Annotated in this window: 113 protein-coding genes and 1 pseudogene (2 of these 114 cut by a window edge); 62 read left to right on the top strand and 52 right to left on the bottom strand. The window is 67.8% G+C overall.

Features of this window, described 5'->3' with window-relative positions; translation table 11 throughout:
• Together AC4FS2_RS13150 and AC4FS2_RS13145 are read left to right on the top strand one after the other, a co-directional pair.
• Positions 1–2,916 carry the 3' portion of an alpha-mannosidase gene (locus AC4FS2_RS13150; RefSeq protein ID WP_491156275.1) on the top strand. Its footprint begins 159 nt before the window's first position, so 2,916 of the gene's 3,075 nt are visible here — the last part of the coding sequence; the start codon falls outside the window, past its left edge; the stop codon is at positions 2,914–2,916.
• Between the two features lie 85 nt (positions 2,917–3,001).
• Positions 3,002–3,646, top strand: a complete 645-nt coding sequence (locus AC4FS2_RS13145) for a TetR/AcrR family transcriptional regulator (protein ID WP_491156277.1) — start codon at positions 3,002–3,004, stop codon at positions 3,644–3,646.
• 50 nt (positions 3,647–3,696) lie between these two features.
• On the opposite strand, the gene AC4FS2_RS13140 is transcribed toward AC4FS2_RS13145, so the two are convergent.
• Entirely contained in the window at positions 3,697–5,349 is a 1,653-nt protein-coding gene (locus tag AC4FS2_RS13140; protein WP_491156279.1) for a glycoside hydrolase family 13 protein, read from the bottom strand.
• An 11-nt stretch (positions 5,350–5,360) separates the two neighbouring features.
• Entirely contained in the window at positions 5,361–6,653 is a 1,293-nt protein-coding gene (locus AC4FS2_RS13135; RefSeq protein ID WP_491156281.1) for an MFS transporter, read from the bottom strand.
• A 410-nt stretch (positions 6,654–7,063) separates the two neighbouring features.
• Between AC4FS2_RS13135 and AC4FS2_RS13130 the strand changes: the two genes are divergently transcribed.
• The 4 genes from AC4FS2_RS13130 to AC4FS2_RS13115 are packed head-to-tail and all read left to right on the top strand — an operon-like array spanning position 7,064 to position 11,208.
• Positions 7,064–8,335: an ABC transporter substrate-binding protein gene (locus AC4FS2_RS13130; RefSeq protein WP_491156283.1), complete on the top strand. Its 1,272-nt coding sequence runs from the start codon at positions 7,064–7,066 to the stop codon at positions 8,333–8,335.
• Positions 8,332–9,279 carry a carbohydrate ABC transporter permease gene (locus AC4FS2_RS13125; RefSeq protein ID WP_491156285.1) on the top strand — a complete coding sequence of 316 codons (948 nt, stop codon included), beginning with the start codon at positions 8,332–8,334 and terminating at the stop codon, positions 9,277–9,279. Before AC4FS2_RS13130 ends, AC4FS2_RS13125 begins: the two co-directional genes overlap by 4 nt.
• On the top strand, positions 9,272–10,129 hold the full coding sequence (locus AC4FS2_RS13120; RefSeq protein WP_491156287.1) for a carbohydrate ABC transporter permease: 858 nt from the start codon (positions 9,272–9,274) through the stop codon (positions 10,127–10,129). The genes AC4FS2_RS13125 and AC4FS2_RS13120 overlap by 8 nt, the downstream gene beginning before the upstream one ends.
• Positions 10,126–11,208: a Gfo/Idh/MocA family protein gene (locus AC4FS2_RS13115; protein ID WP_491156289.1), complete on the top strand. Its 1,083-nt coding sequence runs from the start codon at positions 10,126–10,128 to the stop codon at positions 11,206–11,208. The genes AC4FS2_RS13120 and AC4FS2_RS13115 overlap by 4 nt, the downstream gene beginning before the upstream one ends.
• Positions 11,209–11,318: 110 nt before the next feature.
• Here AC4FS2_RS13115 and AC4FS2_RS13110 read toward each other — a convergent pair whose 3' ends face one another.
• Positions 11,319–12,302 (bottom strand): ROK family protein, encoded by a 984-nt coding sequence (locus tag AC4FS2_RS13110; RefSeq protein WP_491177575.1) that lies wholly within the window; start codon positions 12,300–12,302, stop codon positions 11,319–11,321.
• 133 nt (positions 12,303–12,435) lie between these two features.
• On the opposite strand from AC4FS2_RS13110, the gene AC4FS2_RS13105 reads away from it, so the two are divergent.
• Positions 12,436–13,200, top strand: a complete 765-nt coding sequence (locus tag AC4FS2_RS13105) for a ZIP family metal transporter (protein WP_491156292.1) — start codon at positions 12,436–12,438, stop codon at positions 13,198–13,200.
• A 192-nt stretch (positions 13,201–13,392) separates the two neighbouring features.
• Here AC4FS2_RS13105 and AC4FS2_RS13100 read toward each other — a convergent pair whose 3' ends face one another.
• Positions 13,393–13,968 (bottom strand): TetR/AcrR family transcriptional regulator, encoded by a 576-nt coding sequence (locus tag AC4FS2_RS13100; RefSeq protein WP_491156294.1) that lies wholly within the window; start codon positions 13,966–13,968, stop codon positions 13,393–13,395.
• 54 nt (positions 13,969–14,022) lie between these two features.
• Here AC4FS2_RS13100 and AC4FS2_RS13095 point away from each other — a divergent pair, with 54 nt between their 5' ends.
• Positions 14,023–15,150 carry a glycosyltransferase gene (locus AC4FS2_RS13095; RefSeq protein WP_491156296.1) on the top strand — a complete coding sequence of 376 codons (1,128 nt, stop codon included), beginning with the start codon at positions 14,023–14,025 and terminating at the stop codon, positions 15,148–15,150.
• Between the two features lie 379 nt (positions 15,151–15,529).
• On the opposite strand, the gene AC4FS2_RS13090 is transcribed toward AC4FS2_RS13095, so the two are convergent.
• Together AC4FS2_RS13090 and AC4FS2_RS13085 are read right to left on the bottom strand one after the other, a co-directional pair.
• The gene (locus AC4FS2_RS13090) at positions 15,530–17,647 is read right to left on the bottom strand and encodes a RecQ family ATP-dependent DNA helicase (RefSeq protein ID WP_491156298.1); all 2,118 of its coding nucleotides are present in this window, start codon (positions 17,645–17,647) and stop codon (positions 15,530–15,532) included.
• A 62-nt stretch (positions 17,648–17,709) separates the two neighbouring features.
• Positions 17,710–18,357, bottom strand: coding sequence for a dihydrofolate reductase family protein (locus AC4FS2_RS13085; RefSeq protein WP_491156300.1), 648 nt, complete (start codon positions 18,355–18,357; stop codon positions 17,710–17,712).
• 738 nt (positions 18,358–19,095) lie between these two features.
• Between AC4FS2_RS13085 and AC4FS2_RS13080 the strand changes: the two genes are divergently transcribed.
• A complete protein-coding gene (locus AC4FS2_RS13080) occupies positions 19,096–19,686 on the top strand; it encodes a histidine phosphatase family protein (protein ID WP_491156301.1) in 591 nt (196 codons plus the stop codon).
• A gap of 149 nt (positions 19,687–19,835) precedes the next feature.
• On the opposite strand, the gene AC4FS2_RS13075 is transcribed toward AC4FS2_RS13080, so the two are convergent.
• Positions 19,836–22,052 carry an LLM class flavin-dependent oxidoreductase gene (locus AC4FS2_RS13075; protein WP_491156303.1) on the bottom strand — a complete coding sequence of 739 codons (2,217 nt, stop codon included), beginning with the start codon at positions 22,050–22,052 and terminating at the stop codon, positions 19,836–19,838.
• 65 nt (positions 22,053–22,117) lie between these two features.
• Here AC4FS2_RS13075 and AC4FS2_RS13070 point away from each other — a divergent pair, with 65 nt between their 5' ends.
• The gene (locus AC4FS2_RS13070; RefSeq protein WP_491156305.1) at positions 22,118–22,486 is read left to right on the top strand and encodes a winged helix-turn-helix transcriptional regulator; all 369 of its coding nucleotides are present in this window, start codon (positions 22,118–22,120) and stop codon (positions 22,484–22,486) included.
• 133 nt (positions 22,487–22,619) lie between these two features.
• On the opposite strand, the gene AC4FS2_RS13065 is transcribed toward AC4FS2_RS13070, so the two are convergent.
• Positions 22,620–23,204 carry a TetR/AcrR family transcriptional regulator gene (locus AC4FS2_RS13065; RefSeq protein ID WP_491156307.1) on the bottom strand — a complete coding sequence of 195 codons (585 nt, stop codon included), beginning with the start codon at positions 23,202–23,204 and terminating at the stop codon, positions 22,620–22,622.
• A 90-nt stretch (positions 23,205–23,294) separates the two neighbouring features.
• On the opposite strand from AC4FS2_RS13065, the gene AC4FS2_RS13060 reads away from it, so the two are divergent.
• The 6 genes from AC4FS2_RS13060 to AC4FS2_RS13035 all read left to right on the top strand — a co-directional run bounded on the left by AC4FS2_RS13060 (position 23,295) and on the right by AC4FS2_RS13035 (position 28,533).
• Positions 23,295–24,173, top strand: coding sequence for a beta-keto acid cleavage family enzyme (locus tag AC4FS2_RS13060; protein WP_491156308.1), 879 nt, complete (start codon positions 23,295–23,297; stop codon positions 24,171–24,173).
• On the top strand, positions 24,173–25,018 hold the full coding sequence (locus tag AC4FS2_RS13055; RefSeq protein WP_491156310.1) for an HpcH/HpaI aldolase family protein: 846 nt from the start codon (positions 24,173–24,175) through the stop codon (positions 25,016–25,018). The genes AC4FS2_RS13060 and AC4FS2_RS13055 overlap by 1 nt, the downstream gene beginning before the upstream one ends.
• Before the next feature lie 38 nt (positions 25,019–25,056).
• Positions 25,057–26,439, top strand: coding sequence for an MFS transporter (locus AC4FS2_RS13050; protein WP_491156312.1), 1,383 nt, complete (start codon positions 25,057–25,059; stop codon positions 26,437–26,439).
• A gap of 145 nt (positions 26,440–26,584) precedes the next feature.
• Complete coding sequence (locus AC4FS2_RS13045; protein ID WP_491156314.1) at positions 26,585–26,929, top strand: ArsR/SmtB family transcription factor; 345 nt, start codon at positions 26,585–26,587, stop codon at positions 26,927–26,929.
• 303 nt (positions 26,930–27,232) lie between these two features.
• Entirely contained in the window at positions 27,233–28,045 is an 813-nt protein-coding gene (locus AC4FS2_RS13040; RefSeq protein ID WP_491156315.1) for an SGNH/GDSL hydrolase family protein, read from the top strand.
• Complete coding sequence (locus AC4FS2_RS13035; RefSeq protein WP_491156317.1) at positions 28,042–28,533, top strand: SRPBCC family protein; 492 nt, start codon at positions 28,042–28,044, stop codon at positions 28,531–28,533. Before AC4FS2_RS13040 ends, AC4FS2_RS13035 begins: the two co-directional genes overlap by 4 nt.
• 67 nt (positions 28,534–28,600) lie before the next feature.
• Here AC4FS2_RS13035 and AC4FS2_RS13030 read toward each other — a convergent pair whose 3' ends face one another.
• Positions 28,601–28,885 (bottom strand): DUF4342 domain-containing protein, encoded by a 285-nt coding sequence (locus AC4FS2_RS13030; RefSeq protein ID WP_491156319.1) that lies wholly within the window; start codon positions 28,883–28,885, stop codon positions 28,601–28,603.
• 216 nt (positions 28,886–29,101) lie between these two features.
• Here AC4FS2_RS13030 and AC4FS2_RS13025 point away from each other — a divergent pair, with 216 nt between their 5' ends.
• The 4 genes from AC4FS2_RS13025 (at position 29,102) to AC4FS2_RS13010 (ending at position 33,172) form a co-directional block, all read left to right on the top strand.
• Positions 29,102–29,650, top strand: coding sequence for a hypothetical protein (locus AC4FS2_RS13025; RefSeq protein ID WP_491156321.1), 549 nt, complete (start codon positions 29,102–29,104; stop codon positions 29,648–29,650).
• A 160-nt stretch (positions 29,651–29,810) separates the two neighbouring features.
• Complete coding sequence (locus AC4FS2_RS13020; RefSeq protein WP_491156322.1) at positions 29,811–31,058, top strand: sensor histidine kinase; 1,248 nt, start codon at positions 29,811–29,813, stop codon at positions 31,056–31,058.
• Positions 31,055–31,729: a response regulator gene (locus AC4FS2_RS13015; protein WP_491156323.1), complete on the top strand. Its 675-nt coding sequence runs from the start codon at positions 31,055–31,057 to the stop codon at positions 31,727–31,729. The genes AC4FS2_RS13020 and AC4FS2_RS13015 overlap by 4 nt, the downstream gene beginning before the upstream one ends.
• Before the next feature lie 129 nt (positions 31,730–31,858).
• Positions 31,859–33,172, top strand: coding sequence for a fumarylacetoacetate hydrolase family protein (locus AC4FS2_RS13010; RefSeq protein ID WP_491156325.1), 1,314 nt, complete (start codon positions 31,859–31,861; stop codon positions 33,170–33,172).
• Between the two features lie 101 nt (positions 33,173–33,273).
• Here the strand turns inward: AC4FS2_RS13010 and AC4FS2_RS13005 are convergent, their stop codons facing one another.
• The 4 genes from AC4FS2_RS13005 to AC4FS2_RS12990 all read right to left on the bottom strand — a co-directional run bounded on the left by AC4FS2_RS13005 (position 33,274) and on the right by AC4FS2_RS12990 (position 38,172).
• Complete coding sequence (locus tag AC4FS2_RS13005) at positions 33,274–33,936, bottom strand: response regulator transcription factor (protein ID WP_491156326.1); 663 nt, start codon at positions 33,934–33,936, stop codon at positions 33,274–33,276.
• Positions 33,933–35,090 carry a sensor histidine kinase gene (locus AC4FS2_RS13000; RefSeq protein WP_491177572.1) on the bottom strand — a complete coding sequence of 386 codons (1,158 nt, stop codon included), beginning with the start codon at positions 35,088–35,090 and terminating at the stop codon, positions 33,933–33,935. The genes AC4FS2_RS13005 and AC4FS2_RS13000 overlap by 4 nt, the downstream gene beginning before the upstream one ends.
• A gap of 10 nt (positions 35,091–35,100) precedes the next feature.
• Positions 35,101–37,326 (bottom strand): MMPL family transporter, encoded by a 2,226-nt coding sequence (locus AC4FS2_RS12995; RefSeq protein ID WP_491177569.1) that lies wholly within the window; start codon positions 37,324–37,326, stop codon positions 35,101–35,103.
• A gap of 303 nt (positions 37,327–37,629) precedes the next feature.
• Positions 37,630–38,172, bottom strand: coding sequence for a TetR/AcrR family transcriptional regulator (locus AC4FS2_RS12990; RefSeq protein WP_491156331.1), 543 nt, complete (start codon positions 38,170–38,172; stop codon positions 37,630–37,632).
• Positions 38,173–38,407: 235 nt separating this feature from the next.
• On the opposite strand from AC4FS2_RS12990, the gene AC4FS2_RS12985 reads away from it, so the two are divergent.
• Both AC4FS2_RS12985 and AC4FS2_RS12980 read left to right on the top strand, forming a co-directional pair.
• On the top strand, positions 38,408–39,175 hold the full coding sequence (locus AC4FS2_RS12985; RefSeq protein ID WP_491177567.1) for an SDR family NAD(P)-dependent oxidoreductase: 768 nt from the start codon (positions 38,408–38,410) through the stop codon (positions 39,173–39,175).
• Between the two features lie 286 nt (positions 39,176–39,461).
• Positions 39,462–39,767 (top strand): EthD family reductase, encoded by a 306-nt coding sequence (locus tag AC4FS2_RS12980; protein WP_491156334.1) that lies wholly within the window; start codon positions 39,462–39,464, stop codon positions 39,765–39,767.
• Between the two features lie 138 nt (positions 39,768–39,905).
• On the opposite strand, the gene AC4FS2_RS12975 is transcribed toward AC4FS2_RS12980, so the two are convergent.
• Both AC4FS2_RS12975 and AC4FS2_RS12970 read right to left on the bottom strand, forming a co-directional pair.
• Positions 39,906–41,315, bottom strand: a complete 1,410-nt coding sequence (locus tag AC4FS2_RS12975; RefSeq protein ID WP_491177565.1) for a dihydrolipoyl dehydrogenase family protein — start codon at positions 41,313–41,315, stop codon at positions 39,906–39,908.
• Positions 41,312–41,872, bottom strand: coding sequence for a DUF308 domain-containing protein (locus AC4FS2_RS12970; protein WP_491156337.1), 561 nt, complete (start codon positions 41,870–41,872; stop codon positions 41,312–41,314). Before AC4FS2_RS12970 ends, AC4FS2_RS12975 begins: the two co-directional genes overlap by 4 nt.
• A 122-nt stretch (positions 41,873–41,994) precedes the next feature.
• On the opposite strand from AC4FS2_RS12970, the gene AC4FS2_RS12965 reads away from it, so the two are divergent.
• From AC4FS2_RS12965 to AC4FS2_RS12950, 4 genes are all read left to right on the top strand, one after another.
• The gene (locus AC4FS2_RS12965) at positions 41,995–42,627 is read left to right on the top strand and encodes a TetR/AcrR family transcriptional regulator (RefSeq protein ID WP_491177563.1); all 633 of its coding nucleotides are present in this window, start codon (positions 41,995–41,997) and stop codon (positions 42,625–42,627) included.
• A 121-nt stretch (positions 42,628–42,748) separates the two neighbouring features.
• A complete protein-coding gene (locus tag AC4FS2_RS12960; RefSeq protein WP_491177561.1) occupies positions 42,749–43,180 on the top strand; it encodes an Rrf2 family transcriptional regulator in 432 nt (143 codons plus the stop codon).
• Positions 43,181–43,285: 105 nt separating this feature from the next.
• Positions 43,286–43,897, top strand: a complete 612-nt coding sequence (locus tag AC4FS2_RS12955; protein ID WP_491177559.1) for an NADPH-dependent F420 reductase — start codon at positions 43,286–43,288, stop codon at positions 43,895–43,897.
• 54 nt (positions 43,898–43,951) lie between these two features.
• Positions 43,952–44,368 carry a nuclear transport factor 2 family protein gene (locus AC4FS2_RS12950; RefSeq protein WP_491177557.1) on the top strand — a complete coding sequence of 139 codons (417 nt, stop codon included), beginning with the start codon at positions 43,952–43,954 and terminating at the stop codon, positions 44,366–44,368.
• 79 nt (positions 44,369–44,447) lie between these two features.
• Here AC4FS2_RS12950 and AC4FS2_RS12945 read toward each other — a convergent pair whose 3' ends face one another.
• Both AC4FS2_RS12945 and AC4FS2_RS12940 read right to left on the bottom strand, forming a co-directional pair.
• Positions 44,448–45,155, bottom strand: a complete 708-nt coding sequence (locus AC4FS2_RS12945; RefSeq protein WP_491177554.1) for a GAF and ANTAR domain-containing protein — start codon at positions 45,153–45,155, stop codon at positions 44,448–44,450.
• 22 nt (positions 45,156–45,177) lie between these two features.
• The gene (locus tag AC4FS2_RS12940; protein WP_491177551.1) at positions 45,178–45,882 is read right to left on the bottom strand and encodes a GAF and ANTAR domain-containing protein; all 705 of its coding nucleotides are present in this window, start codon (positions 45,880–45,882) and stop codon (positions 45,178–45,180) included.
• Positions 45,883–46,137: 255 nt separating this feature from the next.
• Between AC4FS2_RS12940 and AC4FS2_RS12935 the strand changes: the two genes are divergently transcribed.
• Positions 46,138–46,488, top strand: coding sequence for a DUF7882 family protein (locus AC4FS2_RS12935; protein WP_491177549.1), 351 nt, complete (start codon positions 46,138–46,140; stop codon positions 46,486–46,488).
• 35 nt (positions 46,489–46,523) lie between these two features.
• Here the strand turns inward: AC4FS2_RS12935 and AC4FS2_RS12930 are convergent, their stop codons facing one another.
• Entirely contained in the window at positions 46,524–46,790 is a 267-nt protein-coding gene (locus AC4FS2_RS12930; RefSeq protein WP_491156345.1) for a hypothetical protein, read from the bottom strand.
• Positions 46,791–46,955: 165 nt separating this feature from the next.
• Positions 46,956–47,989 (bottom strand): annotated as a pseudogene (locus tag AC4FS2_RS12925) (alcohol dehydrogenase catalytic domain-containing protein).
• Positions 47,990–48,262: 273 nt separating this feature from the next.
• Here AC4FS2_RS12925 and AC4FS2_RS12920 point away from each other — a divergent pair.
• Both AC4FS2_RS12920 and AC4FS2_RS12915 read left to right on the top strand, forming a co-directional pair.
• Positions 48,263–48,409, top strand: coding sequence for a hypothetical protein (locus AC4FS2_RS12920; RefSeq protein WP_491177547.1), 147 nt, complete (start codon positions 48,263–48,265; stop codon positions 48,407–48,409).
• A complete protein-coding gene (locus AC4FS2_RS12915; RefSeq protein WP_491177545.1) occupies positions 48,406–48,975 on the top strand; it encodes a sugar O-acetyltransferase in 570 nt (189 codons plus the stop codon). The genes AC4FS2_RS12920 and AC4FS2_RS12915 overlap by 4 nt, the downstream gene beginning before the upstream one ends.
• A gap of 67 nt (positions 48,976–49,042) precedes the next feature.
• On the opposite strand, the gene AC4FS2_RS12910 is transcribed toward AC4FS2_RS12915, so the two are convergent.
• Positions 49,043–49,822, bottom strand: a complete 780-nt coding sequence (locus AC4FS2_RS12910; RefSeq protein ID WP_491177543.1) for a MerR family transcriptional regulator — start codon at positions 49,820–49,822, stop codon at positions 49,043–49,045.
• A 346-nt stretch (positions 49,823–50,168) separates the two neighbouring features.
• On the opposite strand from AC4FS2_RS12910, the gene AC4FS2_RS12905 reads away from it, so the two are divergent.
• The 3 genes from AC4FS2_RS12905 to AC4FS2_RS12895 all read left to right on the top strand — a co-directional run bounded on the left by AC4FS2_RS12905 (position 50,169) and on the right by AC4FS2_RS12895 (position 54,032).
• Positions 50,169–50,810: a hypothetical protein gene (locus tag AC4FS2_RS12905; RefSeq protein WP_491177541.1), complete on the top strand. Its 642-nt coding sequence runs from the start codon at positions 50,169–50,171 to the stop codon at positions 50,808–50,810.
• 55 nt (positions 50,811–50,865) lie between these two features.
• Positions 50,866–51,000, top strand: coding sequence for a hypothetical protein (locus AC4FS2_RS12900; protein WP_491177538.1), 135 nt, complete (start codon positions 50,866–50,868; stop codon positions 50,998–51,000).
• Between the two features lie 290 nt (positions 51,001–51,290).
• Positions 51,291–54,032 carry an ATP-binding protein gene (locus AC4FS2_RS12895; protein WP_491177536.1) on the top strand — a complete coding sequence of 914 codons (2,742 nt, stop codon included), beginning with the start codon at positions 51,291–51,293 and terminating at the stop codon, positions 54,030–54,032.
• On the opposite strand, the gene AC4FS2_RS12890 is transcribed toward AC4FS2_RS12895, so the two are convergent.
• From AC4FS2_RS12890 to AC4FS2_RS12860, 7 genes are all read right to left on the bottom strand, one after another.
• Positions 54,013–54,783: a MerR family transcriptional regulator gene (locus AC4FS2_RS12890; protein ID WP_491177534.1), complete on the bottom strand. Its 771-nt coding sequence runs from the start codon at positions 54,781–54,783 to the stop codon at positions 54,013–54,015. The genes AC4FS2_RS12895 and AC4FS2_RS12890 overlap by 20 nt on opposite strands.
• Entirely contained in the window at positions 54,783–54,974 is a 192-nt protein-coding gene (locus tag AC4FS2_RS12885; RefSeq protein ID WP_491177532.1) for a hypothetical protein, read from the bottom strand. The genes AC4FS2_RS12890 and AC4FS2_RS12885 overlap by 1 nt, the downstream gene beginning before the upstream one ends.
• A gap of 332 nt (positions 54,975–55,306) precedes the next feature.
• Complete coding sequence (locus AC4FS2_RS12880) at positions 55,307–56,302, bottom strand: magnesium and cobalt transport protein CorA (RefSeq protein WP_491177530.1); 996 nt, start codon at positions 56,300–56,302, stop codon at positions 55,307–55,309.
• Between the two features lie 67 nt (positions 56,303–56,369).
• Complete coding sequence (locus tag AC4FS2_RS12875) at positions 56,370–56,894, bottom strand: DUF6611 family protein (protein ID WP_491177528.1); 525 nt, start codon at positions 56,892–56,894, stop codon at positions 56,370–56,372.
• Between the two features lie 391 nt (positions 56,895–57,285).
• Positions 57,286–59,256, bottom strand: coding sequence for an APC family permease (locus tag AC4FS2_RS12870; RefSeq protein WP_491177526.1), 1,971 nt, complete (start codon positions 59,254–59,256; stop codon positions 57,286–57,288).
• Between the two features lie 86 nt (positions 59,257–59,342).
• Entirely contained in the window at positions 59,343–59,675 is a 333-nt protein-coding gene (locus AC4FS2_RS12865; protein WP_491177524.1) for a DUF7882 family protein, read from the bottom strand.
• Positions 59,676–59,755: 80 nt separating this feature from the next.
• Positions 59,756–60,034 carry a hypothetical protein gene (locus AC4FS2_RS12860; protein ID WP_491156368.1) on the bottom strand — a complete coding sequence of 93 codons (279 nt, stop codon included), beginning with the start codon at positions 60,032–60,034 and terminating at the stop codon, positions 59,756–59,758.
• 158 nt (positions 60,035–60,192) lie between these two features.
• Between AC4FS2_RS12860 and AC4FS2_RS12855 the strand changes: the two genes are divergently transcribed.
• The 3 genes from AC4FS2_RS12855 to ctaD all read left to right on the top strand — a co-directional run bounded on the left by AC4FS2_RS12855 (position 60,193) and on the right by ctaD (position 63,142).
• Positions 60,193–60,531 (top strand): hypothetical protein, encoded by a 339-nt coding sequence (locus tag AC4FS2_RS12855; protein WP_491177522.1) that lies wholly within the window; start codon positions 60,193–60,195, stop codon positions 60,529–60,531.
• Positions 60,532–60,679: 148 nt separating this feature from the next.
• Complete coding sequence (locus AC4FS2_RS12850) at positions 60,680–61,021, top strand: DUF7882 family protein (protein WP_491177520.1); 342 nt, start codon at positions 60,680–60,682, stop codon at positions 61,019–61,021.
• A 381-nt stretch (positions 61,022–61,402) separates the two neighbouring features.
• Positions 61,403–63,142, top strand: coding sequence for an aa3-type cytochrome oxidase subunit I (gene ctaD / locus AC4FS2_RS12845; RefSeq protein ID WP_491177830.1), 1,740 nt, complete (start codon positions 61,403–61,405; stop codon positions 63,140–63,142).
• A 74-nt stretch (positions 63,143–63,216) separates the two neighbouring features.
• On the opposite strand, the gene AC4FS2_RS12840 is transcribed toward ctaD, so the two are convergent.
• Positions 63,217–63,495, bottom strand: a complete 279-nt coding sequence (locus tag AC4FS2_RS12840; RefSeq protein WP_491177517.1) for a hypothetical protein — start codon at positions 63,493–63,495, stop codon at positions 63,217–63,219.
• 63 nt (positions 63,496–63,558) lie between these two features.
• Positions 63,559–63,792, bottom strand: coding sequence for a hypothetical protein (locus AC4FS2_RS12835; RefSeq protein ID WP_491177515.1), 234 nt, complete (start codon positions 63,790–63,792; stop codon positions 63,559–63,561).
• A 36-nt stretch (positions 63,793–63,828) separates the two neighbouring features.
• Between AC4FS2_RS12835 and AC4FS2_RS12830 the strand changes: the two genes are divergently transcribed.
• Both AC4FS2_RS12830 and AC4FS2_RS12825 read left to right on the top strand, forming a co-directional pair.
• Positions 63,829–64,563, top strand: coding sequence for an alpha/beta fold hydrolase (locus AC4FS2_RS12830; RefSeq protein WP_491177513.1), 735 nt, complete (start codon positions 63,829–63,831; stop codon positions 64,561–64,563).
• 23 nt (positions 64,564–64,586) lie between these two features.
• Positions 64,587–64,970 (top strand): cupin domain-containing protein, encoded by a 384-nt coding sequence (locus AC4FS2_RS12825; RefSeq protein WP_491177510.1) that lies wholly within the window; start codon positions 64,587–64,589, stop codon positions 64,968–64,970.
• A gap of 45 nt (positions 64,971–65,015) precedes the next feature.
• Here the strand turns inward: AC4FS2_RS12825 and AC4FS2_RS12820 are convergent, their stop codons facing one another.
• The 4 genes from AC4FS2_RS12820 to AC4FS2_RS12805 are packed head-to-tail and all read right to left on the bottom strand — an operon-like array spanning position 65,016 to position 69,558.
• The gene (locus tag AC4FS2_RS12820) at positions 65,016–66,062 is read right to left on the bottom strand and encodes an SLAC1 family transporter (protein ID WP_491177508.1); all 1,047 of its coding nucleotides are present in this window, start codon (positions 66,060–66,062) and stop codon (positions 65,016–65,018) included.
• The gene (locus AC4FS2_RS12815) at positions 66,059–67,744 is read right to left on the bottom strand and encodes a cation:proton antiporter (RefSeq protein WP_491177506.1); all 1,686 of its coding nucleotides are present in this window, start codon (positions 67,742–67,744) and stop codon (positions 66,059–66,061) included. The genes AC4FS2_RS12820 and AC4FS2_RS12815 overlap by 4 nt, the downstream gene beginning before the upstream one ends.
• Positions 67,741–68,691: an alpha/beta fold hydrolase gene (locus AC4FS2_RS12810; protein ID WP_491177503.1), complete on the bottom strand. Its 951-nt coding sequence runs from the start codon at positions 68,689–68,691 to the stop codon at positions 67,741–67,743. The genes AC4FS2_RS12815 and AC4FS2_RS12810 overlap by 4 nt, the downstream gene beginning before the upstream one ends.
• Positions 68,692–68,718: 27 nt before the next feature.
• Complete coding sequence (locus tag AC4FS2_RS12805) at positions 68,719–69,558, bottom strand: alpha/beta fold hydrolase (protein WP_491177501.1); 840 nt, start codon at positions 69,556–69,558, stop codon at positions 68,719–68,721.
• 136 nt (positions 69,559–69,694) lie between these two features.
• Between AC4FS2_RS12805 and AC4FS2_RS12800 the strand changes: the two genes are divergently transcribed.
• The 3 genes from AC4FS2_RS12800 to AC4FS2_RS12790 are packed head-to-tail and all read left to right on the top strand — an operon-like array spanning position 69,695 to position 72,750.
• Positions 69,695–70,054 (top strand): response regulator, encoded by a 360-nt coding sequence (locus AC4FS2_RS12800; protein ID WP_491177499.1) that lies wholly within the window; start codon positions 69,695–69,697, stop codon positions 70,052–70,054.
• A gap of 4 nt (positions 70,055–70,058) precedes the next feature.
• Positions 70,059–70,736: a response regulator transcription factor gene (locus tag AC4FS2_RS12795; protein ID WP_491177497.1), complete on the top strand. Its 678-nt coding sequence runs from the start codon at positions 70,059–70,061 to the stop codon at positions 70,734–70,736.
• Between the two features lie 13 nt (positions 70,737–70,749).
• Entirely contained in the window at positions 70,750–72,750 is a 2,001-nt protein-coding gene (locus AC4FS2_RS12790; protein ID WP_491177495.1) for a GAF domain-containing protein, read from the top strand.
• A 16-nt stretch (positions 72,751–72,766) separates the two neighbouring features.
• On the opposite strand, the gene AC4FS2_RS12785 is transcribed toward AC4FS2_RS12790, so the two are convergent.
• Both AC4FS2_RS12785 and AC4FS2_RS12780 read right to left on the bottom strand, forming a co-directional pair.
• Entirely contained in the window at positions 72,767–72,952 is a 186-nt protein-coding gene (locus AC4FS2_RS12785) for a hypothetical protein (RefSeq protein ID WP_491156376.1), read from the bottom strand.
• 124 nt (positions 72,953–73,076) lie between these two features.
• Positions 73,077–73,556, bottom strand: coding sequence for a MarR family winged helix-turn-helix transcriptional regulator (locus AC4FS2_RS12780; protein WP_491177492.1), 480 nt, complete (start codon positions 73,554–73,556; stop codon positions 73,077–73,079).
• Positions 73,557–73,646: 90 nt separating this feature from the next.
• Between AC4FS2_RS12780 and AC4FS2_RS12775 the strand changes: the two genes are divergently transcribed.
• The 8 genes from AC4FS2_RS12775 to AC4FS2_RS12740 all read left to right on the top strand — a co-directional run bounded on the left by AC4FS2_RS12775 (position 73,647) and on the right by AC4FS2_RS12740 (position 79,509).
• The gene (locus AC4FS2_RS12775) at positions 73,647–74,759 is read left to right on the top strand and encodes an LLM class flavin-dependent oxidoreductase (protein ID WP_491177490.1); all 1,113 of its coding nucleotides are present in this window, start codon (positions 73,647–73,649) and stop codon (positions 74,757–74,759) included.
• Positions 74,760–74,781: 22 nt separating this feature from the next.
• A complete protein-coding gene (locus AC4FS2_RS12770) occupies positions 74,782–75,867 on the top strand; it encodes an LLM class flavin-dependent oxidoreductase (RefSeq protein WP_491177488.1) in 1,086 nt (361 codons plus the stop codon).
• A gap of 14 nt (positions 75,868–75,881) precedes the next feature.
• Positions 75,882–76,565, top strand: a complete 684-nt coding sequence (locus AC4FS2_RS12765) for an NADPH-dependent F420 reductase (protein ID WP_491177486.1) — start codon at positions 75,882–75,884, stop codon at positions 76,563–76,565.
• 8 nt (positions 76,566–76,573) lie between these two features.
• Entirely contained in the window at positions 76,574–76,717 is a 144-nt protein-coding gene (locus AC4FS2_RS12760; RefSeq protein WP_491177484.1) for a hypothetical protein, read from the top strand.
• A 116-nt stretch (positions 76,718–76,833) separates the two neighbouring features.
• Positions 76,834–77,952, top strand: a complete 1,119-nt coding sequence (locus tag AC4FS2_RS12755) for an alkene reductase (protein WP_491177483.1) — start codon at positions 76,834–76,836, stop codon at positions 77,950–77,952.
• Positions 77,953–77,980: 28 nt separating this feature from the next.
• Positions 77,981–78,757, top strand: coding sequence for an SDR family NAD(P)-dependent oxidoreductase (locus AC4FS2_RS12750; RefSeq protein ID WP_491156387.1), 777 nt, complete (start codon positions 77,981–77,983; stop codon positions 78,755–78,757).
• A gap of 18 nt (positions 78,758–78,775) precedes the next feature.
• A complete protein-coding gene (locus AC4FS2_RS12745; RefSeq protein ID WP_491177481.1) occupies positions 78,776–79,198 on the top strand; it encodes a nitroreductase/quinone reductase family protein in 423 nt (140 codons plus the stop codon).
• Positions 79,199–79,338: 140 nt separating this feature from the next.
• Positions 79,339–79,509, top strand: a complete 171-nt coding sequence (locus AC4FS2_RS12740; protein WP_491156391.1) for a hypothetical protein — start codon at positions 79,339–79,341, stop codon at positions 79,507–79,509.
• A gap of 38 nt (positions 79,510–79,547) precedes the next feature.
• Here the strand turns inward: AC4FS2_RS12740 and AC4FS2_RS12735 are convergent, their stop codons facing one another.
• The gene (locus AC4FS2_RS12735; RefSeq protein WP_491156392.1) at positions 79,548–80,162 is read right to left on the bottom strand and encodes a TetR family transcriptional regulator; all 615 of its coding nucleotides are present in this window, start codon (positions 80,160–80,162) and stop codon (positions 79,548–79,550) included.
• An 86-nt stretch (positions 80,163–80,248) separates the two neighbouring features.
• Here AC4FS2_RS12735 and AC4FS2_RS12730 point away from each other — a divergent pair, with 86 nt between their 5' ends.
• Complete coding sequence (locus AC4FS2_RS12730; RefSeq protein WP_491177479.1) at positions 80,249–81,649, top strand: serine hydrolase domain-containing protein; 1,401 nt, start codon at positions 80,249–80,251, stop codon at positions 81,647–81,649.
• A 28-nt stretch (positions 81,650–81,677) separates the two neighbouring features.
• Here the strand turns inward: AC4FS2_RS12730 and AC4FS2_RS12725 are convergent, their stop codons facing one another.
• From AC4FS2_RS12725 to AC4FS2_RS12685, 9 genes are all read right to left on the bottom strand, one after another.
• Positions 81,678–83,213: a LuxR C-terminal-related transcriptional regulator gene (locus tag AC4FS2_RS12725; protein WP_491177477.1), complete on the bottom strand. Its 1,536-nt coding sequence runs from the start codon at positions 83,211–83,213 to the stop codon at positions 81,678–81,680.
• Between the two features lie 67 nt (positions 83,214–83,280).
• Positions 83,281–83,883, bottom strand: coding sequence for a hypothetical protein (locus AC4FS2_RS12720; protein ID WP_491177475.1), 603 nt, complete (start codon positions 83,881–83,883; stop codon positions 83,281–83,283).
• Positions 83,880–84,311: a hypothetical protein gene (locus AC4FS2_RS12715; protein WP_491177473.1), complete on the bottom strand. Its 432-nt coding sequence runs from the start codon at positions 84,309–84,311 to the stop codon at positions 83,880–83,882. Before AC4FS2_RS12715 ends, AC4FS2_RS12720 begins: the two co-directional genes overlap by 4 nt.
• Positions 84,308–85,147: a hypothetical protein gene (locus AC4FS2_RS12710; RefSeq protein WP_491177471.1), complete on the bottom strand. Its 840-nt coding sequence runs from the start codon at positions 85,145–85,147 to the stop codon at positions 84,308–84,310. The genes AC4FS2_RS12715 and AC4FS2_RS12710 overlap by 4 nt, the downstream gene beginning before the upstream one ends.
• 1 nt (position 85,148) lies before the next feature.
• Complete coding sequence (locus AC4FS2_RS12705; protein WP_491177469.1) at positions 85,149–86,963, bottom strand: ADP-ribosyltransferase; 1,815 nt, start codon at positions 86,961–86,963, stop codon at positions 85,149–85,151.
• Positions 86,956–87,249 (bottom strand): hypothetical protein, encoded by a 294-nt coding sequence (locus AC4FS2_RS12700; protein ID WP_491156431.1) that lies wholly within the window; start codon positions 87,247–87,249, stop codon positions 86,956–86,958. The genes AC4FS2_RS12705 and AC4FS2_RS12700 overlap by 8 nt, the downstream gene beginning before the upstream one ends.
• A 29-nt stretch (positions 87,250–87,278) precedes the next feature.
• The gene (locus tag AC4FS2_RS12695) at positions 87,279–91,658 is read right to left on the bottom strand and encodes an FtsK/SpoIIIE domain-containing protein (RefSeq protein WP_491177467.1); all 4,380 of its coding nucleotides are present in this window, start codon (positions 91,656–91,658) and stop codon (positions 87,279–87,281) included.
• Between the two features lie 69 nt (positions 91,659–91,727).
• Positions 91,728–92,024 (bottom strand): WXG100 family type VII secretion target, encoded by a 297-nt coding sequence (locus AC4FS2_RS12690; RefSeq protein WP_491156436.1) that lies wholly within the window; start codon positions 92,022–92,024, stop codon positions 91,728–91,730.
• Between the two features lie 56 nt (positions 92,025–92,080).
• Positions 92,081–93,403, bottom strand: a complete 1,323-nt coding sequence (locus AC4FS2_RS12685; protein ID WP_491177465.1) for a LysM peptidoglycan-binding domain-containing protein — start codon at positions 93,401–93,403, stop codon at positions 92,081–92,083.
• A gap of 274 nt (positions 93,404–93,677) precedes the next feature.
• Here AC4FS2_RS12685 and AC4FS2_RS12680 point away from each other — a divergent pair, with 274 nt between their 5' ends.
• Both AC4FS2_RS12680 and AC4FS2_RS12675 read left to right on the top strand, forming a co-directional pair.
• Positions 93,678–94,370, top strand: a complete 693-nt coding sequence (locus tag AC4FS2_RS12680) for an NADPH-dependent F420 reductase (RefSeq protein WP_491177463.1) — start codon at positions 93,678–93,680, stop codon at positions 94,368–94,370.
• An 11-nt stretch (positions 94,371–94,381) separates the two neighbouring features.
• On the top strand, positions 94,382–95,089 hold the full coding sequence (locus tag AC4FS2_RS12675; RefSeq protein ID WP_491177461.1) for a DsbA family oxidoreductase: 708 nt from the start codon (positions 94,382–94,384) through the stop codon (positions 95,087–95,089).
• 84 nt (positions 95,090–95,173) lie between these two features.
• On the opposite strand, the gene AC4FS2_RS12670 is transcribed toward AC4FS2_RS12675, so the two are convergent.
• The gene (locus AC4FS2_RS12670) at positions 95,174–95,863 is read right to left on the bottom strand and encodes an SDR family NAD(P)-dependent oxidoreductase (RefSeq protein ID WP_491177460.1); all 690 of its coding nucleotides are present in this window, start codon (positions 95,861–95,863) and stop codon (positions 95,174–95,176) included.
• Positions 95,864–95,887: 24 nt separating this feature from the next.
• Positions 95,888–96,283 (bottom strand): ester cyclase, encoded by a 396-nt coding sequence (locus tag AC4FS2_RS12665; protein WP_484508081.1) that lies wholly within the window; start codon positions 96,281–96,283, stop codon positions 95,888–95,890.
• Positions 96,284–96,482: 199 nt separating this feature from the next.
• Between AC4FS2_RS12665 and AC4FS2_RS12660 the strand changes: the two genes are divergently transcribed.
• Positions 96,483–97,667: an MFS transporter gene (locus tag AC4FS2_RS12660; protein ID WP_491177457.1), complete on the top strand. Its 1,185-nt coding sequence runs from the start codon at positions 96,483–96,485 to the stop codon at positions 97,665–97,667.
• 115 nt (positions 97,668–97,782) lie between these two features.
• Positions 97,783–98,745, top strand: coding sequence for a helix-turn-helix domain-containing protein (locus AC4FS2_RS12655; RefSeq protein WP_491177455.1), 963 nt, complete (start codon positions 97,783–97,785; stop codon positions 98,743–98,745).
• 17 nt (positions 98,746–98,762) lie between these two features.
• On the opposite strand, the gene AC4FS2_RS12650 is transcribed toward AC4FS2_RS12655, so the two are convergent.
• Together AC4FS2_RS12650 and AC4FS2_RS12645 are read right to left on the bottom strand one after the other, a co-directional pair.
• Positions 98,763–99,167 (bottom strand): muconolactone Delta-isomerase family protein, encoded by a 405-nt coding sequence (locus AC4FS2_RS12650; RefSeq protein WP_491177453.1) that lies wholly within the window; start codon positions 99,165–99,167, stop codon positions 98,763–98,765.
• A 19-nt stretch (positions 99,168–99,186) separates the two neighbouring features.
• Positions 99,187–99,642 (bottom strand): VOC family protein, encoded by a 456-nt coding sequence (locus AC4FS2_RS12645; protein WP_491177451.1) that lies wholly within the window; start codon positions 99,640–99,642, stop codon positions 99,187–99,189.
• A gap of 289 nt (positions 99,643–99,931) precedes the next feature.
• On the opposite strand from AC4FS2_RS12645, the gene AC4FS2_RS12640 reads away from it, so the two are divergent.
• The 7 genes from AC4FS2_RS12640 to AC4FS2_RS12610 all read left to right on the top strand — a co-directional run bounded on the left by AC4FS2_RS12640 (position 99,932) and on the right by AC4FS2_RS12610 (position 106,847).
• Positions 99,932–100,978, top strand: a complete 1,047-nt coding sequence (locus AC4FS2_RS12640; RefSeq protein WP_491177449.1) for an ABC transporter permease — start codon at positions 99,932–99,934, stop codon at positions 100,976–100,978.
• 56 nt (positions 100,979–101,034) lie between these two features.
• The gene (locus AC4FS2_RS12635) at positions 101,035–102,144 is read left to right on the top strand and encodes a sugar ABC transporter substrate-binding protein (protein ID WP_491156453.1); all 1,110 of its coding nucleotides are present in this window, start codon (positions 101,035–101,037) and stop codon (positions 102,142–102,144) included.
• 73 nt (positions 102,145–102,217) lie between these two features.
• Complete coding sequence (locus AC4FS2_RS12630) at positions 102,218–103,750, top strand: sugar ABC transporter ATP-binding protein (RefSeq protein WP_491177447.1); 1,533 nt, start codon at positions 102,218–102,220, stop codon at positions 103,748–103,750.
• Positions 103,751–103,797: 47 nt separating this feature from the next.
• Positions 103,798–104,388 (top strand): VOC family protein, encoded by a 591-nt coding sequence (locus AC4FS2_RS12625; protein ID WP_491177445.1) that lies wholly within the window; start codon positions 103,798–103,800, stop codon positions 104,386–104,388.
• On the top strand, positions 104,385–105,548 hold the full coding sequence (locus AC4FS2_RS12620; RefSeq protein WP_491177441.1) for an agarase: 1,164 nt from the start codon (positions 104,385–104,387) through the stop codon (positions 105,546–105,548). Before AC4FS2_RS12625 ends, AC4FS2_RS12620 begins: the two co-directional genes overlap by 4 nt.
• 35 nt (positions 105,549–105,583) lie before the next feature.
• A complete protein-coding gene (locus AC4FS2_RS12615) occupies positions 105,584–105,997 on the top strand; it encodes an ester cyclase (protein ID WP_491177439.1) in 414 nt (137 codons plus the stop codon).
• A 94-nt stretch (positions 105,998–106,091) separates the two neighbouring features.
• Entirely contained in the window at positions 106,092–106,847 is a 756-nt protein-coding gene (locus AC4FS2_RS12610) for an SDR family NAD(P)-dependent oxidoreductase (protein WP_491177437.1), read from the top strand.
• Between the two features lie 6 nt (positions 106,848–106,853).
• Here AC4FS2_RS12610 and iolM (AC4FS2_RS12605) read toward each other — a convergent pair whose 3' ends face one another.
• The 3 genes from iolM (AC4FS2_RS12605) to AC4FS2_RS12595 all read right to left on the bottom strand — a co-directional run bounded on the left by iolM (AC4FS2_RS12605) (position 106,854) and on the right by AC4FS2_RS12595 (position 109,701).
• On the bottom strand, positions 106,854–108,020 hold the full coding sequence (gene iolM / locus AC4FS2_RS12605) for a scyllo-inosose 3-dehydrogenase (protein WP_491177435.1): 1,167 nt from the start codon (positions 108,018–108,020) through the stop codon (positions 106,854–106,856).
• Between the two features lie 51 nt (positions 108,021–108,071).
• On the bottom strand, positions 108,072–108,812 hold the full coding sequence (locus AC4FS2_RS12600; protein ID WP_491156463.1) for an SDR family NAD(P)-dependent oxidoreductase: 741 nt from the start codon (positions 108,810–108,812) through the stop codon (positions 108,072–108,074).
• Positions 108,813–108,930: 118 nt separating this feature from the next.
• A complete protein-coding gene (locus AC4FS2_RS12595) occupies positions 108,931–109,701 on the bottom strand; it encodes an SDR family NAD(P)-dependent oxidoreductase (protein WP_491177433.1) in 771 nt (256 codons plus the stop codon).
• Between the two features lie 53 nt (positions 109,702–109,754).
• On the opposite strand from AC4FS2_RS12595, the gene AC4FS2_RS12590 reads away from it, so the two are divergent.
• Both AC4FS2_RS12590 and iolM (AC4FS2_RS12585) read left to right on the top strand, forming a co-directional pair.
• Entirely contained in the window at positions 109,755–110,501 is a 747-nt protein-coding gene (locus AC4FS2_RS12590; protein ID WP_491177431.1) for a GntR family transcriptional regulator, read from the top strand.
• Positions 110,502–110,678: 177 nt separating this feature from the next.
• Positions 110,679–111,042, top strand: the 5' portion of a protein-coding gene (iolM, locus tag AC4FS2_RS12585; RefSeq protein WP_491177429.1) for a scyllo-inosose 3-dehydrogenase. 821 nt of this gene lie beyond the right edge of the window; the window shows 364 of its 1,185 coding nt (coding positions 1–364); the start codon lies at positions 110,679–110,681; the stop codon falls past the right edge of the window.

The following is a 111,042-nucleotide window of genomic DNA, read 5'->3' as shown; positions in this document are numbered from 1 at the left end:
TCGCCGTTCGCGAGCGGCCAGGCGTGGAGCAAACCCTGGGGTACCACCTGGTTCCGCGTCGACGCCGACGTGCCGACGGGATGGGGCGACGCGGGCACGACGGTTCAGCTGATGGTCGACCTGGGGTTCAGCGGCCTGCTTCCGGCCTTCCAGGCCGAGGCGCTGGTGTACCGCCCCGACGGGTCGATCGTGAAGGGCATCGAGCCGTTCAATCAGGGGATCGACATCGATGCCGCGCCCGGCGACTCCGTCCGGCTGTACATCGAGGCGGCCTCCAACCCGAACATGCTCGAGCACCTCTTCGTCTCGACGCTGGCCCCGGTGGCGGGCGGCGGGGCCCTGCCGTCGAACTTCGCGAGACCCGTCCGCAAGGATGTCACCCACCTCGGCGACAAAGCGACCGCGGGCATCGACCCCATCTACACACTCCGCCACATCACGCTGGTCGAGCGGGATCTCGCGGTGGATCGTCTGCTGACGGATATGGGCGTGCTCGTGGGCCTGATGCACCAGCTCGACGCCGCCCTGCCCCGCCGGGCGGAGATCCTCCGCGCGCTCGAGCGGGCGTGCAACGTGCTCGACCCGCGAGATGTCTCGGGCACCGCCGACGTGGCCCGAGCGGCGCTCGCCGACGTCCTCTCGTCGCCGGCGTATGCGAGCGCGCACGAGATCGTCGCCGTCGGACATGCGCACCTCGACTCGGCCTGGCTGTGGCCGACGCGCGAGACGGTGCGCAAGGCCGCGCGCACCTTCTCGAACGTGCTCGATCTCATGGACGCTCACCCGGACTTCGTGTTCGCGGCCTCCAGCGCGCAGCAATTCGCGTGGGTCAAGCAGTTCTACCCTGAGCTGTTCGAGCGCATCCGTCCGCGCGTGGCCGAGGGGCGCTTCATCCTCGTAGGCGGGATGTGGGTCGAAAGCGATGTGAACATGCCCGGCGGCGAAGCACTCGTGCGGCAGTTCCTGTACGGCCAGAGCTTCTTCGAGCGCGAGTTCGGGGTGCTCTCCCGCGAGGGCTGGCTGCCCGACTCGTTCGGCTTCACCCCCGCCTTCCCGCAGATCGCGGTCGGCGCGGGACTGGATAGCTTCCTCACGCAGAAGATGTCGTGGAACGACGCTAATCGCCTGCCCCACCACACCTTCTTGTGGGAAGGTCTGGACGGAAGCCGGATCTTCACCCACTTCCCGCCGAACGACACCTATGGCTCGGATCTGAACGCCGGCGACCTCGCCAAGTCCCAGCGGCAGTTCGCCGAGAAGGGCCTCACCAACAGCTCGATCACGCTGTACGGCTTCTCCGACGGCGGCGGTGGTCCCACCCCCGACATGCTCGCGGCGGCGGAGCGCCTCCGCGACCTCGAGGGCTCACCGAAGGTGCGGCTGGGATCGCCCGCGGAGTTCTTCGCCGAGGCGAAGGGCGCGCTCGCGCACCCCGAGGTGTGGTCGGGGGAGATGTACCTCGAAGCGCACCGCGGCACGCTGACGACGCAGGCCAAGACCAAGCTCGGCAACCGGCGCAGCGAGCACCTGCTCCGCGAGGCTGAGCTGTGGGCGAGCACCGGGGCGACTCGCGGGGTGTTCGAGTACCCGTACGAGCAGCTTGACGCGATTTGGCACACGGTTCTGCTGCAGCAGTTCCACGACATCCTTCCCGGATCGGCCATCGCCTGGGTGCACCAGGAGGCCGAGGAGAAGTACGCCGCGGTGGCAGTCGAACTCGAGGACATCATCGCCCGTGCGCAGCGCGCGCTCGCCGGTAGCGGCGAGCACACGCTCACGTTCAACGCCACGCCCCTCTCCGTGGGCGGCGTGCGCGCCCTCGGGGCGGGCCGGGCCGACGCCCGTGGAGACGTCCCGCCGGTGCGCACGGACGGCGGGATCGTCCTCGAGAACGACGTGGTCTCGGTGCGCTTCGACGACGCGGGCGCGCTCGTGTCGTTCATCGACCTCCCGAGCGGCCGCGACCTCATCCCGGCCGGTGAGGCGGGTGCGCGGCTGCAGATCTTCCGCGACATCCCGAACCTCTTCGAGGCGTGGGACATCGACAGGTCGTATCAGCGCTCGCTCGTCGAGCTGCAGACGCCGCTGTCGGTCGAGATCGAGAGCGAGACCGTCGTCGTGACGCACGAGTACGGCCAGTCGACGATCGTGCAGCGCTTCCGTCTGCCCCGCGACTCAAGCGACCTGAGCATCGAGACGTTCGTCGACTGGCACGAGCAGGAGAAGCTGCTCAAGCTCGCCTTCCCACTCGACCTGCGCACCGACTATGCGGCCTCGGAGGTGCAGTTCGGGCACGTGGTGCGTCCGACGTTCGTGAACACGTCGTGGGATGCGGCGCGGTTCGAGACCGTGGCGCACCGCTGGGTCCACGTCGGAGAGCCCGGCTTCGGTGCCGTCGTCGCCAACGCGGCCACTTACGGTCACGACATCACCCGCTCGGTGCGCGCCGACGGCGGAACCACGACGCTCGTGCGTGAGTCGCTGCTGCGCGCGCCGGTGTACCCCGACCCGCAGGCCGACCGCGGCGAGCACACGTTCTCGACCACGCTGGGCCCCGCGCCCACGGTGCGCGAGGCGGCGGATGCGGGATACCGCCTCAACCTGCCCGCGCGCCGTGTCTCCGACGCGGCGGTGAGTACGGTCGAGCCGCTCGTGACCGTGTCACCGTCGTCGGTGATCGTCGAGTCGATCAAGCTCGCCCAAGACCGGTCGGGTGACGTCATCGTCCGCGTGTACGAGTCGCAGGGCGCGCGCGCGAGCGCGCGCCTGGAGCTGGGCGTTCCCGTGTCCTCCGTGTGGCGCACCGACTTGCTCGAACAGGACCTCAGCACAGCGGCGTGGGGATCCGAGGATGCTGTCGAGCTGGACCTCCGGCCGTTCGAGGTGGCGACGCTGCGCGTGCGGGTCAACGGCTGATCATCCCCCGCATCGCCGCCTTCGGCGTCTGGGCGCACCAACACGGTCCTGATTAGATGGGACCTCCAGTGAAAGGGGTGAGGCAGTGTCGCACGAAGTCGCCAACGATGCCGTTATCGATCCGTCCAACACGTCCGCCCCGCGGCGCGGACGCTACCCGAAAGGCATCCAGCGGCGACAGCAGATCCTCGATCGCACCATCGAGGTATTCGCCGAACTGGGATTCGAGGGCACGAGTCTGCGGGCGATCGGTGAGGCCATCGGGGTGAGCCACGCGGCGCTACGTCGGTACTTCGAGACCCGCGAGGAACTCTTCCTCGAGGTGCTGCGCGAGAAGGACCGGCAGGCGCTGGCCGAGGCCAAAGCCAGCGGGGATTCCCGCATCCAGTTCGCGGAGCGCCTGGACGCGTTCGCGACCCGCGCGCCCGGTCTGATGGCGCTTCGCCACAGCATGGTGGCGCGCGCGATGGAACGCGAGAACGAGCACTCGCGCGCTTTCTTCGCCGAGCGCTACGACCGCCTGCGCTCCGAGGCCCTGGAGATCCTCTCCCTCGCCCGCGAAGCGGGTGTGCTCCGCGCCGACATCTCACTGAAGACCGCCGCGTCCCTGGCGATCGCGGCCATGGACGGTCTGTCGACGCAATGGCTCGTCGATCCGGACGTCAGCATGCATGAGGGCATGCTTCTCTTCGAGACCCTCCTGCAGCCCCCGCGGGGGGCCTCCGACTGACCTCCGCTGGGCCCCGGCGATCGTGAGTCGGCGAGTCGCGGCCGCATGGGTCAGGCGCGCAGCCACGCGGTCGCGTCGGGCGGGAGCGGTGAGCGGCCCGCATCGCCGTCGGTGCGCAGGAGCACCTCGCCGTCGGGCAGCTCGATCGCCGTCGCGCCGAAGTTCGTCAAGCTGACCCATCCGTTTGACCGGCGGAAGGCGACCGTGGCGGGGTCGAGGTCGAGCCACTCGGCGCGTTCGTCGGTCACGAGCTCGCGGCGCAGCGCAAGGGCACCCCGGTACAGCTCGAGCGTGGAAGCGGAGTCGCCATCCTGGGTCTGCACCGCGTACTGCGCGAACCAGGCCGGCTGCGGCAGGTGGGCGGCGTGCTTGCTGAACCCGAAGGACGCGTCGTCCGTCGACCACGGCAGAGGCACGCGCGACCCGTCGCGGCCCGATACGACGCGTCCGTCCTCGATCACGGCCGAGGGATCCTGGACGCGATCGACGGGGATGTCGGTCACCTCCGGCAACCCGAGTTCCTCGCCCTGATAGATGTACGTGCTGCCCGGGAGGGCGAGGGCCAGCGTGATCGCCGCGCGTGCACGAGCCAGTCCGCGCGCCGACTCCGCCTCGTCCACGTCGATGAGCCGCCGGCTGGGGAAGGCGCCGTCCGCCGTGAGGGCGTAGCGCGTGCGATGACGTACGACGTCGTGATTGGACAGCACCCATGTGCTCGTGGTGTCGTGCGCCTCGGCGAACGCGAGGTTCGAGCCGATGATCGCGCGGAACGTGTCCGCATCCCACCCCGCGGTGAGCAGGTCGAAATTGAAAGCCTGGCCGAGTCCCTCCGAGCTGGCGTACCGGCCTCGCCGCTCGGGCGCCACCCACGCTTCCGCTACGGCGAACAGCGGCGGCGTGTACTCGTCGAAGGCCGCGCGCCACTCGGTGTAGATGTCGTCGAGCTCCTCGCGATCGAACAGCGGGTGGCGTCCTGGCCCGAACACGTCGTCGCTGCCGCCGAGCAGCGACGCCCCGCTGCGCACCCGCTCCCACGTCGGGTAGGGCTCGCTCATGTCCTTCGCCAGGCCCATCGCGATGTCGACACGGAAGCCGTCGACCCCCCGGTCGCCCCAGAAGCGGATGGTGCGCAGGAAGTCATCGCGCACGTCGCGGTTCTGCCAGCTCCAGTCGGGCTGATGCGTGGTGAACAGGTGCAGGTACCACTGGCCCGGCGAGCCGTCGGGCTCGACGATGCGGGTCCACGCGGGGCCGCCGAACAGCGCCTGCCAATCGTTGGGGGCGGTGGCGCCGTCGGGACCGCGACCGTCCCGGAAGATGTACCGCTCGCGCTCCGCAGAGCCCGGAGCCGCCTGCAGGGCGGCATGGAACCACGCGTGCCGGTCGGAGCTGTGGTTGGGGACGAGGTCGACGATCACCTTGATGTCGTGGCGGTGCAACGCGCGCACGACGTCGTCGAACTGTGCGAGCGTGCCGATCGTCGGATCCACGTCGCGATAGTCGTCGACGTCGTAGCCACCGTCCGCGAGCGCGGACGGGTAGAAAGGGCTGAACCAGACAGCATCCACGCCCAGCTGTGCGATGTAGTCGATGCGCGAGAGCACCCCGGTGAAGTCGCCGACACCGTCACCGCTGCCATCGGCGAACGAACGCGGATAGATCTGGTAGATCGCCGCTTGACGCCACCATTCGGGATCGCTCACGTTCGTCACGGCTAGCGCACCTTCTTGACGCGCGTCACGCTGATCCCCCCGAGGATGCCGAAGATCGCGCCCCCGATGAACAACCCGGGATAGCCGAAGAGAGCGATCACCGGGGGAGCGCCGATCGGGATCAGCGACTGCGGCAGGGACTGCGCCAGGTTCGCCACACCGAGGTCCTTGCCCGCGTCCTCCTTGTTGGGCAGCACGTCAGTCAGCAGGGCAAGTTCAACGGCGAAGAACGCGCCGATGCCCGCACCGAGGATGAACTCGCCGAGCAGCACGATCGGGATGGAGGGGGCCAGGGCGATCACAATGAGGCCGGCCGTCGCGATGAGCGCGGAGGCCATGACGAAGGCCTTGCGGCGCTTCAGGCGGTCGGAGAGCCAGCCGAGTACGGGCGTGACCAGCAGGAGTCCCACGGCGTTGGCGAGTATCGCCTGGAACACGAGGGCGGGGGCGTCGGCGTCGGAGACGCCGAAAACGGCGATGAGGTAGTACGTGAGGTAGCTCGTCGCGGTGAACTGCGTGGTGCTGAGCAGGAAGCGTGTGAGCCACGCCCAGCCGAGGTCGGGGTACTTGCGGGGGTTGAAGTAGAAGCTTCCGATGAGCGTCTTGAACCCGAAGGGCTCGGTCGGTGGCTCGGTGCGTACGCGGTCCTTCACCGGCGCGATGATCGCGACCATGAGGATCACGCCCACGGCGCTGGGCACGAGGTTCTGCACGACCCCGATCGGGAACAGCTGCACCAGGAATGCGGCACCGACGCCGCCGACGTTCAGCGCCAGGCTGATGAACGACGACGCCCTGCCGCGCGAGGCGGGCGCGAGCTGGTCGGGGACCATGGCGATGAGGGCGGCGAGGGCGAAGTTCAGACCCGTCTGCGCGACGCTCCACCCGACGATCACGAGGAACACGTTCGGCGCGAACCCGATGAGCAGGATGCCGAGATACCCGATGACGGCGCCGCCGTACACCCACGGCTTGCGCATACCGAACCGCCCGGTCGTGCGGTCGGACAGACGCCCGGCGATGGGGTTGGCGAGGAACGAGAAGAGCGCGCCGACCCCGAGGACGATGCCGAGGTTCGCAGCCGAGTTCTCGAGGTCGAGCTCACGCATCCGCAGCGCGATCGTGATGAACAGCGGCGGGGTGAGCGCGATCGAGAAGCCCAGCAGCGCGAGAGGGATGGCGACCACGGCATAGCGAGACGACGGTCGATCGTCGAGCCCGGTGGCAGCAGCGCCCGAGCGACTGCGAGGGGTGGGGTTCACGGCGGTGGCAGATGTGGGATGCGACTCGTCCACGGGGACTCTCTTTCGACGTCTTCTCGGCTCCTTCACGCCGCGACTGTGCGAACCTAACATGAAAAGTTCCGTATGGATCTTTTTTCCCGCGTCCCACGCGCCGGGTAGCGACTGCCGCGACAAATCGTGACGAAAAACAAAGTACCGAGCGGAACATTTGTGTTACCGTCACCACATGCATGACGGTGTCGTCACTCAAACGCGCGCAGCAGAACCGCTCCGCACGTCTGTTCGCTGCCGGCGGGGCACGACTCCGCCACCGGCGATGTGCACACCGGGCGGCCTGGCTGCCGCAGGTAACCCCACCATCTGAACCACAAATCCTGCGCGCCTCCTTGGTGAGGACGCGCGACTCGACCGACGCGACGTGGCATCACCCGAGCACGCGCGTCTCCATGAAGGGAAGCAGCATGAAGAAGACCGTCGCTCTCGCGGTGGCCACGCTGTCGGTGGCCGCACTTGCGCTGTCGGGGTGCTCAGGGCAGTCGGAGACGCCGTCGTCCGAAGACATCTCCGGTGAAATCACCTACGGATTCTGGGACCCGTTGCAGCAGCCCGCGATGGAGTCCATCATCGAGGCCTTCGAGAAGGAGTACCCCGATGTCACCGTGACACCGCTGGTCACGCCCTTCACCGACTACTGGACCGCGCTGCAGACGCAGGCGTCATCCAACACGCTCCCCGACGTGTTCTGGATGGACATGGCGCACTTCCAGCTCTACGCATCGAACGATCAGCTGGCGCCGATCGACGACCTCGTTGCCGCCGGAGAGATCGAGCCTGCCAAGTATCCCGAGAACCTCACCGAGGCCTACTCCTGGGATGGCGAGCAGTACGGTGTGCCGAAGGACGCTGACACCAACGCCATGTGGGTCAACAAGGCGCTCTTCGAGCGGGCCGGCGTGCCGCTTCCCGAGGCCGACTGGACCTACGACGACTTCCGCGAAATTTCGGCGCAGATCCACGACGCCCTGGGCTCCGAGGGCGTTTATGGCTCGGCGTTCTACCTCTACGGTCAAACGACCTACTACAGCTCGGTCTTCGCCTACAACGGTGCCGTCGTGAACGAGGACGGCGTGAGCTCGGGCTGGGGGGAGCCGGGGTCGGCGAAGGGCCTGGAGGTCTGGGCCGACGTGATCGCCGACGGTTCGGCTCCCTCCGTCCAACAGCTGTCGGAGACGCGCGGCAACGACTGGTTCACCAGCGGCAAGGCGGCGATGTTCCCCAGCATCGCGGGGGCGAGCGTCGCCCTGATCGCGAACGCTCCCGAAGCGGCCGACTACGTCGCGGTGCCGCTGCCGCAGGGCGACCGCAAGGCGACGGTCGGGCACGCGATCTCGAACGTCGTGAATGCGCGGTCGGCCAACACGGCTGCGGCCCAGGCGTTCCAGGCGTTCGCGGCGACCGAGAAGGCGCAGCTGCTGCAGGCCGAGAGCGGCGTCAGCCCGTCGGCGTACGCGGGCACCTCGAAGGCGTTCGTCGACAGTCACCCGGAGCTCGGTCTGCAGGTGTTCGTCGACGCGATCGACTACGCCTACCCGATGCCGGTGTCGATCAACACCGACGCGTGGGCATCCAACGAGCCGGTCATCGTGGGCGGGTACTTCGCCGGGGCGATGACCGTGGAGGAAGCCACGCAGCAACTCGCTGCGGAGATGAACGAGGCGCTGGCCGACGAATGACATCGCACACTCTTGACCGGGTGGGCGCGGCTGCGGCCGCGCCCACCCGGGCGCCGGAGCGCCGGCGTGGCTCGGACCGATCCGGCTGGTGGACCCTGCTTTTCGTCGGACCCTTCTTCGTCGGGATCGCCGTCTTCTACCTGTTCCCGATCCTGCAGACCGCCTATTTCAGCCTGACGGAGTGGGGCGCGTTCGGCGGGGTCGAGTTCGTCGGCCTCGAGAACTGGGCGGCCCTGCTCGGCGACGCCGAGATCCCCCTGGCTTTCCTGAACACCGCGGTCTACATCGTCATTGTGCTGCTGGGCATCCCGCTGGCGGTATGGCTCTCGAGCCTGCTCAACCGACCCGGGCTGAGGTTCGCGTCCTTCTACCGGACGATGTTCTTCCTGCCCTACCTCGCCATGCCGATCGCGATCGCGCTGGTATGGCGCGTGCTGTTCAACGGCGACTTCGGAATCTTCAACGCGACGCTCGATCTGATCGGGATCGAAGGGCCGCGGTGGCTGTCGACGCCCGGGCTCGCGATCGTCTCGGTGTCCATCGTGGGTCTGTGGATGTCGATCGGGTTCAACATCATCATCCTCTCGGCGGGGCTGCGCGGCATCCCACCCGAGCTGTACGAGGCGGCATCCCTCGACGGCGCCTCGCGGCGCTCGCAGTTCTTCCAGATCACCATCCCGCTGCTGACGCCCTCGATCTTCTTCGTCTCGGTCATCAACGTGATCGCCGGGTTCCAGCTGTTCGATCTGATCTACGGACTCATCGGGACGCAGAGCCCCGTGATCGCGCAGTCGAAGTCGCTCGTATTCCTTTACTACGACGAGTCGTTCATCGCGAACAACCGCGGGTACGGCGCGGTCATCGCCATCCTCATCCTGGTCGTGGTGGCCATCGTGACCGCGATCCAGTTCCGGCTCCAGCGCAGATGGGTCAACTATGTCTGAGCGCACCACGGCCACCTTCGAGCGCACCACGGCCAAGCGGGCCGGGGGGAACGCGGTCGCACACGTCGTGCTGATCATCGGCAGCCTCGTGATGCTGTTCCCGTTCGCGTGGCAGATCCTGGCGTCGTTCTCCACGAACGCCGAGATCACCGCCGTGCCCCCGCAGCTGTTCCCCTCGGCGCTGCATCCCGAGAACTACGTCGCCGTCTTCGAGCGCCTGCCGTTCCTCTCGCAGTTCACCGTGTCGATCATCATCACCGTGGTTCGCGTGGGGGCTCAGCTCATCCTGTGCTCGATGGCCGGATACGCCTTCGCGCGCATGCGGTTCCCTGGGCGCAACGTGATCTTCGCGCTGGTGCTGGCCATACTGCTCGTGCCGCCGCAGGTGTTCCTGCTCTCGCAATACCAGATCGTGCAGGGCCTGGGGCTGCTGAACACGATCGCCGGTATCGTGCTCCCGGGACTGTTCAGCGCCTTCGGCACGTTCCTCATGCGGCAGTTCTTCCTAGGGCTGCCCGCCGAGCTCGAAGAGGCGGCGCGTATCGACGGGGCGAACCCCTGGCAGGTCTTCTGGCGAGTCATGCTGCCGCTGGCGACCCCCGGCCTGTCGGCCCTCGCCGTGGTCGGTGTGCTGCTTTCGTGGAACGATCTGCTGTGGCCGCTCGTGGTGTCGACCCGGCCGGGTGCGCAGCCGCTGTCGGTGGGGCTCGCGGGTCTGCAGGGCCAGTACTCGACGGATTACCCGGTGATCCTCGCGGCAGCGCTGCTGGCGTGCCTGCCCATCCTCGTCCTGTTCCTCTTCATGCAACGCCGCGTCATCGACGGTCTGGCGTTCTCGGGAATGAAATGACGGCCATCGAGCGGGTCGGGCTCGTGGGCGCGGGGCGCATCGCGCACCTGCACGCCAGCGCCATCCGTGCGGCGGGTGCGGAGATCGCCGGAGTCGTCTCGTCAACGCCCGAACGCGGGGTCGAGGCGGCCGAGCGGCTCGGCGTGCCCGCGGCCTACATGAGCGCGACCGAGATGCTCGCCGACGAGTCGATCCAGGCCGTCCACATCACCTCGCCCAACACCCGGCACGCGGAACAGGTCGGAGAGGTGATCGCGGCCGGTCGCCACTTCGTGTGCGAGAAGCCGTTCGTGACCTCGTTGCACGACGCGGAAAAGCTGCGGGATGCGGCGGCTCGCGCCGGCGTCATCGGCACCATCGCCTTCACCTACCGCTATCACCCGCTCGCGCAGGAGGCGCGGGCGAGGGTGGCGGCCGGCGAGCTCGGGCCGCTCATCACGGTGCGCGGCGGATACGTGCAGGACTGGCTGCTCTCGGCGCCCGAGTCGGAGTGGCGCCTCGACCTCGATCGCACCGGCCCGTCGCGAGCGTTCGGCGATGTCGGGTCGCACCTGGTCGATCTCCTCGAATTCGTTGCGGGCGAGCGCGTCGCCCGCGTGGTCGCGGTCGAACGCAGCGTCCTGGCCGGCCGCAGTCAGGCCGAGGAGGCCGACGACGCGATCGCGGTGGCATTGGAGCTCGAGGGAGGCGCAATCGGTACGCTTCTGGTGTCGCAGGTGACCGCCGGCCGCGGCCAGTCGCTCACACTCGAGCTGTCGGGGCATCTCGCCGGGATCGCGCTCGACCAGGAGGAGCCGACCGTGCTATGGAAGGGCACCGCCGGCGAGGGCACCGGCTCGACGATCGCCCTCACCGAGGGCGGTCTCTCCGCGCAGGCGACCCGGCTCGGGTTCGCCCCCACCGGAACCGTGCAGGACTACTTCCACTCCTTCGCGGCCTTCGTACGCGACAGCTACGCCGCGATGTCGGGCGAGGTCGTGGACGGACTTCCCACGATCGACGCCGGCGTGCGTGCCGTGCGCGTGGGCGACGCAGTGCGTCGCTCGGCCGTCAACGCAGGCTGGCAGTCGCTGCGCTGATCAGGCGCGCAGCCCGTTGATCACCAGCGCCACCATGCGGCGATGGGAGTCTGCGCCGTCCGGGCCGGGAACAGTGAGGCGCGCCATGGACGGTTCCCCCACCCTGCGCGTCATCGTCGCCAGATCATCGCTGACGCCCCAACGAGCGGACTGTCGGGGCCCAGGCGAGCTCGGGTGATGTCGGCGCGCGCGAGGAACGGGAACGCGGCCGTTGTGTCCCGACTTCTGCGGACGAGGTCTATGTAGTCGTCGGATACATACGAGAATCCTCCACCGATGACGACGAGGTCGAAGTCGAGTAAGGCCGCCGCTGATGTAAGCGCAGCGCCCACTGCGGCGGCGCTGCGATGAACCGCGGCGACGGCGATCTCGTCGGCATTCGCGTAGTCCCGGGACAAGTCCTCGCCGCTGACGCCTCGCCAGCCTCTTTCCCGGGCCCACCGCACGATGTTAGGACCGCTCGCGATGCGCTCGACTGTGGCTTCCAAACCAGTGACGCCTTGCGGGGCGAAACTCGCGACCTCGATCTGCCCGATATGACCGGCGTTCCCGCTTGCGCCGCGGAGGGGGGCGCCCTCGAGAACGATCCCGCCACCGATGCCTGTCGAAACCACCATGCCCAGCATCGACTGAGCGCCACGGCCAGCACCAAGCCAATGTTCGGCCACTGCTATGCACTGACCATCGTGCGCGAGCGCGACAGGCTTCGAGCGGTACTCGACGGGCAGGTGCGACCTCACCCGGTCGACTACCGGAAAGCGATCGACCTTGGGCATGTTTAGGGGTGAGATCGTGCCCGCGACCACGTCGATGGGCCCTGCGCTTCCGATTCCGACACCCGCGAGGTCTGCGCGCGCAGGAAGCATCGACACCGCGCGGCGGATGACTTCGTATATGGCGGCGTCCAGCGAAGCGTTTGTGGTGGCTGGGCCGGTCTCAGCGCGACTTCGGGTACCCACCACCACCTGGCCATCCTCCGTAGTGAGACAGGCGTCGGCCTTGGTGCCTCCGATGTCGAGGGCGAGTGCGAAGGTCACCGGGAAATTGTAACCGGTCGGAACTTTTTTTGGCCTGCTATTAGCGCCCAGCACCACAGAGTGTCTACCCCTCCGACGTGGGCTCGAGCGACGCGGGGTCGCGCGGCCGCTACCGGAACCGCCGCCGCACATGCGGGCGACCGCGGGCCGTCCGGGACCGCTCGGCACCCGCGAGGTCTAGGTTGAGGCCATGACAGGCCTCTGGCTCGCCGCGTTGAGCGGACTGATCGCCGGGGGCACGCTGCTGCTCGGCGCTGCCATTGCGTGGTACGTCGACATCCGACAGTGGGTGGTGGCGGGAATCATGGCGCTTGGCGCCGGGGTGCTCATCGCGACCGTGGCCTTCGAACTCGTCGACCAGGCGGTCGCCGACGGCGGAGTGGCCCCGACGGCGTGCGGCCTTCTGGCCGGCGCGCTGCTGTACATCGTGGCGGACTGGTTCGTCTCGCGCCCCACCGACCCCACCGCCAGCCCGCCGGCGAACATCGCCGCGCGGCGTCGCGACGCACGGCTGGCGAGCGGCACCGGGGCGGCGATCGCCATCGGCGCGCTCATCGACGGCATCCCGGAATCGATCCTGATGGGGCTGTCGGTGCTGCGCGGCGGTGAGATCAGCATCCCGATCGTTGCGGCCATCGCGATCAGCAACTTCCCCGAGGGCCTGGGCTCCACCGCCGCCCTTAAGCGCAGCGGATCCAGCGGTCGCTCGGTGTCGCTGCTGTGGGGGAGCATCGGGCTGATCACCGTGATCGCCTCGGTGCTCGGGTACGCCGCGTTCCAGGCCGCGCCGGCCGCGCTCATTGCATTCGTCATCGCGATCGCCGCGGGCGGGCTGCTGGCCATGATCTGCAACACCATGATCCCCGAGGCGTTCGAGACGCAGCGCACTCTCACCGGCCTGTGGGCGACGTTGGGTTTCCTCGCCGCGTTCCTCCTGCACGAGGTGGCGGGCTGAGGGTCCCCGGCGAGCCCCACTCCCACGCATGCAAGGACCGGCGCTGTCAGCCTGGGGGCGCAGCCCACGGTCCAGTGTGTCGGGACCCCTTCGCCATCAGGATTGGGCTGCGGTCGCCTCCACGGCGAACCTGTCCAGCGCGGCGGCCACGGTCTCGGGTTGCTCCTCGGCGACGTAGTGCCTGGCGTCGGTTTATACCGTCTCGGTGGCCCCCTCGAGAATGCGGCGCAGCATGTCGGCGAACCTCGGGAAGTCGACGGTGTAGCCGGCACTCGTCATCGCGCTGAATCCGACCAGGGCGGCGAGGACGGAGTCGATGGCCGCGCTCGTCTCCGGCGTCGCGTTCGAACTGTCGCCGCCCAGCGCCCTGGCGAACAACGCGTGAAGGGCTGAGTGCCGCTCGACTGCGAGGTGGCGCACCGCCTCGTCCGTGAGCGTCTCGGCCCAGATGAACGTCGTCAACCGCGCCTGGTCATCGCCCCCGGCTGATGGGTCGATGTATTCGAGGAGTCTGTCGAGGATGGCGACGGCGCCTGCAGGCTCGTCGACCGCCGGGTCGGAAGTGCCGTCCCGGCCGCGGACGACGGCGGCGATGAGATCTGCCTTGGAGGGGAAGTGCCGGTAAAGTCCGCCCACCGACATGCCCACCTCTGCCGCCAGTCGCTGCATCGAGGCATTCCCAAATCCGGTATCGGCGAACACCCGTCGCGCAGCGTCGATGATCGTCGCCCGTCGCAACGCCGCTGTCTGCGGGGTCAGCCTCGGCACGAGCGCCGCCCCATCATCGTCAAAGCGAATGAACGTTCGCGGTACCATTGGGCCATGCACATCATCTTCCTGGGTGTTCCGGCTGCCGGCCACCTGTACCCCATGACTCCTTTGATGGATGCGGCTGTATCCGCGGGTCACGACGTCATCGTGATCACGGGTGCGGGTGGCGCTGCGCTCCTCCCGCATCACCGAGTCGTGGAGGCGGGTCCTTCTGTGGCGGAGAGCATGGCGGAGACCGAGCATCGCCTCGTCGGCGACGACGGTCGGCATCCCGGTGCGGGTGCGATCGAGCTCTTCGGGGGAGTGCGTTCCGACCTCGGCGCGGATGCTGTGCTGGAAGCTATCGACGGACTCCATGCCGACCTGGTCATCGGCGATCTGCTCGACCAGCTCGCTCCACTGGTGGCCGCCTCGTTGCAAGTGCCTTTCGTGCAGTTCATCCCCTCCGGGCCGATTCCCAGCCCGCTCATGCGGGCGATCGAGGACCGAGCGTCGTCGTCGTTCAGCACCCGGCAGCTGACGCGCCCGACGCCGATCGCGGTGGTCGACCCGTTCCCCGCGGCCCTGCTTGACGGGGAGGAGCGGGAGGCAGCTTCCGCTCACGAGGCGATGCAGCCCGCCGTCTACCGAGAACCGGAGTCGTATCCGCTGGGCTTCGAGCTGGACCGCTCCGGGCCGGTCGCGGTGGTCAGCCTTGGTACGAGCGTGGATGAGCCCGAGATCGAGTCCGCCCTGGTGCAGGGGCTCGCCGGAGCGGGGCTCCAGGTCCTCCTCACCAGCCCGCGTGGTGCCGCAGAGCCGGGGACGTCTCCCGAGAACGTGCATCGCGTCGGCTTCATCCCTCTGCAGCGGCTTCTGCCGCTGGCGGATGTGGTCGTGTCCGCGGGGGGAACCGGAACGACGCTCGCCGCTCTCACCGCGGGGGTGCCGATGGTCATCCGCCCCTTCTTGGCGGATCAGCCCTGGAACGCGACACGACTCGCGAACGCCGGCGTAGCGATCGCCATCGAGGATCCGGCGGACGTGGCGGACGCGGCGCACCGCCTCATCACAGAACCGGCCTACCGGGAAGCGGCCGCTGGGATCGCGACAGCAATCAGTGAGATGCCGAGAGCAGAGGAGGCGCTGGCGCGTCTGGTCAGCCTGCTTGACAGCCGCGTGGCGTCACCCAGCCGATGAGCCCCCGGGCTGTTGCCGGGCACACCCACGCGACTCCCTGACCGTCCTGGGCGACAACGGGACGGTATCAGTGCCGGGAGCGGGAGAACCTCGTCACTCGGCGTGCGCCGGCGCGAGCACGATGTCGAACCGCGCTTGGGTGAAGCCGCGCCCGTCGCCGAGCTGGCGCCCATCGGGGGTCGCATCACCCGGTGGGTGCTGCACGAAATCCTTGATGAGCGACTCCTACGAGACCGGCTGGGCGGGCTCGTCCTCACGGCACTCGACCGAGTCGCCGCTCAGCGGGGGAATCCCGACGGCGGGCACGAGAGAGAAGTCGAGCCGCTGAGCGCTGACGTCGCTGGCGAGGAGGCCGCATGGAGAACGGAGCGGCCGCGCGTCAGCTGCGAAGCGCGAGGGCGAAGGGAAGGACCCCGGTCGCGCCGGCACGGCGCAGCTCACGCGCGGCGACCGTCAGCGTCCACCGGCTGTCCACGAGATCGTCGACGAGCAGCACGGGGCCGGGCGGAACCTCGAGGCCTGCCGCACTGAACCGCGCCCAGACTCCGGCGAGTCGAAAGGCGCTGTTGCCGCCCGGCCCACCCCTCGGGCCGTCCTCCACGAGATCCAGAGCTCCGAGCATCGGCATTCGCCCGATTTCAGCGATCCCGCGCGCGAGCGAGCCGACCCGCTGCGGCCTTGATCGCGAGGGCAGCGCGACCACGGCGACCGGACGCTCCGTCCATCCCCACTCGGCCAGCACCCGGACGCAGGCGGCGAGAACACTCGGGGCAATCGGGGCATCATCGGCGCCCTCCGCGAACATCTCGCGCAGCGTTCCACCCCATCCCAGGTCGGTGAGCCGGGCAAGCGCCCTCCCTTCGCTCGCCTGCTCCTCGGCGGGGATGCGACCGCGCACGGGCACGCCGAGTCGGTCGGCACCTGTCGGCCACTGCCGCCGCGGTTCGAGCGGCACGCCGACGCGATCGAGGGCAGCGGATGCGGCATCCGTCGCTTCCTCGTCGATCCGGGTGGGGAACCATGCGCCGGCGCAGTTGTCGCAGCGTCCGCATGGCGTCGCGGTGTCATCGTCCAGGGAGCGCTGCAGGAACTCCATGCGGCACCGGGTGGTCTCTTCGTACTCGATCATGTGCTTCTGCTCGGCCAGGCGTTCCGCGGCGATCCGGTCGTAGCGCTCCTCGTCGTACGTCCACGACCGACCGGTCGCGACCCAGCCGCCCTGCACGCGGGCGACCGCACCGTCGACGTCGAGCACCTTCAGCAGCAGCTCCAACGGGGTGCGACGGATGTCGACCAGGGCCTCGAGCGACGGCGTCGACAGTGGGCTTCCCGCGGTCGAAAGGGCCGAGAGCACGCTCTCGGCCCGGTCGCGGTCGGGCATCGACGCCGTCGCGAAGTAGTGCCAGATGTCGCGGTCTTCGGCGCCGGGGAGCAGGAGCACATCGGCCGAGGCGGTGGCGCGCCCTGCGCGCCCGACCTGTTGGTAGTACGACACGGGCGACGAGGGCGCGCCGAGATGAACGACGAACCCGAGGTCGGGTTTGTCGAAGCCCATGCCCAGAGCGCTGGTGGCGACGAGGGCTTTGACCCGGTTGTCCTTCAAGAGCGACTCGGACTCTTCGCGCTCATCGGGATCGGTTTGACCTGTGTACGCGCGCACCTCGTATCCCCGGTCACGCAGCAGCCGGGCCGTGTCATTGGCGGCCGCGACGGTGAGCGTGTAGATGATGCCAGAACCGGGGAGCTCGCCGAGATGGCTGATGAGCCAGGCGAGCCGGGATGGCGCGTCCCGCAGCCGCAGCACGCCGAGCCGGAGCGATGTCCGTGCGAGAGCACCGCGGATGATGAGGACCTCGGGTGAGCCGGTGCTCTCGTCGGGCACGCCGAGCTGCTCGGCCACATCCGACACGACGCGGCTGTTGGCGGTCGCGGTCGTCGCGAGCACGGGAACCCCCGTGGGTATGCGTGCGATGAGGTCGCGGAGCCGTCGATAGTCGGGGCGGAAATCGTGCCCCCAATCGCTGATGCAGTGCGCTTCGTCGACGACGAGCAGCCCGATCCTCGCGACCAGCTGTGGCAGCTGCTCGTCGCGGAAGGACGGGTTGTTGAGGCGCTCGGGAGACACCAGCAGCACGTCGACCTCGTCGCGGTCGAGTTGCGTGAGCACGTCGCCCCACTCGTGCGCGTTGGTGGAGTTGATCGCGACGGCCCGCACCCCGGCACGCTCGGCCGCGGCGATCTGGTCGCGCATGAGTGCCAACAGAGGCGACACCAGCACGGTCGGACCGGCGCCGCGTCGACGGAGAAGGAGCGTCGCGACGAAGTACACCGCCGACTTCCCCCACCCGGTGCGCTGCACGACGAGCGCGCGGCGACGGTCGTCCACGAGCGCCTCGATCGCTTCGAACTGGCCGTCGTGGAACTCGGCGTCGTCGCGGCCGACGAGGGCACGCAGGACGTCGAGTGCCGGGGCGTGCGTGGGCGTCGTCGAGGTCATGCGCTCAACCCTGCCTCATGTCGCCGACGCGGCAGTCCGCGAGGCGCTCACATCGTTGCGCCTTATCGCGTGAAGGTGACGTGGATGGTGCCGCTCTCGGCGACTTCGGATCTCACCGCATGCGTGTGCTCGAGCCCCCGGAGATCGTCCCAGACACGGTTCCCGCGGCCGAGTACCACCGGGGCGATTCCCACGTGCAGATCGTCCACCAAACCTGCGCGGAGGAATGCGCGCGCTGTTCGGATTCCGCCCCCGATACGAACATCGAGGCCAGCGGCAGCAGTGGTCGCCTCGGCAAGAGCGTCCTCGAGCGCGCCCGCTCGGAAGTGGAACGTGGTGCCGCCGGCCATCGCGATCGGCGGTCGTGGTGCGGAGTGGGTGAGGACATAGACCGGGTAGCCGAACGGCGGCTCGTCGCCCCACCAGCCTTTCCACTCCGCGTCGGCGGGATGGGTATGGAGCCCGAACATCGCGGCGCCCATGATCTCCGCGCCGACACCATCGAAGAACGCGGCCGCGTGGGCCTCGTCGATGCCCGTCGTCCCTGCGCCGGTGGTGTCGGCGAAGACCTTCCTCCGGAACGTGCGGGTGGCCGTGTAGGCCGCCGCGAGCGCGCCCCAATCCTCACCCATCGGGTTGTCTGATGCGACGTCCGGCGCCGCGGTGTATCCGTCGAGTGACGAGAACAGGTCGATCCGAACGCGAGTCATCTCTCCGGTCTCCTCGTCGGTTGCGCGGGACAGGTGAACGGGGCCAGCAGTTGGGACATCACCGCCGGCGACTTCGCGACGCGCTCCACGTTCGCGCGACGAGTCGGATCAGCGAGCGCGCGAAGCATCACGTCCACTTCGTCGCGATAGCGAGGCACATGCCTAACCATCGCGCGGCACGGCGATCGCCGCAATGCGGTGGCGCTGCGTTCAGCCGAGGCGCGCCGAGACCGAAGACACCCGGTCCGAAGCAGCCGGGTCGGAGAGAGACCCGGTGCTGCCCCGGTGCCGCGCGACGGCGTCCCGCACAATCGTCGAAGCGGAGCTCCCGCGGCGCGTGTCGCCGACCACCTCGCGCACCGTGCGAACCCCGCTCCAGTCGCGGATTCGCGGACGTCCCGCCCTTCACCGGGAGTGAGGGGGTCGCGCAGCACGTGGGCTTGGCGGCGCCGTCGGTTCTACGGCGAACTGCGTACCCGCCGCCTGCATCTGCACGATGACGCGACGGGAGCGGGTAGAGACGCTGGGAGTACGTTTCCCATGAGAAGTGGAGTGCCCCCGATGGCAAGCATGCCGAGTCGTCTTGGTCGTTTTTCCTATCGTCGGCGGTGGCCGGCCCGAAGGCTGATGGGGGGCGTGGTCGCCCTGGCCCTAGGCGCTGCGGCTCTCACCGCTTGCAGCGGCGCGACTCCAGGAGCACCGGCGGCACCCCAAACGCCTGACACGACCGGCGTCGACATGATCTTTGTTCGGCACGGCGAAGCGAAGCCCTCACAGGGCCCGCTGTCCGAGCTCGGCCTGCAGCAGGTGGCGGACCTGGCCACCACGCTGCAGGACGAGCCGGTGGCAGCGGTATACAGCAGCATGATGACCCGCGCCTTCCAGACCGGGGCCGCGGTCGCAGAGAGCCACGACCTCCCCCTCCTCGCGGATTCGCGCCTCAACGAGGTCGACCTCAACGAAGGCATCGGTGATGCGGATAAGACTGTGGAGATCCCTCGGCGGATGGCCGCGTGGCTCGACGGTGAAGAGCGCGAAAAGAAGTACTCCACGGAGGGTGACTACGACGTCGTGAACAATCGTTTTCACTCCTGGTGGACCGAGTTCGCCGATGAGTTCCGCCATGAGCAAGGAACGGTCGTGGTCGCCGCGCACTTCGCCACTCTCTCGCTGATGCTCCCCACCATTTGCGAAGGCTCCGACCTGACGCCGGACTTCATCCTCAAGGAGCATCGCCTCGCCAACACGTCCATGGTCCGCGCCCATCTGGATGCTGAAGGCACCCTGACGTGTGAGGAATGGGACGGGGCGCCGATCCCGACCGCGTAGCGGCTGGGTGGCCCCGCCAGCCTGAGCGCCGACTTCAACCGTGCTTCACGGGCTCCTTGCGCAGGTTCGGCTCGAGACGGAACAGGGGGCATGGTTCTCGTCCGGATAGCGCGGCGGATGGTGCGGACGCGCGTGCCTTCGGACGAGGGTCAGGCTGGGGCGCCGTCGGATATGTGGGGATCGATGGAGAAGTTGTCGCGGAAGAGCCCGGAGGGGTCCCAGCGGCCCTTGAGTTCTCGCAGGCGCGCGAGGTGCGCGGGCGGGAAGGCGCGCGCGACGACCTCGGGGCCAGTGTCGGTCTCGAAGCTCAGGTACATGCCCTCCCCGCGGTCGCGCACCCGCGCCCACCGTGCCTCGAAGTCGGGCGTGCCTCCGCCGATGGTCGCGATGAGGAAGTTCGCGCCGCGCCAGGCGTATGCGGTGGCATCCGCAGGGGTGTCCGCCGCTGCTCCACCGGCCGAGCGGACCGAGAGGATGAACGGCGAATCAGCGCCCAGCAGATCGGCGAGCGCGGCGGCGACGTCTTCGCCCAGGTGGTTGGTCAAGGCGGAATGCGAGTGCGGCTCGCCGCGGCCCTGCTGCTGCTCGCCCATCGGCGTTTCTAGCAGCGCGGAGTAGGGGACGAGTTGTACCGATTGGTCGGCCAGCGGAGCGAGCGGCGCGAAGGGCTGCAGCCGCGTGATGACGGTGTCGGGGTCGTGCGAGTCGACCACGAGAAGCGCCTGCACCCCGAGCGGGGCTGCCCGCCCGCGAGGGGCGATCATGAGCGTTCCAGTGACGCTCGGGTGCGCCGACTCCAGCGCCCTGCCCCAGTCCTGGAAGAACTCGGCGATGTCGTCGACGGCGTACGTGAGCATCGCGAAGCCGACGGAGGGCCCGACGGGGTGGGCTTCGAACTCGAACGACACCGCGACCCCGAAGTTCGCGCCGGCACCCCGCATCGCCCAGAAGAGATCGGCGTTCTCGTCCGCGCTCGCTCGCACGAGTTCGCCGTCGGCAATGACGACCTCGACGGAGCGCAGGTGGTCGATTGTCAGCCCGTGCTCGCGCACGAACCAGCCGATGCCACCGGCGGTGGCAAGGCCCCCCACGCCCACCCCGCCGTAGTCGCCCGCCGTGAGCGCGAAGCCGTGCGACGCGAGCGCGCGCGCCACCTCCCCCCAACGTGCGCCCGGCCCGGCCCGGAAGCGCCCGCCTTCCCGCACGTCGACCCGGTTCAGCGCGTCGACGGCGATCACGATGCCGCCGTTGTTGAGCGAGCGACCAGACAGACCGTGGCCCCCGCTGAGAATGCCCAGCGGCACGTCGCGGTGACGAGCGGCAAAGCGCACCGCATCCTGGACCTGCGCCGGCGTCTGCGGCCGCAGCACGAGGCCCGGGCGGGCGCCGCGGAAGTACCCCGACGTGTACCGCGTGTACCCCGTGTCGCCCGGGGTGAGGGCGGATGCCGCGAGCGAGCCCGGCACGTGATCGTCCTCGAACCTCGGTGCCGGTCGACCGCCTCCTCCCGCCGACGCCTCTCGGGCGCGGTGCTCTTCGAGGCGCTGGCGCACCTCGGGGGCGACCACCTGAGCGAAGCGGCGGATCTCGGCGGGGTCATCAGTCGCGACGATGAAGGTGCTCACGCCGTCCTCGATCGCGAGCCGGGCGAGCTCGTCGGTGGTGGTCTGCGGGAAGACGTTCAGCAGCCGTACGATGTCGCGCGGATCGCGCCGGGCGCCGCGGGCCGCCTCGTCGATGATCTCGTTGGCCCGCGTCACACCCATCTCCAGCCAGGGAAGGCTCGGGAGCCAGCCGTCGGCCTTGCGCCCGACAAGTCGAAGCATGCGGGGCTTATAAGCGCCTACCCAGATCGGCAGGTCATGGGCCGGGTTGGGCCCACGCTTGGCGCCCTTGAGCTGGTAATACTCGCCGTTCATATACAGCGGTGTCGGGTCGTTCCCTGCCCAGATCCCGCGGATGACGTCGATGGCCTCGTCCAGGGCGCTCACGGCCTGACCCACGGTGCGATCGGGGCCTCCCATCGCCGCGATGGGGCCGCCGAACCCTCCGGTCCCCAGCCCGAGGGCGGCGCGGCCTCCACTGAGCAGGTCCAGGCTGGCGCTGGCGCGCGCGAGCACGGCGGCGGGGCGCAGCGGCAGGCTGTGCACGTTCGCTGAGACATGGATGCGGGAGGTGCGCGCCGCGACCCACGTCAGGAGCGTGGCGGTGTCGAGGAACGTGGGCTGGTACGGATGATCCTGGAAGGTGACGACGTCGAGGCCCGCCTCCTCGCTCAGGACCGCGAGGTCGACGGGGAGCTGGGGGATGTCGTTTCGGGGAGTGATGAAGCTCCCGAACTTCAGCGGGTGACCGTAATCAGGCATGCGGCCATGCTGTGCTTCTTCCCGGAACCGATGCAAACGCCGCGTAACTGACTTACGATGAGTAAGTGACTGCGACATCCGCCTCCTCTGCCAAGCCGACGACCGCATGGGAACACGCCGACGAGCGGGACTGCCAGCGGGCCGGTGCGATGCTCGAGGTCGTCGGGCAGCGCTGGTCGGCCAGTATCCTGCTCGCCTTCGCCCGCGGGGCGGAACGGTTCAGCGAGATCCTCGCCGCGGTCCCCGGTCTGTCAGCCCGCATGCTTACCGTGCGCCTGCGGCAGCTCGGTGCGGCGCAGCTGGTCGAGCGTGAGGTCATTCCGACCACACCCGTCAGCGTGCGGTACGGCCTGACCGAGCGTGGGAACGATCTGTTGTCGGCCATCGAGCCGATGTCCGGTTTCGTGCGGCGCTGGGATAACTCCGAGGACTAGCGCGTGTGGCCTCCTCGATGGTGGCTGGTGGCTCTCCGTCGTGGTCGAGGGGGGAATGGGACAGGGTGCCGATTCCGGGGTCGTAGTGGCTGCAGGCCCCGCCCGAATCCCGCGGGGCTCGGCCACCGGGGGATCAGTCGGTCGTGCCAGCGTGAACGGAGGTGCGCTCGCAGATGGCTGCTGCGGCCTCAATGAGCGCGCGTCGGTGATCCTGCAGGCGCTGGACGGAAGTCGGGTCGCTTCCGTCTGCTGTCAGCAGTGCGGCGGGGGACAGGTACCAGCTTTGAGCGAGGCCGAAGAGGAAGGCAAGGGTATCGACGGATTGCGTGGAGATGGTGTCGACCGCTGACATGGCTCGCACGCGGTCGATATACGACCGAGTCGAATTGTGACCCTGCTCTGGGCGCTCGAGTTGGCGCCATAAGTGGATGCGCAGCGCCTCCGGGTGAGCGCGATGGTAGTCGAAGAGGCGCCCCGCCCACTGCGGGAGATCGTCGTCCGTAAGCGGCACGCTCGCCGCCATGCTGTCGAGCGCGGAGTTCAGCGCCGCGAAGAACAGTTCCTCCTTGTTACCGAAGTGCGCGTAAATCGAACGCACATTCGCGCTGGCGAGCGTTGCAATGCGTTCCACCCGCGCGCCCGCGAGCCCGTGCCATGCGAACTCGTGCACGGCCGCATCAAGGATCCGGGTCGAGGTGTCGGGGGGAGAGGAGGCCACCCGGCAAGTCTAGCGAAGTAAGTTCTTCTTGACCTGGCCGGTGGTGCGATCCTATGGTGAAGTAAAAGTTCCCTTACCGAGTGAGGTTCGATGAAGAAGCTAATCCTTGAGATGCGCGTGAACGAGTTCGCGTCCCGCGATGTCAACCCGAACATCCCCTTCACCCCGGAGGAACTAGGCCAGGTCGCGGACGACTGCCGCGAGATCGGCGCCTCCATGTTCCATTTCCATGCGCGCACCGCGACCGGCGAGCCCGATTTCTCTTACGAGACCTATCGCGACGTGATGCGGCGCGTGCGGGCGGGATCGGACATCCTGGTGCACACCTCGCTCGGCGCGGAGATGCAGGTCGCAGACCCCGCGACTCGGCTGGAGAACGTTATTCGTTTGGTCCGGGACGGGCTGGGCCCGGATCTGATCCCGCTGGACATGGGCAGCAGCAACTTCGATCTGCTGACCCCGGACGGCTCGGACTTCGAGACGACCGACAAGGTGTACGTGAATACCACGGGCACGCTCAAACAGTTCGCCGAAATCCTTCGGGACGAGGGCATCAAACCGTACTTGCAGATCTGGAACGCGCCCAACCTGAGGCTGGCCGAGATCTTCGTCGACATGGCGATTCTCGACTCGCCGGTGTGGATGACATTCGGGATGAGCGGTGGGCGGTCCTTCATCAATCACCCGCCGACCCTCGCGGGCCTGCACGCCTACCGCTCGCTCGTGCCCGAGAACCTGCGGGGGGAGTGGTCGGCCACCGTGTTCGCGGACAATCTCTTCCAGATCGCCCCTGACGTCCTCGAAAACGGCGGGCACATTTCGATCGGCATCGGCGACTACGCCTACCCCGAGCTCGGTCTGCCCACCAATCAAGAACTCGCTCAGGCCGTCGTCGACCTCGCGCGGAAGCACGGACGCGAGCTGGCGACCCCTGACGAGGCACGGGAAATGCTCGGGATCGTGCGCTGATGTCTGGTCGCGTGAATGGGCTCATCGCAACGCTGGAACAGGGCGATGTCGCCTTCGGCGCGTGGCTCCAGAACGGCGACTTCTCCGCGGCGCAGCGCGCGGGGGATTCGTCCGCGGACTTCGTCATCGTGGACATGGAGCACACGGGCTTCGGATTCACCGAGCTCGGCCACACGTTGCAATGGCTCCTCAGCCGGCGCACCTCTCATCTCCGTCCGGCCCCCGCCTCGCCCATCGTGCGAACCCCTGTCACCGCGGACGATCGGGCAGCGTGGGTCCATAAGCAAACGCTCGACTACGGCGCGATGGGTCTCCTGCTCGCGCAAGCGTCCCGGCCCGAAGACGTCCGCGAGGTTGTGCAGTCGATGAGATATCGCCGGCCGGCGGACGATGGCCCTGTCGGGCGGCGCGGCGCGCTACCCGGTACGGCGATGCGATACCTGGGTATGGACTCCCACGAGGAGTATTTCGCCCGAGCAGATCTCTGGCCCCTCAACCCGCAGGGCGAACTGATGCTCGTGCTGCTCGTGGAGAGTGTCGAGGCCTGGCAGAACATCGACGAACTGGTCGCCGTGCCCGGTGTCGGCGCCGTCCTCTGGGGACCGGGCGACGGTCTCGTAAGCCTCGGTATCCACACCTTCGACGTCGCCGACCCAGTACTTGATCCGTACCGGGCGGCCGTCGTCGCATCGTGCAAGGCAGCGGGCATCCCCGTCGGAAACCCCGCCGCAATCGATCTTCACCGCGCAATCGATGAAGGCTTCGACTTCATATCCACGCCCAACTGGGACGAGGCCGGCATCACGGAGGCCCGGGCATACGCAAGCGCCCGCCGGAAAAGCTGACCGAACCCCAAACCGTCCATCGCTTCAAAGGAGAAGACATGACCACCATCCCCGGCGCTGCCCAACCGTTGCCCGACACCGGCGCACGTATCGTCGCCCGCCTCGATCGTCTCCCGGTGACCCGGATACAGGTCTTCTGGGTGATCGTGCTGGGCCTGGCCTACTTCGTCGAGACCTTCGACAACTCGGTCTTCGCCTACGCGGCGCCCACGATCCGGGCCGAGTGGGGCCTCCCCCTCGAATCGATCGGAGTCATCACCTCCGCCGTGTTCGTGGGCATGATGATCGGCGCAATCGTCGGCGGCCGAGTCTCTGACCGATTCGGAAGAAAGCGCCTGCTCGTGTGGTCCTCGGTGCTCTACTCGCTCGGGTCCCTCATGTCAGCGCTCGCTCCGAACTACGAGATCCTCGCCGTGAGCCGCGTGATCACCGGGATCGGAGTGCAAGCAGCGACCGGGGTCATCATGGTCTACCTTGCCGAGATGTTCCCTCGGCTCTCGCGGGGCCGATTCTTCAGCGCGCTCACATTCATTGGCCTCACGGCAGGTCCTGTCACCTCTCTCCTCGCGCTCCGGCTCGCAACCGAAGGCGACGCCGGCTCCTGGCGGTGGCTGTTCGTGCTGGGCGCCGCAGGTCTCGTGGTCGCCATCCTGGCAGCGATCTCCTTGCCTGAATCGGTTCGGTGGCTTCAATCCGTGGGACGCCATGCTGTCGCGGACCAGATCGTGTCGAATCTCGAAAGCCGAGCTGTCGCCTATACCCGTCGGCCGCTGGCCGATCCGGTCGCGGTACCCGAGCTGGCAACACCCAAGGGCACCTACCGGGAACTCTTGTCACCGGTTTACCTGAAGCGCATCGGTGTTGCCACGGCAGGGTGGTTCCTGTTCCTCTTCGTCGTCTACGGGCACCTGTCCTGGGTGGCAACTGTGCTCGTCGAGACCGGGATGTCGCAAACGGAGGCGCTCGGCTTCGTCTCTGTGTTGTCCTTCTCGTCCTTCCTCAGCCCGGTGCTGCTTTTTCCCATCGCCGATCGACTCAACCGCAGGACGACGATCATGATCGCCTGCCTGGTGGCGGCAGCGAGCTTCACGGTGTTCTCGTTCGCTATCTCTCCGATCGTGATGGTCGTCTCCGCATTCATCGGTCAGACGATGCTGGCAGTCGGCTCGGCTGCGTTCTACACCTATATCCCAGAGATCCTGCCCACGCACGTTCGCGGTATCGGTGCAGGGCTCATCAACGGCGTCGGCCGGATCGGGGGCGTTCTGCAGGGACTCGTGGTCGCGGGAATCTTCGCCGCTATCGGCTTCCAGGGCCTCTACCTCGTCCTGGCGGTGATCGTGGTGGTGGTCGGGCTCATCATCGGCTTGCTGGGAGAGCGGACAGCCAAACGCGCGCTCGAGGAGATTTCCGGTGAGTGAGCCGCCGCAACTGAAAAGAGCCGGAAACGCGCGGCACATGGCTTGTCGCAGGCGAGGTGATCGTCATCGGTAGGGGCGCCCGCGGGGTGGGGTGGCCGGACGGAACGAGGCTCACAGGCCAAGATGCGCGCGGCGCGATCCGGTCGTGAGTGAGGACGAGGCCGGCATGGGGGCGATGAGCTCGCCAGAGCTTGCCCGGGTGTTCTCGGCTCTTGCCAGCGCGGATCGGCTGGCGATACTCGCGGAGCTACGTCGAGCCGCCGAATCCTGGCCCCAGGGGTCGGGCGCCAGGACCATATCCGAGGTGGCGCTTCGCGTGAACATGAGCCGGTTTTCGGCGTCGCGCCATCTCGGCATCCTGCGCGAAGCGGGTCTCGTCGAGTGCGTTCGGTCGGACCGGAAGGCGCTCCACAGCCTGACCTCGCGGTCATTGCACACCCTCGAGGACTGGCTGTACCCCTTGCTTGACGCCGCCGCGGCGACGCAGTGATCCAAGCGCGCTGACTCTTGACGCCGCCGCTGATGGCGAGGCTTGCCGCCCTGCCGCAGTGCCGCAGTGCCGCGGAGGCCGTGAGGTGTCACGCGACGCGGACGTTCGCGCGGCGGGGTTACACGAGGGGTGGCAAAGCATCCGCCCGCGGCAGCAGCCTCAGGCGGTACCGGCGTAGCGCGTGGGACCCACCGCACGGGTGATGCACGGTCCGCGGCCCTCGCCCGACGATGACGCGAGTCGCCCCGCGACGATCAACCGTCACTTCGGATTACCGAGGACAACAACAGTGGAGGAACCAACATGTTCAGCAAAGCCGAGACACCGGCCGACGGAACGGGGCGACGAGCTGTGCTCGGGCGCGTCCTCGTGGCGACATCCATCGTGTTGGCCGTGGTGCTGATCACGTGTGGCACCGTGCTCTACAAGGCGTTCATCTCGCGCCCCAGCAACACCCCCGACGCTTTCCGTGACAGGCCGGCGTCCGCCTCGCTCATGGTCGTGGCAGGAGCCAGCACCGTCCAGGGCACGATCAGCGCGGACTGGGTCAGCGGCCTGTACGAGCCCGGCACCGATGTCGTGAACGCCGGCGTCAACGGTCACACGACGGGTGACCTGCTGGCGCGCCTTGATCACGATGTCATCGATCTCGACCCCGAGCGGGTCATCCTGCTGGTCGGCACCAACGACATCCGTCACGGCGTCGACCCCGCCGAGTCGCACGGGAACATGTCGGACATCCTCGACAAGCTCACGACCGAGACCGATGCCGATATCGCTGTCATGTCGCTGCAGCCGCTCGGCGAGCAAGTAAGCAGCGTGCACAACGACAAGGTCCGCGCCTACAACCTGATGCTCGAGGAGGAGGCCGCCGAACGAGGCGTCTCCTACCTGCCGCTCTTCGAGGAGCTCGTGCCGTTGCTCGACGACGAGGCTCCCGAGTTCTCGTTCCCGATCCTTGGCACCGCCTTCGACAGGTTCCTGTGGGGCAAGACCTTCAACGAGATGTCTGACCGTCACGGACTCCAGGTCACCGCCGACAACGTGCACCTCAACGAGCGCGGAGCCGCCGTCGCCGGCCAGCTGGCCGCCGCGTGGGTGGAGGAGACCCGATGAACGCCGAGCCGGTCCGGATGAGCGTACGTGGTGTCGCCGCTGCGAGCCCGTCGATCGCCTCCGAGCGCATCCTGACGAGCGACGTCACAGCCATCTTCACCGGGCGTGGCCTACTCCCCGCAGTCGTTGTGTGCACACCGGGCCCCGACGGCTGGGGCCGGGTGGGCTCGTCCCGCGACCTGCTGTTCTCCGATGGCGGCAGCGTGCAGGAGACGCTCCTCGAGTACCGCGAGGGCGAGCGGTACACGTACCGTGCCGTCGGGTTCACCAACGCACTGCGCTTCCTCACGACCGAGATGCACAGCGAGCTCCGCTTCACCGTCGGCGCATCAGGCGGAACTATCGTCGAGCGGATGGCTGAGTTCGCCCCCCGGCCCTACCGGCGAAGCATCCTCCGCTTCGTCTTCGCACCACTGTGGAAGCGCTACATGGAGGACGTCATCCGCCGAGAGATCGCCTACATCGAGCAGGCCGCCGAGGCGGGATGACCCCGGAAGACGAAGAAGCCCGGACCCTTTGCGGGTCCGGGCTTCTTCGCGTATCCGCGCCGGGTCGTCAAGCCACGGTCTCGGTGACCACGTGGCGCTCGACTCCGATCGTGACGCGGGTCACGAGCGCCGCGACGGCACCGACGGCGACGAGGACCGGAGCCAGGAAGAGACCGACCGTGGCCACTGCGACGCCGGCCGTGAGTGGCACTTCGAGGATGGTCTCCCCGGTATCGCGCTTGACGAAGAGGCGGCTGACGTTGCCCTCACGGACGATCTCGCGAACGCGGGTGACCGCGTCCTCGGCATCGACTTCGAACTCCTCGTACGCCTTGTGGCTGTTCTCGCTCATGAGAGTGTTCCCTTCTCTTTTTCGGCCGGCTCATCCGGCCGTGTCAGGACACTAGGCATCTGCACCGCAGCCGCGCCTCCCCCCGTGGTGTCGATCAGCGTGGTCCGCGGTATGCCCCTCGTCCGTACCGAGGGGTGACGTGCTCGGCGCACGCGCGGCCCTACCTTTCCGAAATCAACCCGCATCGACCCAAAACGGATTCGAAGGATGACCATCATGACCGCCACCCCAGCATCGCTGAGCTCCGCTGCCTCGACACGGCTCCTGAGCCCGCTGCGGGCGGCTCGGGCCATCGGCCCGGAGGCTCTCGAGTACGCCGTCCACGGTCTTGTGCTCTTCGTCGCCGTCGTCGGTGCGACGTTCGTCGCCGACTATCCCGCGTGGAAGATGCTCATCTACTCCTCGAGCGCTGTCGTCCTCTTCTGGTGCGCACACGTCTACTCGGCAGTCCTCGCCGACCAGCACACCCCCAGCGCCTCCGTGCCGACCGGCATCGCGACGGTGTGGCATGAGATGAGGCGTCACATCCCCCTTCTCGAGGCGTGCATCGCTCCCGCCGTCCCCCTCGTCCTGGCATCGATCGGGGTGCTGCCCTCGCCGATGGCATACGCCGTGAGCCTCACCACCGGGATTGTCACGCTCGCTATCGTCGGCTTCCTGTCTCTGCGCAACCGCCACGCTTCGATGCGGCGCTCGCTGTTCGCGGCGGTGACGACCGCGGGCTTCGGCGCCGGAATCATCGCCGCTGAGACCTTCCTCCACTGATCCGCCGAGACACTGCGCCCACTCGCAGGCGAATGTCTCGCGGGCAGCTGCCTCACCATACGACGGTAGGGGGCCGACACCCACCGCCGGGTGATGACGCGGCAGGAGATCGGCCGTAGCGTAACGGCGAAGGCCGCTCCGCCGGCCGGAGAGGGCGATCGTGACAAGCACGACGAACGGGAGAGCAGCCGGCCGTCAATCGAATGTGGAACTGCCGTTCTGGGCATGGTGCACGGCCGCCGCATTCTGCGCGGCGCTCTTCACGGCCTCGGTTCCGATCACGACCGCGGTCTACGACGTTCCGCTTCTGGTGGCCTTCGCGATCTGCACCGTTCAGTCCGGCTCGTTGATTCTCACGATCTTCCGGCCGCTCGTCGGCGCCGCCGCGCATCTCGCATCCATCGTCGCGCTGGCCCTGGCGACGCGCGGCTTCCCCGAAGGGCCGTGGCCGCTGCCCGTCACCGGATTGATCTCGCTGGGCGCCCTGATCCTTCTTCTCGGGATCCGCGAACGCTGGATCGTGTCCGTGACCGTGTGGTGGCTGAGCATCGTCGTGCTCGTCGCGGTGATCGCCGCATCCCCCGCGCAGTACGCGTCACCCGATCAGTGGGGGACCAATCTGATCATTTACAGCAGCTACACGGTCACCGTTCTGGCTGCCGCGATCGCCGTGGGCCAGAGAGCCCACATTCGCAGCGATCTCGCGCGAGCACGCCGGGATATCGAACTCGAGCACGCGCAGCGCCTGTACGTCGAGGAACGCGGGCGCATCGCGCGCGAGCTGCACGACGTCGTCGCCCACAGCATGTCGATCATCCACATGCAGGCGATCTCCGCACCCTTCCGCCTCCGCGACGCCGCACCCTCTGCCATCGAGGAGGAGTTCTCCGGCATCGCCCGCTCCGCGCGCACGGCGTTGTCCGAGATGAGGCAGCTGCTGGGCGCTCTCCGCTCCGGTGACGAGGACGCCGACCTCGTACCGCAGCCCCAGCTCACCGAGTTGTCCGAGCTCGCGCAGTCTGCGTCGCGCGCCGGAACCGATGTCGAGATCGTCACCGATCCCCGCGCGTTCACAACCAGCTCGCTCGTGCAACTGACCGCATACCGCATCGTCCAAGAAGCCCTCAGCAATGTCGTGCGCCATGCTGCGGGCGCTCCGACGACGGTGAGAGTAAGCGTCGGCGAGGATTCGGTCTACATCGAGGTGCGCAACGCCGGACCCGGCCGCGTGACCGGCACAGCGGAAGAAACGCCGATCGCCGACCTTGGTGGCCAGGGATTGCGCGGAATGCGAGAACGCGTGAGCCTCTTAGGAGGACACGTGTCGACCGGACCTACGCCTGACGGCGGCTACCTCGTGAATGCCGTCCTGCCCGCCGCGATCGACAGCCGACTGGAGACGTCATGACCGTCCGAGTGCTCATCGTGGACGACCAGCCGATGTACCGGGCGGGGATGTCCGCCATCCTCGGGGCGGCGGACGGCATCGCCGTCGTCGGGGAGGCCGGCGACGGCGAGGAAGCGCTCGCGCGGAACCGCGTGCTTCATCCCGACGTCGTGCTCATGGACGTGCGCATGCCGAAGATGAACGGCATCGACGCCACCCGTCAGCTGACGCGTCCCACCGGGCCGGCGAACATTCCACGCGTGATCATGCTCACGACCTTCGATATCGACGAGTACGTCTATGCCGCGCTGGAGGCCGGCGCGAGCGGCTTCCTGTTGAAAGACGCCGACGCCCAAGAGCTCGCATCCGCGGTGCACATCGTCGCCGGAGGCGATTCCCTCCTCTCCCCGCGCGTGACGCGCCGACTCATCGAGGACTTCGTCGCGAGCAAGCCGACCGGGTTGCAGTCCACGACCGTCTTCAACAGCCTCACCGACCGTGAGCGCGAGGTGTTCCTGCTGATCGCCACCGGGCGGTCGAACTCCGAGATCGGCAAGGAGCTGTTTATGGCGGAACAGACCGCGAAAAGCCATGTCAGCCGCATCCTGTCCAAGCTGCACCTCCGCGATCGTATCCACGCCGTGATGCTCGCCTACGACACCGGGCTCGTCAGGCCCGGTGCGCCCGGCTGAGGATCGCCGGGTACCCCTACACGCGTACGGGCAAAGAGCACCGGCGGGGTGAAGACCCCTCCGGCATCCGGCTCGTACCTTCGGGGAAGTGTCGCATGGAGCGGCTACGACCCGAGCAGGGAGACCGCGATGATCAGCAGGACCAGTCCCACGACCAGCGACATGCCGGTGAGCAAGACCGGCCACCCCGACCCATTCTGGGGTCGCCACCGCAAAGGCCTCATGATCACCGGGATCGTCACGGCCGGGCTCGTCGTCGGGAGCCTCGGTTCGTATGGCGTGCTCCGGTCCATCCCGCCGGAGTTCCCCCTCGTCTACTCCGAGACCATCGAGCCGGGCGCGACCGAGGGGGTCGCGCTGGCCGACCCGGCGATCGCGCTGACCTTCGCGCGGGTAGCCACGGCCACTGGGCCTGCCGTCCTCGCCGTCACCGACTATTCCGGCGGCGAGATCACCGGGATCGATATCAGTGCTGCCACCGGTACCGCTCACACCGAGCCGATCACCGCCTTCAACACTCTCGGCTACGACACGCTCCACGACGTCGCGACCGACGCGTCGCAACCCACGGTCACGGTGGCGGCCTCCGCGGTGCTCACGGCGATCGAGACGCACAAGCACCATGTCGGGACCGGAACAAACTACGTCGAGCACCAGGAGGAGGCGACCATCCACGAGCCGTATCTCTTCCCGAAGGTGGGTGCGATCACCGATTCGAACGAGCCGCTGGCCGCCGGCGTCGGTGGACTGCTCGACTATGAGGTTGAACTCGGCCTCGTGGCGATGAACGACATCACCGCCGAGACCGGCATCCCCGAGTACATGGGCCTTCTGCTCACCAACGACTGGACCGATCGCGAGCTTCTCGTCAGCCAGATCGACCCTGACAACCTGACCGACGCGGCCGGCTTCACCAACGCGAAGAGCCAGCCCGGCTTCTTCAGCACCGGCGACCTGTTCGTGATCCCCGCGGACTGGCAGACCTTCTACCGGGACCTCGAACTCGACCTCTTCGTCAACGGCGACCTGCGCCAGCGCGCCCACCCCGCCGACATGGTCTGGGACGCGGCCGAGCTGATCGAGCAGACCCTCGCCATCGGCGACCGCACGTGGGACAGCGACGGCGTGCAGACTCCGCTCACCGCGGAGCCCGGGGTGATCAGCCGGGGCACCATCATCCAGAGCGGAACGCCGGAGGGCGTGATCTATCGCGCCCCCGACACCCGACAGCGTGTCCTCGGGTTCATGGAGTACGCGGCCAGCTTCGGCACCAACGCCGATTCCATCGTCGACTCCGCCCTGAAGGTCTACGTCCGCGATGCCCACGAGGCGGGCGTGTACCTGCAGCCCGGCGACATGATCGTCACACGCGCGGAGGGACTCGGCCAGATCTTCACGGACATCGTCGCGGGAGAGCGCTCCGAGACCGAGGACCTGAACTGATTCTCGTCCCGGATCGTCCCGCGGCTTCGGCCGCAGGGGCCGATTCGGTGCGACGGATGTGATGGCCCGCGACGCACGTCAAACGTAGGTGGTGTCTCGAGTCATCGGACCTTGACCAGCCCTTGCTGGTAGGCGGCGACGACCAGCTGGGCGCGGTCTCGTGCCCCCACCTTCATCATCGCGCGGTGAATGTGCGTCCGAACCGTCAGAGGACTCACGACCAGCCGCGCGGCGATCTCCTGGTTCGACAGGCCGTGGGCGGCGAGAGCCGTGAGCTCGCGTTCTCTGTCGGTCAGCGTCTCCAGTGAACCCCGGGGCGGCTCGCCGATGCTTCGAGCGCCGCACAAGTAGCGCCCGATCAGCGCGCGGGTCGCCGTCGGCGACAGAAGCGCCTCCCCGCCCACTACCGTGCGAATCCCGGCGAGCAGCACATCCGGGGTCACGTCCTTGCCGAGGAATCCGCTCGCTCCCGCTTCCAGCGCGCGGGCCACATACTCGTCCGTCTCGAACGTCGTGAGGATCAGGACCCGCGTGCGCGCGAGCTCGGGGGCGGAGCAGATCCGCTTCGTCGCGGCCAGCCCGTCGAGGACGGGCATGCGGATGTCCATCAGCACCAGATCGGGCCCGTGCCGCTGCGCGAGATCGACCGCTTCCTCTCCGTTGGCCGCCTCCGCGACGACCACCATGTCGTCGCAGGAGTCGATCAGCATCCGGAACGTCGAGCGCAGGAGCGCTTGATCGTCGGCGAGAAGGATTCGAATCATCCGGTCACCACGTCTTCCTGCCAGGGCGCGAGGGGGATGGTGAGGCAGACCTCGTACCGATCGGGGCCGGTCGGGCCCGCCTGCACCGACCCGCCGACCGCGCGCGCGCGTTCACGCATGCCGATCAGGCCATAGCCTTCCGCTCCGGCCGGGACGCCGCCGACGGAAGTGTTGACGACCCGAACCGAGAAGGTGTGCTCGTCATAGATCAGCGAGACCGTGACGACGGGATCGACCGCGTGTTTGGTGACGTTGGTCAGGGCTTCCTGGATGACGCGGAACGCGGTGAGTCCGACAAGTGACGGCAAGGTCCGCGGGTTCCCGTCGCTGACCACGCTGACGTCCATCCCGGTTGCCCGGCAAGCCTCGATCAGATCGGGCAGCTGGTCGATGCCGGGCGCCGGCGGGGTCGCCTCCGTGGTGTCGTCGCCGGCGCCACGGAGCAATCCGACAGTCGCTTTGAGTTCGCGGAGAGCGGCCGACGTAGAGTCGCTCAGCCCCGCGAGGAGATCTGGCACCTGATCGGGTCGCTTAGCGAGCAGGTGGGCGGCGGTCCCGGCCTGCGCGTTCGCCACGGCGAGATGATGCGCGACGACATCATGCAGGTCACGGGCGATGCGTAGGCGTTCCTCGTCCAACCGGCGGCGTACCTCATCGTCTCGGTTGCGTTCGGCGTCTTCGGCGCGAGCTTGAACCACCCGTAGGTACTCCCGCTGGGCGTGGGCCAGCCGCCCGGCGAACACCGCGGGCAGGAGCCACAGGGCGACTCCGACGGTCTGCAGGAGCACCGCCCCCGTCGTCGGCCGCACCTCCGTTGCGATTCCGGCCACGGTCACCGCCAACACGGCGACACCCGTCCACCCGGCGGCGGTGCGGGCGCCGCGGCGAACCGTGAGCCGGTACAGGCATCCGATCAGCGGCGCCAGCAGCAACGGCGTCGGCAGGTAGCCCATCGCGCACGCGGCAGCCCCGCAGCCGATCGCGACACCGGTCGCGGCCCGCGGATAGCGCACCGACACGAGCAGGGCCGCGCTCGCCACCAGGCTCAGCAACGCTCCCGGCAGGAGGGCGGCCGGCCGGAAGATGCCCTCGGTGCTCACGCTCGCACCGAGGGCCGCGAAGACGAACGCGACCAGCGCCGCCAACACGTTCACCGCGCCGACTCTACCGGGGAGATGACTGCGGGGCTCCCGCATCCGCCAGTTCGGGATGTTCCGGCCCTGCATCCGCCGGATTGCGCGGCTCGTTCTCCAGCGACTCGCCCTCCACGTCCACCCGCGGCAGGACGCGATCGAGCCATCGGGGCAGCCACCAGGCACGTTCACCGAGCTGCTGCAGCAGGGCGGGTACGAGCAGGAGGCGCACGATGAACGCGTCGAAGAAGACCGCGCTGGCCAGCCCGAGTCCGACCATCTTGATGAGCGGTTCATGTGCTCCCGCGAACCCGCCGAACACCGCGATCATGATCACCGCGGCCGCAACCACGACTTTCGAGCTCTGCTGGAAGCCGGTGACGATTGCCTCCCGCGCGGGCAGCCCGCGCACGTGGGCCTCGCGCATCCGCGAGACCAGGAACACCTGGTAGTCCATCGCCAGTCCGAAGACGATCCCGACGAGAAGGATCGGCATCAGACTCATCACCGGCCCCATCTGCTCGACGCCGAGGAGTTCGGCCGCCCACCCCCACTGGAACACGGCGACGATCACGCCCAGCGCGGCGAACAGGGAGAGCAGGAAGCCGAGCGCCGCGGTGATGGGGATCCAGAGGGAGCGGAACACCACCATCAGGAGCAGCACGGCCAAGCCGATCACGATCGCGACGTAGGGCACGAGCGCCGATTGCATCTTCTGCGCCATGTCGATGTCCAGCGCGGTGGTGCCGGTGATCTCGTAGGTCACGTGCTCGGCGATCTCCACATCCGCGCGGGCGGAGCGCAGCTCATCGACAAGTTTCTCGGTGCGCTCGTCGGTCGGGCTCGTCGAGGGCACAGCGCTGAGGATCGCGGTGTCTCCTTGTTCGTTGAAGGTCGCGTCCGAGACCGACACAATCCCGTCGGTCGAGCTGATGCTGTCCACGACCGCTGCCACTGCGACGTCCGGATCCGCCGCATCCCGTGCGTCGACCACCACCGTCAGCGGACCGTTGTACCCCGGACCGAACGCTGCGGCCCGCAGATCGTATGCGCGCCGCTGCGTCTCCGTGACCGACAGCGAGGCGTCCCCGGGCGTGCCGAGCTGGAGCGACAGCGCGGGCACGGCGATTGCGGCGAGCAGACCGACACCGGCCACGGTCACCAGGAGCGGGCGACGCAGCACCAACCGCGTCCATGAGCGCGCTACTGGGTGGCGCGACGGGAGACGGAAATCGCCTCGACGTTGTGCGCGCGACAGAACCCTGTTCGGAGCGAAGCTCAGCAATGCCGGGACGAGTGTCAACGCCACCAGGACCGCGATCACCACCGCACCCGCGGCGGCGAGACCCATCTTCGCCAGCGACGGGATGCCCACCACCGACAGTGCGGCCAGCGCGATCACCACGGTCGTTCCCGCGAAGGCAACGGCCGAGCCGGCCGTGCCCACCGCACGAGCCGCAGCGTTCTCGGCGTCGTCGGGACCATGGCGCTCCTCCCGGAATCGCGAGACGACGAACATCGCGTAGTCGATACCGACCGCGAGCCCGAGCATGAGGGCGAGCATTCCGGTCGTGATCGTCATCTCGAGCGGGCCGGCCACGACCCAGACGCCGAGGAAGGAAATGGCGACACCGATGAGAGCCGTGAGGAGGGGAAGGCCCGCCGCGAGCAGCGAACCGAAGGTCATGAGCAGGACGACAGCGGCGATGGCGACGCCGGCGAGCTCCATGATGCTCATCTTGGTGCCGGTCTTGAGCGCCGACCCCGACATCTCCGCCGTCAACCCCGCGTCGCGCGCGTGGTCCACCGCGTCGGCCAAGGCTGTGCGGGATGCCTCCGTCACCTCGGACGAGGGCACCTCGTACGACACCGAAGCGAAGCCGGTCGCGCCGTCGGCGCTGATGGTGCCTCCGGGCGAGGGTGGAACCACCCGCGAGACCTGATCACCGTCGGTGATGGATGCCAGCGCCTTCTCGACAGCCAGGGCGTTCTCGGCGGATGCGAGCTCTTCGCCCGCCGGGGCGACGAACACGAGGGTCGCCGACGCGGCATCCGTTTCCGCGTCGGGAAAGCGTTCCTCGATGAGGTCGAACGCCTGCTGCGACTCGATTCCCGGAATGGTGGCCCGCGTGTTGACCGGCCCCTCCGATGTGACGGTGAGCGTCACCGCCCCGCCGAGCGCGAGCAGCCACACGGCGACGACCAGCCACCTTCGGCGATAGGAAAAACGACCAAGACGACTCAGCATGCTTGCCATGGGGGAGCACTCCACTTCTCATTGGGACTGTTCCCAGCGTCGCGACCCCTCCCCGTCCCGTCGTCGTGCAGATGCAGGCGGCGCATACGGTGATCGCCGTAGGACCGACGGCGCAGGGACCGACGACGTCGCGGCTGCACCGACGGGTTCACCGCATCGCTTCAGGAACTACGTGGTCGTCGAGGGCGCAGAGAACGGTGTCACCCGACGTGCCAACACGCAGGAAGACGGTGTGGCTGGGGGCAGGTCGGTCCAGGACGAAGTTTCGACGCTCTGGTGAGAAGAGTGTGGGCAGGTCGGCGATCAGGCGAGGATGCGGGTGATGGATTCGACCGCCGCGGCCCGCCTCGTGTCGCTGCTGGCACGCGTGTCGGCCGCCAGGAGGCCGATCGGGGCGAGCTGCCAGGCTTGGGCGACGGCGTAGATGATGACGAGGAGGTCGACTGCGCCGATGGCGGGCGATGCTTGCTGCTGCACTGATTCGACTTTCGCCAGATACGTCTCGAGCGGCTCGGAGGCGGCCTCCGGCCGTTCGAGCTGAGCCCAGAGGCAGATGCGCAGCACCTCGGGCCGACGCTGATGGAAGTCGAAGAGCTCGCCGACCCAGGTCGCCAGATCGGACGGACGAGGGGGTACTTCCTCCGCCATCCGCACGATCGCTTCGGAGAGCGCCGCGTCGAAAAGGCCGCTCTTATTGCCGAAGTAGGCGTAGATCATTCGCACATTGCTCTCGGCATCCTTCGCGATGCGGTCGATCCTGCCGCCCGAGTAGCCATGCGCCGCGAACTCCGTCACCGCGGCCGAGAGAATCCGCGCCCGAGTCGCCTCCGCGTCTCGCTGCCGCATGCTCACTCCGTTCAGTGCCGTCGTTTGACGCGACGTCCATCGCGCATCTAGTCTATAAGTAAACGGCTACTTACATAGGTGCGCCATCGGGCAGCGGGAGGCCGTGTTCTCGTCAACTCCCGACGCCCTCAATCAACCGTGGACCCCGGCCGGCATCCGGTGGCCGGTCGCACCCCTCGACAAATGGATGCAGGGAAGTCGCTCATCAGCGGGACTTCCCGGAAAGAGACACCGAATGACCGAGAACACCCCTCGAATCGCCGTCGTCACCGGGGCCAACCGTGGCCTGGGCCGAGCGACCGCTCGCACCCTCGCCCAGCGGGGCTTCGCCGTGGCGCTCACCTATCGAGGCGATGCTGACGAGGCATCCCGCGTCGTGGAGGAGATCCGCGCCGCAGGCGGTGATGCCATCGCCGCGCGACTCGACCTGGCCGATGTCGCCTCCTTCGCCGATTTCACAGTCTCGCTGCGGCGCGACATCGACGAGCGCTGGGGGCGTTCCGGCATCGACGTACTGGTGAACAATGCCGGGATCGGACTGTTCGGCCGCCTCGAAGACGCCACCGTCGACGAGTTCGACGCCCTGTTCGGAACGAACGTGCGCGGCACGTTCTTCCTCATCCAGGCGCTGGCACCCCACATCAGCGACGGCGGTCGCATCATCAACGTATCCACCTCGCTCACCCGCCACGTCAGCCCCGGAACCTCGCTCTACGCCGCGTCGAAGAAGGCGGTGGAGGCCATCACCCGCAGCCTCGCCGTGGAGCTCGGGCCCCGCGGCATCCGCATCAACAGCATCGCCCCCGGCCCGACGGCCACCGACTTCAACGGCGGCGCCATGCGAGACGATCCCGAGCTGCGTAGCAGCCTGGCCGCCACCACCGCGCTCGGCCGCGTCGGCCAGCCCGACGAGATCGCCGATGCCATCGCAGCCCTCGCGTCGAGCGAGCTGCGCTGGATGACGGCCGAACGCATCGAGGTCTCGGGCGGCAGTCTCCTCTAGACCCTGCTGCGCCGCCGCTACGCGCAACGGGAATGTCGACCGGCTCGCGCCCGGTCTGTTGGCTGTCGGTGAGTTCGAGGCACTTACGCAGCCAGAACGTCGCGTACGCGCGCAGCACCTCTGGGTGGTCGGAGCGGGCTCGCTCTGGTGTTCCTCTTCGCTCCGCAGGTTGCGCCCCGCAGCGGTGCAGTCGTAGAGTCTCGGGTAGAGGTACTAGTTCGTCTACAGCATAGGCGGACCCGATACGTACCGAGTCATCCGAACGACCCCCGAGAGGAAACACATCATGCCCACGAAGATCACGATCATCATCGACAATCCCGCCGACCCCGATGCCTTCGAGAAGGACTACACCGAGATTGCTGCGCAGGCCCGGCAATTCCCCGGGCTCCGCCGGCTCGAGGCGGCGAAGGTCTGGCCCAAGGAGGACGGCACGCCAACACCCGCGTATCGCACGCTCGACCTGTACTTCGACAGTTACGACGATGCGTCAGCTGCCGTCGCCACCCCCGCGGCCGGAGGGTTCTTCCAGCGGCTCTTCGGAACGGGAGCGTCCTTCACCGGGCTCTTCTCTGACATCGAAGCGGACTGACAGTTCGATCTCGGCGGTCCAGCAGCTATCGCAGACACAGGGGCAACGACTGTCCCCTCACCTTCGACGGCGCTGGCCCACGGGCACAAAGGATGGCCCCGGCGCAGTGCGCCGGGGCCATCCTTTCGCTGCGGGCTGTTACGGGCGACCGTAAGTCTCCAGCAGTCGCAGCCAGATCTCGCTGATCGTCGGGTACGAAGGCACCGCGTGCCACAGGCGCTCGATCGGCACTTCGCCGACGATCGCGATCGTGGCGGAGTGCAGCATCTCGGCCACGTCCTGACCGATGAAGGTCGCGCCGACGACCACGTGGCGGTCTTCGTCGACGACGAGCTTGGCGCGTCCGGCGTACCCGTCGGCGTGGAGCTTCGCACCGGCTACCCAACCGAGGTCGTACTCGACGGCGCGGATGTTGAGTCCCTGGGCCAGTGCGCGGGCTTCGGTGAGTCCGACGCTGGCGACCTCGGGGTCGGTGAACACGACGTGCGGTACCGCCTGGTGATCGGCGGTGGCCGCGTGAGCGCCCCACGGCTCGTCCTGCACGGGTCTGCCCTGGATGCGGGCCGCGATGGCCTCGCCTGCAGCGCGCGCCTGATACTTCCCCTGGTGGGTCAGCAGTGCACGGCCGTTGACGTCGCCGACCCCGTACAGCCAGTCGGTGCCCTCCACGAGCATCGTGTCATCCACCGGCAGTGCCTGGCCTGGGGCGATTCCCACGGTCTCGAGCCCCACGTCGGCCGTGTTCGGTCGACGCCCGGTCGAGACGAGGATCTCATCGGCCTCGATCGTGGTGCCGTCCGCGAGCTTCACGGTGACGATGCCGTCCCCATTGCGGTCGACGCGCTCCGGGCCGATGCCCACCCGCACGTCCACGCCGTCCTCGGCCAGCGCCTTGGCCAGGTGCTCGCCGACGAACGGCTCCTCCTGCTCGAGGAGCGCCGTTCGAGAGATCACGGTGACCTCCGAGCCGAGGGAGCGGAATGCGAAGGCGAGCTCGGTGCCGGCCACGCCGCCGCCGATGACGACGAGGCGTCCCGGCACGTGGTCGGCCGCCGTCGCCTCGCGAGTCCCCCACGGCGAGACGGCCTCGAGCCCGGGGATGGGCGGGACGAAGGGCACTGATCCTGTGGCGACCGCGACGGCCTTCGCGCGATAGGTCCGATTGCCGACCTGCACCTCCTGCGCGCCGACCAGGCGGCCGTGACCGCGGATGAGGTCGATTCCGGCGGACTCGAGCCAGCTCACCTGACCGTCGTCTTTCCAGTCCTCGGTGAAGGCGTTGCGGCGTGCCAGAACCGCCGCGACATCCAGCGGACGGGTGACGGCTTCGCGGGCACCGGCGAGGCGCTGGACCGCGCGCAGGGCCTGGCCGCTGCGCAGGAGCGCCTTCGAGGGCATGCACGCCCAGTATGAGCACTCGCCGCCCACGAGCTCGGCCTCGACGATCGCCACGCTGACCCCGCGCTTGAGCGCGTAGTCCGCGACGTTCTCGCCGACCGGGCCGGCCCCGACGACGATCAGGTCGTAGTCGAAGGTCTCGCCGCTCATGACTTGCGTCCTAGCAGGATGCTCAAGCGGATGGCCGAGATGAGGAACAGGATGGCTCCGATGATCGCGTATCCGCCGACGACGGCCAGGGTGGCAGCGCCTGCCGCGCCCATCGCGACGAAGGCGCCACCGGCGAGGACCGATGCGGCGCCGCTGATCATGAGCGGCACCTGACCGCCGGCGCGGCGACGCAGGATGGCGACGATGAACTGCAGGAGACCGGAGACGATGGCCCACACGCCCCACGTGACGAGGGCGGCGGACGTGGAGACGGTGGATGCCAACGCCAGGGCGATACCCGCCACAACGCTCAGGACGACGTTGGTCCACTCCGCAATCCGCGGCGAGCTCGAACGCCCCTCGGAGCGGATCTGGTACAGCACCGAGCCGGCATCGAACAGCGGGTAGATGAGCAGCCATACGGTCAGGAAGGGACTCGGGCTGCCGCCGGTGATGATGAGCGCCACGGCCCAGACGACTGCGAAGGCGAAGCGGGTGAAGTAGAGGCGCCGCAGGGCGCTGCTGAGGCCGGAAGCGGCCCGACTTTCGGTGGTCATGTTGCTTCTTTCAGAGAGGGAATGAGTGATGAACGACTGGTAGAGTTACTAGTACGTCTACAGGGCGACTGTAAACTATCACTACCGCGGGGGCAAGCTCGCACGACAAATCAGGAGCAGACGTGAATGCCGACACCAGCCAGACCGGCAAGCGCCCGCCGTCTGGGCAAGACACGCGCTCGCGCATCCTCGACGCCGCGCGCGACTTGTTCTATTCGCAGGGCATCCGTGCCACCAGCGCCGATCGCATCATCGAAGAGGTCGGCATCACTAAGGTGACCTTCTACCGGCACTTCCGCACGAAGGGCCAGCTCGTGGTCGCCTATCTCGAGCAGCAGGCTGCGGCTGAACGCCAGATACTGGAGGGCCACCGTCATGAGGGCGAGCCGGAGCGGTCGCTGCAGGACGTGGCAGCGGTGATCGGGGCGGCCAGCTGTCATCCCGGGTTCCGGGGTTGCGCGTTCATCAACGCGGCCGCCGAGTACTCCGACCCCGATGATCCGGTACGCACCACGGTCGACGCGCACCGCCGGTGGACCCTGGAGTATTTCGCCGCCATCGCCGCCGATGCGAGGGTGCAGGACGTGGATTCGGCTGCGCGGCAACTGATGCTGCTCCGTGACGGCGCGATGGTCAATGGCTATCTCGGCGAGCCGACGGCGATCGCCGAGTCGCTCGGAGCCGCGTTCGCGTCCATCGTCTCCGGTCTGCCCACGAAGGACGCCGCAGGCAAGGGCGCAGACCTAGCCTCGTGAAGCACGAGACCCCGTAGGGTCCTCGTCGACGAGACGCAGTACGCGCGGGGGAGACCCTCAGGTGGACGGGGCTGGATGTAACTGTTAGGGTTACAACCGGATCTGGAAAGGGCGGTGACCGGTGAGTGCCAACAGCAGGCTGACCATCGCGGCACACGCCCTGACGTGGATTGGTCTCTATCAACGGAGAGGTCATGATGTCGCCACGTCGGAGCAGGTGGCGAAGAGCGTCAACACCAACCCCGTCGTCATCCGCCGTCTGCTGACAGAGATGCGCGCGGCCCGCCTGGTCGAGTCGCGACGGGGAGCGGGCGCGGGGTGGATGCTCTCGAAGGAAATGGCGGACATCACGTTGCTGGACGTCTATCGAGCGATCGAGCCCGGCCCGCTGTTCGCATTGCATCGCTCGACGCCGGATCCCGACTGCGTCGTGGGCTCACGCATCGGCGCGGCCATGACGGCGGTGTATGCGGATGTCGAGAGTGCTTTGCACCAAGAGCTCGCCAAGGTCACGCTCGAGGATGTCCTGCGAGATGTGCTGAGCGCCGCCTGATGTCGGCTCGTTGAAGCCGCGCCGATCGTTTTTCGCTCTGTCGTAACTACAAAGGTTACGACAGAAGGGAGACGCCGCTGCTGCGACTCGGAAGGACGGAGAAACATGGAATTCACCACCATCGGAACGATCGGCGCCGGCGCGGCGGCGCGGGCCGTCGCAGCGCACGCCGCGCGGGCGGGTCACCCGGTGCTGCTGAGCAACACCCGCGGACCCGACACGCTCGCAGCAGCCGTCGACGCCGTCGGACCCGGTGCGACCGGGGCCACGTTCGAAGAGGCCGTGGCAGCAGATCTCGTGCTGCTCGCAGTCCCGTTCATCAACGTGCCGGCTGTCGGTCGGCGGCTGGGTGATTGGACAGGGCGGGTTGTCGTTGACATGACGAACCAATTCGCCGAGGCCAACCCCTACCGCGGATTCGCGGACCTCTCGCCCTTCACTGGGAGTGAGTGGGTCGCGCAGCAGTTGCCCGGGGCCACCGTGATCAAGGCGTTCAACGCCATGTTCGCGACCTTCATCGCACCCGACCCTCGGCACGAGGAGGGCAACCAGGTCGTGTTCCTCGCGGGCGACGAGACCGAAGCGAAGCAGGCGTTCGCGCGGATGGTGACGGCGTTCGGGTTCGCACCGGTCGACCTCGGCGCGCTGCGGGAGGGCGGTGCGCTGATGCAACTCGGCGGCGCGTTGAGCGGCAAGCACTTCCTCGCGCAGACGTGACTCGGCCGTGCGCTTTCACCTGACCAACCATCACCACAAGAGAGGTACACCCCTATGACCACCGACACCCCAACCACCCGCGCCGTCGCCGAGCAATTCCTGGAGCGACTGGGCCGGCAAGACCAGGACGCCATCCAGGAGCTGTTCGCGGCAGACATCGACTGGTATGTCCCCGGGAGCGACACGTTGCCGTGGACGGGGCGTCGCCTCCGACGGGAGGAGGTCGCGTCGTACTTCACCACGATGTGGCCCCGTTTCGTGCCCGGTGAGAGCGATGTCACCCTGGAGAAGCTCCTCGTCGACGGCGGCGACGCGATCGTATTGGCAACATTCGGGCATACGGTCGCGGACACCGGCCGGCCGTACACCACCCCGGTCGCGGTGCACCTGGGAATCGAGGACGGCCAGATCGTGCGCATGCATCTCTACGAGGACACCCTCGTCGTCGCGGAGGCGTTCGCCGGCGCGTAACGGACCCGCCGCAGGAACGAGGAAGGGGCCGGGGGTCAGATGACGCCCGGCCTCTTCGCTCGGTAGGCGGGTCCCACGCCTAGAGGACCAGCCTGCCCGCGGTGACGTCTTCTGCCACGATGCTCAGTCGGGTTTGGGTGGATCGCGCGTGGGCGCGGATGAGTCGGAACGCGGCATCCATGTCGAGTCCGTGGCTCTGGGCGATGTATCCCTTGGCCTGTTCGATGATCACCCGGCTGTCGAGGGCTCGCTGCAGCTGGCCTTGCGCGACCACGGATTCCTCGACAAGTCGTTGCTGAAGGATGCTGATGGTGGCGATGTCGGCGAGGGTCTTGGCGGCAGCCGCGTCCGACGCGTTCAACTCTCCTACGCGGTCGCGGAAGAGGTTCAGGGAGCCGATGACGGAGTTGCGCAGTCGCATGGGGATGGCGTGCAGCGAGGCGAACCCGGAACGGCGGGCATCGGCGGCGAACGCGGGCCAACGGGCGTCTATGTTGCCGAGATCTTCGACAGATACGACCTGTCCGGTGGAGATCGCCTCGACGCACGGCCCTTCGCCGGCGCGGACCTGCATCAATCCGACGAATTCGCTGCGCTCGCTCGTGGAGACCAGGACCTCGAGGTCTCCGATCGGGCTGACGAGGAGGATTCCTGCGGCGGCGGCATCGAAGATGGCCGCGCACTCTTCTACCAGGAGCTGGAGGAGTTCGACGATGTCGAAGTCGTCGATGAGCGAGTCCGCCAGCGTGCCCACTGTCTGAAGCAACTGATCTTCCCGTGTGCTCATAGTTGAGTGTAGGCGCTCAAGGTCAACGGTCGAAGGCCAGTCGCCGCGCAACGACGTCGGCGGCGACCTCGCTCACCGTACGGCCGGAGGAGAACGCGCGACCCCGCAGCACGAGCAGCGCGTCGTCCACCCCGATCGACAGCTGCGCAGCGACCATCCCGGTCGCCTGGTGCATCTCTCGTCGCGAGTGCGGGCCGTCCGGGACGCCGGCATCGACATTGTGGACTTCGTCCAGGGCGCGTCGCAGCAAGTGCCGGGAAGCGACCTCGGCGAGCACCGTCACATCACTGACCGCTTGCCGGGACAGTCGCCCAGGTTGCTCAGAGTAGAGGTCGACCACCCCGACACTGAGTTCTCCGACGAACAATGGGAACGCGTATACCGCTCCGATGGGAAGCGCGCGCATCGCCTCTCTCGCGCCGGGCCATTGCGTGCCGCCGCCGCGCTGCAGGTCCGGCTCGAGGATGGGCCGGCGCGTGCGCAGAGCATCCCAGCAGGGTCCTTCGCCCAGATCGATCTGAATCTCGTCGATCCTCGCGGCCACGCCGTCGCTGGCGCACACGGTTTGACTACCGAGCGGTCGGCCGAGGGTGGAGATGACGGCGCCGGTCACATCAGCAGCATCCACAAACGGTCCACATAGATCATCAGCGTGGCCCGCTCCGGTGAGACGCGTGAGGGCCTCGGCGAAGACCTCACGATCGTCGCCCGGTAGAGACTTAGCCATGGATACCACCCGTCCTCGTCAGAATGACTTGGCGCAGGGTCTTGGTGCCGTCACCGTCACAGTAACACCCCCACCCCTCATCCTCCTGAGAGGTGTTACCAGAGATTGCCAGAGGACAAGGTCCCGCGTCACCGCCCGGGCTCTGCCGCCCAGGGATTGCGAAGGATGGCCTCCGCGCGGTAGCTTCAAAGAAGTTGCCCCAGACCCCGGTCGACTCCATGTCATGGACGAGCACCAACGGACCGGGAAATCATAATGGGCACTCTGGAATACGTCACCGCTCAACACATCGCGGAGATCGACGACCGGACGCTGGCGCACTTGCAGATCGTGATCTGCAACAAGCTGCGCCGAGACGAACGATTCACCCTCACGCTCTCCCCCGCGGAAGGGGCAAGCGGCCCGAAGTCGGTGCTGTGGCTCACTTCGTCCCTTCCCCTGCGTTTCACCTACTCCTCGCCGGAGCCCCAGATCATCAACAGGGCGTGGCTGAATGTTCTCGCCGACGCCGCCTTCAGCAGCGCGGGTCTTCGGCTGATTCCCGAACCAGAATCGGGCACACCCAGCCCGCGTCGCCCGGCTCGTCGTGAGGGCGTTTCCGCTTAGATCACGCGGCACGTCCGGTCGATGCGAGGGACGGGCTAAAGCCACCAGTCGATGTCCGGCATGTCGGCTCGGTCGCTGTCATCCGCGAGCAGCGGTGCTGCCGGGTTGATGTGCTCGATATGGATGGGCGTCACCGCGGTCACTAAGACCTCCGTGTACCCGGCGCCCTCACGGCCCAGCGCCACGTATGCAGCGCCCGATCGGACAGCGTCCAGTAGCTCCTGTCTCACCGTGTCTATGCCACCGTCGTCCGGCACGAAGTACCTGGCTCCGTCGATGACAACGTAGTGGTGAAAAACCATGGTTCACCCATCTGTTGGATCGACAGTAGGCACCCGGCCACCCCCGTGTCCCTAGGGCATTGCCATGCCCGGAGGCGCGTGATACCGGCGGCCTGGCCGGGGGTGGGGCACTCCCGTCTCGGCCGTCCGCGCACCGCAGCTCGACCTCCCCGCGACGCTCGGCGCTCAGGGGCGGATGAGCACTTTCAGGGCTTCGCGGGAGTCCATCAAGCGGTACGCCTCGGCGATCTCGGCGAGAGGAAGCTCGCGGTCGAACACCTTGCCCGGGGCGATCGTGCCGTCCAGCACCTGAGGCAGAGCTGCCTCGATGTATGCACGGACGGTGGCAGGCCCGCCGGTCAGCGTCGCGTTCTTTCCGAACAGCGTTGCGAAGCCCACGGGGGCCTCTTCATACTGTGGGACGCCGACGCGGGAGATGACGCCGCCGGGACGGACGATTCCGTACGCCTGTTCGTACGCCGGCATGTGCCCGACGGCCTCGAGGACAACGTGAACGCCTTCACCCCCGGTGAGGTCGAGGACCTTCGCGACGCCCGCTCCTGCGCGTTCAGCGACGACGTGGGTAGCGCCGAACTCCCGTCCGAGCGACGATCATCCTCATGGCGACCCATGAGGATGATCGTCTCCGCGCCGAGCTGCGTGGAGGCGAGGACGGCTGACAGGCAGACGGCGCCATCACCGATGACAGCAACGGTCTTCCCTGCGCGGACGCCACCCTTGTGCGCGGCGTGGTGACCGGTCAAGTAAACGTCGGCGAGCGTCAGCAGCGACGGCATGAGAGCTTCGTCGGTGCCTTCCGGGATCACGACGGCGGTGCCGTCCGCCTGCGGGACGAGCAGCTTCTCCGCCTGCATTGCCGAGGAGGCGCCGTCGAAGAAGCCGCCGTGCACGCAGGAGGTCGTCACACCGTCACGGCAGAAGGTGCAGGTGTTGTCGGACCAGGCGAACGGGACGATCACCGTGTCCCCAACGGCCAAGCGCGTCACCTCGGAACCGACCTCCTCGACCACCCCGATCGCCTCGTGTCCCATGCGGCGTCCCTCCGGCGTCTCCTTCAGGGAGTGATAGGGGTGCAGGTCCGATCCGCACACGCATGAGTAGGTCACACGAATGATCGCGTCGGTCGGCTCCTTGACGGCGGGGTCAGGGACTTCGGCAACGCGCACGTCGCCGGCGCTGTACATCAGGGTTGCTCGCATGAGCTTTCCTCTCTCAACGATGAGCGCAGTGCCCTCCAAGATGCGGAGGATCTTGCCCAGCGGGTGCGAGTGCCACGCGGTGCGGGTCCCGGGGCGAAGCGGACCAGCCCGACGATCAGCCTCAGCCCCTCGTCCTGGGGTGAGACGACCTGGTCGAGCCACGCGTCGGTCACGCGGCTAGTCCAGCCGGACCACACCCATTCAGGGAGCCCCTGGCGGTGGGTGTACTGACTGTGCATCCCCTGCACGTGAGGGCAGTCCTACTGTGGTTCCATGCACAACAAGGCGGAGGTGCGGGAGTTCCTCATGACCCGGCGCGCGTATCTCGCCCGCGGACGCAGCGACGGCGGAATGACCGCACGCGGGCGTCCTTTTCATCCATCCGCCGCCTCATCCCTCCGCGCGGAGGACACAGCATGACCTTCACCGAGCTTCTCGCCGCCCTCGACGCCGGCGAGACCATCATCGGCGGCTCGGCCGCGCACGCGACGATGATCGAAACCAGCCAGGAAGCGCTCCGAATCGCGGGTGAGCTCAACACGGGATACCACGAACCGACGCGGGTGAGGGAACTCCTCGCACAACTCATCGGGCGCCCCGTCGATGACTCCGTCACATTGTTCCCGCCTTTCACCGCGGACTTCGGGAAGAACATCTCGCTCGGAAAGCGCATCTTCATCAACTCCGGCTGCCGGTTTCAGGACCAAGGCGGAATCACGATCGGCGACGACTGTCTCATCGGCCACAACGCCGTGATCGCCACCCTCCACCACGACATCCATCCCGCTCGACGCGGCGACCTCATCCCGTCGCCCGTGGTCATCGGGCGCAACGTCTGGCTGGGAGCGAACGTCACCGTGCTCCCCGGCGTCACCATCGGCGACGATGCCGTCATCGGCGCCGGATCCATCGTCACGAAGGACATTCCTGCCCGATCCATCGCTGTCGGATCGCCGGCCCGTGTGGTGCGCAGCATCAGCGAGTAGGACCGCCACCCGAAGCCGCCGCTCCGTCACCCATCGGGTGCGGTGAGAGCGCACTGCGATGCGCTGGTCATGGCTGAGTCGCGTCGTCCTCGGGTCCTGGTGGCCGATCCGCACGCGTGTCCATGTCCGCGAGCAGCTGCTGCGCAATCACGCTGGCGCGACTGAGGACATCGATTTGAGCGGGGTTGTAGAGGGCGACGATCGACTCGAGGAAGATCTGCTGGGTGGCCGTCGGGCTCCGAGAGAGGTGCGCACCGGGGTCACTCAGCCAGGCATAGTCTGCGAGGTGCCGCGCCAAGGTGGGTGCGTACCTCTCGGCGAGTTGTCGCCGGTCACTTTCGTCGGTGTCCGGTGCCAGAGCATCGAACGCCTCCGTCGCCTCGTCGCGTTCTGCCTCGATCATCCGCCGTAGGTCGGCCATCGCCTCCTGGTCGTACAGCTGCGCGTAGATGAGGACGAGGGCGCGGTCAGCGCTGGACAATCGGGCGGCGACATCTTCGAAACCGCGTGGCACGTCTGTCGCGGAGGACCCCTGACGGATCGCTCCGATCTCCGCTCGCGCACGCTGCAGCCGTTCGATGCTCGTAGCCAGGTCGGCATCGATCGCCGCGAGTGCCTCCGCCGACGTGTGACCGTCTCCACGAACCTGCTCGATCTTTTCGAGTGGCACGCCGAGTTCCCGCAGGCGCCGAATCTGCAGAAGCCGCACGAGGTGCCGCACCTGGTACTGCTTGTAGCCGTTCGGCATTCGGTCCGGCTCGTCGAGGATCCCGACCCGGTGGTAGTGCCGCACCGTGTTAACGGTGGTGCCGGCGAGACTCGCGACCTCTCGTGTGCTCCATGCCATGCGGTCGATCTCTCCCTCTCTTGGCGTCGGTCCCAGCGGTGCGTTCCACGGTTGAGAGCCGGGCCTATTCAAGGCCGTGTGCCGGGCACAGGGTCAAGCCCGGTGGCTGACAGGCGCGCGCCGACCGTTCTGGCCCGACCCGGGAAAGGCTCGCGTGCCGTGGCGTCGCCACGTGCGACACCAGATCAGGAGACGCGGCAGGACACGGCTTGACGTTGTTCTGAGAACACGGTTTCTACTGAGGATCGAATCGAATTTGGCTCGATTCCACGATCCGCTCGAGAATGCCCTCCCGAACCGAATCACTTTCGGGGTCAGCATCTCTGAGCAACACGGAGAAGAACCAGTGACCCGAAAAAAGACGGTGAAGCTCGGAGACGGACACGCGTTGCCGCCCTTTCGCTGGTGGCAGCTGTTCTCGCGCTCCCTTTTTCATCTGTATCTCGCCGGCGAGGGTGGCGCACGGGACACGTGGTCCATCGACTTCCGGCGCGGGGGTGATTCGGACGGCGAGCTGCGCGCGCGGCTTTACCGCGACGGTGCCCACCGAGCCACCTCCAAGCTTCCCGCAGCGTTCCCGGTGCCGGGTGGCACCATCGAAGTCGCTGCCAGCGGCTTCGGACTCAAGCGCTGCCACTACGTGACGCACGACGGGGCGGAATGGCAGCTCACGCCCGATCCCGCCTCAGCGGAGGGGCGGCGTGCGCGTCTTGAACGAACGAACCCGGCGCTGAGCGGAGCGCTGGGTATCGCGTCGGTGAGCGTACTCGCGGTCGCGCTCGTGCTCGGGGTTCCACAGGTCATCGAGCAGATCACGCAGGTCCCGCTCATCGCGGAGACTATCGGCACGTTCGCGAGCCCCTTCCGCCTTCCGATGTGGGCGAACATCTTGCTTCTGGTTGCGACGCTCACGGCGAGCACCGAGCGTGCACTGCGGCTGCGTTACAACTGGCTCCTCGACGGCGGTCTCTTCGACAGCGGCGAGTAGAGAACCCGCACCGACGTGAAGGGCCTGCCCGCCCTCGCCCTACAGGAGGCACGACATGTACCAACCACGACCCAGCGACATCGCCCTACCACCGACGGTATCCATCGATCTCAGTGATCTCGTCGTCGGTGTGCTCGAGGCCGCGACGTCTACGACGGAGCGCACGCACGAACCCCCGCGAGCGGCATGACCGTCCTCCTGCCATCGCCGATCAGCCGGCTCCCCGGACACCTGGACGCTGCTGGCACGACTGTGGTGGTGTGGAGGCGCTCCCGGCGCACCGGGCCGGCACGGACACCGAACAATGCCGCATCACGTGCCGAGGCAGCCGCATCCTAGAGTCCCCAGACTGCGCAACAGGGGAGGAGGCATGCTTGCACTCAGTGGGCACTGTGTTGTAGGCACATGATCAAGTGCGATTCGATGACCCGGAATGACTATGCCAGTCACGAACTCGACTGACGTCTACGGGGGTAGCGGGTGCAGCTGTTCGGCCGGCGGATAGAGCAAGACGCGCTCGATCGTGTCCTCGCAGACGCGCAAGCCGGCCGGAGCAGTGCTCTGTCGGCGCGCGGCGAGGCGGGGATAGGGAAGTCCGCGCTCCTTGATTACGCACGCGCCGCCGCCGGAGCGTTGGGGTTCCGAGTGGAACGCGCGATCGGCATGGAGTCGGAAAGGCAATTCGCGTACGCCGCGCTGTACCAATTGTGTGCGCCTCTCTTGGAGTACGGTTCCGCGCTGGCTGAGCCGCAACGCGACGCACTCGCCATCGCCTTCGGTGGGAAGACGGGTCCCCCGCCGGACCGGTTCCTTGTCGGTCTCGCCGTGCTGAATCTCGTGGCCGAGAGCGCTGAAGATCAGCCCCTCCTCTGTCTCGTCGATGACGCTCAATGGCTCGATCGGTCATCGGCCGAGGTCATCGCCTTTGCGGCTCGCCGAGTGTCTGCCGAACGGATAGCCTTCGTCATCGCGGGCCGGGATGACGACGACACCGAGTCCGCCTTCTCCGGCATACCGGTCATGAGACTCACCGGACTCGCTGACCGCGACGCACAGGCGCTCCTTGATGCCGAGATCCGGACCCCCATCGACGACTCCGTGCGGGACCGCGTCATCGCGGAAGCACACGGGAATCCGCTGGCGCTGCTGGAGTTGCCACGAATCGTCCGGCCGGCGATTCTGGCAAGCGGCTTCGATGTGCACGATCGGCCGGACATCCCGCACCGTCTTGAAGAGGCCTTCCGGCGCCGCTCGAGAACACTCCCGGTGGAGACGCAACGCATGCTCCTCGTCGCTGCGGCGGAGCCGACGGGCGACGTGACGTTGCTGTTCCGGGCAGCGTCACACCTCGGAATCGAACGGGCCGCCGCCTCCCCAGCGGAGGCCGCGGGGTTACTGAGCATCGACTCCGCGGTGCGGTTTCGGCATCCCCTGGTGCGCTCAGCGATCTACAGCGCTGCCACCGCGTCGGAACGTCGCCATGCCCATTCCGCACTGGCTGCGGTCACCGACACGCGCATCGATCCGGATCGCCGCGCGTGGCATCAAGGACAGGCCATCCTCGGTACAGACGAAGGAATCGCCACCGAGCTGGAGCGCGCCGGCCATCGCGCACTCGCGCGCGGCGGCATGGCGGCGGCGGCCGCGTTCATCCAGCGTGCGGCGGAACTCACCCCGGACCCCGCTCTCCGCACACAGCGCGCAATGCTGGCGGCACAGGCGAAATATGAGGCCGGCGCCGCGGATGAGGCATTGAAGCTGCTCGCGCTTGCGGCGCAGGGACCGCTGGACCCTTTGCAGTCTGCGCGCCTCACCCTCTTCAAAGCGCACATCACCTTCTATCTCGCGCAGGGCGGGAACGTTCCCGCGGAGTTCCTGGAAGCCGCGCACGCACTGGCGCCGCTCGACCGCGCGATGTCTCGGGAGACCTTCCTGCTCGCGCTCAACGCGTCCATGCTCATTGGTGCCGGTGATGGCGGGGATGTGCGAGACGTGGCCGAGGCAGCCCGAGCGGCGCCCCGGCCGCCGGAGCCGCCCAGGCCGGCGGACTTTCTGCTCGATGGGCTCGTGACGGCCTACACGCAGGGGTACTCCATCGGCGCGGGCGAGCTACGACAAGCGCTCACGTTGTTCTGCGATGAAGAGCTCGATCGGGACGTCGTTGGCCAGACGGACAGCGATCGCTGGCTGTGGCTCGCCAGCCGTACGGCCGTCGCACTCTTCGAGGACGACCTGATGCACCGCCTGGCCGTTCGAAACGTCGCTTTCACGCGGGGGGCGGGGGCGCTGGCCACGCTCCATACCGCTCTGGTCGCTCATTCGGTCGCTCTTGCCCTGAGCGGCGAGTTCACTCGGTCCGCCGAACTCGTAGCTGAGAGCACGGCCATCGCTCGCGCGACGGGGGCTGTGCCGCTGCGCTTCGCCGCTCTGTTGCTCGCTTCCTGGCGCGGCCAGGAAGAAAAGACCACGGAGCTCTATCGGGCGAGCGTCCGGACCACGGCGGAGGGCAGGGGAGCGGAGGTCACGTTCGCACACTACGCGCTCGCCGTGCTTCACAACGCGACGGGAAACTTCGTGCCGGCGATGACTGCGGCTCAGCACGCCGCGGCGTCCGATGAACTCGCGGTCGTCAGCCTCGCGTTGCCGGAGTTGGTCGAAGCAGCAGCCCGCGCAGGTCACCTTGAGGAAGCTCGAGCAGCGTATGAGCAACTGGCCGCGCGAACCCGCGCGAGTGGCACGCAGTGGGCGCTCGGTCTGTCAGCACGTTCACAAGCTCTGATCACGCCGGGTGATGCCGCCGAGAACCAGTACCGCGAGGCAATCGAACGGCTGGCCGACTCACGCCTGGTCGGTCACCTCGCGCGTGCTCACCTCCTCTACGGTGAGTGGCTCCGGCGCGAAGGCCGTCGTCGCGGTGCCCGAGAACAGCTACGGACGGCACATGACATGCTGACCGACATGGGAGCGAGAGGTTTCGCCGAGCGCGCCGCCCGGGAACTGCGCGCCACGGGCGAGCACCCTCGTGCTCGCCACTCTGTGCCCCGTGCGGTACTCACGGAGCATGAGCTGCACATCGCGCGTCTTGTCGCGAGCGGCGCCACCTCACGGGAAGTGGCCGCGATGTTGTTCCTGAGTCCGCGAACGATCGAGGCTCACCTGCGGAGCATCTTCCGAAAGCTGGGTATCACCTCTCGCCGCCAACTCAAGGAGCTTCAACTCTGATTCGGGGCGTCGTCATCCCGCTCGTCCGCAACCTGTCGTGAGCCAGCGCGCCCGCGCGAGAGAGGACATCGAGTTGCGCCGAGTTGTACAGCTCGGTCATCGCCTCCAGCAGCGTCTCCTGGGCGACGTGCGCACTCTTGGACAGGTGGTGGGACGGGTCTTGCAGCCACGGGTAGTCGATGAGGTTTCGGGCGAGCGTGGGCGCGAGACCTTCTGCCAGGCGCTGCCGGGTCTCCTCATCCGCATCCGGTGGGAGCGCATTGATCTGATCCCCGACCGCGCCTTCATCGGCGTCGACCTCCACCATGCGCCGCAGATCCGCCATCGCATCCGCGTCGTACAACTGCGCGTAGATGTGGAGGATCGAGTTGTCCGATGGGGACAAACGCGTCGTGACTGACGCAAAGCCCGCCGGCGAATCGACTGGCGCATTCTCGCGAAGTAGCGTAGCGATGTCAGCACGCGCCCGCCGCAGACGCTCGATCTTCCTCTCCAGTTCGGAGTCCAACTCCGACAGGGCATCTGGTGTGCTCTCCCCACACGTGCGGAGCTGGTCGATGCAGGACAGCGGCACGCTCAGCTCCCCCAGACGGCGGATCCGCAGGAGCCTCACCAGGTCCGGTACCCCGTACTGCTTGTAACCGTTGTACCTGCGCCCGGGCTCGTTGAGGATGCCGAGCCGGTGGTAGTGGCGAACCGTATTGACGGTCGTGCCTGCCAGTTCCGCCAATTCACGCGTACTCCAGGCCATCAACCGAACTCCTTCCGACCCTTCACGCCCAGGAGCGTGCTGCCCAGCACCGCAGCCAGACTGATGCCCGCTGCGTACCGCGTGTCCTTCTCGCTGGCCGTGGCCGGTGGGCCGGCCAGAGGCGCCTCGCTCGGCGTGGAGTGAGTGGGAGCAGGGCCGCCGGACGGGGTTTGGATGGATCGTTCGATCATCGGTGGATCCGTTCTGGTCTGTGTCGCTATTCGCCTAGGTCTGGGGTGTGTCCCGTTTGCGCGTCCGGCCGACGAAGGTCAGGAGCGCCGAGCCGGCCTGTGCGAGCGCCCCATCGAGGAGGGCGTTGGAGAGGTGATTCGGCATCTGTCCGGCTCTGTAGACAGGATCACAGCGTGGGCGGACCTGCCGCGTCGGTAGAAGCTACGTAAGTGGCCCACGTCGGACTACCGAGCGCGTACGTGTCGCGATGGGTGCGGCGTGGGTCTGAAGGTCGTCGACCAGCGCTTCCATCTTGAGCCGGGAGCTGGATAGCCCTACCCCGGCGCCGGCTTCACAGCCAGCGCTTCCTTCGGAAGACGACATACACGGTGACGCTTGTTGCTGCCATCAGCGCGAGGGCGATGGGGTACCCGATGACCCAGTCCAATTCGGGCATGTTGGCGAAGTTCATCCCGTATATGGTTCCCACCAGTGTGGGGCCGAACAGGATGGCGGCCCACCCGGAGATCTTCTTGACCTGCTCGCTGTGGACCAGCGCGGTGGCGGTTTGTCGTTCGCCCACCAGGGTGGCGTTCACCGTGAGGGCGTTCTGCAGAATCGAGCGGAACGACGCGAGTCGCTCGGTGACCCGCAGGCAGTGGTCGTAGACGTCGCGCAAGGACCGCTGCAACTCGAGGTCGACTTTGTACTTCTCCGCCCCGCGCAGCAGGCCTTCGAGCATGCCGGCCAGCGGCTGGCTGGCGCGCTGGAAGGCGATGACTTCTCGGGAGAGCTCGTAGATCCGTTGCGAGAGAGAGCCGCCCCCGCTGAAGAGGATGTCTTGGATCTCGTCGATGTCGTCTTCCACCCCGGCGACCACAGGCTGGTACTCATCGACGACCTGGTCGAGGATCGCGTAGAGCACAGCTTCGGGTCCGAGCGAGAGCAAGTCGGGTTGCTCCTCCAGGCGGTGGCGGACCCGTGCGAGGTTCGGAGATTCGGCGTGCCGGATGGTGACCACGAAGTCGGGTCCGACGAAGACATGCAGCTCGCCGAACTCGACTGTTTCGGTCTCTCTGAGGTAGCGGGCCGGCCGCAGGACGGCGAAGAGGACGTCCCCGTATCGCTCGATCTTTGAGCGTTGATGCCCGGAAAGAGCGTCTTCGACGGCGAGAGGGTGGAGGCAGAACTCGTCCGCAACGTGCCGGATCTCTTCGGGGGTGGGGCGGAACAGTCCGATCCAGGCCATCCCTCTGCGAGCGCGCATGTACTCGAAGGTTTCGTCGAGGCTGGCAGGGTTTTCGATGCGGCGGCCGGAAACGTACACGGCGTTGTCGACGACCGGCATCATGCCAGGGCGCAGCGCGGATAAGGGCCTCGCAGGGGGTGCCGGAGCAGGTGATCCTGGGGTCCGGTCATACTCGTCCGAGCTCGGAGTAGACCCGGTCCCACGTCGTCTCGAACCTGGCGGCGGACTCACGGCCACCCTCGCGGGCCTGCTCGGCATCGGCCATCTCCTTTGCGAGGAGGAGAAGCTGCACACAGGCCTCGAGTTGCGCCACGGTCGTCGTGGGACCGACATCGGTGGCGCGTAACCGCCGAACGAGGGGTCGCTGCGATTTGGCCCGCGAGGCGAGAGCGACGGTCCCGAGCAGGTAGGCGATAACGCCCGCGAACGCCCCGGCGGCGCGTGAGGTGACCACAGCCACCCCGAGGCCCAGGCCGAGTCCACCGAAAGGGCCGACGCGACGCCAGGCCTGCCACGTGCGCAGTCGTCGGTGACCCGATGCGTCGAGGTGGGGTGGGTTGACCGTCAGGCGATACACCACGGCCCCGCCCCGCTCGACGCGCACCGTGAACGTGCTGGCCTGGGCCTCACGGTGGCGCATCGCTGTCCGCGACCGCGCCAGCCGAGCCGCGGGGAATCTGTCGGTGAGCATCAGGGGGCCTAGTTGTATCCGAGAACCGCGTTCTCGGCGGGGTCCGTCTCGCGGCCCGGCTCCACCGACCGCTGCGCCATGCCCTGCGTCATCGGTCTTCCTCGGCATGGCTCGTCACGTCTGCGGTGTCCGGAGGCGTCGCGAGAAATTCGGCGTGCACGCGCGCGCGGCGCGTAGCGAAAACGATGGAATGCAGCAGCATCACCGTGCCCCGCGGACGAACGGGGCCGGGATCGGACCACGCAGGATCGGGATGATCGGGATGATCGGGGTAAGGGTCACGCCTTCCGGTCTACCGTCGGGATCCTGGGGCCACCGCGGTCCTCATGATTCCCGTACGAGAGCGGCATCGATCCTGACGCAATCCCTGCGCGGTTGTCCGCGCCGGCGCTCAGCTGACGTGGATGGTGGGGCGCCGCTTCGCGTTCGGCTCCGCTTCCCGCAACACTTCCCGGGTCACGGGCGCCACCTCGCCGGAGCCGACGAACAGGTACTTGAGCATGTTCGAGACCGGGTTGCCCTCGGTCCATTGGAAATACGCGGTCGGGATCACGCCGGTCTGATCACGGATCTGCAGGAGCACGGCGGCCAGCGTGTTGGGGATGTTGGCACTGTTCACGGTCAGCACGCGGTGGCCGAACCTGTTCACACCCTCGACGAGGAGTTCTTCCTCGAATTCGGACGAGTCGGTGGGGTGAACCTCGAGGAAGATGATCCGGGAAGCTGCCGGGATGTGCGAGTACCGCCGCTCGGCGGCGTCCTTACTGGAGTACTCCTCCGGGCTGCCGTCATCCGGTTCGTGGGCGACGATCCGTATCTCGCCCTCTTCGGCGTCGTCCTCGATGAAGGCCAGCGCAGCCCGGTCGAACGTGACGGTGGTCGCGCGGATCTCGAAAGAGCGACCGATCCGCGACACGGCAGAGATGACCATGATCCCGACGATGAACAACGCAGCGATACGGATGCCGTCGGGTCGTTCGATGATGTTCGCCACAGTCGTGTAGAGGAAGACGAGGGCGATGATGCCGAATCCGATGGTGGCGGGACGCTGCTTCCTCCGCCGTGCGGAGAGGGTGACGGCGACGGACGCAGAAGTGATCAGGACCAGCACCCCGGTCGCGTATGCGCCCCCCTGCGCGTCGACGTCCGCCTCGAACACGATCGTGATCAGGAAGGCGATCGCGGTGAACACCAGTACCAGCGGGCGGACCGCGCGCGCCCAGTGCGGAGCCATACCGTACCGCGGCAGATAGCGGGGCACGAGATTCAGCAGGCCTGCCATCGCGGAGGCGCCGGCGAACCAGAGGATGCAGATCGTACTGATGTCGTAGAGGGTCCCGAACCCGTCGCCGAGGAACGCGTGCGCCAGATATGCCAGAGCTCTTCCGTTGGCGCTGCCGCCCGGCTGAAACTCTCCCTGCGGAATGAGCAGCGTTGTCACGAAACTGGAGCTGATCAAGAAGGCGCTCATGATGATGGCGGCCGTTGTCAGAAGGCGTCCGGCCCCGCGGATCCTCCCCGCGGGATTCTGCGCCGTGTCATTGGCGTCTCCCCGGATCTGAGGCATCACGGCGACACCGGTCTCGAACCCCGACAATCCCAGGGCGAGCTTCGGGAAGACAAGCAGGGCGATGCCGATCATCAGCCAGGGGCTGCCGTTCTGGGTGTTCAGTGCTGCCCACCAGTCGGTCACCACCAGGGGGGCTTGGGCCACGTGCGCGAGGGAGACCAGGATGACGACGAGGTTCAGGGCCAGGAAGACGGCGACCAGCACAACGGCGATGCCTATGGCTTCCCGGAAGCCTTTGAGGAATACGAGGGCCAGGAGCGTGACCAGGAAGAGCGTGATCGCAACCTCGTTGCCTTCGAACCACTCGGGCGCGAAGGGGTTCTCCACGGCGTGTGCGGTGGCATCGGCCGCCGAGAGGGTGATGGTGATCATGAAGTCGGTGGCCGCAAAGCCGAGCAGAACCAGGACGAACACCTTGCCCGCCCACCACGGCAGCAGATGCTCGAGCATCGCGATCGAACCCGACCCGTTGAAACTCTCCCGCGCCACGCGGCGGTACACCGGCAGCGCACCGAGCAGGGTGAGAAGCACCAGCACGATCGTCGCCAACGGAGACAGCAACCCGGCCGCCAGCGCCGCGATCGCCGGCTGGTACCCGAGGGTGGAGAAGTAGTCCACCCCGGTCAGGCACATCACCTGCCACCACGAGTGCGTCCTGCCCGTGGTTTGCGCGTGCGGACCCTGGTGCCTGCCCTGGCCGTCGACAAGCCCCTCAAGCAGCCAGCGCCTTGCACGTGCCAGCCGGCCGGAGGGGATCTCCGGCGGCAATCGCTCCAGGGAAGACTCAGACATCCGACCTCAGGTCCACTCGCACGGGTCGTCGACCGGCTCCCGACCGACAACCGATTATGGCAGCCGTGTCAGGTGGACGTGTCGCGTCAGCCGTAGAGGATGCCGTCCGCCGGCCTCTCGACCTGCTGTGGCTCGCTGATGATGTAGAGGCCGGTCGGGGAGTTCGCCGCGCTGGTGAGCACTTCGAGCCACGCGCGGTTGATCTGGGGCTGGCGGTTTCCGCTGAACTTGAAAGTCAGCGAGGCTCCGGGGTGAATCCACAGGGATGTGCGGCCGCTGCCGAGGCTGACATCGTCTTTCCACGTGAAGAAGAACGGCTCCGCTCGACGGAGCTTGGTACCGATGACGATCTGAAGGTGAGCGAGCAGCCGATCATCGAAGGTGGCGCTGACCTGAGTGTTGTAGGAGAACTTGCCCATTCTGGCTCCTGGTCTACCGCGCGCGGCTGCGCGCTCTGTCTACGTATTCGATCGCGCGTGCGGGCACGAGGCGCGGCTTCTCAGAGGTCGAAGAAGCCGCCGTAGGGAGTCTCGTCGTCGCCCGTGTCGCGCGAGTCGAATTGGACGGTTTGGACGGACATGACGATTTCCGTGCGCGGCGAGACGAGAACCGACACTGACCGGTTCCCGACCACGACGAACTCGACGAAGCGCCCCCCGTCGCGAGCGGCTTCCTCCATCTCGCGGCGCAACTCGTCGAGGTCCTGCCCCTGCGCGAGCAGGTAGCTCTCACCGTTGACCGTGAGTTCGGTCCTCACCATCGTTTCTGCTTCGGTCACCTCCGTAAGCTACGACATTGCCGACCAGGGTCGGCAGGGCTTGCGCCGCCGGGTCCCTCTGTGGGACGTCGAATGGTGAACGTCCCGAACGCATTGGGGGGATGGGTGGGCTGTCAACCCCTTCACGCTTCTGTGTGTGAGCGGGTCACAGTGGGCCCGTGAAACACATCACTTTTGCCGATAAGACGGTGTTCGTCGACGACGAGACCGCGGATTGCCTGACCGAGTATGCCGCGCTCCTCGGGACGGAGAACATCGCCGACACCGTGACGGTCAACGTGTTGAGCCGAGACGGCAACGAGACGGAAGCGACATTCGTGCTCAACGGGGCCAGCAATCTGATCTCCGAGTCCACCAACTCCCGCGCCCAGATGGCTGACAACGGGCAGGCCCTGGAGTACATGAGGAACCAAATCGACCGCCTCCGTAACCCGCCCTCACCGCGATACGACGAGGGACCGCACATCGTCGAGCTAGACGACGACCAGATCGCTTGAGGGCTGACGCCCGCCCCCGAAGTCAGGTCATACGTGACGCGACCCATCCCACGTCCTGCGGACCTGGAGGCGTAGGCTCACGTCATCCGGGAGCGGGCGCACGTTTGCGCGTGCATCTGAGACGGGTACAGGTATTGAACGGGGGAGCATGGGCCACTTGATTTATGGCGTGGCGCCCGCCATCGGCATCGAGGACTGGGGGCTTCGGCATCTTCAGTCCGTCATGCTCACACGGCTGCGGCGTAACGAGAGCTTCATCTTCAGCTGGGACGACGAACCAGACGTCGACGGGGATGCCGCTGTCCCCGAAACCGGGCTCCACGGCACCGTGTGGATATCGAGGAGTTCGTCCCTGTACTTCAGTTACGACCGACCGCTGGATCGACCGCTGAACCGGCGATGGCTCGCACTCCTGGCCGACTCCGCGAACAGCACGCAAGGTCTCCGGCTCATCCCAGAGCCCCCCAACGACGCACCGACCCGGGCGTAGTGCGGCCCTTTCTCGCCCGTGCGTGACATGCGTTCGCGAGAGCAGCGGCCCGTGGCTGGATGCACTCTCCTACACAGCCAATCAGCCGACGGGGCTGTACCTCGTCCGGAAACCGCGAGAGTGTCGCCCACCGTGGAATCGCAGGGCGACGAGTCCTTGGCCTGACTCCCTCCAGCGCCTTCAATAACGGGGCAGCGAGAAGCCACGACTTTTTACTCCGTCAGAGGAGGTAACGCAACCGGGTGGGACGCGGGAGACGCGCGCGCTTACTGTCCATGCACATCGACCGATCAGCCAGCCCGTAGCCCAGTGCTGTGGCGCCCCGCGGCGCCGCGCAGGAAGGACCCCAAGATGGAGGAAGGGTATGTCGCTCGCGAGGGGATGACGGCGACCGTGGAGGCGCCTCCCATCCCGCCACGGCAAGCAGCGCTGCTGACCGCCACGCGCGTCGAGCAGAAGGGCAACATCATCGTCCGGTGGATCACCTCCACTGACCACAAGACGATCGGCTACATGTACATCATTTCCGCCCTGCTGTTCTTCATGCTGGGGGGCTTGATGGCACTGATGATCCGCGCCGAACTGTTCGAACCGGGCATGCAGATCGTGCCGACGAGGGAGCAGTACAACCAGCTCTTCACGATGCACGGCACCATCATGCTGCTGATGTTCGCGACGCCTCTTTTTGCGGGGTTCGCGAACGCCATCATGCCCCTGCAGATCGGCGCCCCCGATGTCGCATTCCCGCGGTTGAACGCGCTGTCGTTCTGGTTGTTCTTGTTCGGGTCTCTGATCGCTGTCGCGGGCTATCTGACGCCGCAGGGCGCGGCCGGGTTCGGCTGGACGGCCTACCAGCCGCTGGCGAATGCGACCTTCACCCCGAGCGTGGGAGGGAACGTCTGGTTCCTGGGTCTGGGAATGAGCGGGTTCGGCACGATCCTCGGCGCCGTGAACTTCGTCACCACCATCCTCACCCTCCGGGCCCCCGGTATGACGATGTGGCGGATGCCGATCTTCACGTGGAACACCCTGATCACCAGCATCCTGATTCTGCTGGCATTTCCTGTCTTGGCCGCCGCACTGCTGGCGGCGGCATCGGACCGTGTGCTCGGCTCACAGATCTTCAACCCGGAAGCGGGCGGTGTGCTGTTGTGGCAGCACCTGTTCTGGTTCTTCGGTCACCCCGAGGTGTACATCATCGCGCTGCCGTTCTTCGGCATCGTGTCCGAGATCTTCCCCGTCTTCAGCCGGAAGCCGATCTTCGGGTACAAGACGCTCGTGTACGCCACGATCGCGATCGCGGCGTTGTCGGTGGCGGTGTGGGCGCACCACATGTACGTGACGGGCGCGGTGCTGCTGCCGTTCTTCGCGCTCATGACGATGCTCATCGCCGTTCCGACCGGGGTGAAGATCTTCAACTGGATCGGCACGATGTGGCGCGGTTCCGTGACGTTCGAGACGCCCATGGTGTTCGCGCTCGGGTTCCTCATCTCCTTCGTCTTCGGGGGCCTCACCGGCGTCATCCTCGCCTCCCCGCCGCTGGACTTCCATGTCTCCGACACGTACTTCGTTGTGGCGCACTTCCATTACGTCGTGTTCGGCACGGTCGTGTTCGCCATGTTCGCGGGGTTCTATTTCTGGTGGCCGAAGTGGACGGGCCGGATGCTGAACGAGCGCCTGGGTTACGTGCACTTCTGGATGCTGTTCATCGGCTTCCACATGACCTTCCTCATCCAGCACTGGCTGGGCGTGGACGGCATGCCCCGTCGCTACGCCGACTACTCGCCGGAGGACGGCTTCACGTGGGGCAACCAGGTCTCCACCGTGGGTGCCATGATCCTGGGGGCCTCGATGATCCCGTTCCTCTTCAACGTGTGGATCACCGCCCGTAAGGCGCCGAGGATCACGGTGAACGACCCGTGGGGTTACGGCGGATCGCTCGAATGGGCGACGTCTTCCCCGCCGCCCCGGCACAACTTCACCTCCATCCCGCGGATCCGCAGCGAGCGTCCCGCGTTCGACCTGAACCACCCCGAGGCCGGCGTGCCGGTCGGAGTAGGCCCGGCCAAAGACGCTCCTGATGCCCCCGTGGCAGACGGAAGCGACGACCAGGTCAAGTAGCCGTCGAAGAGCGGCCGCCCGCCGCCGTCACCTGCACCCCGGAGTGTGGAGCTGACCGCGCTTGCCCGGTGTCGTTACATGTATTCGTAGTCGCTGATCGCCGCGAACGGGAAGGAGACGTCGCCGGTGTCGCGGCTGTCCTGATCCTCCTCTTCGACGATCTCGGACGTGAAGAGGACCGCGACGCCGGGGGAGACCAGGACGGACACTTCCCGGTTGCCGTAGACGACGAGGTCCACGAGGTCGCCGTTGGCGCGGAGCGCGGCGACTGTGGCGGCCTTGACGCTCTCGATGTCATGGCCTTGGGCGAGCAGGAACCTGTCTTCGCCGATCTTCACCGTGTCGCGTCTCATGCTCTGCCTCACCCTCGGATGAAAGTTCGCCAGGGAGTTCCGCGGCAAACCAATCCTGGCAATCTACGCCTCGGCGCCGTTGAGCGCGAGGATGCCGGGGAAGTGAACGCGCACCTTCAGACAGCGCGCCGGCTTGGGGCGCCCGATCGCGAGGATCGTAGGGTTCACCGGAAATCTTCTCCGGCTGACCGGCGCGCGCTGCGAAGCGAGGCCGCGGAAACTCTGTGACAACCCGATCGAAGTGAGCAGAGTTGCAGCGGTGGGCTCGATGCCGGGTGCTTCGCGCATCGTCTCCATCGATGAAGACTCTCCTGTCCCGAAGGAGACGAAGAGATGAGCATCACGGACCCATCCACCACCAAGCCGACGGTCGTCCTTGTGCACGGCGCCTTCGCCGAGTCTTCGAGCTGGAGCGGGGTGATCACGATGCTGCTCGACGCGGGGTACCCCGCGATCGCGGTGGCGAACCCGCTTCGCGGCGTCGCGTTCGACTGCGAGTACCTCCGGGCGACGTTGGGGGACATCACCGGGGACATCGTGCTCGTGGGCCACTCCTACGGTGGGGTGGTGATCAGCGGTGGAGGAATGGGTAACCCGCACGTGAAAGCCCTCGTGTACATCGGCGCCTTCGCCCCCGATGCCGGTGAGACCCCGGGGGAGTTGGCCAACCGGCTGCCGGGATCGACCCTCGCGGACACGTTGACCTCGGTGGCGCTCGCCGATGGCGGGGTGGACCTGTACATCACGCAGGACCGGTACCACGCGCAGTTCGCGGCGGATTCGTCGACCCAGGCCGCTGCTGTCATGGGCGTGACCCAGCGTCCCATCCTGGAGTCCGCGTTCGGCGAGGCGGCGCGCGAACCGGCGTGGAAGTCGGTCCCGTCGTGGTTCCTCTTCGGCGAGCTCGATCGCAACATCCCCGCCGCGGTGCATCATTTCATGGCCGATCGCGCCGGTGCCAGGAAGACGGTCGAGTTGGAAGGCGGCTCGCACACCGTCGGCATTCCGGAAGCGGGCAGAGTGTTCGATCTCATCCGGGAGGCAGCCGAAGCGACCACTGGCCGGTAGCGCACACATCCCAAGGAGGCATCATGAATGAATCGCCCTTGTCACCCGCCGGTGACGCTCTTCCTCCGGACACCGACGAGCTACGGGGAAAGCTCACGCGCACAGAGATCCAGCACGCGTCCTCGTCCATTCCCGGCCGAGACATCGTTCAGGTCCTCACCGAGATCCCCGTCGACGTTTCGTCCGGTTGGCACCATCATCCCGGCGAAGAAGTCGGTTACATCGTGGCCGGCACCGTGCGCATGGAGCGCGAAGATGGGACGACCCAGGTCCTTCACGAGGGCGACGGTTTTCTCATCCCGCCAGGAGTGCCGCACAACGCGACTGATCTCGGCCCTGAGACCGGGCGGATGCTGTCGACCTACATCGTCGAGACCGGTCAGCCCATCGCCACCCTGGAGCCGTGATCGCCAGGGCCGAGCGGGGGCAGGCCCTTCAGGCGAGTGAGCGTGTCAGCCGACTGCCTTGCGTGGGCGCCCGGCGGGGCCACCCCTCGGAGGCTCCTCGACCGATTCGTCGGCCGACGCGAGTTGACGTTCCTCGTACCCCGCACCGCCCGCGGTGGGGCGACCGATCGCGATGGACGTGATCGCGATCGAGAGGATGAGGGCGGAAACGGCGACGAGCGCACCCACGACGACGACCTCCCATCCCGGGTAACGAGAGATGCCGGAGAGGAGGATCACCTGGCTAGCGACGGCCGCCATGGAGAAGGTGAAGGACCAGAATCCGAGGGAGAACTCCAACCGGCGGTAGCGGGGCACGAGCGCGACCTGGACCAGCATCATGAAGACCGTCGCGCCGAGCAGGACGACGGTGACCCCGTCGATGGTCCGGCCGTTCATCGCCAACCACGCCATTCCCCCGACCGCGGGCGGCGCGGCCAGTATCGCGAGAGTGGGAACCAGCGGGCCCGGTAGAGGGGGGAACAGGGCGAGGCGGGCAAGAACGATCGTGAAGATCACCACCCAGAAAAGCGTGCCCATGCCGAAGGCCGCGACGGCGAGGTGTGCATTTCCCACGACGGCCGAAGCTTCGGCGGCGATGAATCCCGCCGCCACGGTCGGGAGGAAGTAGCCGCCGTGGAGGGACTCGATGGGGATGGGGCGCTGGATCCACTGCGCCACGAGCCACGCGGCGAAGAGAGCCGCGAGAACCGCCCCGGCGTACACCAGGATCGTGCTCGGCACCGGGATGATCGGATACAGATGGGCACCGAAAAGCATGACGATGACCGGAACGATCGCCGCGATCGGTCCCTGAGCAGGCAGCCGGAGTTGTGACACGAGCGTGTCCGGCGCGCGGCGTCCGCGATACGCATGTGCCGCGATCAGCCAGACCAGGGCTCCGCCGGCGATGAGCCAGAACGGCTCGACGCTCCATCGTGGCCAGCCGAAGGCCGCGGCCGTGGCGGACCAGCATCCGGCGTATCCCACGAGCCCGAACGGGATGGCAAGGGTGTTCAGCGGTATGCGAGTTGCCGGAGGCGGCCCGTTCATTTCTGGTTCCTTTCCGCGGCTCGCGTCCGCAGCGGACGGCGGCGGGCCCGATGGTGCAGGGGTGCGGGGCGTTCGGGACGGTCGCCGCGCGGTGACGAGTCGGTGTCTTCGAGAACCGGCGCGGCGTGGAGCGCCAATTCTTCGATATCGATCGCCCGAAGTGCCGCTGCGACCACCGTTTCTGAGAAGCGGTGCTCTCGGCGGGCGGTGATCACGTACTGCCGTTCCGCTCGGAGCATGACCCGTCGCAGTCGCCGGTAGGTGGTGAGGAGTGTTTCGGTGGACGGTTCCGACTCGTGCTCGAGCGAGTCCGAGATAAGAGTCGCGTTGATGCGCAGTTGGTCGACGACCCGTCGGTGGTCGTCGTCGGTCACTTCCGACTCGAGACGGTGCAGCCCGCTGGCCTGCGCGTGAGCCATCAGATCCTGCCAGTCCGCGAACTCCTGCCTCCGGTCGACCGGGGGCAGCCGGAGCGCTCGGATGAGACCGGGGAGGAGGAGGCCCGTCAACAGGGAGATCACGACGACCACGAACGCCATCAGTTGCAAGAGCGCCCGCCCCGGTGTCTCTGGCGGCAGCAGGAAAACGGCTGCGAGGGTGACAACGCCTCGGACGTTCGCCGCGGAGACGATCGCGGCGTTCTTCCACCGCAGGTCCTGATCGCGCATGTACCGGGTGCCGTGTTTGAAGATCCCCACCATCGCGAAGATGAACGCCGCCCGCGCCGCGAAGAGGGCGGCGATCACGGCCGCGCAGATGCCCACCGTTCTCCAGATCCCCTCGCTCACCTCGCTTGTCGCCGCGCCGCGGATGATCCCCGCGGCGTTGAGGCCGATGAACAAGAACACCGCGTTCTCGACGAGAAAGGATGCGGTGCGCCAGTTCACGGCCTCGGCGACGCGAGCTTCCGCAGACTGCACGGTGGGGGAGCGGAAGCCCAGGTACAGCGCCGATACGACCACGGCCAGCACCCCCGAGCCGAGCACGGCATCGGCGGCGATGAACGCGAAGTACGGGGTGATGAGGGCAAGGCTGGTGTCGAGCACCGGAGATCGCAGTCGGCTCCGGATCGCCGCCATGACCCACCCCACGCCCAGCCCGACACCGACACCTCCTGCGACGGCGAGAGCCAGGTCGGCGGCGATGCGTCCGGGTCCGGTGGTCGAGACGATGGCCGCGATCGCGGTGTTCACCAGCACGAGAGCCGTCGCGTCGTTGAGCAGGCTTTCTCCCTCGAGGACGGTCACGACGCGGTGGGGCAGTTTGAGGCGGCCCGCGATCGCGGTGACCGCGCTGGCGTCGGTGGGTGCGACAACCGCAGCAAAGGCGAACGCCGCCGCGAATCCGATGGCCGGGAGCAGGAGATACGTGACCCATCCCACCGCGAAGGCTGTGAAGACGACGAGGCCGACGGAGAGGAGCAGGATGGTGTCTCGACGTGTCCGTACGTCGACGACCGAGGTGCCGAACGCCGCGGCGAACAGCAGGGGCGGCAGCACCCCGTACAGCACGAACTCCGGCTCCAGTCGGACGGCGGGGATGCCCGGGACGAAGGAGACGGCCGCGCCCACCGGGACGAGGAGAACCGGCGCGGACCATCCCACGCGTCGCGCCAGCCCGGTCACGGTGACAGCGAGCAGCACGAACGCCACCGCCCACGCCACGGTTGCCCCCGGTGTCATCTCTTCTTCCCCGCGGAGCTGACTCCTCGCGATCCCGCGCCGGCTGATCCCGCCGCCGGCACGCTGCGAAGCAGCGCGACCAGCTCTTGCGCTACCTCCTCAGGCTGGTCTTCGACCAGGAAGTGGCCGGCGTCGAGTCCGCGGCCGCGGATGTCGCCCGCCCACGGCCGCCAGATGGACAACACCTCTCCGTAGAACTTCGGAAGCGCGCCGGCAGCGCTCCACAGCACGAGGAGGGGGCAGCGGATGCGGCGGCCGGCGGTTCGGTCGTCGTCGTCGTGGGCACGATCGATGCCGGCGCCGGCGCGGTAGTCCTCGCAGATGCCGTGAACCACGGTGGGGTCGTCGAGGATCGCTCGGTACTGGGCCATCAATGCGTCGGGATACCGGTCCGGGGTGCGACCCAGCCCGAGCGCGCGGAGATGACGGTCGAAGAAGGCAGAGGGATTCGCGCTGATGAGATCTTCGGGGAGGGGCGCCGGTTGTGCCAGGAACGCCCAATGCCAGTACGTGAGAGCCATCAGTGCGTCCGCGCGTGCCCACACCTCGCCGGTGGGCACCACGTCGAAGGCGCCCGCGGCGGAGATCACGGCCGGGTGGTCCAAAGCCATCCGGTAGGCGATCCGACCACCACGGTCGTGACCCGCGACGGCGAAATGCTCGAACCGGAGGGCGGCCATCAGCTCGACCAGATCGTTCCCCAGCGCGCGTTTCGAGTACGCGCTGTGATCGGCGGTGGTTTCGGGTCGGAAGGACTGGCCGTAGCCGGGGAGGTCGACCACCACCACGGTGTGGTCTGCGGTGAGGTGTCCGACCACCGCGTGCCACATGACGTGGGTCTGCGGGTAGCCGTGCAGCAGCAGGATCGGGGGGCCCTCTCCACCCGTCCGTGTGAAGATCGCCCCTCGGCCGACCTCGATCAGGCGAGACGTGAAAGCGTCGAACATGATCTCACCGCGATCGCGGCGTACCGGTCAGGAAGGGTCAGCCAGGAACCGCAGGAGTTCACGGTTCACTTCGGCGGTGTGGGTGACGGGATGGATGTGCGGGCCGCCCTCGATCTCGATGTACCGTGCCGCCGGCAGTGCTTCGTGCGCTCGGCGCCCCTGCCCGTCGATGGACAGGATGCGGTCGGCCGTGCCGTGCATGATCAGCGCGGGCACGTCCACGCGTTCAAGGTCGGTGTGGAAGTCTTCGAGCCACCCTTGCGGGCACGCCCATGTCGCGTAAGGTGACGCCTCGGCACCGGCCGACCACATCGCACGGACCGTGTCCTCGCTGACCAACGTGCCCTGGTAGTCGTCGAGGTTGAGGAAGTTTCCCATCATGCCGGTCAACCACGCGAACCGGTCGTCCAGAATCGCCTGCTGCACGCCGCGGACGCCCGCCTGATCCACCCCGTTCGGGTTCTCGGCACTCTGGGCGAAGGACGGGGTGAGGCTTTCGATGAAGACGGCACTGTGCAGCCGGTCGGTTCCGAACCGGCCGATGTACCTCGCCAGTTCCCCGGTGCCGAGGGAGAACGCCACGAGCGTCGCATCCTCGATTTCCAAGGTTCGCATCACGGTGTCGAGATCATCGCTGAGCGTGTCGAAGTCGTAGCCCAGGGTCGGGGCGCTCGAGCGACCGAAACCGCGCCGGTCGTAGTTGATGACCCGGTAGCCGGCATCCAGCAGTGGATGCAGCTGGGGCTCCCACGAACGGCCGTCGAACGGCCAGCCGTGCAACAGCACGACCGGCCGGCCGCTGCCGTGATCCTCGTAGTACAGGTCGATCGGCGCGGAGTTCTCCTGGCCGACGGTGATGGTGCTCATGACGGAACTCCTCGGGTGGGGGTTAGGTGACGCAGTCAGCGTGCTCGACCGCATCCGCCACCGCAGCACGGCAACCCCGAGAAGATTTCCGGCAAACCCTACAGTCAGCGGTCCGGCTTCGTCGCACGATGGGGCCATGGCCGTGACTGTCCTGATCGTCGACGACGATGCGCGGTTCCGCGACTTGGCGAGGAGAATGCTCACTAGCTGGGGATATCAGCCAGAAGGTGAGGCGGGCACGGTGGCCGAAGCGCTGCAGCAGGTGACGGAATCCCGGCCCGATGTCGTGCTCGTGGACATCGGCCTCCCCGACGGCGACGGGCTGGAATTGAGCAGGGTGTTGAGCGACGCGCCGTGGCGGATGCGTGTCGTGCTGGTGTCCTCGGACAGCGACGCCGCGTCGGCGCAGGAGGCCGTCGCGGCAGGAGCCGTGGCGTTCGTCCCCAAGGCCGATCTGACCAGCGCGCTGCTGCATTCGATCATCGACGACGGATGAGTTGATGAACGTCGGCGTCGCGCCCCCGCCACTGCGCGCATCCGTCGGAGAGGACGACCTCCTCTTCCGGCAGGGGGTCGTGCGCGTACTCAGTGATGGCGGGCTGACCGTCGTGGCCGAAGCGGGGAACGCGGTGGATCTCCTTGCCCAGACTCTGGTGCACCGGCCCGACGTTGCGGTGATCGACATCCGGATGCCCCCTCACCGCGACGATGACGGCCTTCGGGTGGGCGTCGAACTGCGCCAGCGGATTCCGACCATGGGCGTGGTGCTCCTCACCCAGTACTGCGATCCGGAGTTCGCGCTCGAACTGATCGGTGACCGCCCCGAGGGCGTCGGGTATCTGCTGAAGGAGCGGGTCGGCGACGTCCGCGACTTCGTCGCCGCAGTGACCCGTGTCGCCCGAGGCGGCAGTGCGCTCGACCCGGAAGTCGTGGCACGCATGTTGCGGCCGCATCCGGTCCCCGATGAACTCGCCCCGTTGACGCCTCGGGAACTGGCAGTCCTCGCTGCGATGGCGGAAGGGTTGTCCAACCGTGGCATCGCCCGCAGTCTGCTCATCAGCCCGGCGGCGGTCGAGAAGCACGTCACCGCGGTGTTCCGGAAGCTGTCGATCACCTCAGAAGGGGCAGAGCACCGCAGAGTCCAGGCCGTGCTTCGCTACCTGACCGCTCGAGCATGAAGAGTGAACCGGCATGCCGCATATCGCAGACAGCTCATCGGAGGCCAGCCGCCGCGCTGCGGGAGCGACCTTCGGCACCGACGTCGAACGGGAAGAGATCCGGCGACTCGTCGAGAAGGAGCGCGCACTACGCGACGTCGCCGAACTGATCGCCCATGCCGGCGCGGACGATGACATCCTCGCCACCCTCGTTCGTGAAGCGTCCCGGCAGATCGAAGATCTCCCGATGACCCTGACCCGTTTCGCCGGGCCGCGCGAGCTGGTCGTCATGGCTTCGCACGGGGGGCCGGCATCCCCCGGTACTCGTATCGCGTTCGAAGCGAACACGCTCCCCGATCATGTCCGCCGCACCGGGTTGCCCTTCCGAGTCGACGACTACCGGTCTCAGCCGGATGCAGAGATGGCGCGAGGTTTCGGGATCGTCGCGGCCGTCTCGGTGCCGATCATCGTCGGGGATCGGGCGTGGGGGATGTTCACCGCCACCTCGGATGCCGGAGTCCTGCCCCGTCAGGCGGAGGCTCGGCTCGGTAGCTTTGCGCAACTGGTCACTGCGTCCTTCGACAGTCTTGACGCGCGGACGCGGCTGCGGGCTGTCGCGGAGCACGACGAGGCGATGCGCTCCATCCAGCAGTATGCCGCCGGGGCACCCGTCAGTGATGTTGCCCGAAGCCTGGTCGCATACGCCGCGAAGCTGGAGGGGGTGGAGAGCGTCGCCTTGGCCCTTCACAGCGGCGTGATCGAGTCGGCGGTCAATCCGATCCTCTCGATCACGAACACCCCCGTCCGCCCACGCCGCTCCATGACGTTCGCCGTGACGGCGCGGCAGCACCACCTGGGCAGGCTCACCGTCCTCACCACGGCGCCTGCTCTGCCCGACCAGACCGTTCAGCGCCTGACCGACCTCTGCGAGGTCACCGCCCGCGTCGTCCTCGCGGTAAGCAACCGACAGCACCTCGATACGCTGCTCGACGAGCAAGCGTCGCTACGGCGCATCGCCGAGCTTGCGGCGCGGGGAGTGCCCCTGCCGGCTCTCTTCGAGTCTGTCGTCCACAGCGCCGCACGCGTCTTCGGGGCATCACGGGCGACGTTGCTCAGTCGCCGCGCCGGCGGCGCCCTCGGCGTGGTGGCGGTCGCCGAGCAGCCGGGATCAGAGCAGGCGGATGCCGGCCTCGCTCCCGACGGACGCGGTGCAGGAGTGCGCCGCGTCGAGTCCTTCCGGGCGAAATCCCCGATCACGGTGGAGGGTGAGCCGTGGGGAGTACTGACCCTGGACTGGGCGACACCGCCCCCCGACGGGATCTTCGACCGGTTGAAGTCGTTCGCAGACCTCACTGCGGTGGCGGTCGCGACTACGAACAACAGGGAGGGTCTCCTCAGCTCCCGGGCGCGCATCATCGCGGCGGGCGACGATGCGCGCCGGCGCCTGCAGCGCGACGTGCATGATGGGGCTCAGCAACGGCTCGTCCACGCCATCCTCAGCCTGAAACTCGCGCGCGACAAAGCCCGCGCCGGCGAACCGGTCGTCGACCTCCTCGAGGAGGCGATCGGAAACGCAGAGGACGCCAATCGTCAACTGCGGGATGTGGTCCGCGGGGTGCTCCCCGCGGCACTGACCCGAGCGGGACTGGTCGCCGGCATCCGGTCGCTTGTCGCCGACATCGCCCTGCCCGCCCAGCTGCACCTCGAGATCCCGCGCCTGCCCGCGCCGCTGGAAACCACGGGGTACTTTCTGGTGGCTGAGGCGGTCACGAACGCCGTCAAACATGCCAACGCCACGGCGCTGGCGATCACCGCCAACATCACCGGCGCGAGCGACGAGCTCCTCATCGTGGTCACGGACGACGGCATCGGGGGTGCCGACCCCGCCGGCGGATCCGGGCTCACCGGCCTCATGGACAGGGTGGAGGCGGGGGGCGGAACGTTGTCGGTCGTGAGCCCCGTCGGCGGCGGAACGACCGTGACGGCGCGCCTTCCCGTCCCACCGCACATCGGGATCAGCAGCGCGACGGGGTGAAGAAGGTCGGGACGGTCTATTCCTCGTCGTCGGGTTCGGCCAATTCGTCGACGGCCGTGATCAACGACTCGATCGCACTGAGCAGGTTGCGAAGCGCTTGCTGCTGCTCGAGGTCGTTCGGGAGTTGCTGGATGTCGAAGCTTGCAGCACTGGCGTACTTTCGAGCGTCTGCAAGCGCGGACTGTTCACGGAAAGTCGACATCGTGTGCTCCTTAGGGTGGGCGTCGTGCGGGACGGGGAGGGTTTACACGATGAACACTGCCAGCTCCGGGTGTCGGCCGCATCAGTAATGTGCCGCCGAGGGTGGGGATCCTCGTGCGGGCTCTTCACTCCTCCGCGGCCGCAGCGTCCAAGCCGAGGTGCCGGCGTAGCGCGCCGGAGATGTCGTCGAGATGGGCGAATTGCTCGGGGGTCAGCGCCTCGACGAACAGCTCGTGCACGGCGCGCAGATGTGGGACGGACCCTCTCCGGAACCTCTCGCGGCCGAGTTCGGTGGCTGTCACGTCCACCCCGTGCACGTCGTCGGCGCAGGGGATCCTTCGGATCAGGTGACGTTTCTCCATCCTGCCCAGGTGGTGCGACAGCCGACTGCGTTCCCATCCGACGAGCTCCGCCAGCTCGGACGACCGCACAGTCTGCTGCGGCGCCTCGCTCAGGGCGAGGAGCACACCGTAGTCGCCGGCCGACAGCGAGGTCTCGTTCTGCAGGCGACTCCCCAGGCGCGTGCGAAGCACCTCCGAGGTCTCGATGTAGTCCCGCCAGATGCGCAACTGCTCGCGCGACGGCGTCTTCCGGTGTTGCGCCATCTCTTCTCCTCTGGGAATAGACATGTCAATACCCATGTTCTCTCATTGACACGTCAATCCGGGCCGCCGGTGACGAGAAAGGCGTTGACCATGGCAATGCAGATCGGGGACGTCGAGTTCGGACTGAACTCGTTCGGAGACATCGCCACCGATGGGGGACGGGTGATGTCGGATGCTGAGACGCTGCGTCTGCTCGTGGAAGAGGCGCAGCGCGCAGAGTCCGTCGGGCTCGACGTGTTCAGCATCGGTGAGCACTACCGGGAGGGCATGGTCGACTCGGCCACTCCGGTGATCCTGGCGGCGATCGCGCAGGGGACCTCGATCCTGGGTCTCAGTACCTCCGTGACCGTCTTGTCGACGCAGGACCCGGTGCGGCTGTACCAGCAGTTCGCGACGGTCGACGGCCTGTCGGGGGGCCGCGCACAGCTGGTGCTCGGCCGCGCATCGGCGATCGAGTCGTTCCCCCTGTTCGGATACGACATCGCCGAGTACGAGCAGATCTTCGAGGAGAAGCTCGACCTGTTCCTGCGGCTGATGCGTGAGGACCGCGTGTCGTGGACCGGTGAGTACCGCGCTCCGCTGGAGAACGTGCGTCTGCATCCTCGAATGCCCCAGGGAGGAATCCCTACGTGGATCGGGATCGGCGGAAGCCCCGACTCCGTCATTCGTGCGGCCCGCCACGGCCTTCCCCTCATGATGGCGATCATCGGTGGACGTCCGGAGCGCTTTGCCGGGCACGCCGAGCTGTACCTGCGTGCGCTCGCCCAGTTCGGGCGCCCGGAACTCCCGATCGGTCAGCACTCCCTCGGTTTCATTGCCGACAGTGACGAGGAGGCGAAGAACACGCACTGGACGTACTGGCAGCCGGTCGTGGCTGCGCTCAGTGAGGAGCGAGGCTTCTACCCCCCTACCGCCGAGAGGTACGAGACGGAGGTCGGTCGTGGAGCGCTGTATGTCGGATCGCCCGAGACGGTGGCGCAGAAGATCGCGGGCATCGTGCGTACCAACCACCTGTCGCGCTTCGACCTGAAGTACGACGTGCTGCATATGCCGCGGGAAGCGCGTGAGCACAGCATCCGTCTGTTCGGCGAACGTGTCGTCCCTCGGGTGCGCGAGCTGCTCCACGAGGATCCCGGCAACTGGCGCCTCACCGGGCGTGCCGCGGCCGAAATCATCAAGGGCGGTAAAGCCGCCCATGCCTGACATTCACGAAAGGAAAGCGATCATGAGCGACTACACCGACCTCGAGTTCGGCGTCGATACATTCGGAGACCTGCCACGCGACGACCAAGGCGCGGTCGTCTCCTACGCAGCGGCGATCCGTGCCACCGTGGCGGAGGCGGTCCTGGCCGACCAGCTGGGGATCGACGCGATCGCCATCGGAGAGCACCACCGCCCCGAGTTCGCCATCTCCTCCCCGGAGACCGTGCTGGCCGGCATCGCGACTGCGACGGACCGCATCCGTCTCGGCTCCGGCGTCACCGTGCTGTCCTCCGACGACCCGGTGCGGGTATTCCAGCGCTTCGCCACGGTCGACGCGCTCTCGAACGGGCGCGCCGAAGTCATCCTCGGCCGCGGTTCTTTCACCGAATCGTTTCCGCTGTTCGGGTATGACCTCGCCGACTACGAGCTGCTCTTCGACGAGAAGATCGATCTGTTCCACGCCTTGCTCGATGAGAAGCCGGTCACGTGGGAAGGCACGACGCGTGCGCCCCTTCACGAGGCGGACGTCTTCCCGAAAACCGATTCGGGGCGGTTGCGCACCTGGGTCGGCGTCGGCGGAACGCCGCAGTCTGTCGTCCGGACCGCGCAGTACGGGTTCCGGCTCATGCTCGCCATCATCGGAGGCGCCCCCGGCCGCTTCGCGCCCTATGTAGATCTGTATCGCCGTGCAACCGAGCAGCTGGGCACGACTGCCCATCCGGTGGGCATGCATTCCCCCGGTTTCATCGCGGCGACGGATGCTGAGGCCAAGGAGATCTTCTACCCCGGGTACAAGGTGATCCGCGACCGTATCGGGGCGTTGCGCGGGTGGCCACCCCTGCGGCGGTCGGAGTTCGAAGCCGACGTCGCGCAAGGGTCGCTGTACGTGGGCTCGCCGGAGACCGTCGCCCGAAGGATGGCCGATGCCATCCGCACGCTGGACGTCGGCCGATTCGACCTGATCTACACCGCCGGCGGCGCCCTGTCCGCGAGCGCACGCCTCCGCGCTGTCGAGCTGTATGGCACGCAAGTGATTCCGATGGTCCGCGAGATGCTCGCCGAGACGCCGACACGGCCCACCCTGACCGGCGCGGCGTTCCGGCGATGAGCGAGAGGAATGACATGGACAGCAACTTCAGCGAAGACGTCACGGTGGGGATTCTCGGGGCGGGCAAGGTCGGCACGGTGCTCGCCCGCCTTGCCGTCGCCGCGGGTTACCGGGTGTTGATCGCGGGCTCTGGAGACCCCGAGCGGATCGCTCTCACCATCGATGTGCTCGCGCCCGGCGCGACTGCCGTCGGTGCGGAAGTCGCCGCCCGCGAGGCCGACATCGTTGTGCTTGCGCTGCCTCTCGGGAAGTTCCGGGCTGTTCCGGCGGCGCAGCTCCACGGCAAGCTCGTTGTGGACGCCATGAACTACTGGTGGGAAACCGACGGCATTCGCGACGACCTGAACGATCCGCGCACCTCGACGAGCGAGGTCGTCCAGGACTTCCTCTCGGGGTCGCGCGTCGTGAAGGCGCTGAACCATATGGGTTACCACGACCTTGAGGAAGAAGCGCGCCCGGCTGACGCTTCGGGCCGGAAGGCGATCGCACTCGCCGGCGACCGGGAAGTCGACCTCGCGCGTACCGCAGAGTTCATCGACGCGCTCGGGTTCGACCCTGTCATCGCCGGTCCCCTCGCTGCAGGCGTTCTCTTGCAGCCCGGCAACCCGACGTTCGGTGCCAACGTCCCGGCAGATGACCTCCGCGAACTCATCGATGCCTCGGCTGCCGCGGGCTCACCCAGGCCGGCCGCGGCCTGATCCCGCTCATGACCGAGTTCGAGAACTTCCGCCCCTTCACACCCCGCGCCTTCCAAGTCGACCTGCTGAACACCCTGTTCGACCAGCTCATCGCCTGGTCGCATGCACTGGAAGACGTGCGGAAGCCGGGGCTCATGATGCCCGTCCCCTGAGGACGGCCTCCGGGTGGAATTCGGGCGTCAAAGAAAGTTGCTCGAACAAGGAATGGAATGAGCTAAGTCGTTGTTCGAACAAGTAACGATCCACCATGGGTCGCGAAAGGACAGCAATGACCACCCCAGATTCCCGCACGCGCACCGTTTCCGCCTTCGAGCCGGTCTCGGTCGGACGCCTTCACCTGCGCAACCGCATCGTGATGGCACCCATGACTCGCAGTCGCGCCTTCGGCACGACGGCGAGCGACGACATGGCTGAGTACTACGCCCAGCGCGCCGGCGCCGGACTCATCATCACCGAGGGCATCCAGCCCAGCGCCGTCGGGCAGGGATACCCTGACACCCCCGGGCTCCACACGGCCGAGCAGGTCGCGTCGTGGCGCGCCGTGACCGACCGCGTCCACGCCGAAGGCGGTGTCATCGCCGCCCAGCTCATGCACACCGGGCGCATTGGACATCCGGCCACCACGGATGCTGTCGGCAACGAGGGTCTGCTCCCCGTCGGCCCCTCTGCCGTGAAAGCCGCCGGCCAGATCTTCACCCCCGCCGGGATGAAGGACTACGTCGTGCCGGTGGCCATGACCGAGGACGACATCCAGGCCACGATCGCCGACTTCGTCGACGCCGCCCGCAACGCCATCGATGCGGGCTTCGACGCCGTCGAGATCCACGGTGCCAACGGATACCTTCTGCACCAGTTCCTGGCCCCCAACGCCAATGAGCGCACCGACCGCTGGGGTGGCAGCATCGAGAACCGCATCCGGCTGACCGTCGAGGTCGCCCGCGCGGTCTCCGAGGCGATCGGCTCCGACCGCACCGGCATCCGCATCTCCCCCCACAACGGCCTCGGCGACACGGTCGAGACCGACTACCGGGACGTGTACCCGGTGCTGATCGCGAGCCTGGGAACCCTGAACCTGGCGTACCTGCACCTCGTCGAGTCCGGCGACCCGAGCTTCACCCCCACGGTGCGCGAGCTCTGGGATGGCGTGCTCATCCTCAACTCCGCCGCAGCCGACCCGCTCACCCATCGGGAGCGTCTGGAACTGGTCGCCAATGGCACAGCCGACCTGGTGTCGTTCGCACGCCTGTTCATCGCCAACCCCGACCTGGTAGAGCGGCTCGCCGCCGGCGCGGCACTCGCCCTTCCCGACCTCAGCAAGGCCTACGGCGGCAACAGTGCCGGCTACACCGACTACCCCCGCTTGGCCGATACCGCGGCCGGCAACTGACATCTCCTCCCAGAAAGGCAACCGTTCCATGTCCACCACCACTTCCGCCCCCGCTCCTCTTGCCGCTGACCGCAGCACCGGTCGCGTCGTCGTCATCACCGGCGCCGCCGGGGGAATGGGTGCGAAGCTCGTATCCCGCTTCCTGGCCAACGGCGACACCGTCATCGCCACCGACATCTCCGAAGACGCGCTTCAGAAGCTGAGCGAGGACCTCGACTCCGAACGCCTCGTGACCCTCGCGGCCGAGATCGCCGACCAAGCCCAGGTCGAAGCTCTGGCCGAGGTCGCCCGCGGGTTCGGCCGGGTCGACGTCCTCCTCAACGTCGCCGGCTTCTTCCCGTTCGACACCTTCGCCGACACCACCCCCGACCGCTGGCGCACCGTCATCGACGTGAACCTCACGGGCTACTTCCTCGTCACCCACGCGCTTCTGCCGTTGATGCAGGGCCGCGGATGGGGACGCATCGTCAACGTCGGCTCGGCATCGATGTTCCCGGGCGTCGCCGGCCAGGTGCACTATGTGTCCGCCAAGACAGGACTCATCGGATTCACGCGGAGTCTCGCCCGCGAGGTCGGCGAGGACGGCATCACCGTCAACCTCCTCACCCCGGGTCTCACCCTCACCGGGCCTGTTCTCGAGAACTTCCCGCAGGAGCTCATCGAGAGTCAGCGCAAGGGGCGAGCCCTCAAGCGCGACCAGCACGCCGAAGACCTCGTCGGTCCGATGTTCTTCCTTGCCTCACCGGACGCGGACTTCGTCACGGGGCAGACGCTGAACGTCGACGGCGGCATGTTCATGAACTGACACGAAGGAGACGACGACATGACCGAATTCAATGACCGGGTCATCACGCAGTTCCGGCGGAGCAACGGCGTCGTGGGAGGGTGGGGCGATCAGCTGGTTCTCGTCCATCATCGGGGTGTGCGCACCGGTCTCGCCCGGATCAACCCGGCCATGTCGATCCGGGAGAACGGCTCGTGGATGGTGGTCGGCTCCGCGATGGGCGCTCCGAAGGACCCCGCGTGGGTCGCGAACCTGCGCGCGCATCCCCGCACCGTCATCGAGGTCGCCGAGGCGGGCGGCATCCGCGAGGTGCCGGTGATCGCCGAGGAGCTCAGCGGCACTGAGCGCGAGCGGGCGTTCGCCCGCTTCGTTCGGATGGCGCCCTCCTTCGGCCAGTATCAGGCACACGCCGGGCGGCTCCTGCCGGTGATCCGGTTCGTTCCCCGATCGCCCTCCGTGTGATCGCGCGAGGCGAGCGACGTGCGGCAGCCCCGGTGTATGCCGGGGCTGCCGCACGTGCCGCCGGCCGCCGCATCCGGTGCAGGAGGATCCGCCTCGCTCGCCGTCATACGCTGTGGATGTTGCCAATCGAAAGGCTTTGCATGTCTTCCCACAGCGAGCAGTCCTCACATGAGCGCATTCCGGCCTCCGATGAGCCGACCATCCCAGAGCTCGAGGTCGACGAGAGCATCCCGCCTCGGCCGGAGGAAGGGATCGCCGATGTCCTGCGGTCCGAGCCCGATACTCGAGACCACAGCGAGCAGCCCGACTGACGTCACCCTCCCGGCGGAGACCGGGTGGCCGGGCGGGTCTAACCGGGGGCGGAGCTCTCCGCGATCTGCGCTCGCAGCCCGGAGACGAGGGTCTCGAGGCTGAACGACCACGCCAGGGCGGGGTCGTAGCCCTCCAGCGCGTGGAACTGCGGAAACCTCTCCGGCGGCAGATCCTCCATGACCGTCTCCGGCAGCTCGCCTCGGGCAAGCAAGCTGCGCTCAGCGCCCACCATCAACGCGGGGAACACGGCCGCCTTGACGGCGCTGTAGGCATCGCCGGGTGAAAGTCCCGCCGCGGCGAACGCGGCCATGGCTACTTCGAACGAGGCCGCCGCGCGGGCGCCTTGCACGGGGCGGCGTGAGAGGGCGGCGAACGCTCCGGGGTGCCGCGTGGCCAGCGCGCTCATCGCGGCGAAAAAGGTGCGGACCCACTCTTCCCAGTCCACCGTCGTCGTGGGGAGGTGCGCTTGATCGAGCAGAGAATCGACGATGCCGTCGGTGATCGCGTCGCGCGTCTCGACGTGGTTATAGAGCGAGGTGACGTGGACGCCTAATTCCCCGGCTATTCGCCGCAGGGTCACAGCGTCCAAGCCGTCACGATCGGCCATGGCGACCGCGCAGTCCACGATTCGCTCCCGCGTCAGTGCTGCCACCGGATGAGCATAACGCTCTTGACACGCATACCTACACTGTAGGTATGATGCACCTACACTGTAGGTTATGAGAGAGGGAGACGCGGATGTTCACATCCCAGGAGCTGGAGCAGAAGCTCGCCGAACTGATCGCTAAACACCGCGTCCCAGGCGCGCAGCTGGCCGTGTTGGACGGGGACTCCGTCACAGAGGTGGCGGCCGGTGTGCTGAGTCTGCGAACGGGCCTGCCCACGACCCCGGACTCGCTGTTCCTGCCCGGCTCGATCGGCAAGCTCTACACCGCGACGCTGATCATGATGCTGGTCGAGGAGGGTGCGCTGGACCTCGACACCCCCATCCGTGCGTACCTCCCCGACTTCGAGGTGGCCGACCGGCATGCTCGCGACACCGTGACCCCACGCGATCTGCTCACCCATACCAGCGGCTTCGACGGCGACCACTTCACCGACACGGGCCGCGGCAACGACGCGCTCGCCGCCTACGTTGCCGGGTGTGCCGCCCTGCCCCAGATCGCCGCCCCCGGTGCCATCTGGAGCTACAGCAACAGCGGCTACTCCATCCTCGGGCGGATCGTCGAAGTCCTCATGGGAACGACATTCGAGCAGGCGCTGCGCGACCGGATCTTCACGCCGCTCGGGCTGCAGCACACGGTGTCCTTCGCCGACGAGGCGATCGTCCACCCCACTTCGGTAGGGCACGTGCCCGACCAGGACGATCCCTCGACGCTGGTGGTCAGCCCGACGTGGGGGCTCTGGCGCGCCTTCGGGCCGATGGGTTCCGCCCTCGTGGCCTCGGCGGGTGACGTGCTCGCGTTCGCGCGACTGCACCTCGACGGCGGTGTCGCCCCCGACGGCACTCGGTTGCTGGACGCGGCGCTGGCAGAGAGCATGCTCGAGCAGCAGGTCGAGCTGGTGGACGATTCGGTGCTCGGACAGGGGTGGGGTCTCGGCTGGATCCTGGACCGCTGGGGGGATGTCACGGTCATCGGCCACGACGGGAACTCCATCGGGCAGAACGCCTTCATGCGCGTCGCCCCCGAGCAGCGCTTCGGGTTCTGCCTGCAGACCAACGTCGACAGTGCGCTGGGCATGTACCGCGAGCTCGCCGACTGGTTGTTCGGGCGGCGGCTCGGAGTAGGTCCGCGACCTGACCCCGCAGCCCTCGACGACCAGCGAGTGACCGAGCCCGACCGATACACCGGCCGCTACGAGCGGGAGGGACTGACCTTCGAGATCTCAGCGGACGAGGAGGGTCGTCTGCGGGCTACGGTGACGCCGTCTCACGGAGTGGCGCAAGAGCAGGGCTGGCCCCCGATGATCGAGTTGCCGTTGGTGCCCGTTACCCGGGAGGATTCCTTCCTCCTCGAGCTCCCCATCGCTGACGCCGCCCTCCTGGCGGTCTTCTTCAACCCCGCCGAGGAGAACGGCCTCCCCAGCTACCTGCATTTCGGAGGACGTGCGCACCGACGCGCGAACGCGGAGGGCTAAGGCACCGAGGTTCTACTGGTTACCGTTGTCACGTGCCGGCGCGATCGCTGCGCATTCCGTCGGCCAGGAGCGCGGCCAGCTGAGTGCGCGAATGCACGCCGAGCTTCCGGTAGACCGACGACAGCTGCGATTCCACGGTGCGGATGCTGGTGAACGACGATGAAGCGATCTGGCGGGAGGACGCCCCTGCGGCGGCGGCCTGCGCGACCTCCCGTTCGCGGGTCGTCAGCATCGCGAGCCGACCCTCGGACGAGACTGCGGAGAGGGCGGCTGCCACCAGCCTCCCGATGGCGATGTCTCCGGTGCGTCGCACGATCAAGTCCGCACGGTCCAGTGCCCGGCGGGCCGGGCCTGCTTGACCGGCCGCGGTATAGGCGCGCCCCAGTGCGAGGAGTGTCAGCGCGTGCTGGTCGGGGAAGCCCGCACCGGCAAGGACCGCCACCGCTCCCTCCAGGCGCGCCACCGACGATTCGACCAACCCGCGTATGTGTTGCACGAGGCCCGTGAGGAGCGGACGCCCGTTCTCGGCGATCTCGTCGAGTCGGTCGGCGATCTTGACCGCCTCGTCGCTGAGGCCGCACTCGACCGCCGCGCGAGCCAGATCGAAGTCGATCCACAAACGTCTGCCGGGCTCGTGCAGGCCGAGTCCTTCGGCCATCTCCCTGGCACGGGCGAGCTGCACGTACGCCTCGCGCCAGTCTTCGCGGACAGCGGCGGCGAGCCCGGTGAGCGCCGCACGCGAGAACTCACCGGCTGCTTCCGAACCTTGCAGGGTGGGCTCCAGCAGTACCGCCTGCAGCGTCTCCTCGTCGCCGGTGCGGATGGCGAGCAGCCCGCGGGCCCGGGCCTCGGCGGGAAACATCGATGCGGCGCCCGCATCCGCACGTGCCGCATCGTCGAGCGCACGGCGGGCGGTGTCGAGTCGGCCCGCGTAGATGTCGACGGTGGCGAGGTGGGTGCGGAAGACCCGCTCGATGAACGGCTGACCATCGTCGTGAGCGCTGCGCACCAGGGCGCGCAGCGCCGTACGCGACTCATCGAGCTTTCCTACCTGGTAGGAGAAGAAGCCGCGGTGTGCGAGCGCGCTGTCCACGAGCGCGGTCAGCTCCAGATGTGACTCCTGAGCCGCCATGCGGTCCAGGAGTGTCTCGTCGAGCCCACGGCCCAGATCGAGTTCGGCCATCAACAGCGCCGCCAGCGCGCGGTGCCGTGACACCGGAGCGTCGTCATCGAGCCGGCCCAGCGCCGCTCGCGCGAGCGTGGCGCGCTGCTCCGGGTCGAGGGCGGCCTCGGCGCGGTAGGTGTCCAGGATGCCGCGCGCGGCGTCGTTCTCGGTCGCCTCGGCGATCGCATCGAAAACGCGACGTGCCTCGAACTCGCCGGCATCCACGCTCACCGCCATGAGCAGCGTCGGCAGAGCGCGGTCAAGAAGTGCCGCCGGGAGCTGCGCGGGGCGGCTGCGCTGGATGAGGGCTGCGGCTTCGGCGTGCTGGGATGCCCGGAGGTAGTGCTCCGCCCGGGAGATCATCGCGGCGAGATCCTCGCTGCGTCCGTCCGGGCACATCGCCTTCAAGTCTAGGAGCGCCAGAGGGGACCGGCTCGGGAATACGTCACCCTGTGGAAAGGCCTCGTCACCCCCAGCGCAACGTGCCCATGTGGGCGTCGAACAACTCCACCAAGACGTCGGCGAGAGCGCCGTCGGCGTGTCCGTCGCCGATGGTGACGAACGAGAACACGAGCCATGCGCCCACGGTGTCGGGGGCAGCGATCGTGTACGTGACGCGCCGCCCCGCGTGGGTGGCGAGGACGTCTGCCTCCGGCTCGGGGCGCTCGATGTCCTCCTCGCGCAGCGCCGGCTGTCCGTCGACGTCCACCCTCGCGACGGCGGCGCCGCTGTCGGCTGTCAGCGACGCGATCACCTCGTCGGGTGTGACGGTTCCCGCCTCCGGGTCGCGCCACTCCGAGACCGTGTAGGAGGCGGGCATGGCGAGGTCGCCCATCCGCTGGGTCGGCAGGCACAGCATCCCCGCGCCGGCCGATCGTGCACGGTCGACGAGCCGGCCGAGATGTTTGCGCAGCTCGCCCCGGAACGGCGTCGCCGAGTCGCGCGGCACGTCGTCGGGCACCGCATCGTGGGCGAGTTCGTCGAGTCGTCGATCCAACTCGGCCGCGTCGGCGGCCTGCAGCGGCAGGTTCTCCCACCCGGGGATCTGGACGATGTCGTATGCGGTCATGGGGTTCCTTCCGGGCGGACTTCCCACAGGAGGTCCAACATGTCGGAGTACAGCGCGTCCGCGTTCTCGATGTGCACGTCACGAGCCGAGACGGCGATATCGAGATTCCAGGCGCGACGGACGAGATCGATACGGGCGTGCAGGGCGCCGTCTCGTCCGGCGGGGAAGGAGACGATCGACACCCCGTCAGCCAGCAGGTCGGGCAGGGTCTGCACTACCGGGCGACCGAGCGGCCCCGGCGTTCGAGCGCCGTACCGTTCGAGCAGATAGTCGGGATTGGCGCTTTCGGGCGGGCGCGCGGTGACGAAGGCAGTCTGCTCTCCACGGGGAAGGGCCGTGGCGACGAATTCCCCCTCGCGCTCACCGGTGCGCCACGTCGCCGGAACGCGGTGCACCCGCACCCTCTCGATGGCCCCGTGCGTGCTCATGGTGCTCCCTCCGTGGCGAGTGCGGTCAAGGCGACGCGCACAGCGCGCCAGCGGCTCCCGTCGCCGGTGGGATCGAGCGTGCCCTCGTCGGGCTCCGCGGGCGGCGCGCCGACGGGGAGCGCTACCCCCGGGAGCCCGCGTTCGCGTCGCGCGGCGACGTCGCGGGCGATCTGCACGAGTGCGGCCCCGTCGGCATCCGGCCAGCCCGACAGGCGCGCGACGCGGGCTCCGGGGAGAGCGCCGATTCCGAACAGCGCACCGACGAGCGCTCCTGTCGCACCCGGCGCGATCCTCATGGCGGACGAGAGGGGGTCGAGAGCCGCCTCCGTGACGTCTTGCGGACTCGCAGCGGGGGGCGCGCTTGCGGTCTGCACCGCGTCCGCGACCGCGCGTAGTGACGTCAATGTGAACTCCTCACGCAGGCGGCGGGCGGCATCGAACGATTCGGCGTTCATGAGCGCTGCCACGGTCTCCGTCCATAGGAGGTGCTCCGGTTCGGCAGAGAGCGGGCTGCCCAGGACGGCCAGCACCGCGCGCAGCGCACTTTCCTGCTCGTCTCGCGTGTCGCGATGGTGGGCGAGGGCCACGATGGCGCACGCCGCGAGCAGAGCGTCCGCCGAGACCGCGTCGCCGAGTTCGCCACCCGGCGCCGTCGCACGGCGATCCCGGAGGTTGCGCCGGAGGAGGTGGATCGCCCGTGGGTCGTCCAGAGGCAGACCCGTCGCGGCCGCGTCCGCCACGCACAGGGCGATCTCGGTCGTCGCCGACCACTCGTCAGCGAGAGCCAGCCCGATCAGCAGTCCCGCGGCACGGAGGATCGTGTCGTCCTGGTCCATGTCAGCTCCCGCCCGCTCCGCCGGCAACACCATCGGGCGTTCGAAGGATGACCTCCTGGATGTTGATCTCGCCGCCGCGCCCGTCAGGCACTGGGGGTCCGTTCCGCACGTCGACCACTTCGAACGGCGTGCCCCTGTCGAAAAGCACTTCGTGCTCGCCCGCGGTCGTCAGCGGTTTGACATCGCGCCCGGTTCCTCGGCTCTCGAACTGGAATACGGTCCCGACCCCACTCATGTTCCTGCCGTTAAGCTCACCGCCGGTCACGACGAACGACTCGGCTTCACCTCGTGAGAGCGACGTCGAGACGAACCCGGGGTCCACGAAGGTCTCTCCCGGTTTCAGCCTGCTCGCGAGGTCGACATTCACGCCACGGTAGGTCACGGCTTCGTCGAGGGGAGGAAGCTTGCGCAACTCCGCCGACACGAGTGCCGCCTCTCCATCTCGGGCGGGATTGGGCGGACCGTCAAGTCCCCGCAGATACCGATTCATCGGGGTCGCTCCGCCGCCCAGGTACTTGTGCATCGCGGCGGCCTCGGGGCTGAGGATCTCGTCGGGATCCAACTCGTCCAGGTCGGGCGGAAGCTCTTCCGTGGGCTTGTCCCGCATCTTCGGACGCCATCGTCCCGCGCTCTGGGGGAGAGGCGCTGGGGTCGGGCTGGGTGTCGCGGGCCGCGGGGTGGGTGTCGCGTCGGGGGTGGCGGGCCGCGGGGTGGGTGTCGCGTCGGGGGTGGCGGGGCGCGGCGTGGGTGTCGGGTCAGGCGTGGCGGGGCGCGGGGTGGGTGTCGCGTCGGGGGTGGCGGGCCGGGGCGTGGGTGTCGGGTCAGGGGTGGCGGGCGGGGGCGTGGGTGTCGGGTCAGGGGTGGCGGGCCGGGGCGTGGGTGTCGGGTCAGGGGTGGCGGGCCGGGGCGTGGGTGTCGGGGGTCGCACCCCCGGACGGCTACGCAGAGAAGCCATCGTCGCGCGGAAGCCGGACTTCAGGGACGGGCCGAACAGCTTCGCCGCTCCGAGGGTGAGCACTCCGGCGATGGCGATTCCGAGGTCGACCCACGAGCCTTCTCCCAGGGCCATCAGCGCCACCTCGGCGACGAGTGCGACGGCGCCGATGATCGCTCCGGCCAGGAGGAGCGGGCCCACCCCGGGGATGATCAGCGCCAGCACGGCCAGTGCCATCCCGATGTAGGTCAGCACCTGGATGAAGATCTTCAAGAACTTCTTGAAGGCGGCGACGAGGCGATCGACCCAGCTGTCGGTCAAACCGTCACCGAAGCCGGAGCGTATGATTCGGGCAGCCGCGGCGCCGGCCTCGTCGAATCGGGCCAACGCATCGTTCAGTTTCGCCTTCGCCGCCGCCACGCGCGACGCCGCAGCATCCACCGCGGCTGTCCGATCGGTGTTCGCCTGCGTCTGCTCCGGTGTGAGCTCGGCGCCGGGTTGCGGCAGGGCTTCGGGGAGCGACTCCGCCTCGCGCGCGGCGCCGCTCGCGTCGATGGCGTCGTCCAGCGCTGCGCTGGAGCCGGTGAGAGCGGCATCCACCTCCGGGCGGAACTGCGTCAGGGCCCCGACGACCGCTTCGTACCGACCGACCACCTGGGTCAGGTCTTTCGACACCTGCTCGGCGGAGCCGCGTAACTCGTCGGCGTATGCGCCGCGGAGCGACTCGCCGGATGCGATCCGCGAGAGACGATCGCCCTGCACCCGCATGGCCTCCGCGAGGGAGCGGAAGTGCGAGACACGCTCATCGATCGCGACGACATCCGCGACCACCGGGTCGCCATCCAGCCCGAGCAGGTCCCACGGTCCTGGACGCTCAGCCATGGGCCACCTCCGTCTCGATGCTCTCGGCGAGTTGCTTGTCGGCCTCGCTCCAGGTGTTGCACGCCTCCTCGACGCGGTCGCTGAATTTCCCGAGCCGCTCCAGGATCTTGTCCCGGTGCACACGCCAGTTGTCGGCGAACTCGTCCATGGCGCGGCTCACGTCGCGCTGCCCCCAGATCGCTGCCTTGTCGTCGGCATTGCGGGCGGCGTTCGTGAACTCGTCGCGGATCGACTTGAGGTCGCGGTTGGTGTCGTCGAGGGTGTCATCGACGATGAGATTGGCCATCGTGGTGCCTTTCTACGAGTCGGAGATGTTCAGTCCAGAAGCCGGGGGATCTGCACGGTCTGGAGGGTCCCGCCCCCCAGGTGCACCACGGCGCGACCGGCAGCGATCGGTGCCGTGGTGAGGGAGCGGGGGAGGCGCACGCCCAGTAGGTCTCCGTCGAGGACGGTCCGTGGGCTCAGCAGCGCCCCACGCTGGTTGTTGCGAATGTCGACCTGCCAGCCGGTGAAGCCACTGCCGACCTCCGCCGCGCTGCCGCCGAGGATGACGCCGCGGTCCCCGCCGGCGGCTTCGCGGATCCACGTGCGCAGGAAGTCTTTGGCCGGCATGTCGCGGGTGTCCTCGCCATCGTCGACGATGAGGACGACCGGGCGCTCGCCGGGGGCGAGGGCCTGGGCGAGCTCGGCCTCTGCGACGTCGGCGTGCTCGAAGATCCGGCGCACGCCGGGCATGTGCGCGAACATCGCCGGAAGCGGGGAGCGGCGGGGAGTCAGCAGGACGACATCGGAGCCGCCGTCCAGCAGGGAACGCGTCATCACCGCCAAGACGTTGCTGCGCCCCGAGCGCGGAGGTCCTGCGACCAGGAAGGTCGGTGCGCCACCTCCCAGGTCGGGGCCGACGGCGGCGAGATCGTCTCCACCGACGCCCACCATCGCCCACAGCGCCGTGTGCCCCGTGCCCGAGCGCGGATACGAGGTCGCCTCCTCCCAGGTGAGGGAACTGGGTAGCAGATCGATCCGCAACGGCTGTGAGGTGCGCGGCACGTCCCGGTCGCGGGCGCGTGCCGCCATGGCGATCTCGGTGAGCGCCACCGCCTGCGCCGTCGCGCTCACGTCGGCCGCGAGCAGCGCGACGTGCGCCTCACGGCCGGAGCCCGCCCGGATCATCCGGCCTTCCGGCATGGACTCCGGAATGACACGAGGACTGACCCCGCCCAGACTGTAGTCCGTGCGGTCAGCCAGGCGCAGCATCCACTTGTCCTCCGTCAGCACGCTGATGCGACCCGACAGCAGCGAGCGGTCACCGGCGAGGACCACATGCAGGCCGGCGCCGGCGCCTTCGCGCAGGAACCCGAGCACCGTCTCCACGAGAGCCCCGGCGTCGGCGTCGCCGAAGGTGCTCACGAAGCTCTCCCACCGGTCGACGAGCAGCACGAGATGCGGGAGGCGATCGGGCAGCTCGGCCTGTGCCCTCTGCTCACCGACGTCGGCGACGCCGAGCCGCCCCAGCAGCTCCTGGCGGCGGGTGAGCTCGGCCTGCAGCCTGTCGAACAGGCGCGTGATGCGCTCCCGCTCGGACCGTTGCACAACGGCGCCGGTGTGCGGCAGGCGGCTGAGGGGGAGGAGGGCGCCGTTTCCCATGTCGACGCCGAACAGGTGCACGTCGGCGCTGGAGATCCGCGCGGCGATGCCTCCCGCGATCGAGCGCAGCGCCTGGGACCGGCCGCTGCGCGCGGACCCGGCGAGAAACAGGTGGCCGAAGTCGGCGAAGTCGACGGTCACGGGCCGCTGCGCCTGTTCCGCGGGTACATCCGCCAGGGCCCAGGCCACGACGGGCAGCCGAGCGCTCCCTGCGGCGACGGCGTCGACGGGCAGGTCGGCGCGCAGAACAGAGGTGGGGAGCGCCGGAAGCCACGGCGAATGGTTCGGGGGGAGCGCGAGTTGGTCGGCGGCGTCCCGCGCCGCATCCACGAGTCGGGAGAGGTCGGTGCTTTCGCCGTCGGCGGACGGCGTACGCGGTGGCGCCGGCAGGGGATAGCCCGCGGTGTCCCACCCCACCTCCGCGACGAAGGGCGCCGCCTGGCGTGCGGAGGCGGCCCCCCGGCTACGCCCGCCCACCCGCGCGGTCTGGAACGGGATGAGGGAGGAATGCCCCAGACGCACGTACGCGCGCCCGGGGACGGACGCCGGAATGCGGGCCGCGTCCGGCGCGTCGATGACGTCCGTGCTGTCGGCGGCGTCGGTCACGCGCAGCGAGATGCGCAGGTTGGTGTTCGCGCGGATCTCGGCCGACACCACTCCCGAGGGGCGCTGCGTGGCCAGGATGAGGTGGATACCGAGGGAGCGCCCCCGTTGTGCGATGTTCACCAGACCGCTGACGAAGTCGGGCAGCTCGCGGGCCATCGACGCGAACTCGTCGATGACGATGACCAGACGGGGCATCGGCGGGCGGTCCGGGTCGGTGTGAGCGTCGGCGACGTAGTCCTCGATGTCTTTGGCGCCGACGCGAGCGAGCAGATGCTCGCGCCGGGTCAGCTCCGCTCCCAGGGAGGTGAGAGCGCGCTCCACCAGGTGGGCGTCGAGATCGGTGACCATGCCCACGGTGTGGGGGAGCCGGATCGCGTCCTTGAAGGCGGCGCCGCCCTTGTAATCCACCAGCACGAAGTTGATGCCATCGGGACGGTTCGCCGCCGCGAGGCTCGCCACGAGCGTCTGCAGCAGTTCCGACTTGCCGGAGCCGGTCGTGCCGGCGACGAGCCCGTGCGGGCCGTCACTGGAGAGGTCGAGCGAGAACGCGCCGTCCAGCGAGACGCCGACGACGGCGCGGGTGCTGCGGGCACCACCTGACCAGCGGCGCAGGAGATCGGGTGCCGCCACGGGCTCCAGCCCCATCACCTCGGTGAGCCGTGCGGAGTCCGGGATGGCGTCATCCTCGTCGCCGGGATCGCGCAGGGGCGCGAGTGCGCGCGCCACATCCTCGAACCAGTCGGGGTCGATTCCGTCCAGGCGTACTTCGCGCACCGTCTGGAACGACGACCGCCGGATGACCGCGCGAGAGTCGGATCCGATCGCGACGACGGCGGTGCATTCTTCGGGGAGGGAGCGTTCGTCCTCGTCCACGCAGACGCTGTAGACGCCGACGCCGGGACCATCGCGCAACACCCCGGCGACACCGGGGTAGCTGCGCAGTCGGCGGGCGCCGTCCCAGACCACGAGCACGTCCGGCGTGAAGCGCGCCGGTTTGCCGAAGGAGGCGGCCGCCTGGGCCCGGCGGGAGGCGACCAGCTGTGCGAGCTCGGCCACGCGTCGGCCGATCGTGTCGGCGTCGTTGCCGAGGAGAGCGCGCGCGTCCTGGCCGAGGGCCGGCACGGCGTGCGGAAGCCACGTGGTCCAGCCCCAATCCGATGCTCGGTCCCCGGTGGTCAGGACGTACAGCTGCAGGTCTCGGGGGCTCTGCAGGACGGCCAGTTGGGCGATGATCCATCCCGCGGTGGATCGAACCCCCGCGACCGATCCGGCGAGTCCGACGACGCCCGACACCGCGAGCGGCAGGGTCGCGGGCACATCGTGCAGCGTCGCCGGCCGCCGTCGGCGGTGCTCGAGCGGTTCGCGCATGTCCTCGACGACCACCCGGCTGGGGATGTCGGCGGTGCCCAGCCGCAGCAGCAGGTGGTCGTCATCGCCGGGTCGTCGGGCCCACAGCTGCGCGGCCGGGCCGGTTGCGATGGGCCACAGATCGGCGGCACTGGGCGCGGTTTCCAGGAGTGCGGCGCGCTCTTGGGTGCGGCGTTCGTCGATGTCGGACTCGATCTGCGCCACGAGCGTCGCGTGTTCAGTGGTGCGTTCGGCGTGCGTGCGGCGCCCTTGCCGCCGGCTGACGAACGCGTTGGCGAAGGCGATGACCGGGCTCAGCACGGCGATGAGGAGGAACATGGCCGACCCGAACGCGACCGCGGTGACAACGGCTCCGAGTAGCGGCAGGAAGGCGGCGACCCAGGGCCAGGAGCTGCGCGCCTGAGGGGCCGGGGCCGCCGGGATCGTGAACGTCGACTCGGGCTCGGCGAACCGCACGCGCGGCGGGCGGTGGAACTCCTGGACCGAACCGTCGTCGGACGGTTCGAGCACCGCGTCGGTGAGCGTTGCCGGCCGGTACTGCACGAGCCGGTCGCCGATGCGGATGTCGGTGCCCGATGGCCAGTCGACGAATTCGTCACCCAGAGCGCGTGCGTCCAGCGCAGCCGCCACGCCCACAGCGGCGGCGCGTACCCGCACCCGCATGCGGACGTCCACCTCGACGATCAGAGCGGCGTCGGGTAGGCCGGGCAGGGAGGGGCCGCGCGTCGCCGACCCGCCGATGGCGTGCCGTCCCGGGCCGAGGCGGACGACCCGCCCGCTGCCGGGTCCGCCGGCGAGCCCGATGTCGACGAGACCCGCGCCGGTACTCGAGGCCGTGCTCGCGGAGGAGCGGGCGACGGACATCACCGCGCCCTGCCGCATCCCGGCGTCCCGGAGGGAGAGCGACGGGTCCACCGCGCGGCCGTCGATGATGACGTATTCGTCGCCGGCCGCCGCCGCGGCGCTGTCGGCTCCCATGCGGCGTAGAACATCGCCGACGGATGCGTCGCCTTCGGCTTCCACCAGGAAGTCGCGGCTCCTCCGATCGAGGTCGCGAAGGGTGGTGATGATGCGCATGGGGGGATGCTCCGGTGAACGCACCGCGGTTCCGCGTCCGTGCGGACGCGGAACCGCGGTTGGCGAAGGTTACTTCTGCAGTGCGTTGGCGAGGTCGCTGTCGGTCTGCTGCAGCAGCTCGGCGGCCTTGGTCAGATAGGTACTCATGCCGTCGAGACCCGAGATCGTCTTCTTGGCGCCGTCCGTGAACTCGGCATAGCCCCGATCAAAGGCCACCGACGACTTGTCGGTGACGTACCCGCCGGAGACCAGGCTGTCTACGAGGCTCCGGAGCTGGGCCAGGCGTGCGTTGATCTCTTGCTCGCCCGCCTTCAGCCGGGTCGCTGCATCCTTCATGTCGTCGTAGGTGACGCTGAGATTGGCCATGATGTGCCTTCTTTCTTCCAGGGCCGGGCGCGCCGGCATTCAGGGGGAGGGGAGGATCAGGAGTGCGCCGGCTCGGGCGTGGCACGCGGCGCGGTGTACCGGACGTCGGGCAGGAACCCGCTGGTGAGCACACCGCCACGCGCCGTGAAGCGCCACGGCGCGGCGCCGAAGCCGCCCTTGACGAGGACGACCCAGGAGAAATCGCTCGACCCGAAGAGCGTGCGAAGAACCTCACCCTGCGCGCGGGAGGGAGGGGATTCGAGCACGATGATCCCGGTGCCCTCCTGCTCCAGGCGCTCGAGAACGGCGTCCAGGCTCCGCTGCCCGCTCTCCTCTCGCCCGCCCGCTCGCACCACGCGCTGGTCCGGGTCGGACCAGGGGCTCGTCGTGAGTTCCGCGATCCACGCCTCGACCACCTCGTCCACCGCCTCTGCCGGGCCGTCGATGCTGATCGGACCGTTGGCGCGGGAGAAATCCAGGAGGATGGCGCCGGACGCACTCATGCCGAGCCCGACCAGCCGGGAGAAGGACCTGTCGGCGCCGGCCGGGACAGGCTGGGCCTGCAGATGCGCGTGCGTCGCCGTCCAGGTGCGCCCGTCGGCCGAGGCCGTCCACCCGATGGGTGCGGGGGTAGCCGGGGCCGTCAGGAGGAGGTGAACGGCGTCATCGTCGACGGTCACCAGGTACAAGCCGGGGAAGCGCACGTTCTCGCGAGCGCACGCGGCGAGGAGGATCTTCAGCGCGCTGTCGACGATCCACGACGACGACCGGTCGGCGGGGAGTCTCGTCGCCCGCGTCGCGGAGGCCCCGCGCCGTCGCATCCGGCGGATCACGATGATGCTCAGGCCCGCCAGCACGATCGCCGCGATCGCGCCCGCCCCGGCGATGACGGCGAATGCGGGAACACCGGTGGCCTCGGGCTGTCCGTCGTCGGGCGTCGACTCGTCGACCGCCGTCCCGTCGCCGGCGGGGGCGCTGGCCGAGGGTGACGCGCCGGCCACCGGCCGCGCGGGCTGAAATTCGGAGATGGACGGGGCGAACTCCAGTTCCTCTCCGCGCGCGTCGGTGGGCAGCTGCAGGATCCATCCGGGTTTCACCACCGCGGGATCGGTCATGGCCAGCCCGTCGGGTTGTACGCGGCCCTCGTTGAGGGCGAAGATCTCGCGGAAGCGCTCGCCGTCGCCGAGGAAGCGCTGCGCGATTTCGAAGAGGAACTCCGGCTCACCGTTGAAGGCGGTCTGGACGACGTAGAACGGCACCTCGTCGGTCGCCCCCGCGGCTGCGACGACCCCGACGGGGGTCACCCCGAGGGCAGGGGCCGGGGTGGACGCGAGCGAGAGGGCGAGGATGACGCCCGCTGTCGCTGCGACGGCGCGCACGCGGTTCGGCGCCGTTCGGGCGCGCAGGACTGAGGAAGGAGAGGCCGGGGGAAGCACCCATCCATTCACTCTCGCGAGGACGGTCGCTCTCATCCGTGCAACTACGTAACGGGTACGGATGCCGGACGTGCCCGCGGAGGCATATGCCGTCCTGCCCCCGCGGTCCCGGGGTGCAACAGGGCCCCCTCTCCCCGAAGCTCTCCGGGCCCGCAGGCTCTACTTTCGTCTGAGGGCAGACCACAACGACCCCGACGACCCTTCAAGGAGAACACTCGTGACCACCATCGGCATCCTCGGGGCGGGCCAGGCGGGAAGCACGCTCGCCCGCGTCGCCATCAGGGCGGGCTATGACGTCGTCATCGCCAACTCGCGCGGACCCCAGACCCTGAGAGGTCTCGTCGCCGAGCTCGGCCCCCAGGCGCGTGCCGCCACCGCGGCAGAAGCCGCCGCCGCTGGGGACTTCGCGTTCCTGGCCTTCCCGTACACGCCAAATGCCATCCTTCCGGTCGAGGAACTCGCCGGGAAGGTCGTCATCGACAACAACAACTACATGGTCTGGCGCGACGGCAACTACCCAGAGGTGGACTCGGGCCTGAAGACGATCCATGAGTTGCGTCAGGAGCAGCTGCCTCGATCGATGGTCGTCAAGGCGTTCAGTCACATCCAGTTCCACGAGCGTTTCCAGATCCGCGTACCCAGCGACGCGCTGCCTGCCATCGTGCGGCTGGCCCGGCCTGCCGGCGCCCCGGACCGGAAGGCGCTGGTCGTCTCGAGCGATTACCCGGAAGCCGTCGAGCTCCTGACGCGCTTCTACGACGACCTCGGTTTCGATGCCGTCGACAACAGCCCGCTGAGCGAGTCCTGGCGCAGTGCCCCCGGCACACCGATGTGGCGCCACATCGTGGATGGGCAGAGCCGCGAGGACCTCATCCGCCACCTGCAGCGCGCACAACGCATCGTCCGTTGAGAGGAACAGAAGTGAGTTCACTCACCGCCGCATCGCGCGGCAATCGCCGGGTAAAAGTGGATGTCTGGGCCGACGTGATGTGCCCGTGGTGCTACATCGGCAAGCGTCGTCTGGAGGAGGCTGTTCGCTCGTTCGAGGCCGCCGGCTTCGGCGAGGGCCGGGCGGTCGAGGTCGAGTTCCACAGCTTCGAGCTCCAGCCGGACCTCCCGATCGGGCAGACGCAGTCGGTCTTCGACTTCAACGTCGAGAGCAAGGGGATGAGCGAGAGCGAGGCCACCGCGCTTCTGGCGCGGGTCACCGTGCGCGGCCGGAGCATCGGGCTCGACATCAACTTCGACACCGCCCTGCTCACCAACACATCGCTCGCCCACCAGCTGATCCACTACGCCAAGGCGCGCGGGAAGCAGCCGGAGGCCGAGGAGGCGCTGTTCGTGGCCTACTTCTCGCAGGGTCGCAACGTCTCGGACGTCGAGACGCTCGGGCAGATCGCCGACGAGCTCGGCCTGGATCGCGCAGACGCCGTCCGGTCCCTCGAAGCGGGGGAGTACGTGGACGCTGTCCACGCCGACGAAGCGGCTGCCGGAGCCTACGGGATCACGAGCGTCCCCTTCTTCGTGATCGACGGCAGGTACGGGGTGGCCGGCGTGCAGCCCACCCAGCTCATGGCGGATGCGCTGCAACAGGCATGGTCGGAGAGACACGGCTCCCCGTCCGTCTGACCACGTCGCGCGGTGAGTCGACGCGGAAACGCCCGGAAGAGATTCTCTTCCGGGCGTTTCCGTCAGTTCACGCGTGTCCGCTGACTACCAGGGCAAGATGCCGTGGTCGTCCTGCAAGGTCCCTGTGGGGCCGTCGGGAGCGAGGGTCGCCAGTCGGACGACAACGCGCGCGCTTTCGGCAGCCGGTCTCCCGTCGATCTGCAGGGCGGCCGTCATCTCCGTGGCGGTCGTGCCGGGTTCCACGGCGTTGAACTTGATCTCGGGATAGGCCTTCGCGTACTGCACCGTCAGCATCGTGATGGCCGATTTGGATGCGGAGTACAACGGCAAAGCGACGGCGTACTCCGGTCGCTCGGGGTTGGTGACGGCCCAGAACGACCCCGCGCTGCTGGACACGGTGACGACGGTGGGGTGGGCGGACGCGCGCAGGAGCGGCAGAGCCGCCTCCGTCACGCGCACCCACCCCACCGCGTTGGTGTTGAAGACCCGGAGGGCCGTAGCGGCATCGACGACCCCGTCGCCGTGGATCCCGGCGTTGTTCACCAAGACGTCCAGGCGCGGCTCGACGGCCGAGATCGTAGCGAGGGCGGCGTTCACCGATGCGTCGTCGGTGACATCGAGCGGGACGAACCGCGCACCGATGTCGGCCGCTGCCTTTTCCCCCGCCGCGATGTCGCGATCTCCGATGTAAACGGTGTGGCCCACGCTCAGAAGCTGCTTGGCGGTTTCAAAACCGATACCGCGTGCGCCTCCGGTGATGAATGCGACAGTCATGGTCGTCGATGCCGGTTCCGGCTGTCAGGCCGCGAGCTGCCGCTTCATCGTCCCGGCGTCGTGCAGCGCCGTCATGTGGATGAAACGGCCGTCACGCACCTCGTAGATGGCGTACTCCGTGATGGAGAACGACTTGCCCGTCGCCGGGACGCCGAGCCACTCCGTCACGGGAGTGCCCGTGTTGGTGAGGCGCGCGGCGAGACGGTCACCGTCGAACAGCAGTTCGTGCAGTTCCCAATGGAGGTCGGGAACCGCCTCCACGTCGGCCTTCTGAACGGTGAGGAGCACATCACGGGTCGCCGGTACGCCGTTCAGCGTCGTGGTGTCGTTGATGAACTCATCCATGCCGTCGAACTTGTGGGCGTTGAGGTCCGCGATGTAGCGCTCGTACCAGCGACGCATGGTCTCGATGTCAGACATGTTGCTTCCTTCTTCTTCTGTTTTCCGTGCCCGGGTGGGGCAGAGAACACGCTACGAGCGCTGTCATCCCCCAGCCAGTTCCCCCCGGAGCCAGGGGGCCGGCAGGGCCCCTCTCCGGCGGAATCGAACTCGTCAGGGTGCCGTTGGAGCGGTCGCGGGCCGAAATCCGCGCCACCCTATTCACACTCAGGAGAAGAAGTTGACCACCGCAAACTTGTCGACCGAGCGGTCGACACCGCACAAGCCAGCCTGGGGCGGCGTCGTCGCGCTCGGCGTCGGAATCTTCTCGTTCGTCATGGCAGAGTTCCTGCCGGCGAGCGTGCTGCCCCGCATCAGCGACGACCTCGGAATCACCACGGGCGCCGCCGGGCAGATGGTCACGGTGACCGCCATCGCCGCAGCGTTGACGGCTCTGTTGCTGCCGGCGATCCTGCCGCGCGCCGATCGCCGCCGCGTGATGATCGTGCTGACGACTCTCGCGATCGTCTCCGACCTTCTGGTGGCCATCGCGCCCAACTTCGAACTCGTGATGCTGTCGAGGATTCTCCTCGGCGTGGCGTTCGGTGGATTCTGGGCCCTGGCGACGGCCGTGGCCGCTCACCTGGTGAGTGCCGACCACCTGGGCCGCGCGCTGACGATCATCAACACCGGTGTCGCGCTCGCCACCGTCATCGCCGTCCCGCTCGGGGCGTGGCTGGGCGAGTTCTGGGGATGGCGCGGCTCGTTCGTGCTCGCCGCGGTTGTCTCGGCCGTCGCCCTCATCGCTCAGCTGGTGACCCTGCCGCCCGTGGCACCTGCTCAGAGTCACGGCATTCGTGCTCTCGGCCAGGTGCTGCGTTCGGGCACGATGCTGGCTGGGCTCTTCGCCATGCTCCTGATCTTCGGCGGCCACTTCAGCGGGTTCACCTACATCCGTCCTGCCGCGGAGTTCATCGCCGGAATCGATGCCGGCGGTCTTGCGCTGCTGCTCGGCACCTTCGGTGTCGCGAACCTGATCGGTGCGGCGTTGGCCGGCCCGCTGGCGGATCGCGCTCTGCGGGTGGCGGTGCTGTTGTTCCCCGCCCTGGTCGGCGGAGGACTCCTGGTGGCGCTGCTGCTGGGCGGATCGACCGTGGGGCTGTTCATCGGCGCCGTCCTGTGGGGAATCGGGTTCGGCGGTACACCGACCGCGATGCTGACCTGGGGGGCGCGCGCGGAGCCGACTCGCCTCGAGCAGGTCGGCGGTCTCATCGTCACGACGTCCAACGTCTCGGTGGCCATCGGCGGGGTCGTCGGCGGACTCCTCGTGGATAACGTCGCGGCCAGCGGCCCGTTCGTCGTGGGTGCGGTCGCCGTCCTCGCGGGCGCTGTGCTCATCACCAGCCTGCGCATCCGCAGGGGCTGATCTCACGCAGACCGAGGAGGTGAGCACCCGGAAGCGGTTGCCCACCTCCTCGGTGTCTGCCGCCGGCTCAGTGACGGCCGGAATAGGTCCGAGCCGGAGAGGGTTGTTGCTGGTCATGGGAAACACGCAGCCATTCGCCGGGTCCGCTCTCACCTCGCGCATATCGGTCGCATCCTCGTCTCCCTCGCTCGGGCGCCCTGACCCGGCGGCCAGCGCTGATCTCACCAACCCGCTCGGATCCTTCCTGCGCGCGCGGCGCGCACTGGTGTCGCCCGCCCAGGCGGGCATACACGACACCGGCGGTCGGCGCGTCACGGGTCTGCGGCGCGAAGAAGTCGCCCTGCTCGCCGGTATCAGCGCCGACTACTATCTCCGCCTCGAGCGCGGACGTGACCGCCGTCCCTCCGTGCAGGTGCTGGAGTCCCTTGCCCGCGTCCTGCACCTGGATGATGCGCACCTCGCGTACCTGCTCTCCCTGGCGGCGGATGCTCCCCGGCGCCCCCGGCCGGCGCTACAGGATCCACCCGCCGGGGCGGTGAAGCTCATCGAGTCGATGGCCCAGCCCGCCCTGATCGAAGACCGGTACTTCACCGTCGTCGCCTCCAATGATCTGGCACGGGCGCTGTCTCCCGACCTCAGCGTCGGATCCAACCGCCTGCGGGATCTTTTCCTCAATCCCGCCGTGCGCGCCCTCTACCCCGAGTGGGAGACGGTCACCGAGTGCTTCGTCGCCAGCCTGCGGCACGCCATGGGAAGCGACCTGGACGACCCCGGCTTCGTGGATCTCGCCGCCGAGCTCTCCGCCGCGAGCCCTCGCTTCCGCCAGCTGTGGGAGCGGCATGAGGTGCGCGGGCAAAGCGGCGCGCTGTTCCGTATTCAGCACCCGGAGGTCGGTGAGCTCTTCCTCAACGGCGAGCGCCTGAGCATCGGCGGCGCTGACGGGATGATGATGGTGGTCTTCCATCCAGACGCCCAGTCTGCCGATGCCGAGAAGCTCATGATGCTCGCCGCAGTCGCGCCGCGCGTGGACGAGTCGGTGCGCGACGACCGGCACGACATGGCCGGAGCGCAGCGCTGACGCACGGGCGCTTGCGCTCAGCGCTCCGTCGCGGACTGTAACGCCGACGGCGAGCGAGGACACCCTCTCGGGGCGCCAGGGTCGGAGGGATGCGCGTCCGTCTCGTGCACAGTGATCTCGGTGAAGGAGCGCAGCGGCAGAGTCGCCAACATCGCATCCAGCTCCGCCGGGTTTCTTGCGTGCCACAACCCCCACGTTGCCGAGCGACCCCGCACACCCCACACGCGCTGCAGGGAGCCTTGCGCCGCGAGTGCGGTGAGGGACTCGCGATCACGTCGCCGGAGATGGTGCACCTCAGACGGCGAGACCCACACGGGGATCTCCACTTCCAGGCACACGAGATATTCCTGCATCGTGGTCGTCTCTGCCCCGGCGGAGACGGTCTTCTCCGCGCCCGTCTTGCCGGCTGTCACCTCACGCACGCGGCGTCACCCGCCCGCCTCAGACCGCGCCGATCACGGCCCCGGCGGATGGGCGCTGCAGGAGTTCGATGGTGATGCCATCGGGGCCCTTCAGGTAGCACGCCCAGCCGCCGGCATTGATCCCGGCAGTGATCGCGACCGGCTCCGACAGCGGAACGGCGCCCCGCTCGGTGATCCGGGCGAAGACGGGGCCGATGTCCGGCACGAGGAAAGCCAGGTGCATCGCCCCCGGTTGCGGGTTGCGCAACGTGAGCTCTTCCAGTTCGGGCGAGTCATAGGAGATGAGCTCGAGCACGTGTCCGCTCTGCGGCCTGGCGCCATCCGTGAACCGCAACTGCGCGATGCGGAAGCGAGCTTCCGGCTCGCCGACGAGAAGGCGCGAGTACGGGTTGTCCTGTACCTGGGTATGAACGACCTCCATCCCAAATCCGTAGGCGAAGAATTCGATCGCGTGGTCCAGGTCTTTCACGGTCATGCCGATATGGAAGACGGAAACGCCACTGTCGCCCCCTGCCGCCTCGCCTACGGCTCCGCTGGAGCCGCCGCCAACCGCGCCATCGCGATCAGAATGGTTATGCATGTGAGAATCACTTTCGTCGTCGGGGGTGCACCGAAGAGCGTCGTCGGATACCGGGAAGCCTAGATCGGTTACCGCCCGTATGGGTATATCCAAATCACTTTGACGACTTCGGCCCTATTCGTATACTATGGCGATCGTGAGTGGGAACCGCTCGTGACAACGGCGTACGAGATTCGAGGGAGAGATGGATCAGACTCGAGGTACTACCGCGGCGCCAACGGACACGCTGCCGACTGTCCGCACTGACGCCCCGTTCGGCAGTGGCCGACAGCAGACCACCCTGCGCCGCCTCCTGTCGTTCGACGAGCTCGGTCCGCTCCTGGCACTCGTGGCGCTGGTCGTGATCATCGGCGCATTCCAACCCCGCTTCCTCGACGAAGACGTGCTGCTGGCCACGCTGCGCACCGCGTGCCTGGTCGCGATCACCGCCTATGGGATGGTGTTCCTGCTGGCGATGACCGAGATCGACCTCTCCGTCGGCGGCACATACGCCGTGGCGATCATCCTCGCGGCCGAGTGGATGACTTCGATCGACCCGTGGATCGCGGCGGGACTCGCCATTGTGGTGGCCATCGGTCTGGGCGCGATCAACGGCCTCCTCGCGAACATCTTCCGCGTGCCGGTGATCATCATCACGCTGGGCACGTTCACGGCGTATCGCGGTCTCGTCCAGGTGATCACGGGAGGAAGCCCCGCCACCGGCCTGCCCCTGGATGCGAGTTTTTTCAGCGTGCTCGGAGAGAACGTGCTGGGACTGCCCGCTGCGGCGTGGGCGGCGCTCATCCTCGGGATCATCCTCACCTTCATCTTCAAGAAGACGCGCTTCGGCGCCATGGTTCGAGCCAGCGGATCGAACTACCCGGCGGCGGAGTTCTCCGGAATCCCTACCCGGCGCATCCGGCTGTACGCGCTCATGCTCACCGGTGGTCTCGCCGGGGTCGCCGGCGTCCTGAGCCTGGCGTACTACCAGGGCGCCGACCCCTCTGTCGGGGTGGGCTTCGAGATGCAGGTCATCGCGGCGGCCATCATCGGTGGAACGGCGATCAGCGGCGGCACCGGCACGGTGCCCGGAGCCCTCATCGGAGCACTGATCGTCGCGGTGATCAACAGTGGCATGGTCTTCTTCCGCGTCGACCCGAACTGGACGAGCTTCGTCACAGGCGCCGTGGTGGTCATCGCCGTCTGCTCGGATGCGGTGCTCCGGCGTCGCCGGGACGCCCGGCGCCGCTGAACACCACACGACTTCCCCCAATCACGCAAGAACGAGTCAAAGGAGAACTCAGACGCATGAATACGAACAGCCTCGGTAGGACGACGCGCACTCTCGCGGGCCTTGCCGCCGTCACGCTCACTGTCGGCCTCGCCGGCTGCGCCAGCGACAGTGGATCGGACGCCGGCTCGGGCGGAGGCGACGGGGAAGTCATCGTCGCCATGACGGTGCTGCACACCGCCGCGAAGTACTACCAGGAGGAGATGCAGGGGGCGAAGGACTTCGCCGCGGAAGACGGCAACGTCGATCTGACGGTCACCGGACCACCCGCCTACGACGCCGAGGTCGCCCAGAAGCAGATCCGCGATCTCCTCGCCACTCAGCCGGATGCGATCGGCTTCACTCCGCAGCCCCCCGACCTGTGGGTGCGCACGATGAAGGACGCCGTCGAGCAGATGGACGGCAAGGTGATCGCGTTCAGTGAGCGCCCCACCTCCGCGGAGGAGGACGCCGCCGACGCCGCCGTCACGACGACGGTGGGCTACAACGACCGCGGCCAGTCGAAGGCCCTCATGGAGGCGACCATCAAGGAGGCGGGGCTTCCGGAGTCCAGCACCGGGACCGTGCTTCTCGGACCGTGCACGGCCGACACGACCGGCACCGTCGCGCTGCGGTTGGCGGGCTTCGTCGACGCCGTCGAGGAGCTGCTGCCCAACGCCAACGTCGTGACGGTCGTCACCGCCCCCTCGGTGAAGGAGAACCAGGACCGGTGGTCATCCGCCCTGACGGCCGAACCCGACGCCATCCTCGCCGCCGGCACCTGCGAGCCCGATGGCCAGAGCCTGTACCGCCTCAAGAAGGAGCGCGGATACGAATTCGCTCTCGGCGCCATGGAACTCACCCCCGAGGGGGTGGCGGGCCTGCAGGACGGCCTGATCACCGCTGTGCAGTCGGCCAATACTTGGCTCATGGGCTACACCACCGCGCGCATGCTGACGATGGCCGCCCGCGGCGAGGAGCTTCCGGAAGGATTCGTCTCGACCGGTGGCTCGCTGTTCACCCCGGCCAACGCGGATGAGATCGAGGTCCGCGAGAACGATCCGGCGACCTTCTACCAGCCGCTGGTGGACGAGCTGTTCGCCGACGGAATGCCCGAGGCTGCTCCGATCGCGGACGCCTGGAAGTAATCGGAATCATAGAAGCGACGTCAGCGAGGACCTCATGTACACGGTCAGAGATCTACACAGGACCTACGGTGGAGTGAAGGCCCTCGCTGGCGTCGATTTCGATATCGTCCCCGGCGAGGTGCACGCCCTCCTCGGTGCCAACGGGGCGGGCAAGTCGACGCTCATCAAGGTGCTCGTGGGGGCGGCCCACCCCGACGAGGGCGCGCTCGAGTTGTACGGCGAGCCGGTGAGCTTCTCGAACACTCGCGACGCGGCCCGCCGCGGCGTCGCGATCGTGTCGCAGGAGCTGACGCTCTTCCCGCACCTCGACGTGCTCCAGAACCTCTTCCTGGGTCGGGAGCCGCTCGCCGGTGGCATCTCCATCGACCGCCGGGCGATGCGCCGCGCCGCAGCTCCCGTGCTGGAGGACATCGGTCTGGACGTGGACGTCAGCCGCCCACTGGGCACCCTGCGCCTGGGCGAACAGCAGCTCGTGGAGATTGCGCGTGCACTGCTGGAGGATCCGAAGATCCTGATTCTCGATGAGCCGACGTCGGCTCTACAAGCCGCCGAAACCGAGCGTCTCCTCGGTGTGGTCCGCAACCTGCGGGATCGTGGCGTAGCCGTCGTCTACGTCTCCCACTTCCTCGAGGACGTCTTCGCTGTCGCCGACCGGATCACGATCCTGCGATCGGGGGAGGTGGTCGTCGCGCGTCGACTGCGGACCGACATGACGATTTCACAGACGGTGCAGGCGATGCTCGGAGAGACGGCCACCGAGGAGCGTCGATCGGCGGACTCGGCGCCCTTCAGCGGCGCCTCGGAGTCGGCCGAACCGCTCGTCCTCGAGGGTGTGGCCGTCAAGGGCGTCCTCGAGCCGATCGACCTCGTCGCGAGGCCGGGCGAAGTGGTCGGCCTCGCGGGCCTCGAGGGGTCCGGCGCCCGCGCCGTGCTCGATGTCGTCTTCGCGCTGCAGCGCCCTAGCCAGGGCCGGATCACGCTGCCCGGCGGCGGGGGGTGGCCGCGAACGATGAACCGCGCGGTCAAGGCCGGCATTGCTTACATCCCGGCAGATCGAAAGCGACTCGGCCTCATGTTGGACGTGTCTATCGCCGAGAACATCAGCACGGTCCGCGGCGGCCCGCTCAAGCGGATGGGAGTCATCCTCGGTCGACGGGCGATGCGGAGCAGGGCCGACCATTGGCACAAGACCCTCAGTATCGCGATGGCCACACCGGACCAGCCGGCTGGCTCGCTGTCCGGCGGGAACCAGCAGAAAGTGGTCTTCGCCAAATGGCTGGAGGCCGATCCCTCGGTCATCCTCCTGGACGACCCGTCGCGCGGCGTGGACGTGGGCGCCAAAGAAGAGATGCACGCGGTCATCGCCCAGATGGCCGCCAGTCACAAGGTGGTTCTCTACACCTCGAGCGACCTGGAGGAGATGGCAGCGGTGTGCGACCGCGTGCTCGTGTTCTTCGGAGGCAGGGTGGTCGGCGAGATCGAGGGGCATCGCCTGTCCGAGAGCGTCCTCATGGAAGCCATCAACGTCGGCGACGTCGGAGACCCCGACACGCCTCAGCTCATTTCGGCGGCGTCCGATCACGAGGGCCCGGTATCAGCGCCATGATGGTCCACCTCGCACCGCCCGCATCAACCGTGAAACGGAGTACCGCCGTGACGTCCGCCACCGCGCTCGACAAGGCCGAGGGCCGCAGCATCCTCGGTCGCCCCGTCCACCACATCGGGTATGCGGTCGAGAACATCCCGCAGGCGGTGGACTTCTTGATGACCACCGCGGGTGCGGGGCCGTTCTTCCTGATGGCCGACATTCGCATCCCTGTGCTCCGCAACGCGAACGGCCCGATCATCTGGGAACACTCGGCCGCCTTCGGCCAGTGGGGCGACGTGGCCGTCGAACTGCAGGAGGTGCACAGGCTCGAGCCCGCGGATGCACTGGGTGCCTCCTACCAGCGCACGAACGGTATCAACCACGTCGCATACGTGACGGATGATCTGGACGCCGAACGGGCGCGTTTGGAAGCGATGGGGCTGCCGTTGCTGTTCGAAGCGTCCAATGGGCCGCACGACTCGCTTCTGTTCGACGCACCGCTTCTCGGTCACACCATCGAGGTCCACCGCCCCTTTCCGATGTTCGACGAGTTCTGGTCGTCCCTGGCCGTCGCTGCCGGCAGCTGGGACGGGCAGGACCCGTTGCGTCCCGCACCCCGCGAGCTGCAGGAGACGCTCGCGAACACGAATCTGTGACCGCCGTGGCAGACATGCGCCCGGAGGCAAGCGGGTTTTTCGGCGTAACGGACATCGACGGCCGTTGGGCATTCACGGACCCGGCGGGGGAGCCGTTCTTCAGCCTCGGGGTCAACCATGCGGATGAGACGAACCTCAAGTACCTGACCAACATCGATGTCTGGCGGCGGCGGTACGGTTCGCGTGCCTCGTGGATCACGCAGGGCGTCGTGCCCGATCTGACGGCCTGGGGCTTCAACACCATCGGTTGGACGACGGAATGCGTGGCGTTGGGGGAAGTGAAGGTCAACGACTATGACGCCCCCTACGATGCCAGGCATGCCTCGCAATGGGCGCGCGCGGACTTCGCCTCCGCGGGTATGCCGTACTGCATCGCGTTGCCTGTCGCCGCATTCGAGGAGTGGAACATGCATCCGGCCTTTCCCGACGTCTTCTCCCAGGAATGGGAGCAGTGGTGCGACTACATCGGTAGATCTCTCGTCGCCGACCACGCCGACGATCCGCTCCTGATCGGCTACTTCTTCGTCGACATCCCCGCGTGGAGGTCGCATGCCACCGGCGCCTACTTCCCCGGGGTGCAGCCGGGGGACGCGAGCGCACTCGCGGCCGTGGCCGAGCGGTACTACCAGAGCATCCACGACGTCATCCGCGCATACGATCCGCACCATCTGATCCTCGGAGACCGATACAACGGCAACGTCGGCATCCCCGATGTCGTGCTCGATGCCATGGCCCCGTACGTGGATGTGCTCTCCGTGCAGTATTTCCCGGATGGCGATGATGACGGTCGCACGCGGATGCGCGACGACCTGGCCCGGTGGCATGAGCGAACCGGCAAGCCCGTCGTCATCGCCGACATCGGCAATTGGTGCGCCACCGAGCACAATCCGCAGCGCGCGAGCGGCCTCGCCGATCAGCACGCCCGCGCCGACGACTACATCGCGGCCTTCGAGGCGGTGATCGACGAGCCGTGGCTCATCGGCTGGCACTGGTGCTCCTATTCGGAGAACTACAGCCGTGGCTGGGGGCTGAAGAGTCCGGATGACGAGCCGTACACGGAGCTCGTGGAACCGATCGCCGCCTTCAACGGCACGGTCGCCGGCCGTGTTTTCGGCCACAGCCCGCAACGCCGACCCCCGCGAAACCCGGTTCGAAACTGACGCTCTCGTAGCTCCCCATTGAGCCGGCGGGCGCCGTGGCCCCCGGAAAGGACATCATGGTCGCCGACGACCTTCGGAACTTCTATCACCGCTACATCACAGTCCTCAATGCGCACGAGGCGCATCGCATGGACGAATTCGTGCACGAGCGCATCACCCTTCACGGTGAGCCGAGCACGCGAGAGGCAGTCGTGGAGCAGCTCAGCAGCATCCTCGACGCGGTTCCCGACATGCACTGGGTCATCCAGGAGATCGCGGTCGACGGCGAACGCCTGGCCGTGCGCCTGGTCAATACGGGTACCCCGACGAAGACGTGGCTCGGGGCGGAGCCCACAGGCAGGTCGTTCGAGATCGTGGAGTTCGCCGTGTACACGGTCCGAGACGGGAGATTCCTCCACCTTTCGTCGATGCACGATGCGGAGACGCTGCTCACCCAACTGGCCCCCTGACGTACTTCTCCTCCCTCGGATCGCTGCCGCCTGGTCCGGCGGCGCACCAACCAATAAGCAACGAAGAAACCAAGCAACCAAGCAAAGGAATCTCATGACCGATGAACTGAGTGGAAAAGTCGCGCTGGTGACGGGCGGAGCCCGGGGCCTCGGAGCGGCCACGGCCGTCGCGCTCGCCGAGCGCGGGGCCGATGTGGCGATCAGTTACGTGGCTTCGGCCGAGAAGGCCGGCGATGTCGTGCGGCTCGTCGAAGCGCTCGGCCGCCGAGCGATCGCCATCCAGAGCGACCAGGCGGACCTGACCGCCGCGGGGCCGCTGGTGGACGCGGTGATCTCCCACTTCGGGCGGCTCGACATCCTCATCAACAACGCCGCCATCACCGTCCAGGGGCAGAAGGTGGACGACCCGCAGCTGCGGGGGAAGGACCTGGACCACCTCTGGCACACCAATGTGCTCGGAGTCGTGGCCGTCACGCGCGCCGCCTCCCGCGTGATCGCCGACGGCGGCCGGATCGTCTTCATCGGTTCGGCCATCGCCAGCCGTGTGGCCTTCACGGGGGTCGCCGACTATGCCGGCAGTAAGGCCGCCATCGCCGGGTACGCCAAAGGCGTCGCGCGTGACCTCGGCCCGCGCAACATCACCGTGAACGTCGTGCAGCCGGGCGTCATGCCCACCGACATGGCCGCGGATGCCGCACACAACGTGCCATCGACGATGATGGACTACCACGCCATCCGGCGCATCGCCGAGCTGGACGAGGTCACCTCGACCGTGTGCTTCCTGGTCAGCCCCGGCATCGGCTATATCAGCGGCAGCGTCCTGGACATCGCCGGCGGCTTCCACATCTGAGGTCCGCTACGCGGGCAGCCCCTGCGGGTGGATGAACAGCTTGGCGTCGCGCCCGGTCGCGGCGCGGTCCATGGCCGCGACCGCGTCCTCCAGGGCGAACCGCCCGGTGATCATCGGCGTCAAGTCCAGTCGTCCGGCGGCGTGCAGGGCGATCACCGCGGGGTAACCGCCGCCGAGGTGGGCCACGGCGCCGTGCATCGACGCGGAGCGGAACATCAGGGGATTGGTGTCCATCGGAAACGGCGCGCCGTTGACGCCGAGGACGACGATCTTGGCGCCCACGGCGATGGAGGCGAAGATCGCCGGCATGACGCGCGACCCGGCGCCGCTGGCATCCACGACCATGTCGACGCCGATCCCGCCCGTCTGGTCCATCAGCCAGGACGCGGCGTCGCCGGTCGTGGGGTCGAACGTCGCCGAGGCGCCCAGTCGGGTGGCGATGTCGCGTTTGACCTGCTCGGGCTCGAGAGCGAGAACTCTCCCCGCGCCCAGCGCGCCCGCCAGCCCGACCGCCGCGAGCCCGATGGGACCGCAGCCGAACACGGCGACGGTGTCACCCGGGAGGAATCCCCCGGCGCGGGAGATCATGCCGTTGTACACCACCGCGCCGGGTTCCGTCAGCGCGCCGACGTCCAGTGCGAAGGCCTCTCCGTAACGTTCGGCCACCGCGGTGAGAGGCCAGCAATAGCGTTCCTCGGCGACGGACATGGTCGCTGTTCCCCCATCGAGGGTGATGCCGCGGTCCTCGATGTTGTCGCAACTGCTGGGGATGCCGCGCAGGCACGGCCGGCAGCGTCCGCAGTTCACCTGCGCCTCGACGGCCACGAGATCGCCGGGTTTGACGCGTGTGACCGCGCTGCCGACGGCGATGACCTCGCCGGAATATTCGTGGCCGATCGCGATGGGCGTCCGGGACTGCGCCGGGTGGTTCAGGTAGCCGTCCTGGTCGGGGATGTACATGTGCACGTCCGACCCGCAGATCCCGCAGACGCGGTTGCGGATAAGGACGTCGTGCTCATCCCTGATGACGGCGTCGGGCCGTTCCCCCACCGCCATCTGCGGGTTGAACCACACCTGATTGCCGTGGCGGGCCCGATGGGAGCTCTCCTCAGCGGCGGTGACGTCGTAGCCCTCGCGGGGCCTCCACTGTGCTGTCAGAATCAGTCCGCGCATCAGCCGGTCCTCTCTCGGTTCGCGTTCGTGATCGGGTCGGTGTTGTCGGGCTCAGGACCCTTGAAGTCCGCCGTGGATCCCGAGGTCTTCACCGGTGACATAGGCGGAGGCGTCCGAGATCAGGAAGGCGACGACCTCGGCAACCTCGGCGGGGGAGCCCAGGCGCCCGAGCGGGATCCGGCTCTCCCATTCCTGCCGGACGGCGTCCGGTGACGCGGCCCCCTGGGCGGTGCGGGCGACGCGGATACCCTGAAGCATGGGGGTCTCCACGAGCCCCGGCGAGACGCAGTTCACCCTGATTCCGGATTCCGCGAGTGCCACGGACGTCGACCTCACGAGGGAGACGATCGCCGCTTTCGAGGCCGCGTAGTGGGCGGCCAGAGGGCGTCCCACGCGACCCGCTGTGGACGAGAACAGCACGGCGCTTCCGCCGCCGGAGTGAGCCATCTGCGCGGCCGCGGCCTGGAGGAGGAAGAACGCGGCGCGGATGTTGACGGCGAAGACCCGATCGAAGGCGTCGGGGGTGATCCGGTCGAAGCGCTCGGTGTGCATGACGCCGGCGGCGTTGACCAGGCCGTCCAGGCGGCCGTGGACGGCGACGGCTTCGTTCAACGCCGGCTCGATCGATTCCACCTCGGCGAGGTCCAGGAGTGCCCAACTCCCGCCGGCCGGCGGTGGGGCGGCCTGACGGTCGATGCCGATCACGGTGGCCCCGCGCTCGGCGAGCAGGTGCGCGCACGCGGCTCCAAGTCCGGATGCGGCGCCGGTCACGGCGACAACTCTGCCCTGCATCGCGTGCTCCTTCGCGCATCGATCGATTCGTCAGCAATATGCCACAAGGTGGTAAGTATATCTACTCGGTGTTCGCATCCCGGTAGCCGCGCGAAGCGAGTCCGCCGCGCGCGCGCCGCTACCAGGGGACGGGTCCGTGGCGGTCCGTGAAAGTCCCAGTCGGGCCACCCGGGCCGATGGTGGCCATGGCGACGATCGCGTCGGTGCCCTCTCTGACGGTCTGCGGGCCGCTGTGATCGTTGAGATCGGTGGCTGTGTAGCCCGGGTCGATGACATTGACCCGTACCCCGGGGAGCGCGCGCGCATATTGCGTCGTGAGCATGACAACCGCCGATTTGCTCGGCGCGTACGTCACATTGTTGCTCGCGTTCTCGTCGCGGGTGGGGTCGCTGGTCAGAACGATCGATCCCTGCCCACTGGCGACATTGACGATGACAGGCGCCGCGCTGTGGCGCAGGAGGGGAAGAAACGCGTTGGTAACGCGGACCACGCCCGCAACATTCGTGCGCATCACCTCCTCGACGTCATCGCCCGTCGTGTCCTCGACGGCGACCGATCGCCCGAAGATGCCGGCGTTGTTGACGAGGACATCGAGCCCGGTGCCTGCCTCGCGCACCGTCTGGACCGCTGCGTTCACACTCTCGTCGTCTGTGACGTCAAGGCGCACGAAGCGGGCGCCGATCGCATCGGCCGCCTCGCGGCCGCGCTCGGAATCGCGGGCGGCCACCCACACATCGTGTCCGAGGTCGATCAGGCGTCGGGCGGCTTCGCGGCCGAGTCCCCGGTTGGCTCCGGTGATGAGCATCGTCGTCATGGGCGACATCGTACGTGCACCCGGACTGGTGCCGTCGACAGAAGCCTCCCTGATATTCCTCGCCTGCGCTGGCATACTGGTCATATGTTTGCTTGGACCGGTGCAGAGAGCGGGAGGTGACCGTGCCTATGGCTGTCGAATCCGATGATCGGGCGGTGGGTGTCACGGAGGCGCGGAACCAACTCCGGCAGGCGGTGCTGCGCACGGAGCTGCGGCCGGGCGCGGTGTACGCACAGGACGAGGTGCGAAAACTCCTCGACGTAGGCCGGACGCCGTTCCGCGAAGCCCTGCGCATGGTTCAGGTCGAACAGCTCATCGAGATGCTTCCGAACGGGAGGCTCCGCATACCCGAGCTCTCGATGGATGATTTCACCCAGGTGCAGGTCGCCCGAATCGCCCTCGAGTCAGCGGCCCTCCGGCTGTCGATCCCGAAGCTCAGGCCTGAGGATCTTGCGCACCTCGAGGGATACATGGCCCAGATGTCGCACTACTTGAGTTCGGATCACTTCGATCGGGTGGAGACTCCGCACCTGGAGTTCCATCACGGGCTCATCGTCGACGCTGGTTCGACGATCGTCTCGAAGATCGGCGAACTCAGCGACCGCGTGCGGCGCTATCGGTGGGCTCACGCGGTGGAGTTGCGCGACGACTGGGTGAATCGGACCGCGGAGCATCGGGCGATTCTGGATGCCGCGATCGCCGGGGACGTCGAAGCTGCCGTCGCGCAGCTCGTTCGGCACTACCTGAGAGCGGGGTTGTTGCTCGCTGACCTGACGCAGGCCTCCGACGGCGCGACCGGTCGGGACAAATTCGAAGAGGCTGTTATGGCCAGCCTTGCGCCGAGTGTCCGGTCGGATGTCCTGAAGCTTCGCTAGGCGGACGGCCGTCCTCCGTGACGCCCCGCGCTGACTGGCCGGGGCGCCGCTCGCGTTGGGGCGCGGCCAGACAGCGTCGCGGTGTTTGTTCGCCAATTCAGCCCGTTGTATACTTTCTTGCCTGATGAACGCGGTACGGTGTTCAGGATATTCAGGCTCACGAGAGGGCAATGGCGCATGAGAGGTCTTGTGGTATCCGCGGATTGGAAGCCCAAGGAGGGCTACCGAGTCACCGCTACGGAGGAACGAACCGGTCGTGTGCGGCTGGCCAACCAGGTGCTTCATAACCCGAGCCTGGCGGTTGCCGAGCGCCCGGACGCCGTACTCGCGGGGGACCATGACGTCCTGATCCGCAATGTCGCCAGCGGAATCTGTGGAAGCGACCTTCATATGGTGATCTCTGACGCGGACGGCTACATGGACCTTCCGGCGCCGTTCCGCGTTCCTGTGGCCCTCGGACACGAGAACTCCGGCGTTGTGGTCGAGGTCGGAAGCCAAGTGACCCGCGTCAAGCCCGGCGATCTCGTCGCCGTGGAGGCCC

This window comes from Microbacterium sp. Z10_103, assembly GCF_058310455.1.
The sequence above is the reverse complement of the archived record's forward strand: the minus strand, read 5'-3'. Positions and strand labels throughout refer to the sequence as shown.

What these genes read in the sequence shown, in the direction of transcription:
- AC4FS2_RS13130 (WP_491156283.1), top strand. Translation starts at nt 7,064, where the DNA reads ATGAAGAAGACCGTCGCTCTCGCGGTGGCCACGCTGTCGGTGGCCGCA.
- AC4FS2_RS13125 (WP_491156285.1), top strand. Translation starts at nt 8,332, where the DNA reads ATGACATCGCACACTCTTGACCGGGTGGGCGCGGCTGCGGCCGCGCCC.
- AC4FS2_RS13120 (WP_491156287.1), top strand. Translation starts at nt 9,272, where the DNA reads ATGTCTGAGCGCACCACGGCCACCTTCGAGCGCACCACGGCCAAGCGG.
- AC4FS2_RS13115 (WP_491156289.1), top strand. Translation starts at nt 10,126, where the DNA reads ATGACGGCCATCGAGCGGGTCGGGCTCGTGGGCGCGGGGCGCATCGCG.
- AC4FS2_RS13105 (WP_491156292.1), top strand. Translation starts at nt 12,436, where the DNA reads ATGACAGGCCTCTGGCTCGCCGCGTTGAGCGGACTGATCGCCGGGGGC.
- AC4FS2_RS13095 (WP_491156296.1), top strand. Translation starts at nt 14,023, where the DNA reads ATGCACATCATCTTCCTGGGTGTTCCGGCTGCCGGCCACCTGTACCCC.
- AC4FS2_RS13090 (WP_491156298.1), bottom strand. Translation starts at nt 17,647, where the DNA reads ATGACCTCGACGACGCCCACGCACGCCCCGGCACTCGACGTCCTGCGT.
- AC4FS2_RS13085 (WP_491156300.1), bottom strand. Translation starts at nt 18,357, where the DNA reads ATGACTCGCGTTCGGATCGACCTGTTCTCGTCACTCGACGGATACACC.
- AC4FS2_RS13080 (WP_491156301.1), top strand. Translation starts at nt 19,096, where the DNA reads ATGATCTTTGTTCGGCACGGCGAAGCGAAGCCCTCACAGGGCCCGCTG.
- AC4FS2_RS13075 (WP_491156303.1), bottom strand. Translation starts at nt 22,052, where the DNA reads ATGCCTGATTACGGTCACCCGCTGAAGTTCGGGAGCTTCATCACTCCC.
- AC4FS2_RS13060 (WP_491156308.1), top strand. Translation starts at nt 23,295, where the DNA reads ATGAAGAAGCTAATCCTTGAGATGCGCGTGAACGAGTTCGCGTCCCGC.
- AC4FS2_RS13055 (WP_491156310.1), top strand. Translation starts at nt 24,173, where the DNA reads ATGTCTGGTCGCGTGAATGGGCTCATCGCAACGCTGGAACAGGGCGAT.
- AC4FS2_RS13050 (WP_491156312.1), top strand. Translation starts at nt 25,057, where the DNA reads ATGACCACCATCCCCGGCGCTGCCCAACCGTTGCCCGACACCGGCGCA.
- AC4FS2_RS13040 (WP_491156315.1), top strand. Translation starts at nt 27,233, where the DNA reads ATGTTCAGCAAAGCCGAGACACCGGCCGACGGAACGGGGCGACGAGCT.
- AC4FS2_RS13035 (WP_491156317.1), top strand. Translation starts at nt 28,042, where the DNA reads ATGAACGCCGAGCCGGTCCGGATGAGCGTACGTGGTGTCGCCGCTGCG.
- AC4FS2_RS13030 (WP_491156319.1), bottom strand. Translation starts at nt 28,885, where the DNA reads ATGAGCGAGAACAGCCACAAGGCGTACGAGGAGTTCGAAGTCGATGCC.
- AC4FS2_RS13025 (WP_491156321.1), top strand. Translation starts at nt 29,102, where the DNA reads ATGACCGCCACCCCAGCATCGCTGAGCTCCGCTGCCTCGACACGGCTC.
- AC4FS2_RS13015 (WP_491156323.1), top strand. Translation starts at nt 31,055, where the DNA reads ATGACCGTCCGAGTGCTCATCGTGGACGACCAGCCGATGTACCGGGCG.
- AC4FS2_RS13010 (WP_491156325.1), top strand. Translation starts at nt 31,859, where the DNA reads ATGATCAGCAGGACCAGTCCCACGACCAGCGACATGCCGGTGAGCAAG.
- AC4FS2_RS13005 (WP_491156326.1), bottom strand. Translation starts at nt 33,936, where the DNA reads ATGATTCGAATCCTTCTCGCCGACGATCAAGCGCTCCTGCGCTCGACG.
- AC4FS2_RS12995 (WP_491177569.1), bottom strand. Translation starts at nt 37,326, where the DNA reads ATGGCAAGCATGCTGAGTCGTCTTGGTCGTTTTTCCTATCGCCGAAGG.
- AC4FS2_RS12990 (WP_491156331.1), bottom strand. Translation starts at nt 38,172, where the DNA reads ATGCGGCAGCGAGACGCGGAGGCGACTCGGGCGCGGATTCTCTCGGCC.
- AC4FS2_RS12985 (WP_491177567.1), top strand. Translation starts at nt 38,408, where the DNA reads ATGACCGAGAACACCCCTCGAATCGCCGTCGTCACCGGGGCCAACCGT.
- AC4FS2_RS12980 (WP_491156334.1), top strand. Translation starts at nt 39,462, where the DNA reads ATGCCCACGAAGATCACGATCATCATCGACAATCCCGCCGACCCCGAT.
- AC4FS2_RS12975 (WP_491177565.1), bottom strand. Translation starts at nt 41,315, where the DNA reads ATGAGCGGCGAGACCTTCGACTACGACCTGATCGTCGTCGGGGCCGGC.
- AC4FS2_RS12970 (WP_491156337.1), bottom strand. Translation starts at nt 41,872, where the DNA reads ATGACCACCGAAAGTCGGGCCGCTTCCGGCCTCAGCAGCGCCCTGCGG.
- AC4FS2_RS12955 (WP_491177559.1), top strand. Translation starts at nt 43,286, where the DNA reads ATGGAATTCACCACCATCGGAACGATCGGCGCCGGCGCGGCGGCGCGG.
- AC4FS2_RS12950 (WP_491177557.1), top strand. Translation starts at nt 43,952, where the DNA reads ATGACCACCGACACCCCAACCACCCGCGCCGTCGCCGAGCAATTCCTG.
- AC4FS2_RS12945 (WP_491177554.1), bottom strand. Translation starts at nt 45,155, where the DNA reads ATGAGCACACGGGAAGATCAGTTGCTTCAGACAGTGGGCACGCTGGCG.
- AC4FS2_RS12940 (WP_491177551.1), bottom strand. Translation starts at nt 45,882, where the DNA reads ATGGCTAAGTCTCTACCGGGCGACGATCGTGAGGTCTTCGCCGAGGCC.
- AC4FS2_RS12935 (WP_491177549.1), top strand. Translation starts at nt 46,138, where the DNA reads ATGGGCACTCTGGAATACGTCACCGCTCAACACATCGCGGAGATCGAC.
- AC4FS2_RS12930 (WP_491156345.1), bottom strand. Translation starts at nt 46,790, where the DNA reads ATGGTTTTTCACCACTACGTTGTCATCGACGGAGCCAGGTACTTCGTG.
- AC4FS2_RS12920 (WP_491177547.1), top strand. Translation starts at nt 48,263, where the DNA reads ATGCACAACAAGGCGGAGGTGCGGGAGTTCCTCATGACCCGGCGCGCG.
- AC4FS2_RS12915 (WP_491177545.1), top strand. Translation starts at nt 48,406, where the DNA reads ATGACCTTCACCGAGCTTCTCGCCGCCCTCGACGCCGGCGAGACCATC.
- AC4FS2_RS12910 (WP_491177543.1), bottom strand. Translation starts at nt 49,822, where the DNA reads ATGGCATGGAGCACACGAGAGGTCGCGAGTCTCGCCGGCACCACCGTT.
- AC4FS2_RS12900 (WP_491177538.1), top strand. Translation starts at nt 50,866, where the DNA reads ATGTACCAACCACGACCCAGCGACATCGCCCTACCACCGACGGTATCC.
- AC4FS2_RS12890 (WP_491177534.1), bottom strand. Translation starts at nt 54,783, where the DNA reads ATGGCCTGGAGTACGCGTGAATTGGCGGAACTGGCAGGCACGACCGTC.
- AC4FS2_RS12885 (WP_491177532.1), bottom strand. Translation starts at nt 54,974, where the DNA reads ATGATCGAACGATCCATCCAAACCCCGTCCGGCGGCCCTGCTCCCACT.
- AC4FS2_RS12880 (WP_491177530.1), bottom strand. Translation starts at nt 56,302, where the DNA reads ATGCCGGTCGTCGACAACGCCGTGTACGTTTCCGGCCGCCGCATCGAA.
- AC4FS2_RS12875 (WP_491177528.1), bottom strand. Translation starts at nt 56,894, where the DNA reads ATGCTCACCGACAGATTCCCCGCGGCTCGGCTGGCGCGGTCGCGGACA.
- AC4FS2_RS12870 (WP_491177526.1), bottom strand. Translation starts at nt 59,256, where the DNA reads ATGTCTGAGTCTTCCCTGGAGCGATTGCCGCCGGAGATCCCCTCCGGC.
- AC4FS2_RS12865 (WP_491177524.1), bottom strand. Translation starts at nt 59,675, where the DNA reads ATGGGCAAGTTCTCCTACAACACTCAGGTCAGCGCCACCTTCGATGAT.
- AC4FS2_RS12850 (WP_491177520.1), top strand. Translation starts at nt 60,680, where the DNA reads ATGGGCCACTTGATTTATGGCGTGGCGCCCGCCATCGGCATCGAGGAC.
- ctaD (WP_491177830.1), top strand. Translation starts at nt 61,403, where the DNA reads ATGACGGCGACCGTGGAGGCGCCTCCCATCCCGCCACGGCAAGCAGCG.
- AC4FS2_RS12840 (WP_491177517.1), bottom strand. Translation starts at nt 63,495, where the DNA reads ATGAGACGCGACACGGTGAAGATCGGCGAAGACAGGTTCCTGCTCGCC.
- AC4FS2_RS12835 (WP_491177515.1), bottom strand. Translation starts at nt 63,792, where the DNA reads ATGGAGACGATGCGCGAAGCACCCGGCATCGAGCCCACCGCTGCAACT.
- AC4FS2_RS12830 (WP_491177513.1), top strand. Translation starts at nt 63,829, where the DNA reads ATGAGCATCACGGACCCATCCACCACCAAGCCGACGGTCGTCCTTGTG.
- AC4FS2_RS12825 (WP_491177510.1), top strand. Translation starts at nt 64,587, where the DNA reads ATGAATGAATCGCCCTTGTCACCCGCCGGTGACGCTCTTCCTCCGGAC.
- AC4FS2_RS12820 (WP_491177508.1), bottom strand. Translation starts at nt 66,062, where the DNA reads ATGAACGGGCCGCCTCCGGCAACTCGCATACCGCTGAACACCCTTGCC.
- AC4FS2_RS12815 (WP_491177506.1), bottom strand. Translation starts at nt 67,744, where the DNA reads ATGACACCGGGGGCAACCGTGGCGTGGGCGGTGGCGTTCGTGCTGCTC.
- AC4FS2_RS12810 (WP_491177503.1), bottom strand. Translation starts at nt 68,691, where the DNA reads ATGTTCGACGCTTTCACGTCTCGCCTGATCGAGGTCGGCCGAGGGGCG.
- AC4FS2_RS12805 (WP_491177501.1), bottom strand. Translation starts at nt 69,558, where the DNA reads ATGAGCACCATCACCGTCGGCCAGGAGAACTCCGCGCCGATCGACCTG.
- AC4FS2_RS12800 (WP_491177499.1), top strand. Translation starts at nt 69,695, where the DNA reads ATGGCCGTGACTGTCCTGATCGTCGACGACGATGCGCGGTTCCGCGAC.
- AC4FS2_RS12795 (WP_491177497.1), top strand. Translation starts at nt 70,059, where the DNA reads ATGAACGTCGGCGTCGCGCCCCCGCCACTGCGCGCATCCGTCGGAGAG.
- AC4FS2_RS12790 (WP_491177495.1), top strand. Translation starts at nt 70,750, where the DNA reads ATGCCGCATATCGCAGACAGCTCATCGGAGGCCAGCCGCCGCGCTGCG.
- AC4FS2_RS12785 (WP_491156376.1), bottom strand. Translation starts at nt 72,952, where the DNA reads ATGTCGACTTTCCGTGAACAGTCCGCGCTTGCAGACGCTCGAAAGTAC.
- AC4FS2_RS12780 (WP_491177492.1), bottom strand. Translation starts at nt 73,556, where the DNA reads ATGGCGCAACACCGGAAGACGCCGTCGCGCGAGCAGTTGCGCATCTGG.
- AC4FS2_RS12775 (WP_491177490.1), top strand. Translation starts at nt 73,647, where the DNA reads ATGGCAATGCAGATCGGGGACGTCGAGTTCGGACTGAACTCGTTCGGA.
- AC4FS2_RS12770 (WP_491177488.1), top strand. Translation starts at nt 74,782, where the DNA reads ATGAGCGACTACACCGACCTCGAGTTCGGCGTCGATACATTCGGAGAC.
- AC4FS2_RS12765 (WP_491177486.1), top strand. Translation starts at nt 75,882, where the DNA reads ATGGACAGCAACTTCAGCGAAGACGTCACGGTGGGGATTCTCGGGGCG.
- AC4FS2_RS12760 (WP_491177484.1), top strand. Translation starts at nt 76,574, where the DNA reads ATGACCGAGTTCGAGAACTTCCGCCCCTTCACACCCCGCGCCTTCCAA.
- AC4FS2_RS12755 (WP_491177483.1), top strand. Translation starts at nt 76,834, where the DNA reads ATGACCACCCCAGATTCCCGCACGCGCACCGTTTCCGCCTTCGAGCCG.
- AC4FS2_RS12750 (WP_491156387.1), top strand. Translation starts at nt 77,981, where the DNA reads ATGTCCACCACCACTTCCGCCCCCGCTCCTCTTGCCGCTGACCGCAGC.
- AC4FS2_RS12745 (WP_491177481.1), top strand. Translation starts at nt 78,776, where the DNA reads ATGACCGAATTCAATGACCGGGTCATCACGCAGTTCCGGCGGAGCAAC.
- AC4FS2_RS12740 (WP_491156391.1), top strand. Translation starts at nt 79,339, where the DNA reads ATGTCTTCCCACAGCGAGCAGTCCTCACATGAGCGCATTCCGGCCTCC.
- AC4FS2_RS12730 (WP_491177479.1), top strand. Translation starts at nt 80,249, where the DNA reads ATGTTCACATCCCAGGAGCTGGAGCAGAAGCTCGCCGAACTGATCGCT.
- AC4FS2_RS12725 (WP_491177477.1), bottom strand. Translation starts at nt 83,213, where the DNA reads ATGTGCCCGGACGGACGCAGCGAGGATCTCGCCGCGATGATCTCCCGG.
- AC4FS2_RS12720 (WP_491177475.1), bottom strand. Translation starts at nt 83,883, where the DNA reads ATGACCGCATACGACATCGTCCAGATCCCCGGGTGGGAGAACCTGCCG.
- AC4FS2_RS12715 (WP_491177473.1), bottom strand. Translation starts at nt 84,311, where the DNA reads ATGAGCACGCACGGGGCCATCGAGAGGGTGCGGGTGCACCGCGTTCCG.
- AC4FS2_RS12710 (WP_491177471.1), bottom strand. Translation starts at nt 85,147, where the DNA reads ATGGACCAGGACGACACGATCCTCCGTGCCGCGGGACTGCTGATCGGG.
- AC4FS2_RS12705 (WP_491177469.1), bottom strand. Translation starts at nt 86,963, where the DNA reads ATGGCTGAGCGTCCAGGACCGTGGGACCTGCTCGGGCTGGATGGCGAC.
- AC4FS2_RS12700 (WP_491156431.1), bottom strand. Translation starts at nt 87,249, where the DNA reads ATGGCCAATCTCATCGTCGATGACACCCTCGACGACACCAACCGCGAC.
- AC4FS2_RS12695 (WP_491177467.1), bottom strand. Translation starts at nt 91,658, where the DNA reads ATGCGCATCATCACCACCCTTCGCGACCTCGATCGGAGGAGCCGCGAC.
- AC4FS2_RS12690 (WP_491156436.1), bottom strand. Translation starts at nt 92,024, where the DNA reads ATGGCCAATCTCAGCGTCACCTACGACGACATGAAGGATGCAGCGACC.
- AC4FS2_RS12670 (WP_491177460.1), bottom strand. Translation starts at nt 95,863, where the DNA reads ATGACTGTCGCATTCATCACCGGAGGCGCACGCGGTATCGGTTTTGAA.
- AC4FS2_RS12665 (WP_484508081.1), bottom strand. Translation starts at nt 96,283, where the DNA reads ATGTCTGACATCGAGACCATGCGTCGCTGGTACGAGCGCTACATCGCG.
- AC4FS2_RS12655 (WP_491177455.1), top strand. Translation starts at nt 97,783, where the DNA reads ATGGGAAACACGCAGCCATTCGCCGGGTCCGCTCTCACCTCGCGCATA.
- AC4FS2_RS12645 (WP_491177451.1), bottom strand. Translation starts at nt 99,642, where the DNA reads ATGACCGTGAAAGACCTGGACCACGCGATCGAATTCTTCGCCTACGGA.
- AC4FS2_RS12640 (WP_491177449.1), top strand. Translation starts at nt 99,932, where the DNA reads ATGGATCAGACTCGAGGTACTACCGCGGCGCCAACGGACACGCTGCCG.
- AC4FS2_RS12635 (WP_491156453.1), top strand. Translation starts at nt 101,035, where the DNA reads ATGAATACGAACAGCCTCGGTAGGACGACGCGCACTCTCGCGGGCCTT.
- AC4FS2_RS12610 (WP_491177437.1), top strand. Translation starts at nt 106,092, where the DNA reads ATGACCGATGAACTGAGTGGAAAAGTCGCGCTGGTGACGGGCGGAGCC.
- iolM (WP_491177435.1), bottom strand. Translation starts at nt 108,020, where the DNA reads ATGCGCGGACTGATTCTGACAGCACAGTGGAGGCCCCGCGAGGGCTAC.
- AC4FS2_RS12600 (WP_491156463.1), bottom strand. Translation starts at nt 108,812, where the DNA reads ATGCAGGGCAGAGTTGTCGCCGTGACCGGCGCCGCATCCGGACTTGGA.
- AC4FS2_RS12595 (WP_491177433.1), bottom strand. Translation starts at nt 109,701, where the DNA reads ATGCCAGCGCAGGCGAGGAATATCAGGGAGGCTTCTGTCGACGGCACC.
- AC4FS2_RS12590 (WP_491177431.1), top strand. Translation starts at nt 109,755, where the DNA reads ATGGCTGTCGAATCCGATGATCGGGCGGTGGGTGTCACGGAGGCGCGG.